This is a genomic window from Polyangium fumosum, assembly GCF_005144585.1.
In the GTDB taxonomy this organism is placed as follows: domain Bacteria; phylum Myxococcota_A; class Polyangia; order Polyangiales; family Polyangiaceae; genus Polyangium; species Polyangium fumosum.
Window position 1 is genome coordinate 57,672 of sequence record NZ_SSMQ01000026.1, and the last position, 86,588, is coordinate 144,259.

Annotated in this window: 70 protein-coding genes, 1 other RNA gene and 1 riboswitch (1 of these 72 only partly in view); of the genes, 32 read left to right on the forward strand and 39 right to left on the reverse strand. The window is 69.8% G+C overall.

Annotation, left to right across the window (positions count from 1 at the left end; all coding sequences use genetic code 11):
- Window positions 1–207 carry the 5' end (the start) of a S9 family peptidase gene (locus E8A74_RS24195; RefSeq protein ID WP_136931428.1) on the reverse strand. Its footprint begins 2,031 nt before the window's first position, so 207 of the gene's 2,238 nt are visible here — the first part of the coding sequence; the start codon lies at window positions 205–207; its stop codon lies beyond the left edge, outside the window.
- A gap of 105 nt (window positions 208–312) precedes the next feature.
- Between E8A74_RS24195 and E8A74_RS24200 the strand changes: the two genes are divergently transcribed.
- The 3 genes from E8A74_RS24200 (at window position 313) to E8A74_RS24210 (ending at window position 3,296) form a co-directional block, all read left to right on the forward strand.
- Entirely contained in the window at window positions 313–1,206 is an 894-nt protein-coding gene (locus E8A74_RS24200; RefSeq protein WP_136931429.1) for a serine/threonine-protein kinase, read from the forward strand.
- 31 nt (window positions 1,207–1,237) lie between these two features.
- On the forward strand, window positions 1,238–2,743 hold the full coding sequence (locus tag E8A74_RS24205; RefSeq protein WP_136931430.1) for a serine/threonine-protein kinase: 1,506 nt from the start codon (window positions 1,238–1,240) through the stop codon (window positions 2,741–2,743).
- A gap of 181 nt (window positions 2,744–2,924) precedes the next feature.
- Complete coding sequence (locus E8A74_RS24210) at window positions 2,925–3,296, forward strand: hypothetical protein (protein ID WP_136931431.1); 372 nt, start codon at window positions 2,925–2,927, stop codon at window positions 3,294–3,296.
- A 43-nt stretch (window positions 3,297–3,339) separates the two neighbouring features.
- Here E8A74_RS24210 and E8A74_RS24215 read toward each other — a convergent pair whose 3' ends face one another.
- From E8A74_RS24215 to E8A74_RS24225, 3 genes are all read right to left on the reverse strand, one after another.
- Window positions 3,340–5,550, reverse strand: a complete 2,211-nt coding sequence (locus tag E8A74_RS24215; protein ID WP_136931432.1) for a cyclic nucleotide-binding domain-containing protein — start codon at window positions 5,548–5,550, stop codon at window positions 3,340–3,342.
- Window positions 5,502–7,046 (reverse strand): flavin-containing monooxygenase, encoded by a 1,545-nt coding sequence (locus tag E8A74_RS24220; protein ID WP_170229332.1) that lies wholly within the window; start codon window positions 7,044–7,046, stop codon window positions 5,502–5,504. The genes E8A74_RS24215 and E8A74_RS24220 overlap by 49 nt, the downstream gene beginning before the upstream one ends.
- Before the next feature lie 233 nt (window positions 7,047–7,279).
- Window positions 7,280–8,479 (reverse strand): cytochrome P450, encoded by a 1,200-nt coding sequence (locus tag E8A74_RS24225; RefSeq protein WP_136931434.1) that lies wholly within the window; start codon window positions 8,477–8,479, stop codon window positions 7,280–7,282.
- A 152-nt stretch (window positions 8,480–8,631) separates the two neighbouring features.
- Here E8A74_RS24225 and E8A74_RS24230 point away from each other — a divergent pair, with 152 nt between their 5' ends.
- Window positions 8,632–9,237, forward strand: coding sequence for a TetR/AcrR family transcriptional regulator (locus E8A74_RS24230; RefSeq protein ID WP_136931435.1), 606 nt, complete (start codon window positions 8,632–8,634; stop codon window positions 9,235–9,237).
- Between the two features lie 27 nt (window positions 9,238–9,264).
- Here E8A74_RS24230 and thiC read toward each other — a convergent pair whose 3' ends face one another.
- On the reverse strand, window positions 9,265–11,145 hold the full coding sequence (gene thiC / locus E8A74_RS24235) for a phosphomethylpyrimidine synthase ThiC (protein ID WP_136931436.1): 1,881 nt from the start codon (window positions 11,143–11,145) through the stop codon (window positions 9,265–9,267).
- A riboswitch (TPP riboswitch) is annotated at window positions 11,134–11,247 on the reverse strand. (Overlaps the previous gene by 12 nt.)
- A gap of 113 nt (window positions 11,248–11,360) precedes the next feature.
- On the opposite strand from thiC, the gene E8A74_RS24240 reads away from it, so the two are divergent.
- From E8A74_RS24240 to E8A74_RS52620, 5 genes are all read left to right on the forward strand, one after another.
- Window positions 11,361–11,846: a nuclear transport factor 2 family protein gene (locus E8A74_RS24240; protein WP_136931437.1), complete on the forward strand. Its 486-nt coding sequence runs from the start codon at window positions 11,361–11,363 to the stop codon at window positions 11,844–11,846.
- Window positions 11,847–11,979: 133 nt separating this feature from the next.
- The gene (locus tag E8A74_RS24245; protein ID WP_136931438.1) at window positions 11,980–13,989 is read left to right on the forward strand and encodes a lysyl oxidase family protein; all 2,010 of its coding nucleotides are present in this window, start codon (window positions 11,980–11,982) and stop codon (window positions 13,987–13,989) included.
- A gap of 5 nt (window positions 13,990–13,994) precedes the next feature.
- Window positions 13,995–14,774: a glycerophosphodiester phosphodiesterase family protein gene (locus E8A74_RS24250; protein ID WP_136931439.1), complete on the forward strand. Its 780-nt coding sequence runs from the start codon at window positions 13,995–13,997 to the stop codon at window positions 14,772–14,774.
- Between the two features lie 205 nt (window positions 14,775–14,979).
- Entirely contained in the window at window positions 14,980–15,651 is a 672-nt protein-coding gene (locus E8A74_RS52615; RefSeq protein WP_170229333.1) for a hypothetical protein, read from the forward strand.
- 577 nt (window positions 15,652–16,228) lie between these two features.
- Entirely contained in the window at window positions 16,229–16,630 is a 402-nt protein-coding gene (locus tag E8A74_RS52620; RefSeq protein WP_170229334.1) for a hypothetical protein, read from the forward strand.
- A 28-nt stretch (window positions 16,631–16,658) separates the two neighbouring features.
- On the opposite strand, the gene E8A74_RS24265 is transcribed toward E8A74_RS52620, so the two are convergent.
- Both E8A74_RS24265 and E8A74_RS24270 read right to left on the reverse strand, forming a co-directional pair.
- Window positions 16,659–17,342 (reverse strand): response regulator, encoded by a 684-nt coding sequence (locus E8A74_RS24265; RefSeq protein WP_136931441.1) that lies wholly within the window; start codon window positions 17,340–17,342, stop codon window positions 16,659–16,661.
- A gap of 150 nt (window positions 17,343–17,492) precedes the next feature.
- Window positions 17,493–18,989, reverse strand: a complete 1,497-nt coding sequence (locus tag E8A74_RS24270) for an ATP-binding protein (protein ID WP_170229335.1) — start codon at window positions 18,987–18,989, stop codon at window positions 17,493–17,495.
- Window positions 18,990–19,150: 161 nt separating this feature from the next.
- Here E8A74_RS24270 and E8A74_RS24275 point away from each other — a divergent pair, with 161 nt between their 5' ends.
- The 6 genes from E8A74_RS24275 to E8A74_RS24300 are packed head-to-tail and all read left to right on the forward strand — an operon-like array spanning window position 19,151 to window position 25,242.
- A complete protein-coding gene (locus tag E8A74_RS24275; protein WP_136931443.1) occupies window positions 19,151–20,608 on the forward strand; it encodes a cell division protein ZapB in 1,458 nt (485 codons plus the stop codon).
- 21 nt (window positions 20,609–20,629) lie between these two features.
- Entirely contained in the window at window positions 20,630–21,328 is a 699-nt protein-coding gene (locus E8A74_RS24280) for a plastocyanin/azurin family copper-binding protein (protein WP_136931444.1), read from the forward strand.
- On the forward strand, window positions 21,310–22,524 hold the full coding sequence (locus tag E8A74_RS24285; protein ID WP_269749891.1) for a multiheme c-type cytochrome: 1,215 nt from the start codon (window positions 21,310–21,312) through the stop codon (window positions 22,522–22,524). The genes E8A74_RS24280 and E8A74_RS24285 overlap by 19 nt, the downstream gene beginning before the upstream one ends.
- Window positions 22,521–24,314, forward strand: a complete 1,794-nt coding sequence (locus tag E8A74_RS24290) for a PP2C family protein-serine/threonine phosphatase (RefSeq protein ID WP_136931446.1) — start codon at window positions 22,521–22,523, stop codon at window positions 24,312–24,314. The genes E8A74_RS24285 and E8A74_RS24290 overlap by 4 nt, the downstream gene beginning before the upstream one ends.
- A 56-nt stretch (window positions 24,315–24,370) precedes the next feature.
- Window positions 24,371–24,865: a hypothetical protein gene (locus E8A74_RS24295; protein WP_136931447.1), complete on the forward strand. Its 495-nt coding sequence runs from the start codon at window positions 24,371–24,373 to the stop codon at window positions 24,863–24,865.
- Window positions 24,862–25,242 carry a hypothetical protein gene (locus E8A74_RS24300; protein WP_136931448.1) on the forward strand — a complete coding sequence of 127 codons (381 nt, stop codon included), beginning with the start codon at window positions 24,862–24,864 and terminating at the stop codon, window positions 25,240–25,242. Before E8A74_RS24295 ends, E8A74_RS24300 begins: the two co-directional genes overlap by 4 nt.
- Before the next feature lie 180 nt (window positions 25,243–25,422).
- On the opposite strand, the gene E8A74_RS24305 is transcribed toward E8A74_RS24300, so the two are convergent.
- The 7 genes from E8A74_RS24305 to E8A74_RS24335 form a co-directional block, all read right to left on the reverse strand.
- Window positions 25,423–26,466: an ABC transporter permease gene (locus tag E8A74_RS24305; protein ID WP_136931449.1), complete on the reverse strand. Its 1,044-nt coding sequence runs from the start codon at window positions 26,464–26,466 to the stop codon at window positions 25,423–25,425.
- On the reverse strand, window positions 26,463–27,986 hold the full coding sequence (locus tag E8A74_RS24310; RefSeq protein ID WP_136931450.1) for an ABC transporter permease: 1,524 nt from the start codon (window positions 27,984–27,986) through the stop codon (window positions 26,463–26,465). The genes E8A74_RS24305 and E8A74_RS24310 overlap by 4 nt, the downstream gene beginning before the upstream one ends.
- A gap of 5 nt (window positions 27,987–27,991) precedes the next feature.
- Window positions 27,992–29,437 (reverse strand): FHA domain-containing protein, encoded by a 1,446-nt coding sequence (locus tag E8A74_RS24315; protein WP_136931451.1) that lies wholly within the window; start codon window positions 29,435–29,437, stop codon window positions 27,992–27,994.
- Window positions 29,434–30,462: a trypsin-like serine peptidase gene (locus E8A74_RS24320; protein ID WP_136931452.1), complete on the reverse strand. Its 1,029-nt coding sequence runs from the start codon at window positions 30,460–30,462 to the stop codon at window positions 29,434–29,436. The genes E8A74_RS24315 and E8A74_RS24320 overlap by 4 nt, the downstream gene beginning before the upstream one ends.
- Before the next feature lie 54 nt (window positions 30,463–30,516).
- Window positions 30,517–31,794 carry a Stp1/IreP family PP2C-type Ser/Thr phosphatase gene (locus tag E8A74_RS24325; protein WP_136931453.1) on the reverse strand — a complete coding sequence of 426 codons (1,278 nt, stop codon included), beginning with the start codon at window positions 31,792–31,794 and terminating at the stop codon, window positions 30,517–30,519.
- 7 nt (window positions 31,795–31,801) lie between these two features.
- Window positions 31,802–32,932 carry an FHA domain-containing protein gene (locus E8A74_RS24330; RefSeq protein ID WP_136931454.1) on the reverse strand — a complete coding sequence of 377 codons (1,131 nt, stop codon included), beginning with the start codon at window positions 32,930–32,932 and terminating at the stop codon, window positions 31,802–31,804.
- Between the two features lie 651 nt (window positions 32,933–33,583).
- Window positions 33,584–34,267 (reverse strand): hypothetical protein, encoded by a 684-nt coding sequence (locus E8A74_RS24335; RefSeq protein WP_136931455.1) that lies wholly within the window; start codon window positions 34,265–34,267, stop codon window positions 33,584–33,586.
- 250 nt (window positions 34,268–34,517) lie between these two features.
- Between E8A74_RS24335 and E8A74_RS52625 the strand changes: the two genes are divergently transcribed.
- Window positions 34,518–34,940, forward strand: coding sequence for a hypothetical protein (locus E8A74_RS52625; protein WP_170229336.1), 423 nt, complete (start codon window positions 34,518–34,520; stop codon window positions 34,938–34,940).
- Between the two features lie 9 nt (window positions 34,941–34,949).
- Here the strand turns inward: E8A74_RS52625 and E8A74_RS24345 are convergent, their stop codons facing one another.
- The 3 genes from E8A74_RS24345 to E8A74_RS24355 form a co-directional block, all read right to left on the reverse strand.
- Window positions 34,950–36,071: a tetratricopeptide repeat protein gene (locus tag E8A74_RS24345; RefSeq protein WP_136931456.1), complete on the reverse strand. Its 1,122-nt coding sequence runs from the start codon at window positions 36,069–36,071 to the stop codon at window positions 34,950–34,952.
- Window positions 36,068–37,105: a low-specificity L-threonine aldolase gene (gene ltaE, locus E8A74_RS24350; RefSeq protein ID WP_136931457.1), complete on the reverse strand. Its 1,038-nt coding sequence runs from the start codon at window positions 37,103–37,105 to the stop codon at window positions 36,068–36,070. Before ltaE ends, E8A74_RS24345 begins: the two co-directional genes overlap by 4 nt.
- A gap of 86 nt (window positions 37,106–37,191) precedes the next feature.
- The gene (locus tag E8A74_RS24355) at window positions 37,192–37,854 is read right to left on the reverse strand and encodes a hypothetical protein (RefSeq protein ID WP_136931458.1); all 663 of its coding nucleotides are present in this window, start codon (window positions 37,852–37,854) and stop codon (window positions 37,192–37,194) included.
- A gap of 577 nt (window positions 37,855–38,431) precedes the next feature.
- Between E8A74_RS24355 and E8A74_RS54060 the strand changes: the two genes are divergently transcribed.
- Together E8A74_RS54060 and E8A74_RS24365 are read left to right on the forward strand one after the other, a co-directional pair.
- Window positions 38,432–39,103, forward strand: a complete 672-nt coding sequence (locus E8A74_RS54060) for a hypothetical protein (protein ID WP_211365435.1) — start codon at window positions 38,432–38,434, stop codon at window positions 39,101–39,103.
- A gap of 128 nt (window positions 39,104–39,231) precedes the next feature.
- The gene (locus E8A74_RS24365; protein ID WP_136931459.1) at window positions 39,232–39,726 is read left to right on the forward strand and encodes a hypothetical protein; all 495 of its coding nucleotides are present in this window, start codon (window positions 39,232–39,234) and stop codon (window positions 39,724–39,726) included.
- A gap of 69 nt (window positions 39,727–39,795) precedes the next feature.
- On the opposite strand, the gene E8A74_RS24370 is transcribed toward E8A74_RS24365, so the two are convergent.
- The 5 genes from E8A74_RS24370 to E8A74_RS24390 form a co-directional block, all read right to left on the reverse strand.
- A complete protein-coding gene (locus E8A74_RS24370) occupies window positions 39,796–41,442 on the reverse strand; it encodes a hybrid sensor histidine kinase/response regulator (RefSeq protein ID WP_136931460.1) in 1,647 nt (548 codons plus the stop codon).
- Window positions 41,443–41,644: 202 nt separating this feature from the next.
- An RNA gene (rnpB, locus tag E8A74_RS24375) (RNase P RNA component class A) lies at window positions 41,645–42,053 on the reverse strand.
- 114 nt (window positions 42,054–42,167) lie between these two features.
- The gene (locus E8A74_RS24380; RefSeq protein ID WP_136931461.1) at window positions 42,168–42,539 is read right to left on the reverse strand and encodes a hypothetical protein; all 372 of its coding nucleotides are present in this window, start codon (window positions 42,537–42,539) and stop codon (window positions 42,168–42,170) included.
- Window positions 42,540–42,798: 259 nt separating this feature from the next.
- Window positions 42,799–46,623: a methionine synthase gene (metH, locus tag E8A74_RS24385; RefSeq protein ID WP_136931462.1), complete on the reverse strand. Its 3,825-nt coding sequence runs from the start codon at window positions 46,621–46,623 to the stop codon at window positions 42,799–42,801.
- A gap of 1 nt (window position 46,624) precedes the next feature.
- Window positions 46,625–47,551: an ArsR/SmtB family transcription factor gene (locus E8A74_RS24390; protein WP_136931463.1), complete on the reverse strand. Its 927-nt coding sequence runs from the start codon at window positions 47,549–47,551 to the stop codon at window positions 46,625–46,627.
- A gap of 59 nt (window positions 47,552–47,610) precedes the next feature.
- Here E8A74_RS24390 and E8A74_RS55590 point away from each other — a divergent pair, with 59 nt between their 5' ends.
- A complete protein-coding gene (locus E8A74_RS55590) occupies window positions 47,611–47,739 on the forward strand; it encodes a hypothetical protein (RefSeq protein ID WP_269749890.1) in 129 nt (42 codons plus the stop codon).
- 162 nt (window positions 47,740–47,901) lie between these two features.
- On the opposite strand, the gene E8A74_RS52630 is transcribed toward E8A74_RS55590, so the two are convergent.
- The 3 genes from E8A74_RS52630 to erpA all read right to left on the reverse strand — a co-directional run bounded on the left by E8A74_RS52630 (window position 47,902) and on the right by erpA (window position 49,632).
- Window positions 47,902–48,051, reverse strand: a complete 150-nt coding sequence (locus tag E8A74_RS52630) for a hypothetical protein (protein ID WP_170229337.1) — start codon at window positions 48,049–48,051, stop codon at window positions 47,902–47,904.
- Entirely contained in the window at window positions 48,048–48,899 is an 852-nt protein-coding gene (locus tag E8A74_RS24395) for a sigma-70 family RNA polymerase sigma factor (RefSeq protein WP_136931464.1), read from the reverse strand. Before E8A74_RS24395 ends, E8A74_RS52630 begins: the two co-directional genes overlap by 4 nt.
- Before the next feature lie 406 nt (window positions 48,900–49,305).
- Window positions 49,306–49,632 carry an iron-sulfur cluster insertion protein ErpA gene (erpA, locus tag E8A74_RS24400; RefSeq protein WP_136931465.1) on the reverse strand — a complete coding sequence of 109 codons (327 nt, stop codon included), beginning with the start codon at window positions 49,630–49,632 and terminating at the stop codon, window positions 49,306–49,308.
- Between the two features lie 365 nt (window positions 49,633–49,997).
- On the opposite strand from erpA, the gene E8A74_RS54065 reads away from it, so the two are divergent.
- Window positions 49,998–50,603, forward strand: coding sequence for a cobalamin-dependent protein (locus E8A74_RS54065; RefSeq protein ID WP_211365436.1), 606 nt, complete (start codon window positions 49,998–50,000; stop codon window positions 50,601–50,603).
- Window positions 50,604–50,729: 126 nt separating this feature from the next.
- Window positions 50,730–53,321 (forward strand): HD domain-containing protein, encoded by a 2,592-nt coding sequence (locus tag E8A74_RS55595; RefSeq protein WP_136931466.1) that lies wholly within the window; start codon window positions 50,730–50,732, stop codon window positions 53,319–53,321.
- 455 nt (window positions 53,322–53,776) lie between these two features.
- On the opposite strand, the gene E8A74_RS54935 is transcribed toward E8A74_RS55595, so the two are convergent.
- Window positions 53,777–53,929 (reverse strand): hypothetical protein, encoded by a 153-nt coding sequence (locus tag E8A74_RS54935; RefSeq protein WP_232379720.1) that lies wholly within the window; start codon window positions 53,927–53,929, stop codon window positions 53,777–53,779.
- Between the two features lie 462 nt (window positions 53,930–54,391).
- On the opposite strand from E8A74_RS54935, the gene E8A74_RS56055 reads away from it, so the two are divergent.
- The gene (locus E8A74_RS56055; RefSeq protein ID WP_420814218.1) at window positions 54,392–55,378 is read left to right on the forward strand and encodes an AAA family ATPase; all 987 of its coding nucleotides are present in this window, start codon (window positions 54,392–54,394) and stop codon (window positions 55,376–55,378) included.
- Here the strand turns inward: E8A74_RS56055 and E8A74_RS24420 are convergent.
- The 3 genes from E8A74_RS24420 to E8A74_RS24430 are packed head-to-tail and all read right to left on the reverse strand — an operon-like array spanning window position 55,375 to window position 58,948.
- Window positions 55,375–56,286 (reverse strand): ABC transporter permease, encoded by a 912-nt coding sequence (locus E8A74_RS24420; RefSeq protein WP_136931468.1) that lies wholly within the window; start codon window positions 56,284–56,286, stop codon window positions 55,375–55,377. The two genes, E8A74_RS56055 and E8A74_RS24420, sit on opposite strands and share 4 nt — an antisense overlap.
- The gene (locus E8A74_RS24425) at window positions 56,283–57,392 is read right to left on the reverse strand and encodes an ABC transporter permease (protein ID WP_136931469.1); all 1,110 of its coding nucleotides are present in this window, start codon (window positions 57,390–57,392) and stop codon (window positions 56,283–56,285) included. Before E8A74_RS24425 ends, E8A74_RS24420 begins: the two co-directional genes overlap by 4 nt.
- Window positions 57,389–58,948: an ABC transporter ATP-binding protein gene (locus E8A74_RS24430; RefSeq protein WP_136931470.1), complete on the reverse strand. Its 1,560-nt coding sequence runs from the start codon at window positions 58,946–58,948 to the stop codon at window positions 57,389–57,391. The genes E8A74_RS24425 and E8A74_RS24430 overlap by 4 nt, the downstream gene beginning before the upstream one ends.
- A gap of 96 nt (window positions 58,949–59,044) precedes the next feature.
- On the opposite strand from E8A74_RS24430, the gene E8A74_RS24435 reads away from it, so the two are divergent.
- Entirely contained in the window at window positions 59,045–61,411 is a 2,367-nt protein-coding gene (locus E8A74_RS24435; protein WP_136931471.1) for a fused MFS/spermidine synthase, read from the forward strand.
- A gap of 16 nt (window positions 61,412–61,427) precedes the next feature.
- On the opposite strand, the gene E8A74_RS24440 is transcribed toward E8A74_RS24435, so the two are convergent.
- Window positions 61,428–62,177, reverse strand: a complete 750-nt coding sequence (locus E8A74_RS24440) for an OmpA family protein (protein ID WP_136931472.1) — start codon at window positions 62,175–62,177, stop codon at window positions 61,428–61,430.
- Between the two features lie 117 nt (window positions 62,178–62,294).
- Here E8A74_RS24440 and E8A74_RS24445 point away from each other — a divergent pair, with 117 nt between their 5' ends.
- The 3 genes from E8A74_RS24445 to E8A74_RS24455 are packed head-to-tail and all read left to right on the forward strand — an operon-like array spanning window position 62,295 to window position 64,508.
- Complete coding sequence (locus E8A74_RS24445; RefSeq protein ID WP_211365437.1) at window positions 62,295–62,699, forward strand: hypothetical protein; 405 nt, start codon at window positions 62,295–62,297, stop codon at window positions 62,697–62,699.
- Between the two features lie 22 nt (window positions 62,700–62,721).
- Window positions 62,722–63,564 (forward strand): ATP-dependent sacrificial sulfur transferase LarE, encoded by an 843-nt coding sequence (gene larE / locus E8A74_RS24450; protein WP_136931473.1) that lies wholly within the window; start codon window positions 62,722–62,724, stop codon window positions 63,562–63,564.
- A gap of 20 nt (window positions 63,565–63,584) precedes the next feature.
- A complete protein-coding gene (locus E8A74_RS24455) occupies window positions 63,585–64,508 on the forward strand; it encodes an MBL fold metallo-hydrolase (protein ID WP_136931474.1) in 924 nt (307 codons plus the stop codon).
- A gap of 69 nt (window positions 64,509–64,577) precedes the next feature.
- Here the strand turns inward: E8A74_RS24455 and E8A74_RS24460 are convergent, their stop codons facing one another.
- The 3 genes from E8A74_RS24460 to E8A74_RS24470 form a co-directional block, all read right to left on the reverse strand.
- Complete coding sequence (locus E8A74_RS24460; RefSeq protein WP_136931475.1) at window positions 64,578–65,129, reverse strand: Spy/CpxP family protein refolding chaperone; 552 nt, start codon at window positions 65,127–65,129, stop codon at window positions 64,578–64,580.
- Window positions 65,130–65,284: 155 nt separating this feature from the next.
- The gene (locus E8A74_RS24465) at window positions 65,285–66,001 is read right to left on the reverse strand and encodes a LamG domain-containing protein (protein WP_136931476.1); all 717 of its coding nucleotides are present in this window, start codon (window positions 65,999–66,001) and stop codon (window positions 65,285–65,287) included.
- A gap of 172 nt (window positions 66,002–66,173) precedes the next feature.
- Window positions 66,174–69,776 carry an FG-GAP repeat domain-containing protein gene (locus E8A74_RS24470; protein ID WP_136931477.1) on the reverse strand — a complete coding sequence of 1,201 codons (3,603 nt, stop codon included), beginning with the start codon at window positions 69,774–69,776 and terminating at the stop codon, window positions 66,174–66,176.
- 163 nt (window positions 69,777–69,939) lie between these two features.
- Here E8A74_RS24470 and E8A74_RS24475 point away from each other — a divergent pair, with 163 nt between their 5' ends.
- Complete coding sequence (locus E8A74_RS24475; RefSeq protein WP_136931478.1) at window positions 69,940–70,938, forward strand: DNA polymerase III subunit; 999 nt, start codon at window positions 69,940–69,942, stop codon at window positions 70,936–70,938.
- Here E8A74_RS24475 and E8A74_RS24480 read toward each other — a convergent pair whose 3' ends face one another.
- Together E8A74_RS24480 and E8A74_RS24485 are read right to left on the reverse strand one after the other, a co-directional pair.
- Window positions 70,939–71,565, reverse strand: a complete 627-nt coding sequence (locus E8A74_RS24480) for a hypothetical protein (protein ID WP_136931479.1) — start codon at window positions 71,563–71,565, stop codon at window positions 70,939–70,941.
- Window positions 71,562–72,248: a thiamine phosphate synthase gene (locus E8A74_RS24485; protein WP_136931480.1), complete on the reverse strand. Its 687-nt coding sequence runs from the start codon at window positions 72,246–72,248 to the stop codon at window positions 71,562–71,564. Before E8A74_RS24485 ends, E8A74_RS24480 begins: the two co-directional genes overlap by 4 nt.
- A gap of 84 nt (window positions 72,249–72,332) precedes the next feature.
- Here E8A74_RS24485 and E8A74_RS24490 point away from each other — a divergent pair, with 84 nt between their 5' ends.
- Window positions 72,333–73,547: a hypothetical protein gene (locus tag E8A74_RS24490; RefSeq protein WP_136931481.1), complete on the forward strand. Its 1,215-nt coding sequence runs from the start codon at window positions 72,333–72,335 to the stop codon at window positions 73,545–73,547.
- Window positions 73,548–73,579: 32 nt separating this feature from the next.
- Here the strand turns inward: E8A74_RS24490 and E8A74_RS24495 are convergent, their stop codons facing one another.
- From E8A74_RS24495 to E8A74_RS24510, 4 genes are all read right to left on the reverse strand, one after another.
- Complete coding sequence (locus E8A74_RS24495) at window positions 73,580–74,170, reverse strand: Tll0287-like domain-containing protein (protein ID WP_136931489.1); 591 nt, start codon at window positions 74,168–74,170, stop codon at window positions 73,580–73,582.
- Window positions 74,171–74,193: 23 nt separating this feature from the next.
- Window positions 74,194–75,498, reverse strand: a complete 1,305-nt coding sequence (locus E8A74_RS24500) for a cytochrome c3 family protein (protein WP_136931482.1) — start codon at window positions 75,496–75,498, stop codon at window positions 74,194–74,196.
- Window positions 75,499–75,513: 15 nt separating this feature from the next.
- Window positions 75,514–79,341: an FAD-dependent oxidoreductase gene (locus tag E8A74_RS24505; protein WP_170229338.1), complete on the reverse strand. Its 3,828-nt coding sequence runs from the start codon at window positions 79,339–79,341 to the stop codon at window positions 75,514–75,516.
- Window positions 79,342–79,608: 267 nt separating this feature from the next.
- A complete protein-coding gene (locus E8A74_RS24510; RefSeq protein ID WP_136931484.1) occupies window positions 79,609–80,322 on the reverse strand; it encodes a hypothetical protein in 714 nt (237 codons plus the stop codon).
- Between the two features lie 79 nt (window positions 80,323–80,401).
- Between E8A74_RS24510 and E8A74_RS24515 the strand changes: the two genes are divergently transcribed.
- The 4 genes from E8A74_RS24515 to E8A74_RS24530 all read left to right on the forward strand — a co-directional run bounded on the left by E8A74_RS24515 (window position 80,402) and on the right by E8A74_RS24530 (window position 85,707).
- Complete coding sequence (locus E8A74_RS24515; RefSeq protein WP_232379722.1) at window positions 80,402–82,288, forward strand: ATP-binding cassette domain-containing protein; 1,887 nt, start codon at window positions 80,402–80,404, stop codon at window positions 82,286–82,288.
- 169 nt (window positions 82,289–82,457) lie between these two features.
- Complete coding sequence (locus E8A74_RS24520; RefSeq protein WP_232379723.1) at window positions 82,458–83,855, forward strand: sigma 54-interacting transcriptional regulator; 1,398 nt, start codon at window positions 82,458–82,460, stop codon at window positions 83,853–83,855.
- Between the two features lie 254 nt (window positions 83,856–84,109).
- The gene (locus tag E8A74_RS24525; RefSeq protein WP_170229339.1) at window positions 84,110–84,676 is read left to right on the forward strand and encodes a YtfJ family protein; all 567 of its coding nucleotides are present in this window, start codon (window positions 84,110–84,112) and stop codon (window positions 84,674–84,676) included.
- A gap of 41 nt (window positions 84,677–84,717) precedes the next feature.
- Window positions 84,718–85,707 carry an ABC transporter substrate-binding protein gene (locus E8A74_RS24530; RefSeq protein ID WP_136931486.1) on the forward strand — a complete coding sequence of 330 codons (990 nt, stop codon included), beginning with the start codon at window positions 84,718–84,720 and terminating at the stop codon, window positions 85,705–85,707.
- Window positions 85,708–86,588: the final 881 nt, after the last annotated feature.

Below are 86,588 nucleotides of genomic sequence, written 5' to 3' on the forward strand. Positions count from 1 at the left end.
GCCGTGGATCTTGGTGACGTGCGGCTCCTTCTTGGCGATCGGCGCGACGGGGCCCTTCGGCGCCGGCGTTTCCGCGGCGGCGCTCGTCGCGGCCGGAGGCGGGGCGGACGGCGGGCTCGTGGTCGGCGCGGGCGCCGGAGGCAAGCCCTCACCCGAGCAGCCGAGGACGACGAGGAGCGCAAAAACGAACGGCGTTCGGCGGATCATCGTGGCAACCATAGCCCAGGTTCGCCAGCCCGTTGCGGCCCTCGGGGCCCCTTCGGTATCGTACGGGCCTGCCGCGGCGGACGACGCGGCCAGACGAGGAGCACCATGTCGTATCGAGCGGGTGATGTCATCGACGGTCGGTACAAGCTCCTCGACCTCATCGGCAGCGGCGGCCACGGCTACGTGTTCCGCGCCGAGGACATGGACCTCAGCGCGCCCGTCGCCGTGAAGTGCCTCTTGCCGAACATCACGAGCGAGCCGATCTTCACGACGCGCATCGCCCGCGAGGCCCGCGCCATGGGCCTGCTCAGCGGCACGGCCGCGACGCAGATCCTCGCCTTCAACCGCTCGGACAACGGCACGCTCTACATCGTGATGGAGCTGCTCGAAGGCAAGGATCTCGAAGCCTACGTGCGCGGCGTCGAGGCGAAAGGCGCGCCCATGCCGATCGACAGCGCGCTCGAGATCATGCGGCCCGTCGCCGAGACGCTCTCCGCCGCGCACGCGCGCGGCATCGTGCACCGCGACGTCAAACCCGCGAACATCTTCGTCTTGCGGACGCGCGCGCGGGGACGCGTCCGCCTGCTCGATTTTGGCCTCGCCAAGGAGGTCGGAGGCTTCACGGTCACGCGCGACGGCACCATCGCCGGCTCCCCGACGTACATGGCGCCCGAGATCTGGGCCGGCAAACCCAAGGACCTCGACCATCGCGCCGACGTCTACTCGTTCGGCGCCGTCGTCTTCCGCATGATCGGCGGCAGGCTCCCGTTCCCGGCGCGCAAGATGGTGGAGCTGCTCCGCGCGGTCTCGACCGACCCGCGCCCGAGCCTGCGCGCGCTCCGCCCCGATCTGCCGGAGGCCGTGGATCCGTGGGTCGCGCGGGTGCTCGCGAGCCAGCCTGCGCACCGCTACCCGTCGATGCAGGAGGCGTGGATCGAGCTCTGCAAGGCGCTCGGGCGCCCCGCGGAGATGGAAGACGACGACCTCGGCGCGCCTTGAATCGCCGTTTGTCTGCCTTTACGCTCCCGGCATGTCGGGCCCCGGCGCGAACGCAGTCCCGATCTTCCTTCTCGCCCCAGCGCAGCTCTTTCACGAGCGGTACCGCATCGTACGCACGATCCGCACAGGCGGGATGGGCGCGGTCTACGAGGCCATGGATGAGCGCACGGCCGGCCGCCGCGCCCTGAAGATCATCCACGCGACCCTGCTCGACGAACACACGGACTTCAAAGCGCGCTTCGAACGCGAGGCGCGCATCCTCGGGGAGCTCGAGAGCGACCACATCGTGCGCGTCATCGACGCCGGCGTGGACACGCCCACGGGGCTGCCGTTCCTCGTGATGGAGCTCTTGCGCGGGCGTGATCTCGGCATGATCGTCGCCGAGCGCGGCGCCCTGCCCCCGGGCGAGGTGCGCACCTACCTCGCGCAGGCCGCGTTCGCGCTCGACAAGACCCACGCCGCGGGCATCGTCCACCGCGACATCAAGCCCGACAACCTCTTCCTCACGCACCGTGACGACGGCTCGCCGTGCCTCAAGTTGCTCGACTTCGGCATCGCCAAGGCCGACGGCCACCTCGGCATCGGGATGCAGACGAAGACCATCCTCGGCAGCCCTTATTTCATGGCGCCCGAGCAGATCTTCATGGACCAGCCCATCGGCCCCGCCGTCGACGTCTACGCGCTCGGGCACACCGCGTTCATGCTGCTCGCCGGGGGTCCGTACTGGGCCGAGGAGTTCGAGAAAGCGCCGTCGATCATCACGCTCGCGCGTTGCCTCGACAGCCCGCTGCCCGAGGCCACCTCGGCGCGGGCGCGGCGGCGCCACGGCGTGGAGCTGCCCGCGGCGCTCGACGCCTGGTTCCTGCAGTGCGTCGCGCGAAACCCCGACGATCGGTTCCCGAGCGCCTCCGCCGCGATCGTCGCCCTCTCCGACGCCCTCTTCCCCGGGGACGCCACGGCCGCGCGCCAGACCACGCCCCCTCCCCGCGAGCCCTACATTTCGGTGTCGTACGAGTCGACGCCGATCCCCGCGGCCCGCAGCTCCCGCCCTTCGACGCCGCCGGCGAGCGACCCCGCGAAGCACCCGACGCCGTCGCGGACGGGCCGGCACTCGACGCCGCCGAGCTCGCCGGACCGGGTGAAATCGTCGATCTCGCGTCCGCGGAGCGGCCACGTGGTCCGCGTGGAGCGCGAGCGCAGGCTCGTGCGGCTCGAAGTGTGGGGCTTCTGGACGGTTGATCAGGCGCGGGCCTATTACGAGGAGTTCGCGCGCGTGACGCAGCCGCTCTGGGGCAAACGCTGGCGCGTCCTCGCGAACACCGCGGAGTTCGCGGCCCAGAAGCCCGACGTGAGCGCGTACGTGGAGCGGACGATGGAGGTCGCCCAGAAAAACGGCTGCGTACGGGCCGCGAACATCGTGTCGAGCACGCTCACGAAGATGCAGCTCGCCCGCATGTCGGCCGAACAAGGCCTGGCCTCGTTTGCCTTCTTCCAGGACGAGGCCGAGGCCCTACGGTGGTTGCTCGACGGGACGTGAGGCGGCGCCGACGGGCGTCATCACCGTTCCTACGCACGCGAAACGAGGCCACGGTCGAGAGTGGACGTTCGCCGGCCGTCCCTTACGTACTCACGTGAGGGCTCGTCGTGGAACCGCGTTCGGTGAGAGGGCGTTTTTCCCTGTTGGCGAGGCGCGGCGCGGGCCCTCGGGGAGGGATCGTATGAAGAAGCTACAAGGGTTGGCGGCGTTGCTGTTCCTCTCGGGCGGGTCTGTGCTCCTCGGCGCCGGCTGCATGGCGACGATGGAAGACCCCGCGGAAGACGGAATCCAGGCCGGCGGGGAGGACACCGCCTCGGCAGGGCAGGAACAGCGGCGGGGTCGCCGGCGGTTCCGCTGGGGCGGCGGGGGCGGGCCCGGTGGAAGCCCCTGCGCCTGGCTCGAAAATGGCGCGTATTGCGGCGGCAACATGTACGAGCCCGGCAATCCCAACCGGCTCTACCGGTGCTATCAAGGCAGCCTCCTCAGCAGCCAGTGGTGCGGCGTCGGTCGGTGCGTGAAGAGGCCCCCGGGCCAACCCGATTTCTGCATCTGAGTCACGTGAGGTGCCCCCTCTCCTCCCGTCGGAGAGGGGGGGTTTACCCCAGCAAGAACTTCCGGATCCGACCCGCGACCCCCTCCGTGCCCACCTGCCGCATGCGGCCCTCGCGATCGAGCTGCCGCGCCGCGATGAGCAGGCCGAGCTCGACCACGAGCTGCGGGCGTGACTCGATGATCGGCGCGAGCGCCTGCTTGCTGATCTCGTAGAGCGTCGACTCGCACGTCGTCCGCACGGTCGCGATGCGCTCGCTGCCCGTGAGCAGCGCGACCTCGCCGAAAACCGCGCCGCGCTCCAGCGTGGCGACGGCGACGTCCTGGCCGCTCTGCTGGCGCACGAGGACCTCGACCGTGCCCGCGGCCAGCACGAAGAGCGACGAGCCCCGCTCCCCCTCGCGCACCACGCGATCGTGCGGGCCGTACACGACGGGACGTGTCTTCTGCGCGAGCCGCTCCACCTCGCGATCCGTCAGCGGCTTGAAGACCGGCACGCGCCGGAGGAGCGCCGCGATGTCGGCGTGCGTGGGCTCGGGGCCGAGGGAGAGCGGCTCGGCCGCGTCGAGCCCGCCGCCATAGCCGTCGCGCCGCTGCAGGGCGTCGACGAGGGCGCTGTCGCCGCGCATGTACGCCTCGAAGAGGCTCGCGGTGCGCGGGATGCACGCGTCGCCCGTGTGATCCATGAGCCCACGCTCGCGGGCGAACCGCGCGACCTCGTTCATCGACTGGCGGTACTGCCGGCACGCTGACGGGAAAACGCCGTCCTGATCACCGAAGGCGCCCGTCACCGACTCGGGCAACGCGTAGCTGCCGAAGACGCCGCGCTGGTGCCACATGGCGAAGTCGCGCGTGCGTTTGTCCAGCCACCCGAGCTCGGGGAACGCGGCGAGGCCGTTCTTGAGCACCGCGCGCTCGGCGTCGCGGAAGACGCGGTGCCAGGTCTCCTGCGCGTTCTCGACGTTCGGGCCGGCGAGGGCGATGGCGTGCTTGAGGTCCTCGTGGTGCGCGTGCAAGAACGCGAGCGTCGCCTTCTGCTTGCGCAGCAGGTTCGCGAAGCTCACGGGCCCCGCGGCGAGCAGGTCCGACGTGCGCGGGACGATCTCGCGCGTGGCCCAGACCCGCCTCCACGCCGCGACGTCGATCCGCTCGCGGATCTTCGCGAAGACAGGGCTCTTTTCAAACACCTGGCGCTCGGCCGGCGAGAGCAGATCCGGGTGCTCGGCCCGCACCGCCTCGAAGATGCCGAGGCACGTGAGCAGCTCCAGGTAGAGGCCCACCCGCAAGAGCCACGCGGGATCGGGGAGGTTTCGCCGCTGCTCGCCGAGGTCCTGCCGGATGGCGTGCAGGTAGAGCATCGCCTTGTCGGTCCCGATCGTGAGGACCGGGAACCACGGGTGGTAGCCGACGTGTAGATCCGGGATGTCCAGCGCGTCGGCTTGCAGCTTGGTGTCGGCCGGGATGAGCCGTTCGAGCAGCCGCGCGTAGAGCGAGCCGAAGCGGCCCGTGTCGTAGATCTCGGCCTCGATCGTGTCTTCGGAGACGTACTTGCTGCCGTCCGTGTGCAGGGCCAGCGTGACGCGGATCTTCTGGTGGAAGAGGTTCGCGAAGGTGAAGGGATCGGCGCCGTCGGGCGTACGCGCGCGCAGGGACGCGTCGACCTCGGACCAGTCGTAGCCGCGCCCCTCGGGGCTGCCTTCGCGGCGCGGCAGGAGGCCCTGCGGGCTCAACGTCGCCGCGTAGACGGTCTTGTAGAACTCGGCCCACGACGCGTCCGCGATCGCGGGGAACGGGTACGCGGCCGCGGAGACGACCTTCGGTTCGAGGACGACGCCCTGGAGCCCCGGGACGGGGCAAGGCGCGCCGTGGCCCTCGACGTGGGGCAGGAACGCGACCGACATGCGGACCTCGAACGTTCGATGGAACGGCGCGACGTACGCGTAGAGGTCCTTCACCTGGTAGAGCAGGCAGAGGTCGTCGGTCGGCGCGCCCTCGGCCGCGGTCGACACGAGGCCGGCGTGCTCGCTCGCGCCGAGCCCGGGGCCGAGCGCCTCGTCCAGGGGCCTTCGGCCGGCCTCGAACGGGACGATATCGATCGCCGGCTCGAGCTCGGCGGACTCCTCCATCGGGTCCTTGCGCGACTCGAGCTCGCGCATGTACGCCCGCACGAACGCGAGTTTGTCCTCCCAGGACATCCCCGCGACGGGGCTCAGGAGAAGGCGTTTGAAGAGCTTCTTGAAGTCTCGGGGGTTGTGCATGCTTCGTCGCGATCACGCGCCTGCCGGGCGCGCGTATCGAGCTCCTCCTCGAGGTCCGCGTAGAGCGAAGGATCCACCGGAAGGAGGAACTCGCGGAAGGGATTTTGCGGCAGCCTCCGCGTCCGCGCTCCCATGTCCCGGCAAAGGTCGTCGATGTAGTGGAAGTTCCAGGGCACGACGCACGCGCCGGCCGTGAACGCGTCCGGCCGCTCGCGCTTGCGGTAGGCGATCCACTCGTCGATGCGCGCGATCACCTCCTCCCGCGGCGGCAGCTTCATCCGGCCCAGGAAGAGCTCGCAGAGCCACCGCGCCCCGACCTCCGAGGTGAGCTGGCTGTAGAGGCTGTTCACGAAGCCGCAAAAGCCGAGTCCCGGGACGTCGGGATGGTAGAGGCCACGATAAAGCCGGAACGTTCCGTCCTCGTCCTGCACGACGCGCCGGAGCGAGGGGTCGAGGAAAGGGAACTCCTGGCGGAAGCCCGTCCCGAAGATCACGACGTCGGCCGGGATGCGCTTTCCCTGGGAGGTCTCCACGGCGCCTTCGTGAAACCGAGCGATCTCGCCCCGCGCGAGCTTCAGCGTCCCGCGCTGCGCGGCCTCGTAAAAGCCTGGGGGCGTCATGTTCAGCGAGCAACCGACGCCGCTCAGCGGCATCTCGGGCCGGAGGCCGCTCTTGCTGAGCCCGAGGTCCATGTCGAGGGCGGCCATGACCCCGCCCCAGTACTGGGCGACGAACCCGCTGGCCCTCTCGTGGAGCGCGCGCTCAAAACCCTCGGCGCCCGGGTACGGGAAAAACATCTCGGTGAAGCGGTTCAGGAGCAGGTACTTCGTGGGCACGACCCCGAAGAGGAACCGCGGCGCCTTCCAGCCGACGCTCCGGTGGACGAGCGTCACCTCGCGGGCGGGCTCCACCGAGAGGGCAGCCACGTCGCACGCCGACTTCGAGAACCCCACGACGACCACACGTTTGCCCCGGAGGAGGCTCGTGTCGTGAAATGCCGTCGTGTGCAGCACGACGCCCCCGTTCGCCTCGAACGCCTCGCGCCCGGGGGCCTCGGGGATGTGCGGCAGGCTGAAGAGGCCGCTCGAAAGGATCACCTGATCGAAAGCGTGGGTTTTCCGCTCGGATTCGGGCGCGCCGACAGGCCGCGTGTCCACGGCGAACCCGCCTCCGTCGCGCCGGCGAACCTGATCGACCTGGGTGCGCAGGCGGACGTGCCGTGTCACGCCGAAATGGTCGGCGTACCTCGAAAGATAGGCCTGGACCTCTGCGCCCGCGGGCCACTCGGGGTAGTGGCTGGGCATGGGAAAATCGGAGAATGCGTAGGTGTCGCGGGCGTTTTGCGTCTGGAGGCCGGGGTAGCGGCGCGAGCGCGCCCAGACGCCGCCGACCTCGTCCTCTTTTTCGAACACCGTGACGTCGAAGCCGCCCCGCAGGAACGTCTTCGCAGCCACGAGCCCGCTCAATCCGCCCCCGATGATCCCCACCGATGCCATACGCCCCTCCATGCTCGAAGAAAGAACCCGGATGGTAGGGCAAAGGGAGGCCGGGGGCTAGAGCGCCGACCCGTTCGGCGCTCTGCGAGATCGCGCAGCGAGCTCGCCTCGGGGGGTGAATCGCCCGGGCTTTGCCTGGGCGAGAGGGGGACGCGAGGCGTCCCCCTCGGGACAAAAGAGCTAGAACATCGAGCGGTTGTCGAACCGCTCGATGTTCTAGAGCGCCGACCTGCTCACCAGGTGACCGGGAACTCGTGCATGCCGTAGACGGCGGAGCCGTCCTTGAACGAGAGCTCCTCGAAAGGCACGGCGGCCCGCAGCTCGGGGATGCGCTTGAAGAGCGTGTCGATGACGATCTGCAGCTCCAGCCGCGCGAGGTTCTGGCCGAGGCACTGGTGCTGGCCGTATCCGAACGCGAGGTGATTCCGGGAGTTCCGCGCGAGGTCGAGCTCGTCGGCGTTCTCGAAGACCTCCGGATCACGATTGCCCGTGTTGGCGAGGGCGAAGACGCCTTCTCCAGCCTTGATGGTCACGCCGCCGATCTCCACGTCCTCCTTCGCGACCCGGCCGAGCGCGGACTCCGCAATGGTGAAGTACCGCAAGAGCTCCTCGACAGCGCTGAGGGTCTTCGAAGGGTCCTCCCGGAGAGCGGCGAGCTTCTCCGGGTGCTGGAGCAGCACCAGCGTGCTCAGCGAGATCATGTTCGCGGTGGTCTCGTGCCCGGCGAGCAGGAGCAGAAACGCCATGCTCACCATGCCCTCGAAGTCGACGGCGCCATTCTCGAGCTGCTTCTGGATCTGGCGGCTGAGCAGATCGTCGGTAGGGTTCTGCACCTTGGCGCCCACGAGCTGGCCGAGATACGTCATGAGCGCGACGACCGATCCCATGATCACCTCGGCCGGCGCCTTCTGATTGACGACGTTCGCAGAATGCGTCTGGAAGAACTCGTGATCGGCGTAGGGCACGCCGAGCAGCTCGCAAATGACGAGCGAAGGCACCGGCAAGGAGAGCGCCTGCACGAGGTCGACCGGGCGCGGCCCGGCGAGCATGGCGTCGATGTGCTGGTCCACGATCTGCTGGATGCGCGGCGCGAGCGCGTTCATCCGCTGGAGCGTGAACTCACCGAGCACCGCCCTTCGCGCGGGCCCGTGCTCGGGCGGGTCCAGTTCGAGCAGCATCGGCTTGAGGTTGCTCGACGGCGGGCGCTCGTACGCGAGCGAGGGGAAATTGGGGTCGCGCCGGTTCGAGCTGAACCGCGGGTCGGACAGGATCGTCCGGATGTCCTTGTGGCTCGTGGCGACCCACACGACCCTTCCATTGGGGAGTTTGACCTTGGAGAGGGGCGCCTCCTCGCGGAGCTTGCGATGCTCCACGGGCGGCGCGAACGGGCAGGTTCGGGTGACGGGAAGCGTGGGAACGGCATCGGCGGACATGGTTCACCTCGATTGGGGCGTCCAGGCTAGCCGGCCGGCAAGCACAGCACAAGCCGATCGGCTAGGAGGGGGAGCGTGGAAAGCGTGCCGATCGGAAAGCGTGCCGGACGACGAGGAGCCGGAGTAGTGTCCGGGGCCCGCGAGGAGAGCGCATGACTGCCGGCACCGCCGCCACCGACACCCGATCTCGACTGCTCGACACCGCGCTGAGGCTGTTCAGTGAGCACGGGGTGGAGGGCACGTCGTTGCAGATGATCGCCGACGAGCTCGGCGTCACGAAGGCCGCCGTCTACTACCACTTCAAGACGAAGGACGAGATCACGGAGGCCGTCGCCGCGCCCGCGGTCCAGGAGCTCGGCCAGATCGCCGAGGAGGCGCGGAAGAAACGGAGCCGGGGCGCGCAGATCGATCAGGCGCTGACGGGATTCGTCGAGCTCATCGTTCGCCAGCGCTTGCTGCTCGGCCTGTACAACCGCGACCCGGGGATGCAGCGGGTCGTCAACAGGACGCTCCAGGCGCCGCACGGCGAGGACGTCAAAACCGGAATGAAGACGGTGCTCGCCGGCGAGGACCCGAGCCTGGCCGACGCGATCACGGTGCACGTGGTGTTCACGGGCCTCGCAATGGCCGGCGGCGCGCCCGAATACGCGGGCATCGACGACGACACGTTGCGCGAGCACCTGCTCGACGCGGGCCGGCGGCTGCTCGGCCGCCCCCGCCCCAAACGCCCGGGCCACGGCGGGAGGGTCGAGCCGTGACCACCCCCCCACCGCCCCATTCAAACCTCAGACCTTCCGGTAAATCTCGCTCCCGCCCTCGACGAACTCGGCGCTCTTCTCCTTCAGGCCGCGCACGAGCGCCTTCTCGGGCAACACCTCGCCCTTCTCGGCGGCGTATTTGCGCACGTCCTCGGTGATCTTCATCGAGCAGAAATGGGGGCCGCACATCGAGCAGAAATGGGCGACCTTGGCATTCTCGCTCGGGAGCGTCTCGTCGTGGAACGCGCGGGCCCGCTCCGGATCGAGGCCGAGGTTGAACTGGTCTTCCCAGCGGAACTCGAAGCGCGCCTTGCTCATCGCGTCGTCGCGCGCCTGCGCGCCGGGGTGGCCCTTCGCGAGATCGGCCGCGTGCGCCGCGATCTTGTAGGTGATCACGCCCTCCTTCACGTCGTCGCGGTTCGGCAGGCCGAGGTGCTCCTTCGGCGTGACGTAACAGAGCATCGCCGTGCCGAACCAGCCGATCATGGCGGCGCCGATGCCGCTCGTGAAATGGTCGTAGCCGGGCGCGATGTCGGTCGTGAGCGGCCCGAGCGTGTAAAACGGCGCCTCGTGGCAGATGCGGAGCTGCTCGGTCATGTTGTGCTCGATCATGTGCATCGGCACGTGGCCCGGGCCCTCGATCATGACCTGCACGTCGTGCTTCCACGCGATCTGCGTGAGCTCGCCGAGCGTCGCGAGCTCGCCCATCTGCGCGTCGTCGTTCGCGTCCGCGATGCTGCCGGGCCGGAGGCCGTCGCCGAGCGAGAAGCTCACGTCGTAGGCCTTCATGATCTCGCAGATCTCCTCGAAATGCGTGTAGAGGAAGTTCTCCTCGTGGTGCGCGAGGCACCATTTCGCGAGGATCGATCCGCCGCGCGAGACGATGCCCGTCAATCGGTTCGCCGTGAGCGGGACGTAACGAAGCAGGACGCCCGCGTGAATCGTGAAGTAATCGACGCCCTGCTCGGCCTGCTCGATCAGCGTGTCGCGGTAGATCTCCCAGGTGAGGTCCTCGGCCTTGCCGCCGACCTTTTCGAGGGCCTGGTAAATCGGCACGGTGCCGATCGGGACGGGCGCATTGCGGAGGATCCACTCGCGCGTCTCGTGGATGTTCCGACCCGTGGAGAGATCCATCACGGTATCGGCGCCCCAGCGGATGGACCAGACCATCTTCTCGACCTCCTCCTCGATCGAGGAGGTGACCGCGCTGTTGCCGATGTTCGCGTTGATCTTCACGAGGAAGTTCCGGCCGATGATCATCGGCTCGACCTCGGGGTGATTGACGTTCGCCGGGATGATCGCCCGGCCGCGCGCGACCTCGTCGCGGACGAACGCGGGCGTGATCTGCTCGGGGATCGCCGCGCCGAAGGAGCGCCCCGGGTGCTGCATGCGGATCCGCGCCGCCGCCCGCTGCTGCTCGCGGATCGCGACGAACTCCATCTCGGGCGTGATGATCCCCCGCCGTGCATAATGCATCTGCGTGACGTTTTTCCCGGCCGCGGCGCGCAGCGGCCGGCGCGGCGCGTGAAACCGCAATGCGTCGAGCGAGCGATCGTCGAGGCGCTTCTGGCCGTACTCCGAGCTGACGCGCGGCAGCTCCGTCACGTCCTCGCGCGAGCGGATCCACGCGGCGCGCAGCGGCGAGAGGCCCTTGCGGACGTCGATCTCGGCCTCGGGATCGGTGTACGGGCCGCTCGTGTCGTAGACGGCGACGGGCGGGTTCGGCACGAGGCGCACGGCGTCGCCGTGACCTTCACGCGTGGGCGTCTGCGAGATTTCGCGCAGCGGGACACGCAGGTCCGGGTGGAGGACACCCGGCAGGTAGGTCTTCTTCGATCCGGGCAGCGGCCCGCGCGTGATGGTCTGGAGGCGGGCCTCGTCGACCCGCTGCTGTTTCACGGTGCTCATGACACTTCCCTCCGCCGGTACGAACCGGTTCAGGTTCCAAGGGTTCGGCCCGTCACGAATGCGGCGAGGCCGTCTCAGCCCGAGGCTCCCCTAGGTCGAGGTGTCGGTCTGGTCGAACCTGGGCCCGGCGTCAACGGAGGAACGACACACGAGGGGCCGGGCGCGGCGGGCGCCTTGACGTCTCGGCCGACCCGTGGTCCGCTCGCCCGGCCGCCATGCACCCGAATCAAGCCTTGATCGAACAATTTTATCGGGCGTTCCAGAAACGGGACGCCGAGGGAATGATCGCCTGTTATCACCCCGACGTCGCGTTCTCGGACGCGGTCTTCGTGGGCCTCCGCGCAGCCGAGGCGCGCGGGATGTGGCGCATGCTCTGCGAGCGAGGGAAAGACCTCACGCTCGAATTCAGCGACGCGCGCGCCGATGATTCCACGGGCAGCGCGCACTGGGAGGCCCGGTATTCGTTCTCGGCGACGGGCCGGCAGGTGCACAACGTGATCGACGCCTCGTTCGAGTTCCGCGACGGCAAGATCATCCGCCACACGGATCGATTCGACCTCGGGCGCTGGACCCGCATGGCGCTCGGGCTCCCCGGGCTCGTGCTCGGCTGGACGCCATTCTTCCAGAACGCGGTGCGTAAAAAGGCGCGGAAGGGGCTCGCCGACTACATGGCGAAGAACCCCGAGCGCGCCGGGGGCTGACGCCGCGGCCGCCGGGGAGGATCCCCGCGGCCCCCCGCACTTCGCGCGTGGCTCTCGACGCAGGTCCGCTTATCATGCGAGCTCCGACGGCCGCGCGCGCGGCCCCTTCCGGACCCCAACGGCGAGGCTTCGCATGCGATATCGACGGCTCATCCCGCTCTGCTTTCTCCCGGCCCTCCACGTGCTCGTTCCCGGCTGCTCGGACGACGTCTCCGCGTTCGGGATCGCCGACGCGGTCGTCACGATCGACGCGCGCGCCAAGCCCGGCGCCGCGGTCAACGTCAAGGTCGACGCACGAAATAGCGGACAGGCGACCTGGGTGCCCGGCGAGGTCACGCTCGCGCTGCCGGACGGGCAAGGCTTCACGAGCGCGTCGCTCGCGCTCGCGGGCGAGGTGGATCCGGGCGGCACCGGCACGTTCCAGGGCAAGCTGACCGCGCCCGTGCGCACGGGGCTCTTCAAGCTGAACTTCGACGCGCGGTACGAGGGCGAGAAGTTCGGCGCGATCGCCTCGCCCGCGACCGAGATCACGTGTAACGACGGCGTCTACTGCAACGGCGCGGAGCGGCTCGTCGCGGGGCAGTGTGTGAGCGGGCCGAACCCGTGCGACGACGACGCCGAATGCACGACGGATAGCTGCGACGAGGCGTCGGACACCTGCAAGCACGAGCTCGGACCGGGCTGCGCGTCCTGCACCTCGGATTGCACGCCGGATTGCACGGGCAAGGTCTGCGGCGACAACGGCTGCGGCGGGAGCTGCGGGAGCTGTCCCGCGGGCCAGGCGTGCGCGAACGCGACGAACGAGTGCAAACCCGCGAACCAGCCCGGATCCTGCGCGGCGCCGCTCGATCTGCTCCCTGCGGGCACGGCGCTCGTCGGGGTCCACCAGATCACGGGAGACACGACGAACGGCCTGCACGAGGTCGTGCCGACGTGCAACTCGACGAGCACGGCCGTCGAGGCCGTCTACAAGTTCGAGCTGACCGAGAAGATGGGCATCGAGGCGCGCGTCTATAGCTACGACACGGTGCTGCACATCCGGAAGGAAGACCCGGCGACGCCCGCAAACGAGTGCCTGGACGACAAACCCGCCGCGACCGTGGGTTGCAGCGACGACGCCTCGCCGCCCGGCGATTACGGCTCACGCGTGGACGCGGCGCTCGATCCGGGGACGTATTACCTCATCGTCGACGGGTTCGACGCCTCCCAGCACGGCGCGTTCGACCTGCAGGTGAAGTTCACGGCGAACGGCTGCGTCCCGCATTGCGACGGCCTGTATTGCGGCACGGACGACGGCTGCGGCGGCGACTGCGGGACGTGCGACACGGGGTTCGCCTGCTCGGCCGAGGGGCGCTGTCGGAAGGATCCGTGCACGCCGGACTGCGCGGACAAACAATGCGGCGACGACGGCTGCGGCGGGACGTGTGGCTCGTGCGCCGAGGGCTCGCTCTGCGTGCCGGCGACGTCGAAATGCCAGGTCTTCGCGGACTGCAACAACGAGACGCCGGTGTGTGATCCCCCCTGCGGCGCGGGCGAGTTCTGCGGGACGGACTGCGGCTGCCACGCGGCGAACGAGCCGATGGCGGATCTCGTGATCGACGAGAAGCGGCTCGCCGAGGAGATCCTCTTCGACGAGCTCGACGTGAGCCCGAACTCGTGCGCGTTCATCGAGGAATGCGTGGGCGGGACGGGCCTGCGGAAGCTGCTCCGCTTCAGCGTGGAGGCGAAGAACCAGGGCATGGCGACGCTCACGGTGCCGCCGCCGTCGGAGCGGCCGGATCTGTTCCTCTTCTCGCCCTGCCACGGCCATTACCACTTCAACGGGTTCGCGACGTACGCGCTGCTCGACAAGGACGGCAAGGAGATCGTGACCGGGCGCAAGCAGGCGTATTGCATGGAGGACACGCAGCAGATCGCCCTCGGCCCGAACGTGGGCTGCAACAAGATCTACACGTGCGAGGATCAAGGCATCCAGCGCGGCTGGTCGGATCTTTATGGCAACACGCTCGATTGCCAGTGGCTCGACATCACGGGCGTGCCGGCGGGGGATTACTTCATCCAGGTGAAGCTGAACCCGAGCCGCGAGTTCGAGGAGGTCAGCCTCGACAACAACACGGCCACGGTGCCGGTGACGATCCAGTAATCCCCATGCATTACAAGGACGGCCCCCGCCCCCGCCTGTTCGCGCACCGCGGCGCCTCGGCCGCGGCGCCCGAGAACACGCTGCCCGCCTTCGCCGCCGCGCTCGCGGCGGGGGCGGACCGCCTCGAGCTCGACGTCCACCTCACGGCCGACGAGGAGGTGATCGTCCTGCACGACGAGGACGTGGCGCGCACGACGGACGGCGCGGGGCCGGCCTCGAAGAGACGTTTCGCGGAGATTCGCGCGCTCGACGCGGGATACACGTTCACGGATCCGGACGGCGCGTTTCCCTTTCGAGGCCGCGGCATCCGGATCCCGACGCTCGCCGAGGTGCTCACGTCGCTGCCGGGCGTGCCGCTCAACATCGAGCTGAAGGTCGACGACGAGGCGCTCGTCACCGCGGTGAAATGGGTGCTCGATCGGCACGACGGGCGGGAGCGGGTGCTGCTGACGGCGGAGACGGGCTCGCTCATGGGGAAGATCCGACAGCGGATCCCGGGGGTGCTGACGGGGATGAGCTTGCCCGAGTCGCTTGCGTTTCTCTGCAATGGGGGAAACCCGGGCTACGTGGCGCGGGGGTTTGCCTTGCAGGTGCCGACGAGCCTGGCGGGGATCCCGATCGTGACGCCGTATTTCGTGGAGGTCGCGCACACGTGCGGGCTGGAGGTGCACGCGTGGGTGATCAACGACGAGGCCGAGATGCGCGCGCTCCTCGCGATGGGCGTGGATGGGATCATGACGGACGACCCGGAGCTCGGCGCGCGGGTGCTCGGTCGGGGGAGCTGAGGCGGGCCGGTTTCGCGGCGGGGGTCGACAGCAAAGTCGCTCGCGCCGACGGCAACGTCGCTCGCGCCGACGGGTCGTGGGCAGTTCTGCCCAATGGCCGCTTCCGTTTCCGCGACCGCGACCGCCTCCGCTTGGCGCTCTGAGGCAACTCGATCTGCCTCAGGCTCCGTGGTAGCGTGTTCTGTATCTCCTCACGCGAATGATCATGGGCACCAAGAAACGGGGCGGGGGTCGGGTGGCCATCGCGGCATCGATCGCGTTCGTGTGCGCGTGCGGCGCGCGGTCGGAGATCGAGACGATGGGTCCGGCTCCGGCTGCCAGCACGACCTCGAGCTGCCATAACAACGGCGACGCAGGTGAAGGAGGAGAGGCCCAGGTTCCGGGCTGCGTTCTCCTTGCCTCCCACATCAACGGTGCGGACCTCGACCCCACAACCCTGACAATGCCGGAGTCATCCCCCCCAGGACCCCACCCCGTCGTAGGATACTGGGATGTGGTGGACAACAGCCTCTCCATCGTCGGCCACACCGGCAAGGGCCCCTGGTTTCAGCTCTGGAGCAACGACATCGACGCCCTGGCCTGCGGGAAGTCGTTGCCCCTCGTTCCCACCATGAGCGAGGCGGTGCAAAACCACGTCTTCCTGATGTGGGCGACGGCTGGTGCTACTTGGTGGGCCAGCGCCACGGGCACGCTCCACGTCGTCGCGTACGAGCCTAGCGCGAGCACGGAGCAGCGACCCATCCACATCGAAATCCACGGCGCATCCATGGTGCCAGGCCCCACGGAGGTCGGTAGCCCGACCAACCACGCCAGTGGGACCTTCACCGCCGACCTTTCGTGCCGACTCGAGGAGTTCTGGAACGTCGCATTCAACTGAAGGCGTGTTCGAGGACGGCAAGGCTCCGCGCGGGTGGGAGGTAGGGCAACCCTACGTCGCGAGATCGAGCCCGTCTACGCGATTACGCAAGAACGACCCACGGATCGGGAAAACTGCCCAGCTCCCGCCGACGGCAACGTCGCTCGCGCCAACGGCAACGTCGCTCGCGCCGACGGCAACGTCGCTCGCGCCGACGGCAACGTCGCTCGCGCCAACGGCAACGTCGCTCGCGCCAACGGCAACGTCGCTCGCGCCAACGGCAACGTCGCTCGCGCTGACGGCAACGTCGCTCGCGCCGACGGCAACGTCGCTCGCGCCAACGGCAACGTCGCTCGCGCTGACGGCAACGTCGCTCGCGCCAACGGCAACGTCGCTCGCGCTGACGGCAACGTCGCTCGCGCTGACGGCAACGTCGCTCGCGCTGACGGCAACGTCGCTCGCGCTGGCGGCAACGTCGCTCAGACACAGGTTCCGCCCCCGATTGACGGCGGACGGACGGGCTCCATGTCCCCGTGCAGACGGGGCTGCCTGCGCGGCCGTGGCGGTCGATCAGAGCATCCCCTCGGGGGGAGTCACCATGAAGAGCATCTGGATGGGCGCCGCATTGCTGATCGCGGGCCTCTTCACGAGCGCGGCCGCCGACGCCGCCTGCACGAGGAATCCATTCCGAATGGGCTGGGACGCCGCGAATCAGGCGTGTCAGGACATCGCACAGGGGTATACGCCCATGCCTTGGGGCTACCGGCGGTTGGCGAGCGGCGAGTTCGTCCCGATCCCGGAGCCGGAGCGGACCTGCACATGGCAAGACGTCGTGGAGTGCAAGAACGCGGCGGCCCAGTATCTCCGCCGATTCCCGAATCAGGGCTGCGCCCAGCTCATCCGGCGCGACGTTCGGCTGACGAGCTCGCGCGGCACGCCCATCGGAACCGCCCAGCAGGTCTGGCGGACCTACCTCAACACCACCTGCAACCTGCCGTAGGCTGCTGCGCCTGCGGATCCCGCCGATTCTAGAATTTTCCCCGTACCCAGCCCGTGGACGAGGTCACGGTCCGCTGCGAGTGCGGCGCCGTGTCGGGCGAGCGTTGCGAGAGGGGCGACGCGTCGAAGCTGCGCTGCGACAAAGGCGCGGCATCCGAGGGGCGCGTCAAAGGCAATGAGGCGGCCGACAAGGGCGGGAGCGACTGGGACGAGGAGCCAGAGAGAGGCGGCACCTCCGAGGGCCGCGTCATGCGCGGCGGGACGTCGGTGCGCGGGCCGGGCGGCGCCGTGCTCGGCCGGATGCTCTCCGGGGCGCGGTCCCGCTTCTGCCACGTGCCATTCAGATACTCTTCGACGCGCGAGGCGAGCTCGTCGCCGTCGTTCGTCTTCGGGATGAACCCCGACGCGCCCGTGCTGAGCACGAGGCTCTGAAGCTCCCGCGCCGGCCGGTCGGAGTGAAAAACGATGGGGCACGAAAGGATGCCCTTCTGGAGGGCCACCTCGACCAGCTTGCCCCCGTGCAGCGCCGGCATGTTGACGTCGACGAGCACGAGATCCGGCTGTTCACGCGCCACGGCCGCGCCGAAGCCAAACGGCGAGTCGAGCGTGATCACCTCGAAACCACGAGATTGCAGGAGCAGCTTGACGAGCTCGCGGCAAATCTCGCTGTCGTCGACCACGAGAATCCGTCGCTTCGTCGTGCTCGCGCTCATGGCTGCCTCTCGCTTACCGAGGGTGGTAACGCCCGCGCGTCATGCCCGGGCCATTGACACCATCGTATCTGAGGTGCCGTTGCCACGGCAAGAAGGACGTAACCCCGAGGCACGATTCGCGCGCGGCGGAAAAACCGGTGTATGGACGGCTCAGAATACCTCGGGCCGCACGAGCAGGACGTCGGCCCCGTCGACCGTCACGATCTCGGCAGGGCAATCGTCGGCCGTCGGGCAGAGGCGCGTCGCTACGGCCGCGTACGGCTCGCCGCCTGCACGAAGCGTGAAGCGTTCCTCCCCACGCCGAACCTCGATCCGCACGCCCTCGCCGCTCTGCGCGCCGCCCGGTGGCGCCATATCGAAGTATTCCACAGGATCGAGAGCGGGCATCCCTCCCTCGGCCGGCAAGACACGAACGCCGGGCCCGGTCGCCACGGCAAGGACGAGGTCGGCGCCCCGCGCAGGAAAACAAATGACGGGGAGCACATGGCTCGCCTGAGGGACGCGGAGCCGGAGCGTCGTGCCCTGGCCGCGGCGCGTGGTGATGGAGATACACCCGCCGACCCGCTGGATGGCGGCACGCGCCGCGTCGAGGCCGATGCCGCGGCCCGAGACGTCCGTGACCTCGGTCCGCGTGGACAGGCCGGGACGAAAGAGCAGCTCCGTGAGCTCGTCGTCCTCGGCGCGCAGGGCGATCTCCGGCGTGGAGAGGCCGAGGTCGATCGCCCGCGCCCGCACGGCTTCGAGGTTCACGCCCGCGCCGTCGTCCTCGACCGAGATCTCGATCTCGCCGCCCTTTTGCCGCGCCGAGACACAAATCGACGCCTCGGGCGTTTTGCCCGCGGCCCTACGCGCCTCGGGCCGCTCGATGCCGTGATCCACCGCGTTGCGGAGCGCATGCAGGAGGACGACTTCGACCGACTCGGCGACCTCGGCGCGGACGCGCACGTCGTCCACGGCAAAGGCGACGCGGACCTCCTTGCCGAGGCTCTCCGCGAGGACACGCGCCGCCTCCTCGTGCGGCGCGAGCCGCGGCGCGAGGGTGACGGCCGAGAGCGAGGTGACCTCCGCGGAGAGCGCGCGGACGACGTCGCCGAGCCGCCCGCGCGCGCGCCCGGCCGCGACGTGCTCCAAAAACACGCGCACCGCGAGGGCCGCGAGGCGCCGCTGCGTGGCCATCGATACACGATCGGGGAGATCCACGACGGCGCTGCGGGACCCGGGCACGCGCGGGGGGTTTTCGGGCTCGTCGGCCGAGACCTCGGCGAGGACCTCCTCGATCTGATGGACGAACCCCTCGACATCCATGCCGGCGCTCGGGGCCGCGTCTTTGCGGCGGAGCATCACGATCATGAAGCGGATGGCCATGGTCACGACGAGGTCGACCTCGTCGGGCACGCGACGGCCGCGCCGCGCCACAGCCGCGACGAGGCCTTCGAGGGCGTGGCAGAGCGTGGCGAGCCCGCCGAAGTGCATCATCCGGGCTTCGCCTTTGAGCGTGTGCAGCTCCTGCTGCATCGCGGCGGCGACCTCGGGCGCGCCCTCGCCGTGCATGAAGTTGCCCCAATCGCCCTCGACGCGGTCGAGCCGTTCGAGCGCCACGCCGCGGAAACGGCCGAGCAGCTCGCTGGGAAGCGCGGCCGGGCTCAAAAGGCCTCTCGCCGCACGGCAGGATCGCTCACGGGTTTGGACAACAAATGCGCCCCCTGGACGGGAGGCATCATACCCGAAGCAAAGAGCGAAGCGGGAGCGCAATCAGCGCTCGACGGGGCCGTTCGGTCCCTGTAGGGTCGCGCGTCGGAGCAGAGGTCATGAGGAAGCCGCTCGGGATCGTGCTCTTCCTGTCCGTCGTCGGAATCGTGCCTCGTACGACGCGGGCCGCGGACGGGGATGGAAAGGGCGCGCCGGAGGCGCGTGAGCGGACCGCGATGGAGCGGCTCGACGCGCTCGAAGAGGAGAACCGCCGCATGCGCGCGCGCGTGGCGGAGCTCGAGCGCGCGGCAAAGCAGAACGAAGCGACGCGCGAGAAGGTCGCGAAGCTCGAGGACGACGCGAGCTTCTTCGATCAGCAGATCGCAAAGCTCCTGCCGATCGCGAGCCGGCTCGGGGGCTACCTCGACTTCGGGTTTTTCCGGGCGACGGGGACGGGCGCGGGCATACGGAGCGACCGCGGATATCGATATTTCCCGGAGTACGAGGGCGACATCCCGGCGTCGTGGGTCTTTTATGGCGACCCGCTCTCGACGATGGTGAACGCGCGCGGCGAGCCGGCGGACACGGGCGAATCGCGGGCGCTCACGTTCGACGCGATCGATAGCGGCGGCAAATCGTCGTTCGCGGTGAACGCGCTGAACATGCAGCTCTTCGCGGCGCCGCACGAGGACCTCACGCTGACGGCGTCGATCGACTTCGCGCCGCGGGGGCGGGACGTGTCGGTGCCGGGGGATCGTGCGCTCGGCGATTTCATCGACGTGAAGCTCGCGTACGCCGAGTATCTCGTCCCGATCGAGCGCTTCGAGCTCAGCCTTTATGCCGGGAAGTTCGATTCGGTGCTCGGCTGGGAGTACCGCAGCCGCGAGGCGACCGACCGGCTCACCGTGACGCCGTCCTTGCTCTGCCGATACACCTGCGGATCGCCGCTCGGGCTGAAGGCGCGCGGGAAATTCTGGGACGGCGCGATGATCCTGAACGTGGCCGTGACGAACGGCAGCCATGGAAGCGAGACGTTTCCCTTTCACGGCGAACTCGATCGAAACGACTGGAAGACCGTGGCGGGCCGCATCGCCTCGCGCGCGCCGCTCGGCGCGGGGCTCGAGGTCGGTCTGTCGGGCTCGATCGGCGCGCAGGACCTGCAAAGCGCCGAGGACGCGATGCACACGCACGTCGGCGTGGACCTGCACCTCGATTGGCACGATTTCGATGTGACGGCCGAGTTCCTGCAAGGCGTGGTCGATGGGAAGAGCGCGCAGGGGGACACGAAATGTGGCCTCGCCCCCTGCCTCCGGTACCGCGGAGCTTATGTCCAGGTGGGCTATCGGGTGCTGAACTGGCTCACGCCTTATGCGCGGGTCGACGTGCGCGACGCGGTACATCGGAGCGGCGTGAGCTTCGTCTACCAGTCGCAGGTCCTGCGCGCGACGGCCGGGGTGCGGATGGAGCTCGGTACCCACCTCATCCTGAAGGCCGAGTACAATCTGAACCGCGAGCTGGGCCGCGCCCCCCAGTTTCCGAACGACGTGTTCACGAGCTCGATGCTCCTGAAATACTGAAGCTCCCGAGGAGAATGGCGCATGCGTCTCGGCTCTCGTCTCCCAGGCCTCGTGATCAGCCTCTCCGCGGTGGCGCTCCCGCTCACCGTCTCCTTCTCCCCGCGCGTGAGCCGCGCCGAGGCGCCGGCCGTGGGCAACGTCTCGGGCGTGGTCACGGTCCTCGTGGACGACGCGCCGAAGGCCGATCGATCGGGCGTCGTGCTCTCCCTGGAGAACGTGCCCGGCGCGCCCGCCCCGGCCGGCAAGCGCGAGATCCGCCAGAAGAACCTGACGTTCACGCCGGGGCTGATGGTCATCGTGAAGGGGACGACCGTCGAGTTCCCGAACGACGACAAGGTCTTCCACAACGTCTTTTCGGTCTCGAAGGCGGCGCGCTTCGATCTCGGGCTCTACAAGAGCGGCGAGAGCAAGTCCGTCACGTTCCGCGAGGCCGGCGTGGTGGACGTCTACTGCAACATCCACCCGCACATGGTCACGAAGATCAAGGTGCTCGACAACGGCTTCTACGCCGTGACGGGCGCGGATGGATCGTTCCAGATCAAGAACGTGCCCGTGGGGACCTACCCGGTCGTGGCGTGGCAAGCGCACGCGCCGGAGGTGCGCGGCGAGGTGACGGTGACGGCGGGCGGGTCGGCGACGTTCAAGCCGACGATCACGGAAGGCGCGGCGCCGAAGCGGCACATGAGAAAGGACGGGACGCCATACGGCCGGTACAAGTAACGGCGCTCCTCGCCTGCACGTTCGCCTGCAATCCCTCCGCGCCGCCGGGAGGCTCCGAGCGCGCGGGAACGAACCTCGAAGCGCCCGCGTCCCCGGACAAGCCCGCCCTCGAACCGCCACGCCCGCGCGCGTTCCCCGCCGATCGATGCGGCGAGTGCCACGGCATGCTCCACGCGGAGTGGAAGACGTCGGGGCACGCGCGGGCGCGGAACTCGCCGCTCTACGTCGCGATGCGGGATCGCTCGAAGAACGCCAGTTGCGAGGGGTGCCACGCGCCGCTCGCGACGCTCACGGATCCAGCGGAGAGGGCCGTCGACGAGGGCGTGACGTGCGAGGCGTGCCACGCGATCCGCGACGTCGGGGAGGCGGCGGCCGAGCCACGTTATTCGTTCGACCTCCAAGGAAACCGGAAGTTCGGGCCGTATTGCGACGGCAAGGACAACTACTTCCACAGGATGGGCTGCGCGCCCTGGTTCCGCGACGCGCGCGTCTGCGGCGGCTGCCACACGTTCTCGATGCCGCTCGCGGATGGGAAGAGCCTGCCGATCATCAATGAGTACGCCGAGTGGCGCGCGTCGAGCTTCTCGGTGTCGGGGACGGCGTGCCAGGAGTGCCACATGCCGCCGGAGGTGACCCACGCGGCGACGGGCAGCGAGCGGAAGGTGCGCGTCGGGCATCACGGGTTCATGGGCGAGAAGGGCGAGCTCGTGCGCAAGGCGCTCGGGATCGTGGCGTCGGCGACCGATCGAGCAGGTACACTGGTGGTCTCCGTGGTGCTGAAGAACGAAGGCGCAGGGCACGCGGTGCCGTCGGGGTTGCCCGGGAGGCAGGTCGTCGTGCGCGTGCAGGCGCTCGACGAGAAGGGCCACGCGCAGGCGCGCGAGGAGCGCACGATCGGGCGGGTGCTCGTGGATGAAGCGGGGCGCGAGGTGCCGTTTTACGCGGCGCGAGCGGAGAAGAGCGACGAGCGGATCGCCGCGGGCGAGTCACGCACGTTCACGTTCGAGCTCGACGCGCCGCGGGCGGGCTCGCTCGTGATCGAGGTGGCGTGGCGCTCCGTGTCGCCCGCGCTCGCGGAGGCGCTCGGCGTGCCCGCGGAGGAGCGTACGATGGGGAAGATCGAGATGCCGTTCGGCGGAAAACGAAGCGGCAAGGGGCGCGAGCACCTGCCGAAGACGGTGGTGGCGCGGCCATGAAGTTCCAGAGCGCGTTGCTGCTCTGGATCGTGCTCCTCATCGCGGCGATCACGGTGGCCACGGCGGGAAGCGCGGCGTTCGTGCTGGAGCGGCGCGCAAGGGAGGAGCTCGGGGAGGCGCTCGAACGGAGCGCGCGCGTGTTCGAATCGCATCGCACCGAGCGGCTGCGCGCGCACGCGACGAAGGCGCACGTGGTGGCGGAAGAGCCGCGGCTCAAGGCCGTCGTGGCGACGGAGGACGTGTCGCCGGAGACGGTCTACGGCGTGGCCGACGAGCTCTGCAAAGCCGTGAAGAGTGATCTCTTCCTGATGACGGACGGGACGGGGATCCTGCTCGCGGACGTGGCCGATCCGAAGGCGTCGGGCTTCGACATGTCGAAGGATCCGATCGTGGCGGGCGCGCTGCGCGAAGGCGAGAGGTCCGGGCTCTGGACGAACGAGGGGAAGCTCTACGAGGTGGTCGCGCGGCGGCTCTCGTTCGGGACCGAGACGGTCGGCGTGCTGGTGCTCGGCTTCAAGCTCGACCATGCGCTCGCCGAGGAGGTGCGTCTCCAGACGGGGAGCCTCGTGGCGGTGACGGATGGGGCCACGGTGGTGGCGCATTCGAAGCTCGAAGATGGGAGGGACGCGTCGAGCGAGGTGCTCCGGATGTTCACGACGCCGTCCGCGCCCGAGGGCGGGCCCTATCTGTCGACGTCGCGGACGCTGGATACGGGCCCGGGCGCGAAGCGGACCGTTCACCTCGCGCGTTCGCTCGATCGCGCGCTCGTGCCGTCCCGCGAGCTCGAGGTGCGCGTGGCGCTCATCGCGCTCGTCGCGCTCGCGGCTGCGGCGGCGCTCGCGATCGTGCTCTCGCGCAGGCTCTCGCGCCCGCTCGACGGGCTCATGGCGTTCGTGGGCGACGTGGCGCGCGGGAAGCTCGACACACAAGCGACCACGTCCGGGCCGACGGAGATCCGCGCGCTCGGCGAGGCGATGAACCGGATGGCGCGCGAGCTCGCGGAGTCACGCGAGCAGATGGCGGCGAAGGAGCGGCTCGAAAAGGAGCTCGAGATCAGCGCGCGGATCCAGACGTCGATCCTGCCGCGGCGGCTCGACGTGCCAGGGCTCGACGTGGCGGCGCGGATGATCCCGGCGAGCGAGGTCGGCGGCGACTACTACGACGTGTTCCCCGTGGAAGGCGGCGGCATCCTCGCGATCGGCGACGTGGCCGGGCACGGCCTGCAGTCGGGGCTCGTGATGCTCATGGTGCAAAGCGCGATCGCCGCGCTCGGGCGGGAGGATCCGTCGGCGCGGCCGAAGGACCTCGTGCGCGTGCTGAACCTCGTGCTCTACGACAACATCCGCAACCGCCTGCGCAACGACGAGCACGTCACGCTGACGGTGATGCGCTACCACCGGAGCGGACGCGTGGTGTTCGCCGGGGCGCACGAGGACATCCTGATCCTGCGCGCGCGCACCGGGAAGGTCGAGATGATCCCCACGCTCGGCCCCTGGGTCGGCGCGATGCGCGACGTCGCGCGGACGGTGCAAGACGACGAGCTCGCCCTCGAAGACGGCGACGTGATGGTGCTTTACACGGACGGCGTGACGGAGGCGCGGAGCGCGTCGGGCGAGATGTACGGGATGGAGCGGCTCACCCAGCAAATCCAGGCGCTCGCGGGCGAGCCCGTGGAGCGAATCCGCGACGTGATCCTCGACGACGTGGCCCGCTTCGCCCGCGTCCAGGAGGACGACGTGACGCTCGTCGTCGTGCGCTTCAGGGCGAGCGAGACGAGCGCCGAAGGCTGAGATAGATTGAGCGTCGCGCTCCGCACAGCCGCGACCTGAATCCAGGAACGCGAAAGATGATGACCGAGACACCGACCGCGTTCGAGCTGACGTTCCAGCCCAATGTCGAGCTCATCTCCATCGTTCGTAGGTTCCTGTCCGACTTTTACGAGCGGATGATCGAGGACCACGACACGGTGTCGCGCATCGCGCTCGCGACCCACGAGCTCCTGGAGAACGCCGTCAAATACGCGAGCGACGGCGCGACGTTTTTGTCCGTCAAGTTCGAGCCGGGAGAGGCATCGAGCACGGTCTCCATCCGGCTCATGAACCGGGCGAAGCCCGAGCACATCGCCGCGGTTGCCACTATCTTCGGGGAGATGAGCCTGCACGACGATCCCTTCGGCCACTACCAGATCGCGATGGCGCGCAGCGCCAAGCGGAAGGTGGGCTCGGGGCTCGGCCTCGTGCGCGTGCGTGCCGAAGGAGAGATGACGATGAGCCACACCATCGAGGACGACAGGGTCACGATCCTGGCGCAGACGACCGTCACGGCGCGGAGGCGCGGGTGAGCGCGGCGTCGGATCTCTCGGTCGCGCTCCGCGACTTCTCGGCGAACGTGCGCGCGGAGGGCCGCTCGCTCGTCCTGCGCCTCTCGGGCAACGCGGACATGGCCGCCAAAGACAGCCTGGATACGCTGCTGCCGCGCGTGCACGCCGAGGCGCAGCGGATCAGCGCCACCGAGGTGCAGGTGGATTTCCGCAACCTCGAGTTCATGAACTCGTCCTGCTTCAAGAGCTTCGTGACTTGGATCAGCGAGATCGGCGATCTCGAGCGGAGCAAGGAGTACAAGATCCGGCTCCTGTCGAACCCGGAGATGCACTGGCAGCGCCGCAGCCTGCACGCGCTCCGATGCTTCGCGGTGGATCTCATCTCCGTCGAGTCGTGACGCCGCGCGCGTCTTCGTCTCCCCCGGCGTGATCGATCCTTGGGGCTCAAATGAAAAGAGGCCCGGCGAGGTTGGTCAGCACGCCGGGCCGAGCCCAAGCCTTCCAAGGAGACCGGGCTTTTTTCAAAGTACGTCGGGTGCGCGACGCGTTGCAAGCCCATCACGGATGGTGACGTATCGTCATCGGGACACGTGTGGCTCGTCCGCGGAACGACCGAACGAACCGTACGTTTCGTCCCGTCGCTTTCGGGCCGCGCGCGGGTCCATCGCGTCGCGCAGCGCATCGGCGACGAGGTACGAGCCGCCCACGGTCACGAGGAGCAAGAGGGCCGGCAGGATGAGCAAACGGAGCGCCGAAGGGTTTCGCGCGCCCTGCGCGAGCGTCTCGCCCCAGGACGCCGCCGATGTCGGCGCGCCCATCTCCAGGAACGAGATCGCGGCTTCCAGAAGCACGACGGACGCCACGCCGAACACCGAGCTGACGGTGACGGGGCCGAGCGCGTTCGGGAGCACGTGGCGAAGGAAGATGCGCGCGCGGGAGGCGCCGAGGGCGCGCGCGGCGAGGGCGTAATCCTCGGTGGCGCCGCGCAAGCTCTCCGCGTGCACGAGGCGCGCGACCTCGGCCCAACGCACGAAGGCCACGGCGAGCACGAGCGAGAGCGCCGAGGGCTCGTGCTCGATGGCGCGCACGAGCGCGACGACGAGGATGGCGGGGAAGGTGTCGATGGTCTCGACGAGGCGCACGAGGACGTCACGCGAGGTGCCGCCGCGGATGCCCGAGAGGCCGCCGAGGAGGACGCCGAGGACCGCGCTCACGAGGACAGCGACGAGCGAGAGGCCGAGCGCGGTGCGCGCGCCGTAGACGAGGCGCGCGAAGAGGTCACGGCCCTTCTCGTCGGTGCCGAGCGGGTGCGCGCGGGACGAGGGCGCGAGGGGGCCCGCCACGCTCGGCTCCTTCGGGCCAGATCGCACGAGGGGCCAGACGGCGAAGGCGTCCGCATACGAGCGCGTGATCTCGTCTTCGGAGAGCTGCTCGTAGCGCTCGGCGTGAACGATCGCGGGGAGGAACTCGACGCCCCGCGGCCCGACCGCGAAGAGCGGCGCAGGCGCAGCGAGGAGCTCGGCGAAGACGCCGACGAGCACGAGCAAGCCGAGCAGCACGGCGCCGAGGCCCGCGCGGCGGCTGTGGGCGACACGCCGGAGGACGGTCGTGCGGTGGCTCATGTGCGCGGCCTCTGGCGCAGGATGCTCTGCGCGAGCCGCGGGTCGAGCGTGGTGTACACGAGGTCCGTCATGATGACCCCGATCGTCGCGGTCGCGGCCATGAAGATCGAGACGGCCATGAGCCAGCTCGTGTCGCGCGACTGCACGGCGACGACCGTGGCCGCGCCGAGGCCTTCGAGGCCAAAGACGCGCTCGACGACGAAGGCGCCGCCGAGCGCCATCGGTGCTTCGAGCGTGGCAAGCGTGACGACCGGGAGGAGCGCGCCGGGGAGCGCGTGAACGAGGAGCGCACGCGCGCGGCTCGCCCCCCGCGCGAGCGAGGCGCGCACGTGGTCTTGCGCGAACGCCGACGCGAGGCCCGCGCGCGCCTGGCGCGCCGGCGCAGCCACGAGGCCAAGCGCGAGCACGACCGTGGGCAAGAAGAGCCCGTGCCCATGGGACCCTCGCGCCGCCAGGATCGCGAAGACCGCCGTCGGGATCGCGTAAAACACGAGCACGATGGCCGCCGTGATCCCGTCACGACGCCGCCCGCGCGACGCGGCGCCGAGGAGCCCGATCGGCAAAGCCGCCGCATACGCCAGCGCGATCGCGCCGAACACGAGCGTGAGCGTGATCGGCGCGCGCCGCGTGAGGCCGTCGAGGACGGGCTTGCCGTCGAAGCCCACGCCGAGGCGACGCGTGACGGCGCCGAGCGCCCACTTGCCGTAGCGCGTTTCGAGCACGATGGCCGCGAACCGCGAGGGGCCGTCGAGCGTCACGAAGTCGTTCTTGTAGACCATCCAGAACGAGCCCCACCGCTCGACGGTGGCAAGGGCCGTGGCGTAGTCGTCGCCGGGCGCGATGCGATCGTCGCGGCCCGTGACGTACGCGGCGATGTCGACGAGGGCCCGCGCCCGCTCGAACGAAGCGGCGTCGGTCGGGTGCTCGAGCGCGCCGAGGACGTCCTCCAGCACGAACGTGTCGAGCTCGCGGAGCTCGGCCGCGCGTGTCGTGCTGCCGTACCGCGAGAGCCTGCGGACCGCGCTGCGCACGGACGCGCGGCGGAACTCGATGCCGCGGTCGTCCCAGAAGCGTGTCCAGAACGCCACCGCGCGCGTCGGATCCGAGAGCCGCTCGCCCGTGAAGCCCATCCGCTCGCCGATCGGCGCGAGCGCGAGCGCGACCTCGGCGCGTGGCCCGGGCGCGAGCGAGTCGAGCGCGGGGAGCACGTGTGGCAACGCAGCGCCGCCGAGGCGCGCGAGCTCCTCCTGCCCCTGCGCTTTTTGCGTGATGTCGCCGTCGACGATCGCGCGCATCGCCTCGGCGGCGCGCGCGCGCACGTCGCGTGTCCCGAGGTTCACGAAGCGCGGCAGGTCGAGGAATCGCTCGCGGCGAAGGCGCGCCCGCTCGGAGGGCGTGACGGCGAGCGCCGGATCGTCCGTTGGATCGGGGACGTACGAGAGGAACAGGAACGTGACGATCGAGACCCCGATCAACGTCGGAAGAATGAGGAGCAGCCTGCGGATCGCCAGCCTGAGCATCGTGCCTACTTGAGCAGCGCCTCGACGAGATCGATCCGCATGCCGAACTTGTAGGGCGAGGCCTTCACGACCTCCGTCTTCCGACCTGCGATCTTCTCCTCGCCCTCTTCGAGGTAGCCGCCCGAGTTCACCGCGATCACCTTGCCCTGGCCGCTCCAGACGGGGCTTCCGTTCGAGCCGCGTGTCGTCGCGGCGTCGTGCTGCACGAGCCAGGCGTCCTGGTATGCCGCGGGACGGCCCGACGCGCTCGTGACGCGGCCGATGTGCGCGGCGAGGAACGTCGCGGCGGGGTTCGTCGTGTCCATCAAGCGGCCGGGAAAGCCGATGAGGTAGACGTCGTCGCCCGCGCCCATCCCCGAGAGCTCTTGCTTCGTCGCGATCTCCAGCACGACGGCCGAGCGGCCCCGGATGGTCACGACGCCGACGTCGGGCGTGATGCTCTCCTGATCGGTCGGCCGATAGCTCGGGTGCGTGCGCATCTCGATCACGTCGAAGCGCGCCTGCCCGCGCCCCTCGTTCTCCAGCGCGACCACCGAGCCCTTCGCCTTCGCCTCCTGGATGCAGTGCGCGCTCGTCGCGAGCATCGAGGGCCGGACGGCGAACGCCGTGCAGAAGCCCTCGCCCTTCGAGGCGAGCATGAAGATGCCCTTCTTCGATCGGTCGTAGAGGTTTCGGCCGAAGCTCGCGTTCGACGGGTGGAGGTTGCCGAGCCGCCCCTCGATCTCCTTGCGGCGCGGATCCTCGGGCGGCATCTGCGCGAGCTCCTCGCGCAGGTGCTGGATCTCGTCCTGCGAGCGTGTGCTCCAGAAGATGAGCCCGCCGAGCGCGAGCAGCGCGACCACGAGGAGCGCGCCGAGCACGTACGCCGTCCTGCGTTGTGACGCCGTCGCCGCCGTGACCTTCTCTTCGACGATCGCGTTGAGCTCCGCCGTCCGACCGAACTTCTGGCGCCCGCTCGCCACGGCCACGGCCTGCGAGATCATCATCGCGATCGTCCGTTGCCCGACGCGCGCGCCCGCCGGCGGCGCCGGCTGCACGGCCTGCGCGATCTGCATGCGCGGCGGCGCCGCGGCGGGCGCGATGCCCAGCGGCGGCGGCTGCATCGGCGGCATCGGTGGGAGAGGCGCCATCGGCGGCGCGGCGGGCACGAGCTCGATCAGGATCCGCGGGCCCTTCGCGCCGAAGCTCACCTCGGTCCCCGAGGCGAGCGGGTGCCGCTGATGGACCCGCTGCCCGCCGGCGAACGTCCCGTTGCGGCTGCCGAGATCCACGACGTACCAGGCGCCGCCCTCGCGACGCAGCTCCGCGTGATGGCCACTCGCCTCGCGATCGTGGTTCGCGTCGAAGACGACGTCGTTGTCCGGCGCGCGGCCGAGCCGCACGACGTCACGTTCGAAGATCTGCGACGTCCCCGCTTTTTGCCCTGCGATGTGCACGATCCGGAGGTTCAAGGCGTGGGCACCCCGCGGACGAGATCGATCCGCATGCCGATGCGGTAGGGAGAGGCTTGCACGATCGTCGTCTTCTGCCCGTCGATGGAGATGTTTTCCTCGTCGTCCATGTGGGCCGCATGGACGCCGACGACGTGGCCGTACTGGTTGAAGATCGGGCTGCCGCTGTTGCCGCCGCGCGTGACCGCGTCGTGCAAGATCACCGCGGCCTTGTCCGCCGACGTGGCCTGCTCGTCGAAGCCCATCAGCCGGCCGAGGTGCCCGCTCAAGAACGTCGCCGACGGGCTCACCGGATCCATCACCCGCCCAGGGAAGCCGAGCACGTACACGTCATCGCCCGGCCCGAGCGCGCGCAGCTCCGCGTCGCTCGCCAGCGTGACGGCCCCGGGCAACGTCCCCTTCACGCGCAGCAGCGCCACGTCGGGTGTGTCCGCGCGCTTCGACGAGGTGCTGTAGGTCGGGTGCGCGCGCTGCGCGACGACCTCGAGCTCGACCTTCCCCGCCGACTCGTTCTGCACGACCACGGGCTTTCCGCCGCGGGCTCCGCACGACGTGACGCAGTGGGCGTTCGTCACGAGCTGGTTCTTGTCGATCGCGAAGGCGCTGCAGCAGCCGCTGATGAGGCGGTTCTGCTTGTACGCGAGGACGTAAAGCGCGCCCTTGTTCTGCTCGTAGATCTCGCGCCCCGAGAGCACCTTCGTCGGCAACGTGCCCACGGGCGCCGCCACCGGGCGCGCGCCAAGCCCCGCCTCGGTCGTCAGGATCGCCGCCGCGCGCTGCGATCGATACACGACGAAGGCCGCCACCCCGAGCGCGACCAGCGTCACGGCCACGCCAAACGCGAGCAGCGCGTTCAGCCGCGCGCCTCGCCGCGTCGCCTCCGCGACCTTCGCCTCGATGATGCTCGCACTCTTGTCAGGCCCGCTCGTCGCGCGCGCGACCGCGTTCTCCACGATGCGCTGCGCGGTCGCGACGTCCACACGACCGTCTGCGTCCATCGCCTCGCGCGGCACCTCGCTCGGCATCCCGCGAGTATATTTTTGGCGGGCGGGCTTCGCCAGCGCTTGCGAGGGCGAACGCTAGGGCTTGAGCAGGTAGTAGCCGGCGATCGTGATACACGCGAGCGCACTCGCGATCATCATGACGATGAGCCACTGCGGCGCGCCGTCGGTCGGGATGTGGATCGGATCGTCAGGGCCGTGCGAACGCGGCCCGTACGAAGATGGACCCTCTCCGTCCTTGGAGGCGTCTTCCCGCCGCTCGGAGTCGCTCTCGCGGCGGTTCCCTTCGGACGAGGTCGACGAGGGCAGCGGCGTGAGCGGCACCGAAATCTTCGGCTGATCGAGCTCCTTGACACGGCGGCTCGGATCGGGGGCGTTGAGCGAGCTCGGCGGCATGGGCTCGGGGAGCTGGTACTTGCGGTAGCGCAGCCCCGTGATGTCCTCTTCCGTCGGCTCGGGCAGCGCCTCGCCCTCGAACTTCGACACGACGACCGTGATGTTGTCGTGACCGCCCGCCTGGTTCGCCCGATCGGTGAGCGTCTTGCAGACCTCGAGCGGATCATCGATCGTGCGCAGGACCTCGCGGATCTCCTCGTTGCGCACCATGCCCGAGAGGCCGTCCGAGCAAAGCAGGAGCGTGTCGCCGCGCTTGAGCTCGACGAACGTGAGGTCCACCTGCACGCTGTCCGAGGTGCCGAGCGCCTGCAGGATGATGTTGTTGTGCTCGAAGGTCTCGGCCTCCTCCTCGGTGAGCTGACCGGCCTCGATGAGCTGGTTCACGAGCGACTGATCACGCGTCACCTGCACGAGCCGGTCGCCGCGCAGGATGTACGCGCGGCTGTCGCCGACCTGGCCGATGAAGAGGTGATCGTCGACGAGCGCCGACACGGTGGACGTCGTGCCCATCCCGCGCCGCGTACGATCGAGCTTCGCCTCGCTGAAAATGCGCAGGCCCGCCGACTCGATCGCGTGCACGAGCCGCGCCGCGAGCTCGTCGTGATCCTTCGGCGACTCGCCCGAGATCATCTTCTGGAAGATGATGTCGACCGCGAGCTGGCTTGCGACCTCGCCGGCCGCCGCGCCGCCCATGCCGTCGCAGACGCCGAGCAGCACGCCGCGCTCGCCGACGAGCTGGTTGCGATCGGTCTCCATCAAGCCGCGGCTCGCCTTCGTCAGGTCCGCGACGATGAAGTTGTCCTCGTTGTGCTCGCGCACCTGACCCACGTCCGTTCGACCGAACAAGCGCAGCTTGATCGGAGCGGACTTCTTCGGCTTGCGCTCGCTGGGCAGACCCTCGGCGCTTTCCGCGGGGCGGTTCGAGTCGGGCTGCGTCTCTCGGGAGGCTTGTTCGCTCATGGGCTCACTACGAGAGGTCCACCCGGAACAGGTGCTGGCCGATGCGTAGGTAGTCGCCGTTGTCGAGGGTGACGTCCGCGCGGATCGCGACGTAGGTGCCGTTGGAGGAATCCAGATCCGCGATCGTGAACTCCCCGCTCATCGGGCTCCTGCGCAGGACGGCGTGCCGCCTCGACAGGAACGGGTCGGCCGTGAAAACGATGTCTCCCACCTCTCGACCGATCACCGTTTCATCCCGGAACAGATGGTACACGTCGCGGGTCACGCCCTCGACCGTCCGCTGACAGAGCCGTGCGCGCCGTGGGGTCGAGGGAGACCCGAACAACAGGGTCCCATGCTGGGTTGCATGCCCGAGCCCTCGCTCCGCGTCGTTCACGGTTTCGAACTGTAACACTTCGAGGCCCAGGAGGAGCAAGTCGCCGTCTTTCAGCGCGTGCGGTTCCCGGATACGCCGGTAGACCCCGTTCGTGGAATGCAGATTCCGGAGGATCCACCGACCCCCCTGGGGCAAGAGGCGCGCATGCCGCGGGGAGACGTACAGATCGTCCGAGAGGAGGATGTCCCCCTCGGACCGGCCGACGTCGACCTGGCGATCCACGAGCGGAAACGACTTGCCTTCGCTGCCGTCCTCCACGATCACGACCAGCCGGCCGGTCTGCAGGCGCCCGCTCGGCGTGACGGACGGCGCGGGCGCGGGGGCGACGAACGTGGACACGAGCCTCTCGTCCCGGCGCCCCGCGGTCACGGGCTCGGCGAACGTGGGCTCGGCCTCCGTGCGGGCGGCGGCCTTCTCCCCCTCGTCGAGCGGCGCGCCGCAGTACTTGCAGAAGCGCATGCCCTCGGCGGAATGACCGTGGCAACGCGCACAACGGACGAGCCGTGGAGGGCCGGTCCGGGCCGTCGCGATCCCAACGACGGGCGCGCCGATGATCTTGTCCCCCGTGTCGTCGGGGATCGTGGCCGGCGTGCTCTCCGGGTTCGGCGCGACCACGGAGCGCGGAACCACGGGCCGGGCCGCCGGCGTCTGCGTGATCGGCGCGGGGGCGAGAGCCGCCGCGGGAGGCTCCGCAGGCAGAGGTGAAGGAGGCGAAGGCGGCGCGGCCACGGGCTCGGGCTCGGACTCCGGCGCGCGACGCACGACGGCGGATTCGTTCGAAGCGGCCGGGGGACGACCAAGCGAAGCGCCACACGTCACGCAGAAGCGGTATCCGGGCGGATTCGACGAGCGACAGCTCGGACAGGTCGTGATCGCATCGGCGCCGAACGAGACGGTGAACTGGAGCGCGGGGGCCTCGGGCCGCGAGCGCGGCGCCGAGGGTTTGGGCGACGAAGCCGAGCCGCCGGATGTCGGACTGCCGGACGTCGGACTCCCGGAGGTTGGACTCCCGGATGTCGGACTCCCGGATGTCGGACTCCCGGATGTCGGACTCCCGGACGTCGGACTCCCGGACGTCGGGCTCCCGGATGTCGGGTTCCCGGATGTCGGGTTCGCCGAGGGAGCGGGGTTCGAGGCGATCGCGGGCGTGGAGCTCGGCGCGTCGTCCGTGCTTCGGACCTCGGGGACGGCGGCGCGCTCGACGCGCTCGATGCCGTGGGGCGGTGTGGGCGGCACGCCGCGCCCCTGGGTCCGGAGGCGCCTGCCGCAATCCAGGCAAAACGTCAGGTTGTCGGCGTTTTCACGACCGCAGACGTCGCAGATCACAGCGCGAGAGGACCGCGGAGGCGCTTTCGAGTCAAGTGCCCGAGCGCAAGTCCGACACGAAAAGGGCGCCCCGCGGGCCGCTCCGCGCTACCTGCGCCCGATCTCGCTGCGGATCTCGAACTGGAACTCGGCGCCCAAAAAGTGCGCCACGCCCGTGGCCCGGACGGCCCCCGCCGTGTCGGTCCATCCGGCGATGAGCATCGGCCGGTACACCAGCCCGAAGCCCAGGATCGCCACCCGGGAGAGCTCGATTTCGACGCCGAGGCCGCCGAAGAGCAGCCCGCCGCCCGTCTCGACGCCCCACTCGTTTCCATACGCGAGCGCGCCGATCCCCCAGGAAGCGTAAGGCGCGGCGCGGGTGCCGAAGTCCGGCAGGTAGCGCATCTCGAAGCGGAGCTGCTGGAAGATCCCGAGCCGGTAGAGGTTGCTCGAGTCCATCTTCGCGAACTGGTAGGCCCCGCCGATGTACCACGGCCCGGCGGACCGATACCCGCCGCGGATCGCGAGCCCGCCGGCTCCGCCCAGGATGCACGGCGCGGTCTTTCCACCTTGGGGTGCGCAGACCGCGCCCGCGTCGAGGTTCGTCTCCGCCACGATGGCCACCCCGTATTGGATGTACTCGACGTGCAGCGGCGGTGGACGGACGCCCCCGAGGACACGAAGAGGCGCATTCGCGGGAGGCAGCGCGGCGCTCGGCTCACCACGCGCCGGACCGGAGGCGGCGAGCAGAGAGGCGCAGAGGAGCAGACCGAAGGGCCGTCGCGCGCTCACCGGCGCTCACGCTACGCGTCTGGGCCCGAGCCCGCAACCCGCCGCGCGCATGCCTCTCGCGGAGCGCGGGCGGGGCTCTCGTCCCTTCCCCTTTCCGCTCCGGGCGAGGCCCGGGAAGGCGCGGCCCGAGGCGCGGGACGGGTGGGTCCTGGTCACGGAGCTCTCCGGGAGCTCGATCCTTGACGCGGCGCGCGCCTGCGCCAACGTCTCGGAAACCTCTTCGCCGATCATCGGCGCGCTTGACGTCGCCATGGTTGGTCGCCTAAACGGAGCCACGCTCATGGAGATCCACCTCGACAAGCGTGCGGTTAAGCAGATCCGCCTCTCCGCTGCGGACGCGATCGACGAAGGCGATACGGAGGCCCTGCGCGAGGACGTCCTCGAGGCGTTCAGCGAGGAGCAGGTCGAAGAAATCGAGCGACGGCTCGACAGCGGTGACTTCTTCGAATTCTTGACCGACGTCCTCGACGAGTGGAGCGGCGACGACGTCGACGAGCTCTTCGAACTTCTTGAAACGCAGCTCGGCGAGATGGGCATCGATCTCAAGTACGAGCAGCGTGAAGAAGAGGACGAGGAAGAAGTCGAGGACGACGACGACCTCGACGACGACGACGACGACCTCGATGACGAGGACGACGAGGAGCTCGAGGAAGAGACTGACGACGAGGACTGACGTCCGCCGTCAGTCGGCCGCGGGATCCGCAGGATCCTCGTCCTTCCGTCCGCTCACTTCTTGCTCGATGTAGCCCGCGCACGGCTTTTCGTTCGGCGCGGGCCTCATTTCGTCGCAGACGAGGTGCGCGCAGCGCGCGTACCGCGAGTCGGAAAAATCCTTGCGCAGACGCGTGACGAGGTCGCAAGCCTCGTCCTTGTCGCCGTCTTCATGCGCGAGGCGCGCCTCGGCCCAGAGCGCGTCGTCACGCAGGTCGGACGTCGGATGATCGGCGTAGAGCTTGTGCATCTCGCGGCGCGCGGCGCGATGGTCGTGCAGCCGATCGCGGTAGAGCACCGCGATGCGCATCTGCGCCGGTGAGTATCGCGGTCGCTCGTAGCTGCCCGTGAGGTGCGAGGACTCGCGCGCCGCGAGCAGCGTGCGCAGGTGCGTGATCGCCGCCTCGTAACGCCCGAGCTTCTCCTCGATCAACGACGCGTGCCAGAGCGCGTCGTCCGTCAGCGTCCCGTACGGATACGGGTGCGCGACGGAGAGCGCGACGAGCGCGTCGCGTGCCTCCGCGAGCCGCCCGAGCCGCTCGAGCGCGAGCGCCGCTTCGTAGTCGACGTTCTCTTCGAGGTCCGTGTTCCGCAGGATCCGCGCCGGCCCCTTCGCCCACGCGAGCACCGCCTCGTCGCCGCCGCGCTCGCGCTCGTGCTCCACGATCCGCTTCACCGCTCTGCGCGCGAGGCCGTGCTTCGTGTGCTTCGCCGTCGCGTCGAAGAGCATCCCGTACCCGCGCTCCGCGTCGCCGTGCGTGATCTCGAGATCGGCGAGCTCGAACGCGGCGCGGCCTGCGCGTGGCCCATCGGGCGACGTCTCGGCGAGCTTCTGGAGCGCGGCCTTCGCCTCGACGTGCGCGCCGCGCCGCTCGTGCATACGCGCCACGAGGAAGAGGGCCTCGTCGCGATCCTTCACGCGCTCGGCGACGCGCGCGGCCTCGTCGTAGCTCTTCGCGGCCTCCTCGTAGCGCCCCGCGTGATGCGCGCGCTGTCCCGCGGCGAACGAGCGCTCGTACGCGTCGCCGAGGCTCGGCCCGCACCCCACGAGCCACCACGCGAGGACGAACCCGGCGACGCGCTTCGTGCTCACGCGGGCGTCGCCTTTCGCGTGACGACCTCGCGTGTCGCCTCCGCGAGCGCAGCCGCGGCCTCGGCGAGGCGCGCGGCCGGCAGATCGAGGTGCGTCACCACGCGCACGCGCCGCGGGCCCGATGCGCTGACGAGCACGCCACGCGCGCGCGCCGCCGCGACGAGTTCGTCGGCCGCCACGGGCAGATCCACCTGCACGAGGTTCGTCTCGACTTCGCGCACGTTCGCCCCGGGCACCTCGCGGATCGCCGCGCCGATCACACGCGCCGCGGCGTGATCCTCCGCGAGCCGCGCGCGGTGATGCTCGAGCGCGTACAGCGCGCCCGCCGCGAGCACGCCGACCTGCCGCATGCCACCGCCGAGCATCTTCCGGAACCTACGCGCTCGTACGATCGTCGCCGCGTCGCCGCAGATCGCCGATCCCACCGGCGCGCCGAGACCCTTTGAGAAGCAAACACTCACCGTGTCGAATGGCGCACACAGCTCGGCGACCGAGAGCCCCGACGCGACCGAGGCGTTCCACACGCGCGCGCCGTCGAGGTGCATCGCGAGCCCGTGCGCCCGCGCGACCTCGGCGATCGCGATCACGTCGCGCTGCGGGAACACCCGACCGCCCGCTCGGTTGTGCGTGTTCTCCAGCGCCACGACCCGCGTCCGTGGGTGGTAGTCGGCCGGCGGCTTGATGACCGCTTGCAGCTCCTCCGGCCCGAAGAGCCCTCCGCGCCCGGCGACCTCGAACTGCACCCCGGACCAGGCCGCGCCCGCGCCCGACTCGTAGAACGCGCAGTGCGCGCCTTCGCCGATGATCACCTCGTCGCCGCGCTGCGTGTGGCAGAGCAGGGCGATCTGGTTGCTCATCGTCCCGCTCGGCACGAACAACGCCGCCGCTTTGCCGGTGATCTCGGCGGTGAGCTTCTCCAGGCGCGCGACCGTCGGGTCCTCCCCGTAGACGTCGTCGCCCACCTCGGCCCGGGCCATGGCCTCCCGCATCGCGGCGGTGGGCCGCGTCACGGTATCCGAGCGCAGATCGATCATGCCCCTACTTCACCCACGAAGAAGCGCGCTTGGCAACGCCTTGTTCGCGGGCGGGGAACGTCAGGGGAGGACGGCGCCTCGATGCCCTAGCAGAAGAAGCACTTGTTGCGCTGCGGCGGCTCCGGGTCGAAGCGCACGCGACCACAGGTATCGCAGACGCACAGGTTTTGCGCGTAAAACTCCCGCCGGCCGAGGATGTCCGATACGAACAGGCTCGTCACGATGTCGCTCAGGATATCGTGGCTCCGGGGCCGCGGCACCCATTGCATCGTATCGCCCACGACGACCCTCCGGACGCGGCCGGCGAAGATCGCGGCCGAGAGGAAGCGGTCGTCGGCTGGGGACCGGAGCAGCCCGCGCAGGTGGCCGACCACACGCGCGCGCGTGCGGACCAAAATCGCGGCCGTCTCGTCCGTCGGCGGGATCTCGGGCAGGAACGAGCTGCAGTGCTTGTCGGCGGGCACCGCACCGAACAGCGGCTCCTGAATCCGCCAGGGACGGGCCATGTAACCGGACTGCACGAGGTTCCGGTCGATCCAGGAGCGCAGCTCTTCCCGGCACATCCTCCGCGAGGCCACGCCCTCGAGGAACGTCAGCGCTGCGGCGAGCGCGTCGCTCGGCGGGGGCAGGGGCTCGGGCAGGACGGCGCGACGGATGCCACTGCCCCGGTTCGACGAGATGGGCGCCGCGTCGCTCGTGCTTTCGCTCTTCGCGGCGAGAACATTTCTGGGCGAGGGTCGCGTCGACATGTCACGCGAGCATGAGCAATCGCCGGGCCAGACGACGAAGCTCCGCCATGGTCGTCAGACGTTCAACCGGAACGAAAAAAGGAAGCCCTGGACGGTCTGGAGAGCGGGCGGGCGAGCAGCTCTTGCCATGCGGCCTTCGGCGATTGCATTTCGGGAGCGCGTGAGCCGGCCCCCGGTGTGCGGCGCGGACACGGTCGAGCCAGTGCGCCGTCGCGGCTCCCGCGTCGGAATGGAGCCGCCCTTCGGGGCACGCTCCATTTTTTTCACATTCTACCGACTGCTCTTGATTCGTAGGTAAACAAACCGTCCCCGGAATCGACGCGGCGTCCGGTGTCCACCTTATGCCGCGACGAGAGCAGGAAATCGCGGCCCGCGAGAAGCGTGAGCAAAATCACTGCCACCAAAGATTCCTGCGCGGAGCGCGGACATCGACCCCATGGAACTGCCGCGCGACGCCGCACGTATGCATGGACTCCGACCCCTCTCGCCCTGGGCGTGCTCCCCTTTGCGAGCGAATTTCGCACGGGGGACGCCCGAAGGCTGACGTTCTGGTCGGACAACGGAGAGAGTGCTTTACATGACCAAACATGGACTTGTTTTCCTGGGTGCTTTGCTCGCTTCCACCTCTCTCATCGCGGCGACGGGCTGCGGCGATGAGAACAGCGGCGGATCCGGCGGTTCGGGTGGTTCGGGCGGCGCGGGTGCGTCCGGCGGCATGGGCGGCACCGGCGGCATGGGCGGCTCGGGCGGCTCGGGCGGCAGCGCCGCGGTCGACTGCGACAAGTACTGCACGGACATCGCGGCGAACTGCACGGGTGAAAATCAGCAGTATGCCGATAAGACGAGCTGCATGGGGAGCTGCGCGGGCCTCCCGGCCGACGGCAAAGACGGCGACGCGGCCGGCAACACGATGCAGTGTCGCATCTATCACACGAGCGCGGCGACGGGAGATCCGGCGACGCACTGCCAGCACGGCGGCCCGAGCGGCGGCGCGACGTGCGGCTCGCTCTGCCAGGCCTTCTGCTCGCTCGCGGTGGAGACGTGCCCCACCCAGTGGCCGCAGGAAGGCGAATGCATGACGTCATGCATGGCCTGGACCGCCGCGAACATGACGTACAACGCGGCGAACTTCACGGCCGGCAATACGACCGAGTGCCGCCTCTACCACCTCTCGGTGGCGGCGAGCGACGAGACGGCCGCGGCGACGCATTGCCCGCACACGATCGCGATGTCCGACACCTGCAAATGAGAGCGACCGACCTCGCTCCTCGCGCGAGGTCCACGCCTCTCCCGAGCCCCGCGGCGTTCGCGGGGCTCGGGTTGTTTCCCCGAAAGAGCCGCCACGCCACGCCCGCCGGGTTGCGCTATTCTCCCGCAATGCCTCTCCTTTTCCGTCGCCTCGCGCCGATCGCCTTGTTCTCTCTCCTCGCCGCCCTCGGCTTCGCGTGCACCGCGGATCTCGAAGAAGGTTGCCTCGGTGGGCAATGTGTCCCGCCCGGCAGCCCCCCGATCCCTCCCCTGCCGACGAGCGGCGCGGGCGGCGGCGGCGGCGGCGACGCAGGCCCGACCTGCGACGACACACCGGCCACCGGCGATTTCCCGTGCGACGTCTTTGCCGTCCTCCAGACGCACTGCCACGGCTGTCATCAATCGCCGCCGCTCTCGGGCGCGCCTTACTCGCTGCTCACGTACGAGGATACGCGCGAGCTCCACGGCGTGACCACGAAGCCCCGTTTCGTGCGTATGGCCGAGGTCGTCGAAAGCGGCTTCATGCCCCTCATGGCCACGATCCCCGAGGCCGACAAGCAACTCCTGCTCGACTGGCTCTCGACCTGCGGCCTGCCCGCCCCCGATGGTATGGGCTGCGAATGACAACGTCCGTGGATGCGCCGACCATGAACGTCGACGTCGGCAATCCCTTCGAAAAGATTTCCAGCTACATCACGCCGCGGACGCCCGCCCGGCCGGCCGCACGGAATCACAGAGCTCCGCGAGCAGCCGATCCAGCGTTTTGAGGTCCAATGGCTTCGCGAGGTGCCGATCGAAGCCGGCCGCCCGCGAGAGCTTCCGATCCTCGGGCGAGGCATACCCCGTGAGCGCGATCAGGATCCTGTCCCGGTGCGTCGGATCCGCGCGGAGCGCCTGCGCGACCTCATAACCGTTCATCCCGGGCAAACCGAGATCACACAGGATCACCTCGGGATCGAAGCTCCCCGCTTTCTCGATCCCCTCGGGGCCGGAATGGGCGACCTCCACGTGCACGTTGCGCCGCCCGACCGCGAGCGCCTCGGCGAGGCTCGCGGCCGCGTCCGCGTTGTCCTCGATGACCAGGATCCGGCCGCAGCGATGCTCCTCGCGGCCCACGCTCGCCGCGCCGCTCGGGGCCGCGGGCTCCCGCACGGGCAGCTCGATCGTGAAGGTGGCGCCCCGGCCCGGGCCCTCGCTCTCGGCGCGCACGTCACCACCGTGCAGCGCGACCAGGCCCTTGACCAGCGAGAGGCCGAGGCCGAGCCCCCCGCGGCTCCGCGTGAGCGTCCTGTCGGCCTGCGTGAAGGGATGAAAAAGATGCGGCAAGAGCTCCGGCGCAATGCCCATCCCGGTATCGCTCACGCGAATGCAGGTTCGCCCTCCCTCCGCGAGCGACACCACGACCTGCACCCGCCCGCCGCGATCCGTGAATTTGGCCGCATTGTGCAGCAAATTGCCGACGATCTGCGCGAGCCGCGTCCCGTCGCCGTTCACCCACACGGGCCCGTCGGGCAGCTCCACGCTGAGCGTCACCCCGCCCTGTTCGAAGACCGAGCGGAGATCCTCGACGGCGCGATGCACGAGCTCGCAAAGCTCGATCGGCCCGTGCTGGAGGTGGATCTTGCCGCGCGAGATACGCGTCACGTCGAGCAGGTCGTCGATGAGGCGCGTCATGTGAACGATTTGCCGCTCGATCACGCGCTCGGCGCGCTTCGCCTGCTCGCTGCCGGGCGCCGCGCGGCCGAGCACGTAGAGGCTGTTGCGAACCGGAGCCAAAGGGTTTCGGAGCTCGTGCGAGAGAATGGCCAGAAACTCGTCTTTGCGACGATCGGCCTCCGAGAGCGCCTCGGCGAGGGCACGATGGCGCTCTTCGCTCTCGTGGAGCGCCGCGAGCGAGGCCCGCGCGGCCATGGCGGCTCGCTCGGCCTCCAGCCGCATTTGCTCGGCGAGCCAACGCTCGTCCTGCGCGCGCCGCCGCGCCCGGCGCTCCGAGCTCATGACGAGGATCACAATCGTGCCGGTCACGAAAAATGTGACGAGCCGGAATACGTAGGGAAAGACCACCCCCGGAGGCTCGTCCCCCGACGACCCCACAAACCAGTACCACCCGAAGCCGACCGTGGAGAGGACGAGCGAAACCAGGCTCGGAAAAAACCCCACGACGAGCGCCAAAAGCGCGAGGATCCCGATCGGCACCACCAGGAACAGGCCGTCGAGCGGCCGGACCAGCAGGAGGGCCATCGCAATCGAGGCCATCGCGACGGAAATCGCGAGCAGCCAGGGCCAGATCACGGCAAATGTGGAGCGCGCGGGCACTTCGGAGGGGATGGTTTGCTCCATCGGTGAAGGGACGACGGACGGGTTGCCACAACGTAACATACGACCGAGGCCACGCCATACGAGGCGAGGACGTGCCCGGCATCGCCCGGAAAAACCTTTACGGCTGAGCCCGCTTCGGCGGCCGACGTCGCTCGGTTGTCCACGCATTCGACGCACGAGCGATAAAAAGCGAAAGGCCCCGATCTTTCGATCGGAGCCTCTCGGTCGCAGCGGCTCATAAGCCGAGTTCTGTCTCGCCCCGAGGTCACCCCCGGAGCGCCGGCGATCATTCCTCTAGGACACGCATTGCTACGTGCCTCCAGCAGCCAACCCGGAGGCATCGGACGGGCCGTCCTCCCGGGACCTCTCGATCCCATCGCCTCCCTACGCGGCCTTGCACCGGGTGGGGTTTGCCATGCCACCCCCGTTACCGGAGATGCGGTGGGCTCTTACCCCACCGTTTCACCCTTACCGACTGGACGAGCACCACGAGGGCACCTTCAAGCCGGCGGTCTGGTTCTCTGTTGCACTCTCCTCGAGGTCACCCTCACCGGGCGTTACCCGGCACCCTGCCCTGCGGAGCTCGGACTTTCCTCCCGCGGAAACCCGCCGGCGATCACCTGCTCCGCTGCGACGAGGCGGAAGATAACGCCCCCCGATCCGAAAGTCGAGATGTCGCCGTTCTAGCGGCCCTGCGGCCCACGGCTCACGTTCATCTCGTCCGCCTTCTTCTTGCCGCGCCGTTTTTACAGCGCCGAGAGCTCGAACGCCGTCGCGACGGCGGGCTCGCCGAGCTCCCGCGCCGCGGCCTCGGCCGCCTCGCGCGCCGTCCGCGCGAGGCTCACGATGATCCCGTCGAGGAGGTCCAGCGTCTCGGTCTCCACAGGGGTCCCCCGCGGCTCCGCCTTGGCCTTGGCCGCGTCACGGAGCGCCGTCGCCTTCGCATCGAGATCGAGCGCCGCTTGCGGGCCGCCGCGCTTCTCCAGCCCTTCGGCGTCCTCGGCGGCCGCGGACTCGCGTTCGAGCAGGACCTCGATTCTATGGACGGCTTCGATATTCCCGGAGAGCAAGAGCACCCGTTTCGCCCCGGCGAGCACCGACCGCGCGCGCAATCGCACACCCTGCCCGTCCCGCATTGCCGTCGCATGCGCGGCGGTGTCGAGCTACTTTGTCGTCCGCTTGGACTCGCGCCCCACGCCCGCCTGAATGAGGAACACGCCACACGCCGTCGTCGTCCAGCACGAGCTCGTTGCGATAGAACGCGGCCACGTCCCTGTCTCGGATTCTACACGGGTACGGGTCGCAATGCTGGACGCAGGGGGCGCGTGCCGATTGCGCTCGAGGCCAATGATGACGCGCACCGCCCGCTCCCGGGCATCAAGCCGAACGAGGCAACGAGGTCGCCTCGTCCGTGCTCGCCGGGTCGTAGCCGAGATTGGGGCTGAGCCATCGCTCGACTTCCTCTGTCGTCATGCCTTTGCGGACTTTGTAGTCCGCGACCTGATCACGATCGATCTTGCCAAGCGTGAAATAGCGCGCCTCCGGGTGGGCGAAGTAGAGACCACTCACGCTCGAGCCCGGCCACATCGCGAACGACTCGGTGATGCGCATCCCCGTGTTCCGCTCGACGTCGAGCAACGCCCACAGCGTGCCCTTCTCCGTGTGATCGGGACAGGCGGGGTAGCCTGCGGCAGGACGGATGCCGCGGTACTTCTCCGCGATGAGCTGCTCGGGCGAGAGGTCCTCGTCCTCGCCGAAGCCCCATTCGATCCGCGCTTCTTTGTGCAGATATTCGGCGAAGGCCTCGGCGAGCCTGTCGGCGAGCGCCTCGGCCATGATCGCGCTGTAGTCGTCGTGCTGTTTGCGGAAGGAGTCGCAGAGCTCGTGCAGCCCGATCCCCGTCGTCACCGCGAACGCGCCGAGATGATCGCGGAGGCCACAGCCTTCCGGCGCGATGAAGTCCGAGAGGGAGCGGCACGGGCCGCCCTTCTCGGTGACGCCTTGCTGGCGGAGGAAGTGGAACGTGGCGAGCCGGGTCTTGCGTGACGCGTCGGTGTACAGCTGCACGTCGTCACCCACCGCCTCGGCGGGGAAGATGCCGTATACGCCGCGCGCCGTGAGCAGCTTCTTGGCGATGATCTCGTCGAGCAGCACGTTCGCTTCTGCGAACAGCTTCTTGGCCTCTGCCCCGTACTTCTCGTGCGAAAGGATCCGGGGATAGACGCCCTTGAGCTCCCACGTGTGGAAGAACGGCGTCCAGTCGATGTAGTCGCGAAGCGTGGTGAGCGGGACGTCGGGGAACACGCGCGTGCCGATCCGACGCGGCGCTGCGATGTCCTCGGGACGCCACGTGATGGGCGTGCGGTTCGCCCGGGCGGCCTCGAGGGTCATGAGCTTCTGCCTCGTCCCTGTGTGCAGCCGGCGCAGCTTTTCGTATTCGCTCCGATGCTGCTCCACGAAGGCGGCCCGGCCGTCCTCGCTGAGCAGGCTCGTGGTGACCGGAACGGCGCGGCTCGCGTCGAGTACGTGCACCACCGGCTCGCTGTAGCATGGCGCGATCTTGATCGCGGTGTGCGCCCGGCTCGTGGTCGCGCCGCCGATGAGGAGCGGCAGCTTGAAGCCCTGGCGCTCCATCTCGCGAGCCACGTGCGCCATCTCGTCGAGCGATGGGGTGATGAGACCGCTGAGGCCGATGAGGTCCGCGTTCTCGGCCTTCGCGCGTTCGAGGATCTTGTCGCAAGGCACCATCACGCCCATGTCGACGACCTCGTAGTTGTTGCAGGCGAGCACGACGCCGACGATGTTCTTGCCGATGTCGTGGACGTCGCCTTTCACCGTCGCGAGCACGATCTTGCCCTGCGTGCGGACCTCCTCGCCGCGCGCCGCCATCTCGAGCTTCTCTTGCTCCATGAATGGCGTGAGGTATGCGACGGCCTTCTTCATCACGCGCGCAGACTTCACGACCTGGGGAAGGAACATCTTGCCCGCGCCGAAGAGGTCGCCGACCACGCTCATGCCGTCCATGAGCGGGCCCTCGATCACGGCGAGGGGCCGACCGAGCTTCAATCGCGCCTCCTCGGTGTCGGCGTCGATGAACGTGTCGATGCCCTTCACGAGCGCGTGCGAGAGCCGCTCTTCGATCGTGCCCTTGCGCCACTCCTCCTCCCCCTTCTTCGTCGCGGCGGCGCCCGCGTTCTTGGCCTTCAGCTGCTCGCCGAAGTCGACGAGGCGCTCGGTCGCGTCGGGCCGACGATTGAGGAGCACGTCCTCGACGAGCTCGCGGAGCTCGGGCTCGATCTCCTCGTACACCTCGAGCATGCCGGCGTTCACGATGCCCATGTCCATCCCGGCTCGGATGGCATGAAAGAGGAACGCCGAGTGCATCGCCTCCCGGACCTCATTGTTCCCGCGGAAGCTGAACGACACGTTGGAGACGCCTCCGCTGACCTTCGCCCCGGGCAGGTTCTCCTTGATCCAGCGCGTCGCGTTGATGAAGTCGACGGCGTAGTTGTTGTGCTCCTCGATGCCGGTCGCGACGGTGAGGATGTTCGGGTCGAAGATGATGTCCTCCGGCGGGAATGCGACGGCGTCGACGAGGAGACGATACGCGCGCTCGCAGATGCGGATCTTGTCCTCGTACGTCGCGGCCTGCCCCTGCTCGTCGAACGCCATGACGACGACCGCCGCGCCGTACTTTCGGATCTTTCGCGCGTTCTCGAGGAACTTCGCCTCGCCCTCCTTGAGCGAGATGGAGTTCACGATGCCCTTGCCCTGCAGGCACTTCAGGCCAGCCTCGATGACCTCCCACTTGGAGGAGTCGACCATGAACGGCACCTTCGCGACCTCCGGCTCGCTGCCCAGGAGAAGGAGGAACCGGGTCATGGCAAGGACGCCGTCGATCATCCCCTCGTCCATGCAGATGTCGATGACGTTGGCCCCGCTCTCGACCTGCTGGCGCGCGACGCTCACCGCGGTCTCGTAGTTCCCCTCCTTGATGAGCTTGGCGAACCTGGGTGAACCGGCGACGTTCGTCCGTTCGCCGATCATCATGTAGACGCCGGGCTGCTGGGTGAACGGCTGAGAGCCGGAGAGGCGCAGGGGGCCCTCGGCGGCGACGGGCGGCCTGAGCGCGCGCGGCGGCTTGTCCTCGAGCGCCTTCGCGATCGCCGCGATGTGCTCCGGCGTGTTGCCGCAACAGCCGCCCGCGATGTTGACGAGGCCCGCGTTCGCGAACTCCGCAAGGAAGCGCCCCATGTCGGGCGGCTCGAGATCGAAGCCCGTCGGGGCGAGCGGGTTGGGCAAGCCGGCGTTCGGATAGCAGGAGATCGCGGCGTCCGCCTTCTCCGAGAGCTCCGCGAGGAACGGGTACATGAGGTCGGGGCCGAGCGAGCAATTGAGCCCGATGGAGAGCGGCTTTACGTGCTTCACCGCCGTCCAGAGCGCCTCCACGGTCTGCGCGGAGATCATCGTCTCGCCGCCGCGGCCGACGGCAGCGGAGATCATCACCGGGAGGACCTTGCCGTCCTCGGCGAAGACCTCCTGGATCGCGACGATCGCGGCCTTGGCGTTGAGGGAGTCGAAGATGGTCTCGACGAGGAGCACGTCCGAGCCGCCCGCGATGAGCGCCCGGATCTGGCGAACGTAGGCCGCCTTGACCTGATCGAACGTGACCACGCGGAAGCCGGCGTTGTCGGCGTCGGGCGAGTTGGAGAGCGAGACGGTGAGCGGTCCGATGGCTCCGGCGACGAAGCGCGGTTTGCCGTCTGCCGAGCCGATGCGGTCGGCCCATTCGCGGCACTGGCGCGCGGACTGCTCGTTGATCTCCCACGCGAGCTCGTCGAGGAACTTGTCCTCGAGGATCTTCTGGTAGAACGCGGGGTCCTTCTTGCCGCCGTGCTCGCGCGGATCGTCGACGAAGAACTCGCTCTGCCCGATGCTGGTGGCGCTGAACGTGTTCGTCTCGATGATGTCAGCGCCGGCCTCGAGGAAGCGGCGATGGATGTCGCCGATCATCTTGGGCTGCGTCAGCGTGAAGAGATCTCCGTTGTTGAGGAGATCCTTCTTCGAATCCCGGAACCTGTCGCCGCGGATGTCCGCCTCCGTCATCGCGTAGGAACGGATGGTCGTCCCCATCGCGCCGTCGATGATGGCGATGCGCTTCTGGAGCAAGGAGACGAGGGGATGGATGTCGTTGGTGCTCATGTCAGGCGTTCGGCTTGGTGGCGATGGCGAGGACGACTTCGAAATGGGGCTTCTTGGGTTCGCGGCACGTGACGTCGGCGAACGTGACGGTGAGGCCGGCTCGGGAGAGCATCCGCTTCAGGGTTCGAGGAGCGAAGCCGGGGTGGCGTTCGCCGTAGGCCGCGGTGATCGTCCGATGCTCGTGCGCGTCGAGCGTGAGCGCCACCAGACGGCCGTTCGGGCGCAGCACGCGCGCGCACTCCTCGAGCGCTCGCTGCGGCCTCTCCGCATAGGTCAGCGTGTGAAAGAGGACGATCGCGTCGAAGGACGCCGCGCGGAACGGGAGCTCGTGCATGTCGGCGACCTCTGCGCGCACGTTCTTGTGACGAGCGAGGCGCTTCGTCGCGGCCTCGATCATCCGGGCGTTCGTGTCGATGCACGTGAGCGACGCGCAGTACGGAGCGAGATAGCCGGCCGCAGCGCCGTCCCCCGACCCGACATCGAGCACCTCCCCGAGGTCGAGCAGCGCCGCGATCCCCACGGACAGCGACTGCCACGTGCGGCCTGGCGAGTAGTGACGCTCCATCTCGCCGACGAACGAATCCGGGAGCGCTCCGCAGCGCTCGTCATCGAGAAACGACAGCCGGCGCTTGTCGCGCTCGAGCGTCGGATCGCCTGATCTCGTAGCCGCGTCGAGGACGGTCTTCGCGGTGCTGGACAAGGACTCCTTCGCGAGCACGTAGAAGGAGCGCTGCCCGTCCCGCCGGTCGCGGACGATGCCGCCCTCGCGAAGGCGCGCCAGATGCGTGGACACCCGCGACTGCGAGATGCCGGTGATCTTCACGAGATCCGTGACGCTGAGCTCCCGCTCGAGGAGCAAGGCGCACAAGCGGAGACGGCTCTCGTCGCCGAGCATGTTGAGCGTGCCAACGGTTCCAGCGAGGTCCATGTATGTGCTCATCTACATAAGCAGATGCGTTCGGGCGTCGCAAGGCGCGCTCGAAGCACATGACCGGCCGCTTTGCCCTCGCGCAGGAGCCGTCGGTCGGCCCCCTCCGCTGCGGCCGTATTCCCGGCTACGGCATGACGCCACCCTACGTGGGCCTCGCGCGGACGGTCGAGCTCATCATCGAATGATCTTGCACCGATGGCACACGTATACCTCGGCGCCGGCAAACAGCGCGCGCGTGACGTGCACCGAAGGCCGGGCCTCAGCGCAGCTCTTGGCGGTGTGCTTTGGGGAATGGCAGCGAGACTTGCCCGAGGGGCATCTTCACAGCGGAGACCAGCGAGCGGCCCTCACGAGACCGGCCCTGCCCCGAGGAGCTCGCCGAGATCGAGGCGGGAATGGCGACCGCGGTGGTCGTGGAACCCAATGAACTTCCGCTTCCGCTGCCGCTGCTGCTGCTGCTGCTGCTGCTGCTGCAGCGGCACGGGCGGAGAGATCAAGCCGCGAGCGGGTGGAGCCGGTCGCGCAGCTTGCGCTTGGCGCGGGCCTCGAGCTGGCGCGCGCGCTCGCGCGAGACGCCGAGGCGCCTGCCAATCTCGGCGAGCGAGAGCTCCTCCTCCGGATCGGCCATCATGCGCGTCTCCACGATGTATCGCTCGCGCGGATCGAGGTTCTGCACCGCTTGCTCGAGGCGCTCGCGCAAAAGCGCTCCCTCCTCGGCGCGCGAGAATCGCTCCTCTTGATCCTGGTCCTCGGCGACCAGGGTATCGACGAGCGAACGCGCGCCGTCCTCGAACACCTTCGTATCGAGCGAGACGTCCCGGGCTTCGAGCCGGCGGGCCATCTCGACGACCTTCTCCGCGGGCGCGCCAAACTTCTCGGCGAGGAGCTTGTCCCCCGCTTCGCCTTCGCCCACGAGCCCCGCGATACGCGCGCGCTCTCGGCGGAGACGGAAGAACATCTTCGACCGGAGCGGGCCGGATCCGACGCCGACGAGGCTCCATGAATGAATCACGTGGTTCAGGATGTACGCACGGATCCAGTATGCCGCATACGTGACGAACCGATTGCCGCGATCCGGGTCGTACTTGCGGATCGCGTGCACGATCCCGAAGTTCCCCTCGGCGATGAGATCGGCGAGAGGAATGCCATAACGCCGGTAGCTGATCGCGATGGACACGACATGCCGCAGGTTGGCGAGCGCCAGCCGTGCGGCCGCGCGCTCGTCTCCCCGATCCCGGAAAGCACGGGCGAGCTCGACCTCCTCCTCGCGCGAGAGCTCCGGAATTTGCCGAACATGCGCGATATATCGAGAAACCGCGCTGCTTTGGTCTCGAGAGGTCTGCACGTCTTCCCTCATTCTCATGAAAGGTGCGATTTCCGTGGGCGCACCGCGTAGTCGCTCGGCCTACCCGCCGTGGACGCCGTTTCGAGGGGCCTTCGAGGACGTCGGCCCCGACGGACCGACTCCCTGCATGACTCACGCCGCCCGCGATTGGTTCGAACCTGGACCGCGTGTGGCACGCCCCTGGCTCACGGGGTGACATGGCCCCAGAGAGGAAGGACCCTGGGTGCGGCGTGGCTGCACGCTGTGCGACCGGAACGGCCGTGAATGCACACTTCGGGAAGGCCCGAAGAACGCAGAAAGCCGGAAGTCCGTGGGGATTTTCGAGGTGTTTGCCGTCCGCGGGGGAGCGGGCGGCGCGGCGCGGACGAGCGCCGCGGTGGGGCGCGGGAGAGCGCGGGAGAGCGTGCTAGGCGGAGAACGAAGAGCCGCAGCCGCAGGTGCTCTTCGTGTTCGGGTTCGAGAACTTGAACCCCGAGCCGTGGAGGCCTTCCACGTAATCAATCTCCGTCCCGTCGAGGTACTGATAGCTCAGCGGGTCGACGTAGAGCTTGATGCCTTTGTCCTCGAAGGTCTCGTCGAGGTCGGTCGGCTTGTCCTCGAAGTAGAGATCGTAGGAGAAGCCGGCACAACCGCCGCCGATGACACGCAGACGCAGGCCCTGCCCCATGAGATCCTCGGCCGTCGCAATCTCGACGACCTTCTCGGCTGCCTTAGGCGTGATGCTGATAGACATAGTTCTCCTCGTAGCCTCGTCCGGAGAAGCCATGGACGCGGGTGGTGTGCGTCGCAGAGGCCGCGCTGAGGTCGGCGGCTCCCAGACGCTCCCTAAGATAGGCAACCTCCTAGCCACTTGCCAGTGGTAGATGACGCTACGGAACAAAAGGGCATGCGGCTCCTACGTCGCGGCGTGAACATGATGCGAAGCGGGATCCCAGCGCCGGACGAGCGCGAGGTCCTGCGCGCGCTCCGGGTGCCCCACGCGACCCGGATCGCCGACATCGACGAGCGCGGGGTGCGGGACGCGATCACGCTCGCGCTCGATCGCGCGCTCGGGATGGCCTCGTTCGAGGGGTCACGCAGGGGACGCCGCCTGGGCTCTTGCGTTCGGCCGTGCTCGCGGAGCGGTTCCGCGGCGCGCGCGAGGTCGCGTTCCTGGTCGTCACGCTCGGCGAGCGATGGGACGAGGCGCTCGATGAGCTCGCGCGGCGCGGCGAGCCGGCCGAGGCGTGGTTCCTCGACGCGGTCGGAACGTTCTTCGTGGACCGGGCCACGCGGGTGGGTGTTCTCGCAGGCGATCCGCGAGGGCCGGACATCGGCAAGAACATCGTGGGCCTGATGCTCCGCAACTTCGGCTTCGACGTGCACGACCTCGGGCGCAACGTGCCGCTCGAAGACATCCTCGCCGCCGCGCGCGAGCACAAGGCGCAGATCATCGGCCTGTCGGCGCTCATGACGACGACGATGATGCGCATGAAAGACGTCATCGACGCCGTGCGAGGCCAAGGTCTGCCGCACGTGGTGATGATCGGCGGCGCCGTGACCACGCCCTCGTTCGCCGAGGAAATCCACGCCGACGGCTACGGCAAGGACGTAGGCGACGTGGTCGCGATCGCCGAGCGGATGCTCGTGACGCACAAGGAGCGGTTCCCGCGGGAAGGCTCGGAAAAAGCCGCCACGCAGGCGCCACGCTCGCCCTCGCCGTAGCGCCTCGCGTGCGCCGCGGGTGATGCGCACGCTCCTTCCTGCCCCGCCCTCTTCCTGCCCCGCCCTCTTCCTGCCCCGCCCCTTCCCCCCTCCCCCTCGCGGGCCGAGTCGGACTACCCTCGGAAGATGGCGCACCTCGAGACGTCCACGCTCTGGGAAAGCACGCTCGCGCCCCGCGGGGCCGACGACGCAGCGGGGCCTCGCGCGACCTTGCGCGACGCGCTTTCGCGCATCCGCGGGCGCGCCACGGCCATCGCGAACGAGATGGTCGCAGCGCGCACCGACGAGCCGAGCCTCGCGGACCTTTTGCACACCGACGATCTGTGGATCAGCGCAGACACGGTGGCAGGGCCGAGCTTCTCGCTGACGCCGCCCGAGGCGTTCGTGCTCGCGTCGTCGCTCGTCGTGCACGATCTCGCGCTCGCGCTGGCGACGATGCACGGCGGGGCGGACGCGCTGAAGGGCGAGCGCACGTGGCTCGACGCGGTCGTGGGCATGCTGGTGCGCAAGCTCGGGCGCGCGCCGACGACGGCCGAGCTGCAGCAGCCGCCGGCCGACATCGAAGAAGACGCGATCGCAGAGGCGCTGCGCGTGCTCTACGCCAGGCACGCCGAGCGGCTCGCGCTCGCGCCATACGGGGACGCGCACGGGCAAGAGCACCACCTGGTCGAGCCGGTGGAGCTCCGGCAGGCCTACGGGTCGACGATCGGCCGCGTCGCGCGGAGCCACCTGTGGCTCGCGACGGAGCTGCCGGAGCACTTCCACGAGACGATCGCGCCGCTCGCCGGGATGCCCTCGGGCTGGACGGTGGACGCATTCAAGCTCGCCTGCCTCTTGCGCGTCGCGGACGTGGCGCGGATCGATTTTTCGCGCGCGCCGCACTTCTGGCGCGCGGCGCGCAGGCCCGCGGGGGCGCGGCGGGAGCACTGGATCTTGCAGGAGAAGCTGCGCGAGCCGTACGTCGCGAACAGCCGGCTGATCTTCCTCGCCGACAGCCCCTTCACGGTGGAAGAGGCGCCCGCGTTCTGGCTCGGGATGGACACGCTGGTCGCGGTGGATCGCGAGCTGCGGATCGTGGACACGCTGCTCGCGGAGGCAGGTCGGCCGAGGCTCGTGGCGCGCGGCGTGGCAGGCGTGGAGGACCCGAGCCGGCTCGCGGATTTCCTCCCCGTCGAGGGATGGACGCCGGTGGATACGCGGGTGCACGTGACGGACATCCCGTCGCTCGTGGAGCGGCTCGGCGCGACGCGGCTCGACGAGAGCGACGCGTCGATGCCGCTGCGCGAGCTCGTGCAGAACGCGGCGAGCGCGGTGCGCGCGCGGCGCATGCTGGAGGAGTGGCCGAGCGACTGGGGCACGATCACGGTGCGGCTCGGCGAGGACGAGGAAGGGCACTGGCTGGAGATCGAGGACACGGGCACGGGGATGCCCGCAGAGGCGCTCTCGGCGCCGCTGCGCGACACGGCGAGCGAGTACTGGTCGTCGCTGCTCTTGCGCCGGGATCCGCCGGGGCTCCTGGCGAAGGGCTTCCGCCGCGGAGGCGGCGGGCTCGGGCCCTTCGCGGTGTTCCTTTGGGGTCAAAGGGCCCGGGTCACGACACGCACGTCCGATCGGGGGCGGAAGGAGACGAGCGTGCTCGAGCTCTATGCGGGCGGGACGACGCGCCCGATCCTGCGCGCGGCCGCGGACGCGGAGGTGATGAGCGACGCGGGGACACGCGTGCGGGTGTGGCTGCGCGCGCCGCCGGACGCACCGGACGGGATCTTCTACCGGCGCGGGCACGATCGCTGCTGGACGCTGGAGGAGCTCTGCGCGTGGCTCTGCCCGGCGCTCGACGTGCACCTCGACGTGGAGGACGCACACGGCAAGCGCACGCGCGTGGTGCCGGCGTCGGACTGGATGACGATCGACGGCTACGAGCTGCTCGGCCGGACGTGGAGCCCGGAGCCCGAGCCGTTCGAGAGGCTCTGGCCGCGCGAGATCCCGGAGATGGCGCAGAACCTGCGGCCGCTCGTGACGTCGTCGGGCGACACGGTGGGCCGCGCGTGCATCCACCCGACGTACGCGGGCGTGGTGGCCGTGGGCGGGCTGCGCGCGTGTTCGATGCGAGGGATCTCGGGCGTGCTCGTGGGTCGTCCCGGGGCGACGCGAGAGGCGACGGCGGTGCCCGTGGTGGAGCGGCAGGAGCTCGCGCGGTGGGCGTCGGAGCAAGCGGCGCTCTTGTCGGCGCTCGTGAAGGAGCCGGCGGAGCAGATGGCGTGCGCGCAGATCGTGCGGGCGTGCGGCGGTCGTCTCGGCGCGCTGCCGATCGCGGAGAGCGCCAAGGGATGGCTGTCGGAGCAGGCGATCGCGGCGTGGGACGTGGTGCCGGACGAGGTGCTGCTCGTGCGGGATCACCAGCGCGGGCGTGGTCCGTGGTGGCGCGCGAAGATCACGCTCGCGCCGAACGTGCTGGTGGTGCGGATGCACCTGCCGGCGATCCTGGATGCGCGGGATCCGACACTGTGGCCGAGCGAAGAAGCGCCGAGCGGTGAGCCGTGGCGCGCGGTGCTGCGGACGCTGGCGGGCGCAGTGCTGGAGGCGCTGGCGCGCGCGTGGGGCGTGCCACTCGACGAGGTGGTGCGATCGACGGGGCCGTCGCGGGAGTCACGGGTGATCGGGGTGGCGGATGGGCGGAGCGTGGAGAGTTTTGTGGATGTGGTGAAGCGGCCGGGTTGAGGGAGCGGCGGGGGCCGGGTCGACGAACAAGGGGCGTGGGTGGTCCCCCCGAACTCGGGCCCTGCGGGCCCTCAAACAACAGGACCCCCCCACCCACGCCCCTTGTTCGTCGTCCCAACCCCCCCCACCTTCCGCGCGGGACACCCCCGACGGCTGGGGAAAGAGGGGTGGGGAGCGCTGACGGGGGGGACGGCGGACGGAAGAAGGACGCGAGGACTGGGATGAAGCTCGTCGTCGAGAAGGTCGGGCGGATCGAGAAGGCGGAGATCGAGATCCGGCCGCTCACCGTGTTCATCGGGGAGAACGGGACGGGCAAGACGTGGACGGCGATGGGGCTGTTTGCGCTGCTGAAGACCTCGTCCGGCCAGGGTCGAAACGAGAAACGAGTGACCCAGGACGTCGAGCGGTTGCTCGCGGACCGCGCGCACGAGTTCGTCGAGCAGGTGGAGAAAACGTCAGGGGAACTCCTGTTCGAGATTCGACGATCGGAGTTGCTCCGGTTGTTGCCCGAGCAGTTCGAGGTCCGGCTGGATCGGATCGACGGTGAAAGACTCGTCGGAGCGACGCTCGATGAACGAGCGCAGTTTCGCCTCACGCTCACGCAACACGAATTCGGCCGGTATCCCGAGGATCTGCTCCTTCGGCTGAAACTATCGCCGGGACACCTCTCGGCCACCCTCTTCGAAGGGGACTCCGAACCCTTGGTCGGTACGAGCTTCAGCACGCGTGATCTGCGAGAGGCCGTTCAAGCGCAGCTCGCGATCCTTCTCTCTGCCTGGATACGACGCATGCGCATCCTGCCTGTGGAGCGGGATTTCTTGTCGCCAAAGTACGTGCAGCTCCTCGTCCAGGGCATCCGATTGTCCCTCGGTCAGCAGGCCTTCTGTGAACTGCTTTCCTTCGCCCAGGCACGGGGAGCGTCCCCGTCGCGAGAGGACCAGGAGCTCGTACGGCTCACGGGGCAAGTGCTCGGGGGGCGCTTTGGGTTCGAAGAACCCAGCGCATCCCTCGTCTTCAAGCCTGAAGGAGCGAACGAGCCCAGCATGCTGCCGGTCGCTGGATGCGCCTCCATGCAGAAATCGCTCGCAGGCCTGCAGTTGTTCCTCGAAACGGCAGAACGCGGTGACCTGTTGATCATCGACGAGCCCGAGCTCAGCGCGCACCCGGAAGCCCAGGTAAAGCTCGTCGAACTCTTCGCTCTGATGATCCGTCGCGGCATCCAGCTCGTGCTCATCACACACTCGCCCTACATCCTCGACCGCCTGTCGACGCTCCTCGAACTTGCCCGACTCAGCGAGGAGCAACGAGCGCGGGTCGCCGATGTCCTCGCGCTCGGGAACCCGGATGCGTACGTCACCCCGGACGAGGTCGCCGTGTGCCTTCCGGACAGAACACAAGGCGGGTCTCTTCGTTCATCTGCTCGAAGAGAAGGCACGCACGGCCGACATCTCGTACCTCGCCAGGCCCTGGGAAAAGCAGCGATCTCCTGGGCTCCCGAGCCCCTGAAGCGCGCGCGTTCGCGCAAAGCCGGGCGCGCCGAGATGGGGTGGAGGGGATTTTCGGTGCAACGGGTCGGCTTGCCGTTGCGTGGCGTGTGGTGCACGCACGGAAAATCGCCCCGTCGAGCGTCAGCGACGGTGGTTGCTCCATGCAAGACGGTCCTTCGCCGCTGCACGGGAGCGGTCGCACCGGTGCAAGGAGCCTCCCGCCCCCGTGACGGCGGTGTTTGCACGTGCGCAAGCAGCGATGTGGCGTGGGATGGCGGAGCGTTGTCCCCGTGCAACCACGGTGAACGAACGTCGTTGGCCGCCCTTGCACGCGTGCAAGGCACGCCACGCAAGTGGCACGGGTCGCGTTGCGCGCACGCAAGGCACGCCTCGCAAAGGGCACGCGTCGTTTTGCGTGCGTGCATGGCACGCCTCGCAGGTGGACGCGTCCTTTTGCCCGCGCGCACGGGCCGGACGGGCCGGTGGTTGCCACGATCTGCGCCGGCGCGCGTGCGCTGCGGAGCGGACGTTGCGGGCCCGCGCGCGCGTGCACGGGCACTCGGGACCTAGTCGGCGGCGTGTTTGCCGAGACCCTCGGGCGCACCTGCGCGGCGTGGGGCGAGCGCGAGCACGAGCAAGGTCGCGACGTAGGGCAAGGTCTGGATCAGATCGCCGATCGCCGTCTTGCGCACCTCGTCCTGGAGCACGATTTGCAGCGCTTCGAGCGTGCCGAACGCGAGGCACGCGAGCGCGGCGCGGCCCGCGCGCCAGCCCGAGACGACGACGGCCGCGAGCGCGATGAAGCCACGCCCCGCAGACATGCCGGACTCGAAGCGCTGCTGGTCGTACGCGAGGTGTGCGCCGCCGAGCGCGCAGATCGCGCCGGAGACGGCGAGCGCGGTGAGGCGGACGCGCGTGACGGCGATGCCCACGCTCGCGGCGGCGACGGGGTTCTCGCCCGCGGCGCGGACGCGCAGGCCGAAGCGGGTCCTTTGCAGGAGGAACGGGGTCGCGGCGACGGCGGCGAGCGCGAGGAAAAAGACGGGATCGGCGAGGACACGCAGGAGCATCGCGCCGCCCGTGGCGCCCGTGGGGCCGAACCGGTACGCCTCGATCCCCGGGGAGTTCGAGGCGCTGTCGTAGAGGGCGCGCAAGCCCATGCGGGTCGCGGCGAGCGCGAAGAGGTTCAAGGCGATGCCGCTGATGACGGCGTGGACGCGGGCGCGCTCCGTGAGCTGGCCGTGGCCGAGCGAGAGCGCGACGCCGGCAGCGATCGCCGCGACGAGGCCAAGCGTGGGGCTGTTCGTCGCGTGCGTGACGGCGACCGCGGTGAACGCGCCCGTGAGAAGGATGCCTTCGAGGCCGATCTGGATGACGCCCGCGCGCTCGGCCCACACGCCGCCAATCGCCGCGCACGTGTAGGGCACGGCGATGCGGATCGACTCGGCGAGCATGGTGAGGGAGAAGATCGAGCTCACGAGCGGGCCTCCTCGGAGGCAGGCGTGGGGGCCGGTTTGTCGCGCGGAGGTTCAGGCTCGGGGCCTTCGTTCGTCGCCGCGCGCGAGCCCTTCGCCGCGACGCGGCTCGCGACCGCGACAAGGACGATGAGCGTGGCTTCGAGGACGTCCATCGCCTCCTTCGGGACACGCGCGTTCACCGCGAGGCCGGCCTGCTCCAGCGTGCCGAGGAAGATCGCGGCGAGGACGATGCCGACGGCCTTGCCGCGGCCGAGCATGGCGACCGCGATGCCGCTCCACCCCGCGCCCGCGCCGAGGCCAAGCTCGTAGTACCCCTTGTACCCGAGCGCCGTCGAGGAGACGGCGAGCGCCGCGATCGCGCCGGAGAGGAGCATCGCGAGGAGCAAACGCCGCTCGACGTCGATGCCCTCGGCACGGCAAGCCTCGGCGCGAAACCCGACCCAGCGAATCTCGCGGCCGAGCCGGCTGCGTTCGAGCAGGGCCATTCCGACGAAGACGCTCACGACGGCCAGAGGGAAGGCGAAGCTCGCGGCGCTGCCCGCGAAGGAGGGCACGACGCGATCGAGGCGCGGGAGCGCGGCGCCAGGCGCGATGTCCGCGGTGCGGAGCGAATTGGAGCCGAGGACCGTGGTGAACGTCCACGGGAGGATCGCGTCCACGATGCGGTTGACCATGATGGCCGTGATGATCTCGTGCACGCCGCGACGCGCGCGCAGGATCGCCGGGATGAACGCGACGAGCGCGCCCACCGCGGCGGCGGTGGCGAGCACGATCGGCAGCGCGATCGGCATGGGAAGCGAGGCGGGGAGCTTCGAGGCGACGAGGCCGCCGACGAGGCTCGCGAGCGCGAGCTGCCCCTCGGCGCCGATGTTGAAGAGGCCCGCGCGCAGCGCGACCTCGAACGCGAGGCCCGTGAAGAGCAGCGGCGTGGCCTTGAAGAGGACCTGGCCGAGGCCGTAGGGCGTGCCCCACGTGCCCTCGAACGCGAGGCGCAGCGCCGAGGCCGGCGCTTCCCCGAACGCGAACGCGATCAGGTTGAAGATCAGGATGCCGCCCGCGATCGCGAGGACGATCGGGAGCAAGGCGCGGACGCGCTTGTCGTTCACGCGTCCTCCATGCCGAGCATGGCCCGGCCGATGACGTCGTCGGAGGACGTGGGCGGTAGCTCCGTCACGATGCGGCCGCGGTGCAAGACGAGGATGCGGTGCGCGAGGCGCCTGAGCTCGCCGAGGTCCGCGCTCACCACGAGCACGGCGAGGCCCTTTTCCGCGGCCGCGACGATGGCGCCGTGGATCGTCGCGGCCGCCCCGACGTCGACGCCGCGGGTCGGTTGTCCGAGGACGACGAGCGCGCGCTCGGGGCTCGCCTCGATGCGATCGAGCGCGCGTCCCACGACGACCTTCTGCTGGTTGCCGCCGGACAGCTCGCCCGCGCGCCTCGCCGCGTCGGGCGGGTTCACGCCGAACCGATCGATACGACGCTTGATCAACGCGGCTTCCGCGGCGGGCCCGTCGATCTGGCCAAGCTCGCCGAGCACGAGGTTGTCGCCCACGGTCGCGTCGAGCATGAGCCCGTCGGCGTGGCGATCTTCGTGAACGACGGCGATCGCGCGGCGCCGCTTGCGAAGATCCTCCGTGGACCTCACGGCAGGCAGGCGCGCGCCGCCGAGGACGATCGATCCGGCCACGCCGGGTTCGAGCCCCGCCACCGCGCGCACGAGCTCGCGTTGCCCGTTGCCCTCGATGCCCGCGATTCCCACGATCTCCCCCTTCTTCACGGCGAGGCAGAGGCCGTCGAGCACGCGCTTGCCCGCGGCGTCGACGAGCACGAGGTCCTCGATCGAGAGCGCGACCTCCGCGTCCTCCGCGAGCGCGGGCGGGCTCGCCTCGGGCGGCGGCTCGCCGCCCATGATCGCGCGCGTGAGCTCGTCTTCGAGCCGCTTCGGGTGGTCGCGCTCGTCCGCTGTGATCGGCCGCGAGAGGACGGTCCTGCCGCGCCGCATGATCGTGACGTGGCCGGCGAAGCGGAGGACCTCGTCCATGCGGTGCGTGACGACGGCGATCGTCGCGCCTCCCTCGGCGAGCGCGCCGAGCGTCGTGTAGAGCTCCTCCGCTTCGAGCGGCGAGAGGACCGCGGTCGGCTCGTCGAGCAGGATCGCGCGGGCGCCGCGGTAGAGCACGCGCAAGATCTCCAGCCGCTGCCGCTCGCCCACCGCGAGATCCGAGGTGCGCGCGTCGAGGTTCACACGAAGGCCCGTCGTTTCCATGAGCGCCTCGGCCTCGCGCCGCGCCTTCGCGAGGTCGAGTCGGCCGAACGAGCCCGTGGGTTCGCTCCCGAGGACGAGGTTCTCCAGGGCCGTGAACGCTGAAACCAGCATGAAGTGCTGGTGCACCATTCCGATGGCGTTCGTCCACGCTTGGGGCTTCGGATCGCCTGCGGCGTCCTGCGCCCCAAACCCCCGGCCGTCCTCGATCCGCACCGTGCCCGCCACGCGTGGGGCGAACCCCGCGGCCGCCTTGAGCAGCGTCGACTTGCCGGCCCCGTTCTCGCCGAGGATCGCGTGGATCACGCCGGGCTCGAGGGTGATCGTGGCCGACCGGATGGACCAGCAATCGCCGTAACGAACGGCGATGTCTTCGATCTTCATCACGGGGCCGCGCATCGCCCCGAGGATACCGCGGGCCCTGCGCGCCGGGATCGGCGCCGATGACCTTTTTCACGCCGTGCGATCTCGGGCCCTTGGACTATCGTCCGCGGCGTGCGCCCTCGGTTTTCCCTCGTCGTGACGCTCTTCCTCGTCTCCGGATCGACCGGGCTCCTCTACGAGGTCGCGTTCGGCAAGCTGCTCGGCTACGTCTTCGGCGCGACGGCGTATGCCGTGAGCACGGTGCTCGCCGCGTTCATGGGCGGCATGGCGCTCGGCGCGCACCTCGGTGGCAAGCGCGCCGCGCGCATCGCCCGCCCGCTCGTGGCCTACGGGGCGCTGGAGATCATCGTTGGCCTCGTCGTCGCCGCCTCGCCCGCCGCGCTCGAAGCGCTCACCGCGGCCTATGTCCACGTCGCGCAGAAGGCCCCGGGCTCGCTCGCGATCCTGACGGCGGCGCGCGGCGCGTTGACGGCGCTCGTGGTGATCGTTCCGACGGTGGCGATGGGCGCGACGCTGCCGATCCTGGCGCGGGTCGTCGCCGGTGAGGTCGGCGCGCGCAGCCAGCGCCGGCTCTCGTTGCTCTACGCCATCAACACGGCGGGCGGCGCGATCGGCGCGCTGACGAGCGCCTACCTCGTCCTGCCCGCGCTCGGCGTGCGCGGTACGATCTGGGCGGCGGCGCTGGCGAACGTGACGATCGGCGTGACCGCGATCGTCGCGGGGAGGCGCGCGCCCGTGGAGGCGCCCGCGCCCGCGGCGGAGGAGACGAACGCGAAGCAGCCGGCGCCCGCGACGCCGGAGCACGGCCCGTATCACGAGAACACGGCGCTCGCGTTCGCGTTCGCCTCGGGGTTCATCGTGTTCGCGGCCGAGGTCGTCGAGACGCACCTGCTCGCGCTGCTCATCGGCAACAGCGCGTACGCGTTCGGCCTGATGCTCGCCGTCTTCCTCGTGTGCCTGGCGATCGGCGCGGCGCGCTCCCCTGCCCTCGCCGAGAAGCGCGGCGACCGCGCGCTCGCGTTCGGCCTCGGCGCTGCCGCGATCTCGCTCGCGCTCACCATGCCGCTCTGGGCCGAGCTGCCGCGCCTCTTCCTCTTCGCGGGCAAACATGTGCACTCCTGGACGGGCCGCGAGCTCGTCCGCGCGCTCGCCGCGCTCTTGATCCTCGCGGTCCCCACGGTCTTTTTGGGCACGACGTTCCCGCTCCTGCTCCACCGCGTGGCGTCGATGCCCGACGTCGGCGCGCGCGTCGGACGGCTGACCGTGGTGAACACGGTCGGCACGATCTTCGGCTCGATCATCACGGGCTACGTCATCCTGCCGGCGCTCGGATCCCAGGGCACGCTGCTCGGCGTCGTCGCGGCGCTCGCGATCGCCTCGGTGCTCGCCTCGCGCGTGGCCAGCGGAGACAAGGGCTCGGCCGTCGCGCGGTTCGGCTTGCCCGCGGCCGCGATCGTCGTCGCGGCCGTGCTGCCGCGCTGGGACATGGCGCGCATGACGAACGGCGCGAACGTGTACTTCTCCGCGGGCCCGCCGCCCGATCGCATCGAGATGGTGCGCGAGGACGTGCACGGCGGCGTGACCACGGTGGCGCGGCGCGCCGAGGTGCTCACGCTCTACACGAACGGCAAGTTCCAGGGCGACAACGGGCCCGAGATGGCCGCGCAGCGCAGGTTCGCGCACTTCCCCTCGATGTTCCTCCGCGGCACGGAGAAGCGCGTGCTCGTGATCGGGCTCGGCACGGGCACGACGCTCGGCACGATCGCCACCTACCCGTGGGAGCGCATCGAGGTCGCCGAGATCTCGCCCGCCATCGTGGACGCGTCGCGGAAGTATTTCGCAGGGCCGGCGCGGAACGCGCTCGACGATCCGCGCACGGCGCTCTCACTCGAAGACGGCCGCAACCACCTGCTCGTGTCGCCGGGCGGCTACGACCTCGTGACGATGGAGCTGACGAGCGTGTGGTTCGCAGGCGCCGCGAGCCTCTACAGCCGCGAGTTCTACGAGCTCGTGCGCGCGCGCCTCGCGGACGGCGGCATCCTCCAGCAGTGGGTGCAGCTCCACCACATCCGCAGGCGCGAGCTCGCGGCCATCGTGCGCACGCTGCGCGTCGTCTTCCCGCACGTCGCGCTCTTCGTCGGCGGATCGCAGGGCATCCTCGTGGCGAGCGCGCGGCCCCTCGTCGCCTCGCGCGCCGAGCTCGATCGGCTCGCGACGGCGCCGCCGATCCGCGAGACGCTCGGCGCCGGCACCTTGCCAGGCCTGCTCGACGAGCTCGTGGCCTCGGGCGAGGAGCTCGATCGGTTCGTCGCGGAGACGCCGGGCGAGCCGCTCGTCTCCACCGACGACAACCTCTTCCTCGAATACGCGACGCCCAAGGGCAACGTGCTCGACTACTGGCAGTCGCTCCGCGAGACGCTCGTGATGCTCGACGGGTACCGCACGCCGAACCCGGCCGCGCGGCACCTCGGGCCTTAGGCCAAACGCGCGCGCGCTACTTCTTCTGCTCGGGCTTCTTCTGCGTCGGGTCGAGCGAGATCTGCTTGTCCTGGACCTTCTTCACTTCGTTGCCCGTGGGCTTGAAGTTCAAGGTCGGCACGACCGCGATCACGGGCTTCTTGCGCGCCTCTTCCTCGGCCTTGCGCTCTTCGAGGCTCGGCACGTCGAGCACCATACCGCCGCCTGTCGGGTCCTTGCCGAGGAAGGGCTTGCCGTCGACCTCGGCGACGTGGAACTCGGTGCGGCGGTTCTCCGCGCGGCCCATCTCGAGCTCGTTCGGCGCGATGGGCTTCGTCTCGCCGAACCCGACGGCGAGCAGGCGCAGGTGGTTCACGCCGTTGTCGACGAGCCAGTTGCACACGCTGAGCGCGCGCCGCGCGCTGAGGTCCTGGTTCTTGTCCTCGGCGCCGTTGTCGTCCGTGTGCCCCTCGATCCGCAGGCGCGTGACCTCGGGGTGCTCGTTGACGAACGCGAGCAGCGTCTTCAGGACCTTCTCGGTCTCGCCGAACTTGTGGATCGTGGCGCTGCCGGTCTGGAAGACGATCTTGCCCTCGATGTAGATCTGGCTCTGGCCTTCCTTCGCGGTCCAGGCCTTCTCGGGGTACCAGCGCGGCAGTTGGCTCTTCTGCTCCGCCTTCGGCACGGGCACGGGCGGCAGGCGGTTGTCCGAGCAGCCGACGAGCGCAGCCAAAGCCCCCAGCGTGGCGGCGAGCGCGACGGACCTTCCAAGCGAGGTGCGGTTCATGAGAGGCCCCAAGCGTCACCCATTCCGGCCTTCTCCCGCAAGTAACTCGGTACGAGGCGGGCGCGTCTTGTGTTCCGGCGCCGACTTGGGCACCGTCCGGAGGGCGCGGAGGCTCGTATGGCGCTCGTCGGCAAGCTCGAAGTCACCATCAAGATCAACCGGCTCCCCACCGAGGTGACCACGGACAAGAACGGCTGGAAGGAGTTTCTGGTCGACTTCGGCAAGCGCGGCGCGCGCGTGAGCCTGCGCCCGCGCATGTGGAACCGCCTGGAACAAGCCGCGAACACGCACCCGCACTGGATCGCGGTGATCACCGGCCAGATGGGCGACGACGTGCAAAAAGGCGTCTTCAAGCTGCTCGAACCAAACCTGCAGGTGTTCGAGTACACACCGAAGACGCCCGGAGCCGAGGCCAAACCCGACGCGTCGAAGGCGCCCGACGGCAAGGCGGAGGGGTCCGCGCCGACAGCCGCGCCGGAGAAGGCCGACGAAAAGCAGGCTGCCTCCCCTCCCGGGGAGTGACGGCGTGTTAGATCCTCCTCCCATGGCCCTGGACCCTGCCATCGAGGAGAAGCTCGCTCGCCTGCGCGAGAGGCTCGTCAAGCTCGACTCGGTCCTCGTTTGTTACTCCGGCGGCGTCGACAGCGCGTTCGTGCTCGCGGCCGCCCACGCGGCCCTCGGGCCACGCGCCATCGGCATGACCGCCGTCTCCCCAAGCCTCGCGCCGGGCGAGCACGAGGACGCCGTCGCGGTCGCGGCCGCGATCGGCGCCGATCATCGGCTGGTCGCGTCGAACGAGATCGAGGATGCCGGCTACGTCGCGAACAACCCGGACCGCTGCTTCCACTGCAAGAGCGAACTCTACCGCATCGCGGCGCAGAAGCGGGTCGAGTGGGGGCTCGCGGCGATCCTGAACGGGACGAACGTCGACGATCTCGGCGACTACCGGCCGGGGCTCGAAGCGGCGCGGCTCGCCGAGGTCGTGAGCCCGCTCGTCGAGCTCGGGTTCACGAAGGCCGACGTCCGGGCGGGCGCGTCCGCGCTCGGGTTGCCCATCTGGGACAAGCCCGCGGCCGCCTGCCTTTCGAGCCGCATCCCCTACGGCACGAGCGTGACGCGCGAGCGGCTCGCGCAGATCGGCGGCTTCGAGGGCGCACTGAAGCGGCTCGGCTTCCGCCAGGTGCGCGTGCGTTACCACGGCGAGCTGGCGCGGATCGAGCTCGCGCTCGCGGAGCTCGGGCGCGCGGCGGAGCCGGAGAAACGCGACGCGATCGTCGCGGCGGGCAAGCAGCACGGGTTCAAGTACGTCACGCTCGACCTCGCCGGCTACCGCGTCGGCAGCCACAACGAGGTCCTCGTCGGCAAGAGCCTGCGTATCGTGAGCTAGCGCGAAAAGGAGGAGGTCCCGTGGGTCGATTCGATCACCTCGCCACGCAGCCGCGCCGCGGCCCGGCCGACCTCTTCCGCTGGCGGGTCCTCGATCCGCTGCAAGGCAAGAGGATCAAGGACCCGGGCGGGTTCGTCACGCCGCAGCGTCCGCACGACGTGGACCTCGTGAAGAGCCCGGCGCCGAGCCTGACGTGGATCGGGCACGCGAGCTTTCTGCTCACGCTCGGCAAGAAGAACATCCTCTTCGATCCGGTGCTCGGCGAGCGGATCGGCCCGATCAAGCGGCTCGTGGCGCCGGGCATCGGCTGGCAGGTGTTGCCGCCGATCGATATCGTCGTGATCACCCACAACCACCGGGATCACCTCGACGCGTGGAGCATCGAGCGGCTCGGCGATCGGCCGACGTACGTGGCGCCGCTCGGCAATACACGCTTTTTGAAGGCGGCCGGCGCGTCGGCGAAGATCGTGGAGCTCGATTGGTGGGAGACGACGGGGATCGATTCGCTGGAGATCACGCTCGTGCCGGCGCGGCACTGGTCGATGCATTTGCCCTGGGATCGGAATGACGCGCTCTGGGGCGGGTACGTGATTCGTGGGCCCGAGGGGACGGCGTATCACTCCGGGGATACCGCGTACTGGGATACGTTCGAGGAGATCGGGCGGCGCGCGGGTCCGATCGACTGGGCGATGTTGCCCATTGGCGCGTACGAGCCGCGCTGGTTCATGGAGCCGCAGCACATGGGGCCCGAGGAGGCGGCGTCGGCCGCGAGAATGCTCGGGGCTACGCATTTCGTGGCCATGCATTGGGGGACGTTCAAGCTGACGGACGAGCCGATCGGCGAGCCGCCGGAGCGGGCGCGTGCGGCATGGCAGGCGGAGGGCGGCGCCGAGGAAAAGCTCTGGATCCTCGACGTGGGCGAGACGCGGCACCTCGGGCGTTAGCCGAGGACGAACGCCGTCCGTGAGACGGAAGGAGCGAATGGGGGGCCGGAGCCCCCCACGCGCCGGGATTCAGATGGCGAGCGCGCCGGTTCGCAGCAGATAAGCGAGCTTCTTCCGCTGCTCGGCCGAGAGGAGCGCGTGAATGCGCCCGAGCGCGCGCACCACCGACGCCTGCAGTTGCTCGGCGCTCTTCACCCGATCCGCGCGGATCTGATCGAGCCGCGGTTCATCGAGCTTCTCCCCGAGCACCGCATCGGCGAACGCGCTCGTCGTGCGCCGATGATCCACGGCGGCCTGTGCGCGCTCGATTTTCAGCTCGTCCAGGATCGTCGCGAGCTCCGCGATTTGCCCGTCGTCGAGCTCCAGCCGGTGGGCCAGGAATCGCAGCGGTCGGCGCACGCCGAAGTTGCCGCCGCCCCCTCCGTCGAAGTCGGAGCCGCCGGGCAGGTCGTCGCCGCCCCCGTGCCCCCCGTGCCCCCCGTGTCCCCCATGTCCATGACCGCCGCCTCGTCCGGGGCCGCAGCCCCCTCCGAACCACGCACGACGACCACCGGACCAACCCTCGGGGCCACACGAGCCGCCTCGGCCCGCGTGCCACCACGCCACGAATGCAGGATGCATGTTCACTCCTCCTCGCCGGGGCTCAGCGCGCCCGGCGGGTGTTTCGAGCGCGGGCTTTATGCCTCGCGCCGTGGGAGGAGCTTGTGGCGCGGCGGGGGGGCTGTCAACGCGCGCCGCGCAGGCGCGAACTTCTTAACAGTTCACGGGCAGGAGAATCAGGCCGGGGTGTAGGACACGCTGCGGATGATGACTTCGAGGGGGCTCGTGGCCCCGGCGGGCACCGCCCCGGCGCGCAACCAGAAGTTGATGCGTAGGTTTGTCGAGCGCAACGGCCGCAGCGGGTTGTTGATCACGGTTTGAATCGGCGCGGCTGCGCCCACGAGGGTGCGGCTCGTGAAGGTGGCGCGCTGGCGCGTCCAGACGAGCTGGTGGAACGACGCGCCGCTCCAGGTGGTCGGGACCGGGTAATGCGAGCTCTGCGGCTGCACCGAATGCACGAGCCGCGGGGCGTTCGGGCCCGTGCCCTGGAAGCGCGCCACCTCCACGTCGAGCTCGGTGTTGTTGCCCTCGTTGCTCCAGGTGAAGAAGCCGAGCACTGCCTGGTTGTGGAACGAGCGAATCGGTGTCTCCAGCGTCATCGTGTACGTGCCGTAGCCCACGGCCCGCGTCGAGATGATCTCGGAGCTCCTCCACACGCCGTCGCCGTCCTCGTCCTCGATGAGCATGTGCAGGCGGTTTTGCGCGTCGACGAAGACGTTGTCCCCCGAGAACACGTTCGGGCCGGGGCCGACCGGCACCTCGCCGCTGTCCTTCAGGTTCCATTCGAGTCCAGACCACGGAAAGGCATTCGCCTCGTTCACCGGGATCACCAGCGTCGAAAGCACGAGAGTCGCGGAAACCCCGGTCGAGAGCATGTTCGAGATACGGTTCATGCGAGGGGTCCACTGCCATCGTCGTGCCACGGGGCGGGCAAGGCCGACGCGGGAGTGTCGTGGAATGCGCGGCGAGCCTCGCGCCCGCCTGACGGTCGACTCTCGCTGTTCCACGAATTCGGTTGGGCAGCGCCTGCGCAGCGGCGGGGCGCACGGATGCGAATGCGTTCGGTCAGCAGGGCTCGTTCGAGCTGCGACGCGCGCGACGGAAGAGACCGCCGAGGCCGAGCGCGAGCGCCACCACGAGGGCGGACGCGTCCGGCGTTCGGCCTGAAGCGCCGCATCCGCCGAATGTGGTGGGGCCGGACGGAGGAGCCCCGGCATTCGGATCCGCAGGCAGGATCACGGGCGGATCGACGTGCGTCACGTGGCCTTCGTCATCCACGGACGCATTCACCGAGGCCACCGCCGGGTTGCCCGCGGAGTCGAGGACGGAGATACGCACCACGACATTCTTGCCGAAGAGCGAGGCCGGCGGCGTGACGGAGAGCTCGGCCTTGCCCGCGGGGCCAACGAGGAGGCCTTCCCCGGCGACGAGCGCCTCGTCCTCGGCCGCGCCCGCCTCGTGCATCCGGACGAGCCAATGGTCGAGCGCGAGGTCGTCCGTCGCCTCGAAGGCGACGTGCACGGCCGTGCTCTCGGCCTTCGCGTCGGCGTCGAGCGTCGGGGGCGTGCCGTCCGCGATGACGACGGGCCTCGAAAAGACCTCGGGGCTCACGCCGTTCGGGCCGATCGCGCGAACGGCCACGCGGTACGGGCGCGCGGCGAGCATGCCCGTGAGGTCGATCGACACCGAGGTCCCCGAGCTGGACTTGTGGGCCGGCGACCAGAGGGGCTGCTCGTCCGGACCCACGAGCGCATAGGTGTAGCTCTTCGCCTCGGCGACCGGCGCGAACGCGACCTTCACCGCCTCGCCAAGCTTGACGACGTGGGGCGCCTCGGACGGTCCGTCGTCTGTCTCGCCAAACGCGATCCAGCTCGGCGAGAGGCAGCCGGGGACGTCGATGTGGTGGATGTAGCCGTCCGCGACGCCCACGAGGATCTCGTCCGCGCCGTCGCCGTCGGTGTCGCCCACGACGGGCTCCGCGACCGAGCCGCCGAGGAACTTCGACCAGCGGAGATCGAGCGTGCAGGCGTCGAGGGCATAGAGGTGTCCGTCCGTCGAGCCCGCGAGAATGGCGGGGCCGCCCGGGCCGAGCGAGGCGACGGAGGTCGCGTTCGAGAGGACGCCGGGGCGCTTTCCCGCGGCGATCGCGGCGTCCACGGTGGGGTAGACGCTCCCGCCGGCGAGCGCGCGGGCGCCGAGGAGCGCGCCGGTCGCGCCGTCGAAGGCGCGCAGCGTGGGCGAGAGGACGGCCGGGGTCACGAAGCGCGCCGCATTGCCGCAGACGACGCGCGCGCCTGCCATGCCATTGACCTGCTCGGAGCTCTCCGATTGCCACGCGGTGCCGAGGTCCGCCTGGAGCAGCCGCGGCGAGGACGCGCCCGCCTGGAGCAAGAGCTCGGGCCCGGGCCCGCCCTGGAACGAGGCGAGCATGGGGAGCGAATACCACATGGAATTGCCGGGCGTCGTCTTGACGAGGCCCGTGGCGGCGTCGCGCGCGTTCAGGCCGTCGTTCATCGAATACCACGCGTCCGTGCCGTCGCCGTCGAGGTCACCGACGCTCGAGCCGAAGAAGCCGCCGAAGGGCAAGGGTGCGCCCTGCCAAACGAGGGTCTTGGAGGCGAAATCGACCGCGGACTGGACGATCTGCACGCCCTCGATGCGCCAGTCGATGCCGACGCGCGGCGCGCTCGCGCCCTGCACGCGGAGCGGCAAAGGCGTGCCGTGCGGCGCGCCGGGGCCGAGGTCGACGGCGCCGAGGGAGGCGCCATTCTGCGAGCGGCGCGCCACGAGGGCGCTGCCTTCCACGCCGACGACGGCCATGCCGAGCGTGTCGAGGTCCACGATGCTCGCCGCTTGCATGCCGGGCTGGATGAAGCGCGGCAGCGGCGGGACGATGAGCGAGGCGGCGCGCGCATCGCCGACGTAGAGGCCGAGCGGCGAGCCTGGCAGGACCACGAACGGCCCGAGGTCGTCGCTCCCGACGAGCGGCCCGCCCACGGCGCCCGAGCTCGGCTGCATGCCGCCGCCGACGAGCGAGCCTGTCGCCTGCCCGCCCCAAACCACGATGCCGTTCGTCCCTTGCAACGTTTGTCCGAGCACCACGATCGTGCCCGCGGTCGTGCCGACGGCGACCTGCGGATAAGGGCGCGTGGAGAAATCGGCGCCGAAGACGCCCGTGACGTCGCCGATGAGCGGCGTATGCTCGCCGATCTTCTTCGGGCCGGCCGCGTCGAACGTGAACGCCTGGATGTCCCGGAAGGTGTGCGGGTTCTCCAGGGACGCATAGGGCAGCTCGGATTTCGGCCGCCCGACGAGCAACGCCGCGGTTTGTCCAGGCCGCGGAAGCACGCCGAGGCGGCGATCGAGCGGGCCCCGTTGGCTGCGCGCGGGGTCGGGCATCGAATGGGCGCGCACGTCCGGGATCGGGCCGGCCAGGGTCGCGAGGGCATTGCCGTCGAAATGGTGGACGGAGAGGCCCGCGGCGGTCGCGACGACGAGCTCCGCGCCGGCCGAAGCGCCGAGATCGGCCGCGCCCTCGAAGCGCGCCCCCGGGAGCACGGCGGCCGTCGTGCCCGCCGCGCCCTTCAGGATCTCCGTGGTGAACGGGGACGCGGGGGACGCGCGGTGCGAAAAGACGAGTTCGTCGACGCCGTCGCCGTCGAGGTCCTTTGCGACGTCGGCGAGCGTGACCATTTCGGCGTCGTAACCGGCGGTCTTTCGCTCGAAGAGGAGCGTCCCGGCCTTCGTCTGCGGGTCGATCTTGAACACCGTGAACCCCGGCGGGCCGACCTTCGCCGCGACCTGGCCGTACGGCTGCACGACGACGAGCTCCTTGCCGGGCAAACCGTCGATCTCGGCCGCGAGCACGTACGCCTGCGAAAAAGGTTTGTCCTGCGCGCCGCCCGGCAAGACGAGCGTGGTCACGGTCTGGCCGTCCTTGCCGCGCACGATCACGATCTCCGCCGGCGAGGTGAGCACGACCTCGGGCAAACCGTCGTCGTCGAGGTCGAGGATCGTGTCCGTGCCGCTGTGCGAGGGCGGCGGCGATGCATTCGCCGGGCGCATCCACAGCGCGCTCGCCGCGCCGAATCCGCCGGCGAACGAGAATGCGCCGGCCGTCATCGTGCCGGGCGTCGCGCAGCTCGAGCATTCGTCGATGTAGACGTCGGGCAAACCATTGCCGTCGAGATCGGTCACGCGGACGGACGCAGGCGAGCGGAACTCGCCGAGGGGCGAGCTCCAGAGGACCTGGCCCGTCGCGCCGTCGAGGACGTGGGCGCGCGTCTCGGTGCGGACCACGACCTCGCTCTTGCCATCCCCGTCGAGATCGGCAAAGGCCTCGACCACGCCGACGCCGAGGATGTCGCTCTTCCACAACGTCGCCTGCGAGACGCCGTGCTTGGCGACGAAGCGCCCGCCGACGGCGGCGACGAACTGCGAAGGATTCCCGAGGCCGAAGCGCGCGACGCGGCCCGTCGGGCGGCCGCCCATGTACGCGCGCCACGTGACGACGGGCTCGACCACGGGCACGGCTCCCCCCGAGGCCCCGGTGCGCGCCGCGTCGTGGCGCGCGACGGTCCAGGTGTCTGCATGGGCGAGGCCGGGCGAAAGCCCCCCCGCGAGTACCACGAGCGCACCGAGCAAAGCAGCACGAGACGATCCGCGCATGACTCCTCCCTTCGGAATCCTCATCGTTGGCGGATCTTGGTTGTTCTTTGGGCCCTCCACATTCAACGATCCGGGAAAGGAGAGAATCCGAAGAGGGTGCCCCTGCCCGCGTCGCGTGAGCGCGCACTTCAACGCGGCGTGGCTCCGTGCTAGGCAGTCCCGCGTGCCGTTTTCGCGCATCCTCGGTCAGGACGAGGCCATCCGGACCCTCGTGCAGGCCCTCGAGAGCGGGCGCGTCCACCACGCCTACCGCTTCGAGGGGCCCGACGGCGTGGGCAAAGAGATGGCCGCCTTCGCGCTTGCGCAGGCGCTCGTGTGCACCGGCGGCGACAAGCTCGGCTGCGGGCGATGCGACGCCTGCCACCGCGCCGTGACGCTCGGGGCCGAGCGCCCGGAGGTGCCGAAGCACCCGGACGTGATCCTCGTCGAGAAAGGCCTCTACCCGCCGGCGACGCTCGACAAGAAGACCGAGGAGGTGCAGGGCATCTCGGTCGAACAAGTGCGGCGCATCGTGCTGCCCCACGCGTCGTACCCGCCCCACGAGGGACGCGCGCGGCTCTTCATCATCCGCCGGGCCGAGGAGATCACGACCGCGGCCGCGAACGCGCTCTTGAAGACGCTGGAGGAGCCGCGGCAAGGCACGCACTTCGTGCTGCTCACGTCGCGGCCGGATCGCATGCTCGACACGATCCGATCGCGCACGCTGAAGATCCGCTTCGGGCCGCTCTCGGACGCCGTGCTGCACAAGATCCTGGAGGCGAAGGGGATGCCCGCGGGCCAGCAGGAGCTCGCGATCGAGCTCGCCGCAGGAAGCGCGGCAGCGGCGCTCGATCTCGCGGACGCCGAGCGGACGGCGGCGCGCGACGAGTTCGTCACGTCGATGCTCTCGGCCGTGGCAGCGCCGGACCTCGGGCCGGCCGTGGCGCTCGCGGAGTCGCTCGATACGAAGAACAAGGATCGGCTGCGCGACGATCTGCGCGCCCTCGGCGCGGCGCTCGCCCGATCGTCGCGCACCCGCGCGGCGCGGGACCCGCGCGCGGCCGTGATCGACGCACGGCGCTACGAGTTCGTGCTCCGCACGATCGGCTACCTGGAGCGCAACGCCTCGCCGAACCTGTCGATCATCCAGCTCGTGTCCGAGCTGCGCGACGCGATGCCCTGATCAGCCTTCGGCGTCGCCGCGGCCCATGCGGTCGTACTCGCCCTCGTCGAGGCGGCGACCGGCCCACGCGAGCGTCTTGCCTTCGCTCGTGACGACGATCGCGACCTCGCGGCCGCCGGCTTCGTACACGGCGAGCAGGCCCGACGCGCCGACCGTGGGCGCGCCCTGGCCAAAGCGCTCGAACGTCACGGGCAAGCGGCTCCTGCGTTGCATCGCCATGCCCCGGATCTCCAGCGTCCCAGGTGGCTCGGGCGGCGTGTCCACGACCTCGGGGCTGAGCCAGAGGAGCGCGCGCGCGTCGGCGGGGACGAGCGCCACGGCGTGATGCGCGAGGCCCTCCGGCGCCACGAAGATCACCGCGGCGAGCGCCTGCTCCCGCGCCACGATCGCGCCCGCAAGCCAGCGCTCGTCGCCCTCCGCGGAGACGACGTCGCCGAGCGCGAGCGCGAGCCCCGCGAGCGGATCGGCGGGCGGGGGCGCCTTCAAGGCGCGAGGCTTCTTCTTTTCATCGAGCGCCTTGGTCTCGTCCGGCCCGAACGCCTCGCGCGCGCTCTCGCGGCGACGGCTCGCGAGGTAGCCGAGGGACGCGGCCACGGCGGCCGTGACGGCGATGGCGACGAGGCTCATGGATGCTCCGTTCGGGGCGTCGCGCCGAGGATCGCCTCGTGCAGCGTGCGCGCGCGGCCCGTCGTCTCCGCGAGCCCCGCGTCGCCGCTCGCGATCGGGAGGAGCGCGCCGATGACCGCCGCGGCGTCGACGACCGCGCCGACCGCGGCCGCGTTCTCCAGGGTGATCCCGCCGATCGCCACGAGCGGGCGTGTATACCCGAGCGACCGCGCGTGCTCTGCGAGGGCCGCGAGGCGCGGGAGGCCGATCGGCGGCTCGGCGTCGTCTTTGTTTTGTGTCCCAAAGACCGGCCCGATCCCGAGGTAGTCCGCGCCCTCGGCGACGCCTGCGTCGATCTGCGCCTCGTCGTACGTCGAGAGGCCGACCGCGAACGACCCTCCCGTCCGCGCCACGAGCGCACGGATGAGCGGCACGGGCAGATCCGTTTGACCTACATGGATCCCCGGGCAACCCGTGAGCAGCGCGAGGTCGGGCCGATCATTCGCGTAGAGCGGGACACCGGCGCGCGCGGCGAGCTTCGTGAGCTCGGCGAGGAGCGCGAGCGTCCGCCGCACGCCCGAGGTTTTGTCGCGGAGCTGGAGCGCGGCGGGGCCGGCGGCGAGCACCGCCTCGGCGAAGGCGACGACGTCGATTCCGCGCCGGTCGAGCGCGGCGGTGTCCACGATGGCGTACAGACCTCGCATGCGGGCGCTCATTTGTACGCTAAGGTTGACGCCCTCGGAAGGAAAGCGGAAAGCCGCCTCTCGACCGACTCCGGAGCTCCCGTGATGCGATCCTCGCGCGCTTCCCTCCTCGCCTCGTTGTTCTGCCTTTCGAGCCTCGTCTCACCGAGCGCCCATGCCGCGCCGCCCGCCAAGGCGACGAAGGCCCAGAAAGCGCCCGAGCCGCCGCCGCTCCCGCCCGCGCAAGCGCGCCTCTGGATCGTCGCGCCGACGATGACCGGGCCGTGGACGATGCGGATCGACAACGAGGGCACGGTGCCGCTGCGCGTGCCCGCCGACCCGCGGCTGCTCCGGTTCGAGATCGAGGTGGAAGGCGAGAAAAAGCCCACGTCGTGCGAGCTGCCGAAGTCGCTCCGGCCTTCGAGCTTCCCCGAGAGCCGCGCGCTCCTGCTCGGCCCGGGGCAGTCGTACGTCGAGCCCTTCGATCCGCGGCTCTTCTGCTTCGGCAAGGCCGCAGCGGCGCTCCGGCCGGGCGTCACCTTGCACGCGCGCTTCGGCTGGGATCCGCCGAAAAAAGGCACGAAAAAGCCGCCCGAGCCGCCCTTCGCCGCCGAGAGCACCGAGCGCGAGCCGACCATCACGCCCGCGCCGGAGCTCCTCGCGCCCGCGATCGTGCTCGGCGAGAGCCCGCCTCCGCCGCCGCCGGCCGCGAACGCGAACGGGGCAAAGCCTTCGGACGGCAAGCCGGCCGCGCCTGCGCCGGTCGTCGACGAGCGCGCCGGGAGGCTCGAAATCTCGGCCGATGCGTTCAAGGACGTGGCCGCGCCGAACGGGGTCTCGCTGACGGTGACCGCGAAAAACGCGGGTCTCCGGCCGATCTTCGTGGCGCTCCGGCCGTGGATGTTCTCGTTCCGTATCGACGGGCCTTACGGGCACACGAAGAGTTGCCTCGGCGATCCGCCGCGTGGGCTGCCGCCGGACGCGTTCCGGACCTTGAAACCCGGCGCCTCGACCTCGTTCACGATCCTGCTGCACGAGGTCTGCCCGCGCGGCACGTTCCCGCGCCCGGGCCTCTACCGCGTGACCACCACGCTGAACGCCGGCGAGACCACCCAGGGCGCCGAGGCCTACACGGCCGAGGTCTCCACGCAGTCGCCCACGCTCCTCCGGCTCGCGTCCGCGCCCGATCCCTTCTTCGCCGCGCCGCCCAAGGCCCTGCCCCCGCCGCCGCCACAGCCCGCGGACACGTCCTCGTCCCCCGCCCCCGACGCGCCGCCCTCTCCCGAAGCGCCTTCATCACCGGCGCCGGCTGGCGAGTAAAACCCCCCCGCTCGGCCCCCCCGGCCGAGGTGTTACTTGTTCACGGGGATGCGGATCACGAGACCGCCCATGATTTCGCCTTCCTTGAAGTCCTTGCGCGGGCTGTCGGCGTGCTCGTTGTGGCAATTCGCGCACGCGGCGGCGACGGCCTTGTCCGGATAAACCGCGGTGAAATAGGTCTTGTCCGCGATTTTCTCCTCCGTGTAGTAGTTCTTGCCCGGGTTCTCCGCGACGAACTTGAGGCCCGCCTTCTCGGCCTCCGTCTTCGCCTTGTTCTGCTGGTTGATCGGCCACTGCGAGAGGAGCGCATACGAGAAGCTCGAGTTCGTCTTCTGCGCGTGCTCGGCCCCCATGCGCAGCATCTGCGCCGGCAACGGGAGCGTCTTCTCCTCCTTGAACCGCTCCGTCGCCTTGATCGCGTTCTCCTTCACGAGGCGATCGACGACCTGGCCCGCGTACGTCGCGCGATCGGCCGCGATGACGGCGTAGAGCGCGTCCGCCATCTGCTGCGGCTGGATGCCCGCCGCCGCGCCGCCGCCACCCTGACCACCGCACCCAAACGCCGTCACGCCGGCGAGGGCCACGGCACCGCACACCATCGCGCCCGCCTTCGAGTGTCCCATCTTCACGTCGTCCTTCTCCTTGCTCAGCGCTTCCCCTGCGCTGCGCGTTTCTCGACCATGTCCACGCTCGCCACGTGTTTCTTCGGGCGACCGGCGAAGTTGTGCCGGACGAGCTCCGGGTCCGCGACCGCGTCGAGCGAGAAGCCCACGCCGTGGCAGCTCGTGCAGACGTTGCGGACCATCTTCTCGCTCGGCCTCAAGTTGTCGTTCTGGTTGTGCTGCACCACGACAGCCGCGCTGCTCGACGACTTCTCTCGTGGCATGTGGCACGTTGCACACGATACACCCGTCCCGGGCGAAGCCGTGCGGTTTATCTCGGCCTCCCACAGCTTGAAGTGCGGCGACCGCTGGTACGACCGGCTGTGTTCGTCGTCGTGGCACCCGAGGCACGAGTCCACGGCCGCTTTTCGGGCGTTCACCGAGTGCCCGCCGTGACAGCTCTCACAGCCGACCTCGAGCTCCTTGGCCTCGGCCCGCATCGGCAAACGCGCGAGCCCGGGGCTCATCGGGCCGAGGCCCGCGGCGACGCGCATTCCGTGCTTCCCCAGGCCAAACCCCTTGTTTTGTTCCGTGTGGCAGCCCGCGCAGATCGTCAGCATGGGCTTGTTCACCCACTCCCCCTGCGTTCCGCTGTGACAACCCGAGCAGTTGATGCCCACGCGCGCGTGCGCCGACTCCTCCCACTCCGAGACGAGCGCCGCCGAGAACGCCACCGTGCGCGGCGCGTCCTGATTGCTCGCGGCGAGCGACTTCGGCCCCTTCGCGACCATCGCGACCCCACGCGGCAAGACCTTCGCCGACGCGAGCACGACAGGCTCGCCGAGGTGCTTCTTCAGGTAATCTTCCCAGAGCGCGCGGTTGTCGTGGTAGTTGTGGCAGCCCGCGTCGCTGCACGTGGTAAACGACATCCCGGCGTGGCTCGGCCGCTCGGTGCCGACGTCGGCGTGGCACGTGACGCAGAAATCCACGGGCATCGTGTGCCCCTCGCGGTGCGTCCCCTCGGGCCAGTGCTCGACGTGGCACGTGACGCAGCGGCGCGCGTCGATCTTTTCGAGGTTCCCGGCGTTGCGCGGGTCGTTGAACTTCGACGCGGGGTGCGAGTCGGCCGCGGTGCGCTGTTCGCCATGGCAATTCGTGCAAGCGTCGTCTTTGACGCCGCCGAACGGCGTGTGGCAGGACGCACACGCCATTTCGATTTGATGGTGCCCGTGCGAGGTCTGGTCCGGCAAATAAAGCGTCTGGTCCGGTGAAGTGAGCCGGAACGCCCCAAAGCCACCCACGAGCCCCGTGAGCAGGAGCCAGGCCAATATCGAGGTACGCGTGCTCATCAGCAGGCCCGCCTCTCAGTAGTAGTACACGGCAAGCACATGGAGGGCGACGAGGATCGGTAGCGGCCAGGTCAGGAAAAGGTGAACGGAGGTTGCCCGCAAACGGCGGTTGCGCGCCGCGAGCGGGCTCCACCGGGAGCTCACCGCGAAGACGCCCCCCGCGAGCGCGCCGAGGAGCACCACGGCGAGGAAGTCGATCGCCAGGACGAGGTTCACCCGGGTCCCCGCGGAGAGGCCCGTGTGCAGGAAAAACAGGAGCAGGGTCGCCGCGCCGAGGACGGCGTGGACCGTGCGCCACACGGGCACGTCCGCGGACCGGAACCGCCTCCACCGCTTGCGCAGCGAGACCCCGAGGCTCGCCACGGCCAGCACGACGAGCGCGTAGCCGGTCACCTGCTTCGTGACGCCCGGACGCAGGAGCGCGTCCAGGAGGAAGCCCGTCCGGACGGAGCGGGGGGGAGCGAGGGAGGGGGCGAGGGCCAGCACCAGGACCCAGGATAAAGCCACGGCCGACGCAACGAGGAGAATCTTGCGACCGCGCTCCGGCGGAGCCTGGATCGGAGCCGCGATCGAGAGGCGCACGGGCGGCACGCTCGGGGTCTGGAGCGCGCCCGGCGGCATGCTGAGGCGCTTCGGCGGCACCCAGCTCCGCCGGGACATCGGCGCCCGATCCACGGGAGGGACGCTCGGCGTGAGGCTCGGCGTGAGCCCGTCGCGCGGGATCGAGAGGCTGTCGGTGATCTCGCCCTCCTCGACGCCCGCGAGGAGGGAGATGCGCGAGTAGCGGGTCGAGGAGCTCTCCCTGCGGTCCTCCGTGTCGATGAGGCCCTCCATCGCCGAGAGCCGCCGCGTGGAGGAAGGCGGCACATCCGAGACCGAGAAGAGGGTGGACTCGATCACGGGCAAGGGGGCGAGCCTCGGCAGCGGCTCGTCGACCGAGAGAATGGCCACGTCCAAGGGCGGGAGGATGACGCCGCTGGAGAGCGGGCGCGACGAGGTCGGCGAGGCAGACGAGGGCGGCAGGGCCCGCGAGGAGGACGGGGCGGCCTGCGAGGAGGGCGGCGGCGGCGCGACGGACACGACGCGCACCGAGCCGGCGGGCGGGGTCGATCGGCGGATCGGGCCCTCGGCGGTCACGCGCGCTGCAAGGCCGAGGACGAGGCCCGTCGCGGGGGTTTGGGGGAGCGCGGGCGGGAGCGCCTCGCCGCCAAGCCCGATGAGCGCGATGCCGGCCGGCGGCGTCGCCGTGCGGACCGGGCTGCGCGGCGTGATCGCGATGCCCGAGGCCGGCGTGAGGGAAGACGCGCGGACCGAGGCAGGTGCTTGGACCTCGAACGAACGCGCTGATCGCGGGACGACCGGCATGCCCGTGGGCGGCGTCGGCGCGGCGTCGCCCCGCGGGGCCGGCTCGAGCGAGAGGCGCGACGAGCGCGGCGCGATCTCGGTCCCCGTCGGCGGGGTCTTCATGGGCTCGCGGGGCGGCACCTCCACGAGCGTCGCGTCCGAGCGCGGCGCGAGGTCGGCGCGGGTGTCGACGAGCGTCGCGTCGGACCGGGGCGCGATCTCGGTGCCGGCCGGAGGCGTCTCGGACGCGAGCGCGACGCCACGACGCGCGACGGGCGCCTCCTCCGGCACCTCTTTCACCTCGAACGAGGAGGCGCGGAAGTTCGCCGCCTGGGGCACATCCACCGACGAAGGCGGCGGGATCGAGGAGCGGAGCGTGCTCGGGGGCGGCAGGTCCACGGCCAAGTGCGTGGCCAGCGACGCGCTACGCATCGACGCGGGCCCCGCGTCAGCGTCGTCCTCGGCCGGCGCGTGGATCATGGGACCTCGTACGGACATCGGCGCCGGCTCGATGTCGGCGTCGTCAAAGGCCGGCGCGGGCGCGAGGGGCGCGAGGGGCGCGGCGTTGCGGGCGCCGAAGCCGTGCGCGATCGGGAGCTCCGGCGGCCGAGCGGTGATGGTGATCGAGAAGCGATGCGAAGGCGGGGCGATGTCGCGGACCGAGGGCGGCGCGAGCTCGATCACCGCGAGGGTCTCGAGCGAGGAGGGCATTTCGTCGCGGCGCGAGCGCGGCGCGTCGCTGTCGAGCGACGACGACGGGACGGTGGCGAGCGACGAGGGAGGCATGACGCTCGTGTGTTGCGACGAGTCGAGCCGCGACGAAGGCGAGAGCTCGCCGCCGCGCCGGCTGCGCGGCCCCTCGCCCCGGCGCGACCGGGGCCCGCCGTCGCCGCGACGGCTGCGCGGCCCCTCGCGCCATGACGCGGGCATCGGCTCGAAGACGCTCACGGGTCCGTCTTGGCCGAGCAGCTCCGAGAGCAGCGGCTTGCACGAGCCGCAGAGCGTGCCCGCGCCCGTCTTCGTCCCGAGCGCCTCGACCGACGAACAGCCGCCCTCGATCGCCAGCGCGAGCGCGCCGCGCGTCACGCGCACGCAGCCGCAGACGATCGCCTCGGCGGGCCAGTCCGCGACGGGCGAGGACTCGGACTTCGGCCACAGGTTGCCCGTGCCGCGGAACCTGCGCATGTCCCAGAACGACAGCGGCAGCGGCGCTTTGAGCAGCTCGCGGATGCGGTCGAGGTTCTCCCACTCGCCCACGGTCACCGCGCCGATGAGCCGTCCGTCGCGGATCACGAGCTTGCGGTAGACGCCGCCTCCGCTCCACACGAGCGCGTTGCCGCCGAGTCGCTGGTCGCCGTCGTGCTCGCCGAGCGCCGCGACGGTCACGCCCATCAGCTTGAGCTTCGCCGAGATGTCGGCGCCTTCGAACTTGCGCTCGGCGCCGAGCAGGTTCGCCGCGAGCACGTCGACCATCTGGTAGCCCGGCAGGACGAGGCCGTAGGTCGTGCCCCGGTGCGACGCGCACTCGCCGACGGCGAAGATCTGCTCGTCGGGATGGCGCGTCTTCCGGTCGATGGCCTGCAGCCGATCGTCGACCACGATCCCGCCGTCGCCGGCCATCTGCAGGCCCGCCACTTTCGCGAGCTCGCCGCGCGGGCGCACGCCGGCCGCGAAGACCACCATGCCCACGAGGAGCGTCTCGCCGTCGTCGAAGTGGAGGCGCAGGCCCATCGGGGGGCCGATCTCGCTGACGACCGCGTCGACCGCGTCCGGCGTCGGGGCCCGGTACGAGGCGGCGGCGCCGTACGCTTCGCCGGGTGGATCGAGCGTGACCTCCTCGATCCGGAGGAGCTTCTTGCCGCAGCGGATCTTCACGCCCATCCGCTCGACCTTGTCGCGCAGGACGGCGCCGCCCTCGGCGTCGAGCTGCCGCGGCATGAGGTACGGCGAGACCTCGACGACGTGCACGTCGAGCTCGAGGTCGAAGACCGCCTTCGCCGCTTCGAGCCCGAGCAGCCCCCCGCCGATGACCGCCGCGCTCTTGATCGGCGCGAAATCACAGGCGTACTCCTCGATGTCGGCGACGTCGTCGAGCGTGCGGTAGACGAAGACGCCCGGCAGGTCGGCGCCCTCGATCGGCGGCACGAACGGGCGCGACCCCGTCGCGAAGACGAGGCGGTTGTACTCGACGCGCAGGCCCGAGCGCGAGCGCACCACGCTCTGCTCGCGATCGACCTCGACGATCGGATCGCCGAGGAAGAGCTCGATCCGGTTTTGCTCGTACCAGTTCGGCGGCGCGAGCGAGAACGTCGAGAGCGGGCGCCCGGCGAAGTATTCCGTGAGGTGGACGCGGTCGTAGGCCGGGAACGACTCCTCGCCGAAGACGAGGATGCGGATCTCGTCGTTCGCGCCGTACTCCACCATTCGCTGGCAGAGCTTCCAGCCGACCATCCCGTTGCCGATGATCACCAGGGTCTGGGACTGGTCGCTCAGGTCCACCGTCGATCTCCGCTCACCCCTCGTACCCTCAGCACATCGCGGCGGCGCTCGGCCCTTATACTCCATCCCGGTATTTCACGGACGGAAGCGAAGGCTCGAAAAGACCCCGCAAGCCGATTGGGCAAGCGATGCGGCCCACGAAAAGGTCCGCATTCCGCACTCCCCTGCCCTGCCCTGCGCCGCGAGGCATCGCGTCAGGCTGGGCTCGCCGCGCCGGTCATGCAAGCCGAACCGCAGCTCGAAAGGCGGAGCACGCTCGGGCGTCAATCAATCGACGGACGGAACCGTGGCGTTCACCCACGTCGCGACGCCCCGCGCGGCCGCGGGCGCCCGGAACGCCGCGGCCGAGAGCTCGCGTTGCATGCAGTTCGCCGCGGCCTCGTAACGCGCCTCGGCGCCGCTCGCGCTGATCGAGGAGGGCACGATGTACCCGTCCACGTCGATTTTGAAACGGAGCACGATTGTGTCGGGCGGTAGGAGCTTGCCCTCGGCGCCGCGGCAGCGCGTGACGAGCGGATAATAGAGCTGCGCCCGCGCGGCGCGCTCGACGGCCGGCGAAGGGATTCCTTCGTGCACGTCGAGGCTCCCCTCCTGGATCTGCATTCGTTTGCCCAGGCGCGGCGCGGACGCGTCGAGCCCGCCGTCGAGGCCTTCCAACGTGCTCTGCGCCTCGTCGCGGACGCCCGTCTCGGTACCGACGAGTGTCCCTCCGTCCGGGCCCGTCGACGTGGCCGAGGCCTTCGGCGCGGCGGCGAGGATCTCCTCGAGCACGCCCGGCACGGGCGCCTTCGCGACGGGCGCGCCGCCTTCCTCAGGCTCGGCGAGCGGCAAGCGCGCGGCGACCTCGGGCGAGAACACGGACGAGGCGGCGCGCGGCGCGGGCACGGGCGCGGGCGCGGGCGCGGGCTCGCTCGTGCACGCGGCGAGGGCGGCGCACCACGCCACCGTCACCACGAGGCCTCCGTTATGCTCTCTTCGCACCACGCGTAGGGTCTACCGAAAGCGCGCCGCTTGCAACGGGCGCCCTTGCTCGGCCGTCTTCGAGTAGCATCCGCGGCCCGTGCGCGATCTCTGGAGGATCCTCCGCGTCGTCCGTCGTTCCTTGCGCGGCGGCCCGCTCGTCGGCTTCGTCCTCGCAGTGGGCCTCGCGTCGCTCGCGGGCGTGATGGCCGGCGTCCTGCCGGGCCTCGTGGGCGTCGCGATCGGCGCGATCCAAGGGCGACCTGCGTCGCCGAGCCCCGGCCTCGCGGGCCTGTTCGCGCGCCTCGTGTCGGGGCAGAGCCCGTGGCTCGTCATCGTGGCGACGCTCGTGGCCGTGACGATCAGCGTCGGCGTCACGATGGCGCAGAGCCGCGCCGGCTCGGAGCTCTCGGCCGAGCTCACGGCCGCGCTCCGCGTGGAGCTCGTGCGCGCGGCGCTCTGGGCCTCGCCGCGCGCGGTGGACGCGGCCGGCGCGCGCGCGCTCGCGCCCAAAGGCGGTCCGCCCGCGCCGCCCGGCGTGAAGGCGCCCGCCGTGCGCGGCTTCGAGGCGGTGAAGCTCGTCATCGCGCGCGACGCGGCGGCCGTGTCGGATTTTGCCGTTGCTGTCATCACGGGCTTGCCGCAGGCGATCGTCACGCTCCTCGTCCTCGCGTTCGAGCTCGCGACGGGCGGCGCGTGGCCCGTGCTCGTGGGCACGGCGCTGCTCTTCGTGCTCTCGCGTGTGCTCTCCGATCGCGCCTCGCGCCGCGTGGGCGAGCGGATGCAGTCGATGCAGCGCTCGGACACCGCGGTCTTCGGCGCGCTCGGCGAGATGCTCGCGGGCACCGAGGAGCTTCGCCTGCTCGGCGCGCGGCCAACGGCGCTCACGGAGGTCACGGACGCGGCGCACCGCGCGGCCGACGCGCGCCGGAGTTTTGCCGCGGCGCTCGCGGCGTCGGGGCAGATCAAGAGCGTGCTCGCGGCGATGTCGCCGCTCGTCCTCCTCGTCGCGCTCCGCCTCTCGGGCCGGACGTACGAGGCCGGCGACATCGCAAAACTCCTGCTCGTCACGCCGCTCCTGCTCGCGCGCTTCGAGGCGCTCGATGGCCTCCGCGCGGGCCTGCTCGAGCGCGCGCCGCTGCTCGCCTCGCTCCGGGATCTGCTCTCCTTGCCGCCGCACCCGCCCGAGCCCGAGAGCCCGCTCCCGCTCGCGGCGATCCCGAACGACGAGGTCGTCCTCGATCACGTCGGCTACCGGCCCGAAGGGGCCCAGGAGGACGTCCTGCACGACGTCTCGCTCCGGATCCCCGCGGGCGCGGTGGTGGCCATCTGCGGCGCTTCGGGCTCGGGCAAGTCCACGCTCGTACGCCTGCTCTTGCGGCTCGACGATCCGACGCGCGGCAAGATCGAGGTCGGCGGCGTCGACCTCACGCGCCTCTCACCGCGCGACCTTTCGCGCCTCTTCGCGGTGCTCGGCCAGGCGTCGGTGCTCTTCGAGCGCAGCGTCGCGGAGAACCTCGCGCTCGGCCTTGCCGATCCGCCGGACGAGGCGGCCATGCGGCGTCTCCTCGCGCGCGTGCGCCTCGACGATCTGGCCGAGGACAAGGGCGGCCGGGGGCTCGGGGCGGTCGTGCGCAAGGTGCCGCCGAACTTCTCGGGCGGGGAGCAACGGCGGCTCCTGCTGGCGCGAATGCTCCTTCGCGACGCGCGCCTGCTCGTGCTCGACGAGCCGGAGGCGGGGCTGCCGGGGGCCACGGCGGAGGAGCTGCTGCGCAGCGTGGTCGAGCTCTCGGCCGGGCGGACGACGATCCTCGTCACGCACGCGCCGCACCTCGTGAAGTCGACGTTCAATGTGGTGCTCGACAAGGGCCGTATTGCGGCGATGGGCACGCACGAGGAGCTCGTGCAGAGCTCGGAGACCTACCGGGCGCTGCTTTCGGAGGGGCAACGAAAGCAAGCGGCGCCGCGCCCCCATTCGCTCCCGTAAGGCGATCGCCAAACAGTCGACAGAATGCTGGCGCACGGAGTTCGCTCTCCGATCTCGTGATTTGACCGGGATGAGACGGAAGCATCCATACTTACGCACGCCGTCAAACGTTTCTTCTGGAACACAAATCCTTGCTTTTCTATAGTCGCCGGCTGTAATCTGACTAAGCGTGAAGGACCAGGTCTCGCTCGAACTTCTCATCGTTACAGCGGACACCACGCGTGTACGTCCGTTGCCGGCAACAGGTCGGCTCGCGATGGGCCGGGGTGAGAACAACCAGGTCGTCCTGCGGGATCCGTCGATATCGAGACGCCATGCCGTGCTCGACCTGGGGCCTCCCCTGCGCATCGAAGACGTGGGAAGTTCGAACGGCCTGCGCGTGTCGCGGTCCGAGGACGCGGACGGGACGGCGCGTATCGTCGAGTACCGCATCCCCCCTCACGAATCGATGGAGCTCGCGCTCGGCGACGGGATTCAGCTCGGCGCCACGCTCGTCGTCGTGCAGCGCGCGGGCGCATCCGAGGACAACCCGGCGTCCTCCCGCGTGATTCGTTCCTACTCCGTGCCCGTGATCCACGACAGCGGGATGCGCAAGCTGTACGAGCTCGTCGAACGGGTCGCGCAGAGCAACATCAACGTGCTCTTGCTCGGGGAGACGGGCGTGGGCAAGGAGGTCATGGCGGAGGCGGTTCATCGGCGCTCGCCGCGGGGACGAGGGCCGCTCGTTTGCCTCAATTGCGCAGCGATCCACGAATCGCTCCTCGAGAGTGAGCTCTTCGGGCACGAGGCGGGCGCGTTCACCGGGGCGACGCGGGCGAAGCCGGGGCTCTTCGAGGTCGCCGCGGGCGGGACGGTGTTCCTCGACGAGGTCGGGGAGCTGCCGGTCTCGGTGCAAGTGAAGCTCTTGCGGGTGCTGGAGGAGCGGAAGGTCTTGCGGGTGGGGGGCATCGAGAAGCGGCCGATCGACGTGCGCTTCATCTCGGCGACGAACCGTGACCTGGAGGGGGAGGCGTCCCGCAACGCATTTCGACAGGATCTGTATTTTCGATTGAACGGCGTGACGATCGAGATTCCGCCGCTGCGAGAGCGGGTCTCGGAGATCGAACCGATGGTGCGGAGCTTCGTGGCGCGCGCGGCCGTGCAGATGAACATGCGGGCGGAGCCGCGGCTGTCGAACGCGGCGCTCGATGTGCTGCTGGGTTATGGGTGGCCGGGGAACATCCGCGAATTGCGCAATGTCATCGAGCGCGCGGTGGTGCTGAGCGCCGGAGAGATGATCCAGCCCGAGCACCTGGGACTGAGCGGGCGGGGAGCTTCCCGGAAGTCGAGCCCGGAGTTCGTGACGATACCGCCGCCGCGGCCATCGAGCCCCGAGCCCGACGGGATCGTATCCATCGCGCCGCTGCGCGTGCCGATGGGAGAGGACGAACGGCAGCGCATCGTGCTGGCGCTGGACGCGTGCGGGGGGAATCAGTCGAAGGCGGCGGAGATGCTGGGCATCTCGCGGCGCACGCTGCTCATGCGGCTGGATCTGTACGGGATTGCCAGGCCACGCAAGGGACGGTGAGGGAGGGGGCGCGCGAGGCCCCCTCCATGGCGATGCGCGACCTTCGGCAAGCGCGTCCCGACGCCGGCGAGCTGGACGAGCAAGGGCCCGAGAGGCGAGCCGGCGGTCCCGATCTCCGTCACGCCCGCCCGCCCGTTCCCCGGCACCACGATTGCGAAATGAATCCGCGGACACGGAGCGACGCGGCATGCCTCCTGTACCCCCAGGTGCTACGCCCCGCGTCCCCCGGACGATCGGGGCGAGGAGGCAACCCCATGAAGCAAGCGTTCGTCCGAAAAATGCGAGTTTTTCCCGCAATCATCGGGACGGCGTTTCTGGTCCTGTTCCTTCTGATCCCCGCGGGCTCGGCGCTCGCCCTGCCGCGCGTGGGCCAGCCGGTGCGGCGGGTGGTCGTCGAGGATCCGGACGGGCGCGTCATGGACCTCGGGTTTCCCCGCCCGAAGCCGACGCTCATCCTCTACGAGGATCGCAAGTCGGCGGCGCAAAACCGGGCGCTGAAGGACGAGCTCAACAAGCTCGCGGACACGAAAGCCGAGGCCAAGCAGATCCAGTTCGTCGCCATCGCCGACACGAGCGATTATCGCGCCTGGCCGCTGCGCGGCTTCGCCGAGCGCAGCGTGCGCAAGAAGGCCGTCGAGGTCGGACAAACCATCTATTGCGACTGGGACGGCGCATTCCGGAAGACGTACGCCCTGCGGCGCGGCGTCAGCAGCGTCGTGCTCGTGGGCAAGGACGGGCGGGTCGAATACGCGGCGGAGGGCAAGCTCGACGCCCCGGCGCGGAGCAAGCTGTTCGCGCTCCTCTGGGCGCAGGTCCGCTGAGGCTTGCAGCGCCTTCGCGACCGTGGGATCAACGTTCTCCCATGAGAACGGCACCTCCCTCCTGCCTGCCTCGCCGCACCTGGCTCCTCCTCTCGCTCGGGCTCCTCACGGCCGCGGCGGGCTGCAAAAGCTCCGCGGAGGGCGGAGGCGCGGGCGCCGGCAAGGTCAAGCTCACGCTGAACTGGGTGGCCGAGCCAGAGTTCGGAGGGTTTTACGCGGCGCGTGACGGCGGCGCGTTCAAGCGCGCCGGGCTCGACGTCGAAATCATGCCCGGCGGCGCGGGCGTGCCCGTCCTACAGATGGTCGCGAATGGGCAAAGCGATTTCGGCGTCGTCGGCGGGGACGAGGTCGTCATCGCCCGCGCGCGCGGCGCCGACGTCGTCCCGATCTTCGCGACGTACCAGACCTTCCCGCAGGCCATCATGGTCCACGCCTCGCGCGACGCAAAGACCATGGCCGACGTCTTCACGGGCGGCACCCTCTCGATCGAGCCGGGCGCCGCGTACAGCGCGTATCTCAAGAAAAAATACGGCTTCGACAAGGTGAAGGTCGTGCCCTACGACGGCGGCATCGCCCGGTTCGTCGTGGACAAGGAGTACGCCCAGCAATGCTTCATCACCTCGGAGCCAATCGCCGCACGGAAGAAGGGCGCGGAGCCGAAGGTCTTTCTCGTCGCCGACGAAGGGTATAACCCCTACGCCACGGTCATCATCACGCGAAAGGCGCTCTGGAAAGAGAACCCGGAGCGCATCAAGGCGTTCGTGCGCGCCGCGCGGGAAGGCTGGCGCGTGTACCTCGACGACCCGGCCCCCGCCAATGCGGTGATGCAAAAGCTCAACACCACGATGGACGCCGAGACGTTCACCGCGGTCGCCGCGGCGCAAAAGACGCTCGTCGAGAACGCGGAGACGAAAAAGCTCGGCATGATGACGCGCGAGCGCTGGGATACGCTCGCCAAGCAGCTCCTCGATCTCGGCATCATCGACAAGCTGCCGCCGCTCGACGACTACCTCGTCGCCATCGACGAGTGATTCTGCGCCCTGCCACGTCGCGCCGCCGGGGCGCTGCCCCGGACCCCGCGAGGGGCTGTCCGCCCCCTCGACCCCGGACCAGCGAGGCGCTGGACCCGGGGTGAAACAACTGCGCGGTGCGCAGTTGTTTCAACAGGCCGGCGAAGAAGTCGGGGGGCCAGTGCCGGCCCGCGGGGCCCGCCGCGAGCGGCCGCTGCTTGTCACGCCGCAAGGAGTTGCCTGACGAAAAGTGTACCTGATGAGGCGCCCGGTCCGTGCAACGGGAGCGCGGGCCCCGCGGACGCGCTTTGCGGGAGGGACAAGGCTCCCGGAAACCGTGAAACGGTCGTTCCCCTTTGTCGGAACGCGCTCCCCCTTGCGGCGGGACGTGTTCCCGGAGCTGGGAACGTCCCCGGGAGCGGATCCCGGCGCGATGCACGATGTGGGAAGAGCCTCGGGGGCGACGTCGCGCTGCGTTCCGACAAAGGGGAAGGCTCCCGGAAACGAGGCGGGGGGCGTCCCGAAAAAGGGAAACGCTCCGGAAAATGGATCCGCGCGTGCTCCGGAAACGCGGAATCGACCTCGGCGCAGAGATGACGTGCGTTCCGACAAAGGGGAATCGGATGGGCAGCAGATCCGGACGCATTGCAAGGGTGTGGAGACGGCTCCGAAGCGGCGCGGCGGTCTCGGTCGGCAACGCCGCGGCTGCTCTTCACCGGGCCTGTTCGATGAACTGCGCATCGCGCAGTTCATCGAGCTTGGGTCCAGCCCCTGGCCTGAGCATTGGTCCCATCTCCGATCGGTACATTCCCCCCCTCTGACGACATTTAGCGAGGGAGATGTTGGATGCAGAGGTGGCCTCGTCGGCGGAAGCGTGGGCACAGGAGGAGTTCGGGCATGCG

What these genes read in the sequence shown, in the direction of transcription:
- E8A74_RS52625 (WP_170229336.1), top strand. Translation starts at nt 34,518, where the DNA reads ATGGTTGGTCGCCTAAACGGAGCCACGCTCATGGAGATCCACCTCGAC.
- E8A74_RS52615 (WP_170229333.1), top strand. Translation starts at nt 14,980, where the DNA reads ATGGGCACCAAGAAACGGGGCGGGGGTCGGGTGGCCATCGCGGCATCG.
- E8A74_RS56055 (WP_420814218.1), top strand. Translation starts at nt 54,392, where the DNA reads ATGCAGAAATCGCTCGCAGGCCTGCAGTTGTTCCTCGAAACGGCAGAA.
- E8A74_RS24370 (WP_136931460.1), bottom strand. Translation starts at nt 41,442, where the DNA reads ATGGAGCAAACCATCCCCTCCGAAGTGCCCGCGCGCTCCACATTTGCC.
- E8A74_RS24250 (WP_136931439.1), top strand. Translation starts at nt 13,995, where the DNA reads ATGCATTACAAGGACGGCCCCCGCCCCCGCCTGTTCGCGCACCGCGGC.
- E8A74_RS24485 (WP_136931480.1), bottom strand. Translation starts at nt 72,248, where the DNA reads ATGCGAGGTCTGTACGCCATCGTGGACACCGCCGCGCTCGACCGGCGC.
- E8A74_RS24320 (WP_136931452.1), bottom strand. Translation starts at nt 30,462, where the DNA reads ATGCCGAGCGAGGTGCCGCGCGAGGCGATGGACGCAGACGGTCGTGTG.
- larE (WP_136931473.1), top strand. Translation starts at nt 62,722, where the DNA reads ATGGCCCTGGACCCTGCCATCGAGGAGAAGCTCGCTCGCCTGCGCGAG.
- E8A74_RS24490 (WP_136931481.1), top strand. Translation starts at nt 72,333, where the DNA reads ATGCGATCCTCGCGCGCTTCCCTCCTCGCCTCGTTGTTCTGCCTTTCG.
- E8A74_RS24390 (WP_136931463.1), bottom strand. Translation starts at nt 47,551, where the DNA reads ATGGACCTCGCTGGAACCGTTGGCACGCTCAACATGCTCGGCGACGAG.
- E8A74_RS24480 (WP_136931479.1), bottom strand. Translation starts at nt 71,565, where the DNA reads ATGAGCCTCGTCGCCATCGCCGTCACGGCCGCCGTGGCCGCGTCCCTC.
- E8A74_RS24325 (WP_136931453.1), bottom strand. Translation starts at nt 31,794, where the DNA reads ATGAGCGAACAAGCCTCCCGAGAGACGCAGCCCGACTCGAACCGCCCC.
- E8A74_RS24430 (WP_136931470.1), bottom strand. Translation starts at nt 58,948, where the DNA reads ATGCGCGGCCCCGTGATGAAGATCGAAGACATCGCCGTTCGTTACGGC.
- E8A74_RS24210 (WP_136931431.1), top strand. Translation starts at nt 2,925, where the DNA reads ATGAAGAAGCTACAAGGGTTGGCGGCGTTGCTGTTCCTCTCGGGCGGG.
- E8A74_RS24220 (WP_170229332.1), bottom strand. Translation starts at nt 7,046, where the DNA reads ATGGCATCGGTGGGGATCATCGGGGGCGGATTGAGCGGGCTCGTGGCT.
- E8A74_RS24495 (WP_136931489.1), bottom strand. Translation starts at nt 74,170, where the DNA reads ATGGGACACTCGAAGGCGGGCGCGATGGTGTGCGGTGCCGTGGCCCTC.
- E8A74_RS24355 (WP_136931458.1), bottom strand. Translation starts at nt 37,854, where the DNA reads ATGTCGACGCGACCCTCGCCCAGAAATGTTCTCGCCGCGAAGAGCGAA.
- E8A74_RS24500 (WP_136931482.1), bottom strand. Translation starts at nt 75,498, where the DNA reads ATGAGCACGCGTACCTCGATATTGGCCTGGCTCCTGCTCACGGGGCTC.
- E8A74_RS24525 (WP_170229339.1), top strand. Translation starts at nt 84,110, where the DNA reads ATGAAGCAAGCGTTCGTCCGAAAAATGCGAGTTTTTCCCGCAATCATC.
- E8A74_RS24365 (WP_136931459.1), top strand. Translation starts at nt 39,232, where the DNA reads ATGCCTCTCCTTTTCCGTCGCCTCGCGCCGATCGCCTTGTTCTCTCTC.
- E8A74_RS24440 (WP_136931472.1), bottom strand. Translation starts at nt 62,177, where the DNA reads ATGAACCGCACCTCGCTTGGAAGGTCCGTCGCGCTCGCCGCCACGCTG.
- E8A74_RS24470 (WP_136931477.1), bottom strand. Translation starts at nt 69,776, where the DNA reads ATGCGCGGATCGTCTCGTGCTGCTTTGCTCGGTGCGCTCGTGGTACTC.
- E8A74_RS24245 (WP_136931438.1), top strand. Translation starts at nt 11,980, where the DNA reads ATGCGATATCGACGGCTCATCCCGCTCTGCTTTCTCCCGGCCCTCCAC.
- E8A74_RS24530 (WP_136931486.1), top strand. Translation starts at nt 84,718, where the DNA reads ATGAGAACGGCACCTCCCTCCTGCCTGCCTCGCCGCACCTGGCTCCTC.
- E8A74_RS24225 (WP_136931434.1), bottom strand. Translation starts at nt 8,479, where the DNA reads ATGTCCGCCGATGCCGTTCCCACGCTTCCCGTCACCCGAACCTGCCCG.
- E8A74_RS24465 (WP_136931476.1), bottom strand. Translation starts at nt 66,001, where the DNA reads ATGAACCGTATCTCGAACATGCTCTCGACCGGGGTTTCCGCGACTCTC.
- ltaE (WP_136931457.1), bottom strand. Translation starts at nt 37,105, where the DNA reads ATGATCGATCTGCGCTCGGATACCGTGACGCGGCCCACCGCCGCGATG.
- E8A74_RS24310 (WP_136931450.1), bottom strand. Translation starts at nt 27,986, where the DNA reads ATGCTCAGGCTGGCGATCCGCAGGCTGCTCCTCATTCTTCCGACGTTG.
- E8A74_RS24205 (WP_136931430.1), top strand. Translation starts at nt 1,238, where the DNA reads ATGTCGGGCCCCGGCGCGAACGCAGTCCCGATCTTCCTTCTCGCCCCA.
- E8A74_RS54060 (WP_211365435.1), top strand. Translation starts at nt 38,432, where the DNA reads ATGACCAAACATGGACTTGTTTTCCTGGGTGCTTTGCTCGCTTCCACC.
- E8A74_RS24280 (WP_136931444.1), top strand. Translation starts at nt 20,630, where the DNA reads ATGCGTCTCGGCTCTCGTCTCCCAGGCCTCGTGATCAGCCTCTCCGCG.
- E8A74_RS24240 (WP_136931437.1), top strand. Translation starts at nt 11,361, where the DNA reads ATGCACCCGAATCAAGCCTTGATCGAACAATTTTATCGGGCGTTCCAG.
- E8A74_RS52620 (WP_170229334.1), top strand. Translation starts at nt 16,229, where the DNA reads ATGAAGAGCATCTGGATGGGCGCCGCATTGCTGATCGCGGGCCTCTTC.
- E8A74_RS55595 (WP_136931466.1), top strand. Translation starts at nt 50,730, where the DNA reads ATGGCGCACCTCGAGACGTCCACGCTCTGGGAAAGCACGCTCGCGCCC.
- E8A74_RS24265 (WP_136931441.1), bottom strand. Translation starts at nt 17,342, where the DNA reads ATGAGCGCGAGCACGACGAAGCGACGGATTCTCGTGGTCGACGACAGC.
- E8A74_RS24230 (WP_136931435.1), top strand. Translation starts at nt 8,632, where the DNA reads ATGACTGCCGGCACCGCCGCCACCGACACCCGATCTCGACTGCTCGAC.
- thiC (WP_136931436.1), bottom strand. Translation starts at nt 11,145, where the DNA reads ATGAGCACCGTGAAACAGCAGCGGGTCGACGAGGCCCGCCTCCAGACC.
- E8A74_RS55590 (WP_269749890.1), top strand. Translation starts at nt 47,611, where the DNA reads ATGACCGGCCGCTTTGCCCTCGCGCAGGAGCCGTCGGTCGGCCCCCTC.
- erpA (WP_136931465.1), bottom strand. Translation starts at nt 49,632, where the DNA reads ATGTCTATCAGCATCACGCCTAAGGCAGCCGAGAAGGTCGTCGAGATT.
- E8A74_RS24305 (WP_136931449.1), bottom strand. Translation starts at nt 26,466, where the DNA reads ATGAGCCACCGCACGACCGTCCTCCGGCGTGTCGCCCACAGCCGCCGC.
- E8A74_RS24215 (WP_136931432.1), bottom strand. Translation starts at nt 5,550, where the DNA reads ATGCACAACCCCCGAGACTTCAAGAAGCTCTTCAAACGCCTTCTCCTG.
- E8A74_RS24290 (WP_136931446.1), top strand. Translation starts at nt 22,521, where the DNA reads ATGAAGTTCCAGAGCGCGTTGCTGCTCTGGATCGTGCTCCTCATCGCG.
- E8A74_RS24200 (WP_136931429.1), top strand. Translation starts at nt 313, where the DNA reads ATGTCGTATCGAGCGGGTGATGTCATCGACGGTCGGTACAAGCTCCTC.
- E8A74_RS24295 (WP_136931447.1), top strand. Translation starts at nt 24,371, where the DNA reads ATGATGACCGAGACACCGACCGCGTTCGAGCTGACGTTCCAGCCCAAT.
- metH (WP_136931462.1), bottom strand. Translation starts at nt 46,623, where the DNA reads ATGAGCACCAACGACATCCATCCCCTCGTCTCCTTGCTCCAGAAGCGC.
- E8A74_RS24460 (WP_136931475.1), bottom strand. Translation starts at nt 65,129, where the DNA reads ATGCATCCTGCATTCGTGGCGTGGTGGCACGCGGGCCGAGGCGGCTCG.
- E8A74_RS24275 (WP_136931443.1), top strand. Translation starts at nt 19,151, where the DNA reads ATGAGGAAGCCGCTCGGGATCGTGCTCTTCCTGTCCGTCGTCGGAATC.
- E8A74_RS24445 (WP_211365437.1), top strand. Translation starts at nt 62,295, where the DNA reads ATGGCGCTCGTCGGCAAGCTCGAAGTCACCATCAAGATCAACCGGCTC.